At 61.5% G+C, this 110811-nt stretch carries 111 protein-coding genes, 1 tRNA gene and 2 riboswitches (1 of these 114 only partly in view); of the genes, 64 read left to right on the forward strand and 48 right to left on the reverse strand.

What is annotated here, in order from left to right; all coding sequences use genetic code 11:
- Positions 1 to 141: 141 nt before the first annotated feature.
- Positions 142 to 720: a polyhydroxyalkanoate synthesis repressor PhaR gene (gene phaR / locus DMO26_RS24730; RefSeq protein WP_117194847.1), complete on the reverse strand. Its 579-nt coding sequence runs from the start codon at positions 718 to 720 to the stop codon at positions 142 to 144.
- Between the two features lie 250 nt (positions 721 to 970).
- Here phaR and DMO26_RS24735 point away from each other — a divergent pair, with 250 nt between their 5' ends.
- Together DMO26_RS24735 and phbB are read left to right on the forward strand one after the other, a co-directional pair.
- Positions 971 to 2152 (forward strand): acetyl-CoA C-acetyltransferase, encoded by a 1182-nt coding sequence (locus tag DMO26_RS24735; RefSeq protein ID WP_117194848.1) that lies wholly within the window; start codon positions 971 to 973, stop codon positions 2150 to 2152.
- 152 nt (positions 2153 to 2304) lie between these two features.
- Positions 2305 to 3033 carry a beta-ketoacyl-ACP reductase gene (phbB, locus tag DMO26_RS24740; protein ID WP_117194849.1) on the forward strand — a complete coding sequence of 243 codons (729 nt, stop codon included), beginning with the start codon at positions 2305 to 2307 and terminating at the stop codon, positions 3031 to 3033.
- 244 nt (positions 3034 to 3277) lie between these two features.
- On the opposite strand, the gene DMO26_RS24745 is transcribed toward phbB, so the two are convergent.
- Positions 3278 to 3532 (reverse strand): YMGG-like glycine zipper-containing protein, encoded by a 255-nt coding sequence (locus tag DMO26_RS24745; RefSeq protein ID WP_117194850.1) that lies wholly within the window; start codon positions 3530 to 3532, stop codon positions 3278 to 3280.
- A gap of 43 nt (positions 3533 to 3575) precedes the next feature.
- A complete protein-coding gene (locus DMO26_RS24750) occupies positions 3576 to 3731 on the reverse strand; it encodes a DUF3309 family protein (RefSeq protein ID WP_081952972.1) in 156 nt (51 codons plus the stop codon).
- A gap of 700 nt (positions 3732 to 4431) precedes the next feature.
- Between DMO26_RS24750 and DMO26_RS24760 the strand changes: the two genes are divergently transcribed.
- The 5 genes from DMO26_RS24760 to DMO26_RS24780 all read left to right on the forward strand — a co-directional run bounded on the left by DMO26_RS24760 (position 4432) and on the right by DMO26_RS24780 (position 10706).
- Positions 4432 to 7620 (forward strand): helicase-related protein, encoded by a 3189-nt coding sequence (locus tag DMO26_RS24760; RefSeq protein ID WP_205421261.1) that lies wholly within the window; start codon positions 4432 to 4434, stop codon positions 7618 to 7620.
- A 4-nt stretch (positions 7621 to 7624) separates the two neighbouring features.
- Entirely contained in the window at positions 7625 to 8038 is a 414-nt protein-coding gene (locus DMO26_RS24765; RefSeq protein ID WP_117194853.1) for an RNA-binding S4 domain-containing protein, read from the forward strand.
- A gap of 199 nt (positions 8039 to 8237) precedes the next feature.
- Positions 8238 to 8576: a ferredoxin FdxA gene (gene fdxA, locus DMO26_RS24770; RefSeq protein WP_117194854.1), complete on the forward strand. Its 339-nt coding sequence runs from the start codon at positions 8238 to 8240 to the stop codon at positions 8574 to 8576.
- A 390-nt stretch (positions 8577 to 8966) separates the two neighbouring features.
- The gene (locus DMO26_RS24775; RefSeq protein WP_117194855.1) at positions 8967 to 9539 is read left to right on the forward strand and encodes a CarD family transcriptional regulator; all 573 of its coding nucleotides are present in this window, start codon (positions 8967 to 8969) and stop codon (positions 9537 to 9539) included.
- Between the two features lie 300 nt (positions 9540 to 9839).
- Complete coding sequence (locus tag DMO26_RS24780; RefSeq protein ID WP_117194856.1) at positions 9840 to 10706, forward strand: RNA polymerase factor sigma-32; 867 nt, start codon at positions 9840 to 9842, stop codon at positions 10704 to 10706.
- A gap of 16 nt (positions 10707 to 10722) precedes the next feature.
- Here the strand turns inward: DMO26_RS24780 and DMO26_RS24785 are convergent, their stop codons facing one another.
- A complete protein-coding gene (locus tag DMO26_RS24785) occupies positions 10723 to 12246 on the reverse strand; it encodes a M48 family metalloprotease (RefSeq protein ID WP_117194857.1) in 1524 nt (507 codons plus the stop codon).
- Between the two features lie 319 nt (positions 12247 to 12565).
- Here DMO26_RS24785 and DMO26_RS24790 point away from each other — a divergent pair, with 319 nt between their 5' ends.
- A complete protein-coding gene (locus tag DMO26_RS24790) occupies positions 12566 to 13078 on the forward strand; it encodes a winged helix-turn-helix transcriptional regulator (protein ID WP_117194858.1) in 513 nt (170 codons plus the stop codon).
- Positions 13075 to 14463 carry an MATE family efflux transporter gene (locus tag DMO26_RS24795; protein ID WP_117194859.1) on the forward strand — a complete coding sequence of 463 codons (1389 nt, stop codon included), beginning with the start codon at positions 13075 to 13077 and terminating at the stop codon, positions 14461 to 14463. Before DMO26_RS24790 ends, DMO26_RS24795 begins: the two co-directional genes overlap by 4 nt.
- Here the strand turns inward: DMO26_RS24795 and DMO26_RS24800 are convergent, their stop codons facing one another.
- From DMO26_RS24800 to DMO26_RS24830, 7 genes are all read right to left on the reverse strand, one after another.
- Positions 14464 to 15171, reverse strand: a complete 708-nt coding sequence (locus DMO26_RS24800; protein WP_117194860.1) for a thiamine ABC transporter ATP-binding protein — start codon at positions 15169 to 15171, stop codon at positions 14464 to 14466.
- Positions 15164 to 16783, reverse strand: a complete 1620-nt coding sequence (gene thiP, locus DMO26_RS24805) for a thiamine/thiamine pyrophosphate ABC transporter permease ThiP (RefSeq protein WP_117194861.1) — start codon at positions 16781 to 16783, stop codon at positions 15164 to 15166. Before thiP ends, DMO26_RS24800 begins: the two co-directional genes overlap by 8 nt.
- A gap of 4 nt (positions 16784 to 16787) precedes the next feature.
- Complete coding sequence (gene thiB / locus DMO26_RS24810; protein ID WP_117195133.1) at positions 16788 to 17798, reverse strand: thiamine ABC transporter substrate binding subunit; 1011 nt, start codon at positions 17796 to 17798, stop codon at positions 16788 to 16790.
- A gap of 36 nt (positions 17799 to 17834) precedes the next feature.
- Positions 17835 to 17934: riboswitch (TPP riboswitch) on the reverse strand.
- 45 nt (positions 17935 to 17979) lie between these two features.
- Positions 17980 to 18381, reverse strand: a complete 402-nt coding sequence (locus DMO26_RS24815; protein WP_117194862.1) for a VOC family protein — start codon at positions 18379 to 18381, stop codon at positions 17980 to 17982.
- 103 nt (positions 18382 to 18484) lie between these two features.
- Positions 18485 to 18937: a response regulator gene (locus DMO26_RS24820; protein WP_117194863.1), complete on the reverse strand. Its 453-nt coding sequence runs from the start codon at positions 18935 to 18937 to the stop codon at positions 18485 to 18487.
- A gap of 160 nt (positions 18938 to 19097) precedes the next feature.
- A complete protein-coding gene (locus DMO26_RS24825) occupies positions 19098 to 20918 on the reverse strand; it encodes an ABC-F family ATP-binding cassette domain-containing protein (protein WP_117194864.1) in 1821 nt (606 codons plus the stop codon).
- A gap of 3 nt (positions 20919 to 20921) precedes the next feature.
- Complete coding sequence (locus DMO26_RS24830; RefSeq protein ID WP_205421262.1) at positions 20922 to 21578, reverse strand: thiamine diphosphokinase; 657 nt, start codon at positions 21576 to 21578, stop codon at positions 20922 to 20924.
- A 101-nt stretch (positions 21579 to 21679) separates the two neighbouring features.
- Between DMO26_RS24830 and DMO26_RS24835 the strand changes: the two genes are divergently transcribed.
- The 5 genes from DMO26_RS24835 to DMO26_RS24855 all read left to right on the forward strand — a co-directional run bounded on the left by DMO26_RS24835 (position 21680) and on the right by DMO26_RS24855 (position 28362).
- Entirely contained in the window at positions 21680 to 22519 is an 840-nt protein-coding gene (locus DMO26_RS24835) for an AAA family ATPase (RefSeq protein ID WP_117194866.1), read from the forward strand.
- Positions 22520 to 22592: 73 nt separating this feature from the next.
- Positions 22593 to 22670, forward strand: a riboswitch (SAM riboswitch).
- 60 nt (positions 22671 to 22730) lie between these two features.
- Positions 22731 to 23651: a homoserine O-acetyltransferase MetA gene (metA, locus tag DMO26_RS24840; RefSeq protein WP_117194867.1), complete on the forward strand. Its 921-nt coding sequence runs from the start codon at positions 22731 to 22733 to the stop codon at positions 23649 to 23651.
- 12 nt (positions 23652 to 23663) lie between these two features.
- Positions 23664 to 24845 carry a vWA domain-containing protein gene (locus tag DMO26_RS24845; protein ID WP_117194868.1) on the forward strand — a complete coding sequence of 394 codons (1182 nt, stop codon included), beginning with the start codon at positions 23664 to 23666 and terminating at the stop codon, positions 24843 to 24845.
- Between the two features lie 116 nt (positions 24846 to 24961).
- Positions 24962 to 25984, forward strand: coding sequence for an aldose epimerase family protein (locus DMO26_RS24850; RefSeq protein WP_117194869.1), 1023 nt, complete (start codon positions 24962 to 24964; stop codon positions 25982 to 25984).
- Positions 25985 to 26247: 263 nt separating this feature from the next.
- Positions 26248 to 28362, forward strand: a complete 2115-nt coding sequence (locus tag DMO26_RS24855) for a methyl-accepting chemotaxis protein (RefSeq protein WP_117194870.1) — start codon at positions 26248 to 26250, stop codon at positions 28360 to 28362.
- Between the two features lie 111 nt (positions 28363 to 28473).
- Here DMO26_RS24855 and DMO26_RS24860 read toward each other — a convergent pair.
- The 4 genes from DMO26_RS24860 to DMO26_RS24875 all read right to left on the reverse strand — a co-directional run bounded on the left by DMO26_RS24860 (position 28474) and on the right by DMO26_RS24875 (position 32041).
- Positions 28474 to 28548, reverse strand: a tRNA-Gly gene (locus DMO26_RS24860).
- Positions 28549 to 28752: 204 nt separating this feature from the next.
- A complete protein-coding gene (locus tag DMO26_RS24865) occupies positions 28753 to 29400 on the reverse strand; it encodes an Isoquinoline 1-oxidoreductase subunit (RefSeq protein ID WP_117194871.1) in 648 nt (215 codons plus the stop codon).
- A gap of 25 nt (positions 29401 to 29425) precedes the next feature.
- On the reverse strand, positions 29426 to 31579 hold the full coding sequence (locus DMO26_RS24870; RefSeq protein WP_117194872.1) for a xanthine dehydrogenase family protein molybdopterin-binding subunit: 2154 nt from the start codon (positions 31577 to 31579) through the stop codon (positions 29426 to 29428).
- A gap of 3 nt (positions 31580 to 31582) precedes the next feature.
- On the reverse strand, positions 31583 to 32041 hold the full coding sequence (locus tag DMO26_RS24875) for a (2Fe-2S)-binding protein (protein WP_117194873.1): 459 nt from the start codon (positions 32039 to 32041) through the stop codon (positions 31583 to 31585).
- A 310-nt stretch (positions 32042 to 32351) separates the two neighbouring features.
- Between DMO26_RS24875 and DMO26_RS24880 the strand changes: the two genes are divergently transcribed.
- The 4 genes from DMO26_RS24880 to DMO26_RS24895 all read left to right on the forward strand — a co-directional run bounded on the left by DMO26_RS24880 (position 32352) and on the right by DMO26_RS24895 (position 34882).
- On the forward strand, positions 32352 to 32861 hold the full coding sequence (locus DMO26_RS24880; RefSeq protein WP_117194874.1) for a prolyl-tRNA synthetase associated domain-containing protein: 510 nt from the start codon (positions 32352 to 32354) through the stop codon (positions 32859 to 32861).
- 58 nt (positions 32862 to 32919) lie between these two features.
- Positions 32920 to 33894 carry a thioredoxin gene (gene trxA / locus DMO26_RS24885; RefSeq protein ID WP_117194876.1) on the forward strand — a complete coding sequence of 325 codons (975 nt, stop codon included), beginning with the start codon at positions 32920 to 32922 and terminating at the stop codon, positions 33892 to 33894.
- 110 nt (positions 33895 to 34004) lie between these two features.
- Entirely contained in the window at positions 34005 to 34685 is a 681-nt protein-coding gene (locus tag DMO26_RS24890) for an LON peptidase substrate-binding domain-containing protein (protein WP_117194878.1), read from the forward strand.
- A gap of 8 nt (positions 34686 to 34693) precedes the next feature.
- Positions 34694 to 34882, forward strand: a complete 189-nt coding sequence (locus DMO26_RS24895; RefSeq protein WP_117194879.1) for a Trm112 family protein — start codon at positions 34694 to 34696, stop codon at positions 34880 to 34882.
- 89 nt (positions 34883 to 34971) lie between these two features.
- Here the strand turns inward: DMO26_RS24895 and DMO26_RS24900 are convergent, their stop codons facing one another.
- On the reverse strand, positions 34972 to 36186 hold the full coding sequence (locus DMO26_RS24900) for a ubiquinone biosynthesis hydroxylase (RefSeq protein ID WP_117194881.1): 1215 nt from the start codon (positions 36184 to 36186) through the stop codon (positions 34972 to 34974).
- 87 nt (positions 36187 to 36273) lie between these two features.
- On the opposite strand from DMO26_RS24900, the gene tesB reads away from it, so the two are divergent.
- From tesB to DMO26_RS24915, 3 genes are all read left to right on the forward strand, one after another.
- Positions 36274 to 37173 carry an acyl-CoA thioesterase II gene (gene tesB, locus DMO26_RS24905; RefSeq protein ID WP_117194883.1) on the forward strand — a complete coding sequence of 300 codons (900 nt, stop codon included), beginning with the start codon at positions 36274 to 36276 and terminating at the stop codon, positions 37171 to 37173.
- 212 nt (positions 37174 to 37385) lie between these two features.
- The gene (locus DMO26_RS24910) at positions 37386 to 37736 is read left to right on the forward strand and encodes a P-II family nitrogen regulator (RefSeq protein ID WP_117194885.1); all 351 of its coding nucleotides are present in this window, start codon (positions 37386 to 37388) and stop codon (positions 37734 to 37736) included.
- Positions 37737 to 37764: 28 nt separating this feature from the next.
- Complete coding sequence (locus tag DMO26_RS24915; RefSeq protein WP_117194887.1) at positions 37765 to 39183, forward strand: ammonium transporter; 1419 nt, start codon at positions 37765 to 37767, stop codon at positions 39181 to 39183.
- Between the two features lie 93 nt (positions 39184 to 39276).
- Here DMO26_RS24915 and DMO26_RS33845 read toward each other — a convergent pair whose 3' ends face one another.
- Positions 39277 to 39453 (reverse strand): hypothetical protein, encoded by a 177-nt coding sequence (locus DMO26_RS33845; protein ID WP_162895054.1) that lies wholly within the window; start codon positions 39451 to 39453, stop codon positions 39277 to 39279.
- On the opposite strand from DMO26_RS33845, the gene DMO26_RS24920 reads away from it, so the two are divergent.
- From DMO26_RS24920 to DMO26_RS24930, 3 genes are all read left to right on the forward strand, one after another.
- Positions 39428 to 42139, forward strand: coding sequence for an FtsK/SpoIIIE family DNA translocase (locus DMO26_RS24920; RefSeq protein ID WP_117194889.1), 2712 nt, complete (start codon positions 39428 to 39430; stop codon positions 42137 to 42139). The two genes, DMO26_RS33845 and DMO26_RS24920, sit on opposite strands and share 26 nt — an antisense overlap.
- Before the next feature lie 74 nt (positions 42140 to 42213).
- Positions 42214 to 42864, forward strand: coding sequence for an outer membrane lipoprotein carrier protein LolA (locus DMO26_RS24925; protein WP_117194890.1), 651 nt, complete (start codon positions 42214 to 42216; stop codon positions 42862 to 42864).
- A gap of 110 nt (positions 42865 to 42974) precedes the next feature.
- A complete protein-coding gene (locus DMO26_RS24930; RefSeq protein ID WP_117195135.1) occupies positions 42975 to 43778 on the forward strand; it encodes an exodeoxyribonuclease III in 804 nt (267 codons plus the stop codon).
- A gap of 44 nt (positions 43779 to 43822) precedes the next feature.
- Here DMO26_RS24930 and DMO26_RS24935 read toward each other — a convergent pair whose 3' ends face one another.
- Positions 43823 to 44392, reverse strand: a complete 570-nt coding sequence (locus DMO26_RS24935; RefSeq protein ID WP_117194892.1) for a TetR/AcrR family transcriptional regulator — start codon at positions 44390 to 44392, stop codon at positions 43823 to 43825.
- A gap of 92 nt (positions 44393 to 44484) precedes the next feature.
- On the opposite strand from DMO26_RS24935, the gene DMO26_RS24940 reads away from it, so the two are divergent.
- The gene (locus tag DMO26_RS24940) at positions 44485 to 44877 is read left to right on the forward strand and encodes a DUF1330 domain-containing protein (RefSeq protein WP_226951417.1); all 393 of its coding nucleotides are present in this window, start codon (positions 44485 to 44487) and stop codon (positions 44875 to 44877) included.
- Between the two features lie 197 nt (positions 44878 to 45074).
- On the opposite strand, the gene DMO26_RS24945 is transcribed toward DMO26_RS24940, so the two are convergent.
- Both DMO26_RS24945 and DMO26_RS24950 read right to left on the reverse strand, forming a co-directional pair.
- Positions 45075 to 45530 (reverse strand): cyclic nucleotide-binding domain-containing protein, encoded by a 456-nt coding sequence (locus tag DMO26_RS24945; RefSeq protein ID WP_117194894.1) that lies wholly within the window; start codon positions 45528 to 45530, stop codon positions 45075 to 45077.
- A gap of 22 nt (positions 45531 to 45552) precedes the next feature.
- Complete coding sequence (locus DMO26_RS24950) at positions 45553 to 46236, reverse strand: response regulator transcription factor (protein WP_117194896.1); 684 nt, start codon at positions 46234 to 46236, stop codon at positions 45553 to 45555.
- Positions 46237 to 46376: 140 nt separating this feature from the next.
- Here DMO26_RS24950 and DMO26_RS24955 point away from each other — a divergent pair, with 140 nt between their 5' ends.
- On the forward strand, positions 46377 to 46928 hold the full coding sequence (locus DMO26_RS24955) for a L,D-transpeptidase family protein (protein WP_117194897.1): 552 nt from the start codon (positions 46377 to 46379) through the stop codon (positions 46926 to 46928).
- Between the two features lie 170 nt (positions 46929 to 47098).
- Here DMO26_RS24955 and leuC read toward each other — a convergent pair whose 3' ends face one another.
- Positions 47099 to 48520 carry a 3-isopropylmalate dehydratase large subunit gene (leuC, locus tag DMO26_RS24960; protein WP_117194899.1) on the reverse strand — a complete coding sequence of 474 codons (1422 nt, stop codon included), beginning with the start codon at positions 48518 to 48520 and terminating at the stop codon, positions 47099 to 47101.
- Positions 48521 to 48840: 320 nt separating this feature from the next.
- Here leuC and ppk2 point away from each other — a divergent pair, with 320 nt between their 5' ends.
- The gene (gene ppk2, locus DMO26_RS24970) at positions 48841 to 49755 is read left to right on the forward strand and encodes a polyphosphate kinase 2 (protein WP_117194902.1); all 915 of its coding nucleotides are present in this window, start codon (positions 48841 to 48843) and stop codon (positions 49753 to 49755) included.
- A gap of 65 nt (positions 49756 to 49820) precedes the next feature.
- Here the strand turns inward: ppk2 and DMO26_RS24975 are convergent, their stop codons facing one another.
- Complete coding sequence (locus DMO26_RS24975; protein WP_117194903.1) at positions 49821 to 50639, reverse strand: amino acid ABC transporter permease; 819 nt, start codon at positions 50637 to 50639, stop codon at positions 49821 to 49823.
- A gap of 3 nt (positions 50640 to 50642) precedes the next feature.
- The gene (locus tag DMO26_RS24980) at positions 50643 to 51440 is read right to left on the reverse strand and encodes a basic amino acid ABC transporter substrate-binding protein (protein ID WP_117195137.1); all 798 of its coding nucleotides are present in this window, start codon (positions 51438 to 51440) and stop codon (positions 50643 to 50645) included.
- Between the two features lie 185 nt (positions 51441 to 51625).
- On the opposite strand from DMO26_RS24980, the gene DMO26_RS24985 reads away from it, so the two are divergent.
- On the forward strand, positions 51626 to 52906 hold the full coding sequence (locus DMO26_RS24985) for an MFS transporter (protein ID WP_117194905.1): 1281 nt from the start codon (positions 51626 to 51628) through the stop codon (positions 52904 to 52906).
- Between the two features lie 74 nt (positions 52907 to 52980).
- Here the strand turns inward: DMO26_RS24985 and rplS are convergent, their stop codons facing one another.
- Positions 52981 to 53526 carry a 50S ribosomal protein L19 gene (rplS, locus tag DMO26_RS24990; RefSeq protein WP_117194906.1) on the reverse strand — a complete coding sequence of 182 codons (546 nt, stop codon included), beginning with the start codon at positions 53524 to 53526 and terminating at the stop codon, positions 52981 to 52983.
- Positions 53527 to 53787: 261 nt separating this feature from the next.
- Between rplS and DMO26_RS24995 the strand changes: the two genes are divergently transcribed.
- Positions 53788 to 54534 (forward strand): sulfite exporter TauE/SafE family protein, encoded by a 747-nt coding sequence (locus DMO26_RS24995; protein WP_117194907.1) that lies wholly within the window; start codon positions 53788 to 53790, stop codon positions 54532 to 54534.
- A gap of 40 nt (positions 54535 to 54574) precedes the next feature.
- On the opposite strand, the gene trmD is transcribed toward DMO26_RS24995, so the two are convergent.
- The 5 genes from trmD to ffh all read right to left on the reverse strand — a co-directional run bounded on the left by trmD (position 54575) and on the right by ffh (position 58317).
- Positions 54575 to 55264: a tRNA (guanosine(37)-N1)-methyltransferase TrmD gene (trmD, locus tag DMO26_RS25000; RefSeq protein WP_117194909.1), complete on the reverse strand. Its 690-nt coding sequence runs from the start codon at positions 55262 to 55264 to the stop codon at positions 54575 to 54577.
- Positions 55265 to 55269: 5 nt separating this feature from the next.
- Positions 55270 to 55836, reverse strand: a complete 567-nt coding sequence (gene rimM, locus DMO26_RS25005; RefSeq protein WP_117194911.1) for a ribosome maturation factor RimM — start codon at positions 55834 to 55836, stop codon at positions 55270 to 55272.
- A gap of 109 nt (positions 55837 to 55945) precedes the next feature.
- Positions 55946 to 56305 (reverse strand): 30S ribosomal protein S16, encoded by a 360-nt coding sequence (gene rpsP / locus DMO26_RS25010; protein ID WP_117194913.1) that lies wholly within the window; start codon positions 56303 to 56305, stop codon positions 55946 to 55948.
- A gap of 92 nt (positions 56306 to 56397) precedes the next feature.
- Complete coding sequence (locus DMO26_RS25015) at positions 56398 to 56715, reverse strand: chorismate mutase (RefSeq protein ID WP_117194915.1); 318 nt, start codon at positions 56713 to 56715, stop codon at positions 56398 to 56400.
- A gap of 12 nt (positions 56716 to 56727) precedes the next feature.
- Complete coding sequence (ffh, locus tag DMO26_RS25020; protein WP_117194917.1) at positions 56728 to 58317, reverse strand: signal recognition particle protein; 1590 nt, start codon at positions 58315 to 58317, stop codon at positions 56728 to 56730.
- Between the two features lie 248 nt (positions 58318 to 58565).
- Here ffh and DMO26_RS25025 point away from each other — a divergent pair, with 248 nt between their 5' ends.
- The 13 genes from DMO26_RS25025 to DMO26_RS25085 all read left to right on the forward strand — a co-directional run bounded on the left by DMO26_RS25025 (position 58566) and on the right by DMO26_RS25085 (position 72302).
- Complete coding sequence (locus DMO26_RS25025; protein ID WP_319025411.1) at positions 58566 to 58871, forward strand: type II toxin-antitoxin system VapB family antitoxin; 306 nt, start codon at positions 58566 to 58568, stop codon at positions 58869 to 58871.
- 3 nt (positions 58872 to 58874) lie between these two features.
- Positions 58875 to 59312 carry a type II toxin-antitoxin system VapC family toxin gene (locus tag DMO26_RS25030; RefSeq protein ID WP_117194921.1) on the forward strand — a complete coding sequence of 146 codons (438 nt, stop codon included), beginning with the start codon at positions 58875 to 58877 and terminating at the stop codon, positions 59310 to 59312.
- Positions 59309 to 60391 carry an MBL fold metallo-hydrolase gene (locus tag DMO26_RS25035; protein WP_117194923.1) on the forward strand — a complete coding sequence of 361 codons (1083 nt, stop codon included), beginning with the start codon at positions 59309 to 59311 and terminating at the stop codon, positions 60389 to 60391. The genes DMO26_RS25030 and DMO26_RS25035 overlap by 4 nt, the downstream gene beginning before the upstream one ends.
- A gap of 237 nt (positions 60392 to 60628) precedes the next feature.
- A complete protein-coding gene (locus DMO26_RS25040) occupies positions 60629 to 61159 on the forward strand; it encodes an RNA polymerase sigma factor (protein WP_226951421.1) in 531 nt (176 codons plus the stop codon).
- Positions 61152 to 62081 carry a FecR family protein gene (locus DMO26_RS25045; protein WP_117194927.1) on the forward strand — a complete coding sequence of 310 codons (930 nt, stop codon included), beginning with the start codon at positions 61152 to 61154 and terminating at the stop codon, positions 62079 to 62081. Before DMO26_RS25040 ends, DMO26_RS25045 begins: the two co-directional genes overlap by 8 nt.
- Positions 62082 to 62218: 137 nt before the next feature.
- Positions 62219 to 64789 (forward strand): TonB-dependent receptor domain-containing protein, encoded by a 2571-nt coding sequence (locus tag DMO26_RS25050; protein WP_117194929.1) that lies wholly within the window; start codon positions 62219 to 62221, stop codon positions 64787 to 64789.
- Positions 64790 to 64815: 26 nt separating this feature from the next.
- The gene (locus tag DMO26_RS25055; RefSeq protein WP_319025412.1) at positions 64816 to 65400 is read left to right on the forward strand and encodes a biliverdin-producing heme oxygenase; all 585 of its coding nucleotides are present in this window, start codon (positions 64816 to 64818) and stop codon (positions 65398 to 65400) included.
- A 646-nt stretch (positions 65401 to 66046) separates the two neighbouring features.
- A complete protein-coding gene (gene dapF, locus DMO26_RS25060) occupies positions 66047 to 67009 on the forward strand; it encodes a diaminopimelate epimerase (protein ID WP_117194932.1) in 963 nt (320 codons plus the stop codon).
- Positions 67006 to 68292, forward strand: a complete 1287-nt coding sequence (gene mtaB, locus DMO26_RS25065) for a tRNA (N(6)-L-threonylcarbamoyladenosine(37)-C(2))-methylthiotransferase MtaB (protein ID WP_117194933.1) — start codon at positions 67006 to 67008, stop codon at positions 68290 to 68292. Before dapF ends, mtaB begins: the two co-directional genes overlap by 4 nt.
- A gap of 16 nt (positions 68293 to 68308) precedes the next feature.
- Positions 68309 to 69697 (forward strand): signal recognition particle-docking protein FtsY, encoded by a 1389-nt coding sequence (gene ftsY / locus DMO26_RS25070; protein WP_117194935.1) that lies wholly within the window; start codon positions 68309 to 68311, stop codon positions 69695 to 69697.
- A 53-nt stretch (positions 69698 to 69750) separates the two neighbouring features.
- Positions 69751 to 70401, forward strand: a complete 651-nt coding sequence (locus tag DMO26_RS25075; RefSeq protein ID WP_117194937.1) for a septation protein A — start codon at positions 69751 to 69753, stop codon at positions 70399 to 70401.
- 32 nt (positions 70402 to 70433) lie between these two features.
- Positions 70434 to 70985, forward strand: coding sequence for a DUF2585 domain-containing protein (locus tag DMO26_RS25080; protein WP_226951422.1), 552 nt, complete (start codon positions 70434 to 70436; stop codon positions 70983 to 70985).
- A 126-nt stretch (positions 70986 to 71111) separates the two neighbouring features.
- Positions 71112 to 72302 (forward strand): GGDEF domain-containing protein, encoded by a 1191-nt coding sequence (locus DMO26_RS25085; RefSeq protein WP_117194941.1) that lies wholly within the window; start codon positions 71112 to 71114, stop codon positions 72300 to 72302.
- A 9-nt stretch (positions 72303 to 72311) separates the two neighbouring features.
- On the opposite strand, the gene DMO26_RS25090 is transcribed toward DMO26_RS25085, so the two are convergent.
- The 5 genes from DMO26_RS25090 to ccmA are packed head-to-tail and all read right to left on the reverse strand — an operon-like array spanning position 72312 to position 75293.
- Entirely contained in the window at positions 72312 to 72917 is a 606-nt protein-coding gene (locus DMO26_RS25090) for a DsbE family thiol:disulfide interchange protein (RefSeq protein ID WP_117194943.1), read from the reverse strand.
- Positions 72914 to 73114 (reverse strand): heme exporter protein CcmD, encoded by a 201-nt coding sequence (gene ccmD, locus DMO26_RS25095; RefSeq protein ID WP_117194945.1) that lies wholly within the window; start codon positions 73112 to 73114, stop codon positions 72914 to 72916. Before ccmD ends, DMO26_RS25090 begins: the two co-directional genes overlap by 4 nt.
- Position 73115: 1 nt before the next feature.
- A complete protein-coding gene (locus DMO26_RS25100) occupies positions 73116 to 73886 on the reverse strand; it encodes a heme ABC transporter permease (RefSeq protein WP_117194947.1) in 771 nt (256 codons plus the stop codon).
- A 59-nt stretch (positions 73887 to 73945) separates the two neighbouring features.
- Positions 73946 to 74605, reverse strand: coding sequence for a heme exporter protein CcmB (ccmB, locus tag DMO26_RS25105; RefSeq protein ID WP_117194948.1), 660 nt, complete (start codon positions 74603 to 74605; stop codon positions 73946 to 73948).
- A 43-nt stretch (positions 74606 to 74648) separates the two neighbouring features.
- Positions 74649 to 75293, reverse strand: coding sequence for a heme ABC exporter ATP-binding protein CcmA (gene ccmA, locus DMO26_RS25110; RefSeq protein WP_117194949.1), 645 nt, complete (start codon positions 75291 to 75293; stop codon positions 74649 to 74651).
- A 271-nt stretch (positions 75294 to 75564) separates the two neighbouring features.
- Here ccmA and acnA point away from each other — a divergent pair, with 271 nt between their 5' ends.
- The 4 genes from acnA (at position 75565) to DMO26_RS25130 (ending at position 80858) form a co-directional block, all read left to right on the forward strand.
- Positions 75565 to 78258 carry an aconitate hydratase AcnA gene (acnA, locus tag DMO26_RS25115; RefSeq protein WP_117194951.1) on the forward strand — a complete coding sequence of 898 codons (2694 nt, stop codon included), beginning with the start codon at positions 75565 to 75567 and terminating at the stop codon, positions 78256 to 78258.
- Positions 78259 to 78480: 222 nt separating this feature from the next.
- Positions 78481 to 79218 carry a sulfite exporter TauE/SafE family protein gene (locus DMO26_RS25120; protein ID WP_205421263.1) on the forward strand — a complete coding sequence of 246 codons (738 nt, stop codon included), beginning with the start codon at positions 78481 to 78483 and terminating at the stop codon, positions 79216 to 79218.
- Positions 79219 to 79424: 206 nt separating this feature from the next.
- On the forward strand, positions 79425 to 80174 hold the full coding sequence (locus DMO26_RS25125; RefSeq protein WP_117194953.1) for a DUF1223 domain-containing protein: 750 nt from the start codon (positions 79425 to 79427) through the stop codon (positions 80172 to 80174).
- Between the two features lie 294 nt (positions 80175 to 80468).
- Positions 80469 to 80858, forward strand: coding sequence for a DUF2794 domain-containing protein (locus DMO26_RS25130; protein WP_117194954.1), 390 nt, complete (start codon positions 80469 to 80471; stop codon positions 80856 to 80858).
- 15 nt (positions 80859 to 80873) lie between these two features.
- Here DMO26_RS25130 and DMO26_RS25135 read toward each other — a convergent pair whose 3' ends face one another.
- The 4 genes from DMO26_RS25135 to DMO26_RS25150 all read right to left on the reverse strand — a co-directional run bounded on the left by DMO26_RS25135 (position 80874) and on the right by DMO26_RS25150 (position 85832).
- Positions 80874 to 81431: a GNAT family N-acetyltransferase gene (locus DMO26_RS25135; RefSeq protein ID WP_117194956.1), complete on the reverse strand. Its 558-nt coding sequence runs from the start codon at positions 81429 to 81431 to the stop codon at positions 80874 to 80876.
- Between the two features lie 119 nt (positions 81432 to 81550).
- Positions 81551 to 82333, reverse strand: a complete 783-nt coding sequence (locus tag DMO26_RS25140) for a Bax inhibitor-1/YccA family protein (RefSeq protein ID WP_117194958.1) — start codon at positions 82331 to 82333, stop codon at positions 81551 to 81553.
- Between the two features lie 233 nt (positions 82334 to 82566).
- Positions 82567 to 85110, reverse strand: a complete 2544-nt coding sequence (locus DMO26_RS25145) for an ABC transporter permease (protein WP_117194959.1) — start codon at positions 85108 to 85110, stop codon at positions 82567 to 82569.
- A complete protein-coding gene (locus DMO26_RS25150; RefSeq protein ID WP_117194961.1) occupies positions 85107 to 85832 on the reverse strand; it encodes an ABC transporter ATP-binding protein in 726 nt (241 codons plus the stop codon). Before DMO26_RS25150 ends, DMO26_RS25145 begins: the two co-directional genes overlap by 4 nt.
- 77 nt (positions 85833 to 85909) lie before the next feature.
- Here DMO26_RS25150 and DMO26_RS25155 point away from each other — a divergent pair, with 77 nt between their 5' ends.
- The 4 genes from DMO26_RS25155 to DMO26_RS25170 all read left to right on the forward strand — a co-directional run bounded on the left by DMO26_RS25155 (position 85910) and on the right by DMO26_RS25170 (position 87993).
- On the forward strand, positions 85910 to 86560 hold the full coding sequence (locus DMO26_RS25155; RefSeq protein WP_117194962.1) for an arylesterase: 651 nt from the start codon (positions 85910 to 85912) through the stop codon (positions 86558 to 86560).
- A gap of 66 nt (positions 86561 to 86626) precedes the next feature.
- Entirely contained in the window at positions 86627 to 87217 is a 591-nt protein-coding gene (gene thpR, locus DMO26_RS25160; protein ID WP_117194964.1) for an RNA 2',3'-cyclic phosphodiesterase, read from the forward strand.
- Between the two features lie 16 nt (positions 87218 to 87233).
- A complete protein-coding gene (locus DMO26_RS25165) occupies positions 87234 to 87536 on the forward strand; it encodes a 4a-hydroxytetrahydrobiopterin dehydratase (protein ID WP_117194965.1) in 303 nt (100 codons plus the stop codon).
- Between the two features lie 58 nt (positions 87537 to 87594).
- Positions 87595 to 87993, forward strand: coding sequence for a YkvA family protein (locus DMO26_RS25170; protein WP_117194967.1), 399 nt, complete (start codon positions 87595 to 87597; stop codon positions 87991 to 87993).
- A gap of 15 nt (positions 87994 to 88008) precedes the next feature.
- Here DMO26_RS25170 and DMO26_RS25175 read toward each other — a convergent pair whose 3' ends face one another.
- Positions 88009 to 88569 carry a sigma-70 family RNA polymerase sigma factor gene (locus DMO26_RS25175; protein ID WP_117194968.1) on the reverse strand — a complete coding sequence of 187 codons (561 nt, stop codon included), beginning with the start codon at positions 88567 to 88569 and terminating at the stop codon, positions 88009 to 88011.
- A 344-nt stretch (positions 88570 to 88913) separates the two neighbouring features.
- Here DMO26_RS25175 and DMO26_RS25180 point away from each other — a divergent pair, with 344 nt between their 5' ends.
- From DMO26_RS25180 to DMO26_RS25195, 4 genes are all read left to right on the forward strand, one after another.
- Entirely contained in the window at positions 88914 to 89465 is a 552-nt protein-coding gene (locus tag DMO26_RS25180; RefSeq protein WP_117194970.1) for an invasion associated locus B family protein, read from the forward strand.
- A 291-nt stretch (positions 89466 to 89756) separates the two neighbouring features.
- Entirely contained in the window at positions 89757 to 90929 is a 1173-nt protein-coding gene (rlmN, locus tag DMO26_RS25185) for a 23S rRNA (adenine(2503)-C(2))-methyltransferase RlmN (RefSeq protein WP_117195141.1), read from the forward strand.
- A 102-nt stretch (positions 90930 to 91031) separates the two neighbouring features.
- Positions 91032 to 91385, forward strand: coding sequence for a YciI family protein (locus DMO26_RS25190; RefSeq protein WP_117194972.1), 354 nt, complete (start codon positions 91032 to 91034; stop codon positions 91383 to 91385).
- On the forward strand, positions 91385 to 92656 hold the full coding sequence (locus tag DMO26_RS25195; protein ID WP_117194974.1) for an RNA polymerase sigma factor: 1272 nt from the start codon (positions 91385 to 91387) through the stop codon (positions 92654 to 92656). The genes DMO26_RS25190 and DMO26_RS25195 overlap by 1 nt, the downstream gene beginning before the upstream one ends.
- Here DMO26_RS25195 and DMO26_RS25200 read toward each other — a convergent pair.
- Together DMO26_RS25200 and DMO26_RS25205 are read right to left on the reverse strand one after the other, a co-directional pair.
- Positions 92640 to 93281 carry a LysE family translocator gene (locus DMO26_RS25200; protein ID WP_117194975.1) on the reverse strand — a complete coding sequence of 214 codons (642 nt, stop codon included), beginning with the start codon at positions 93279 to 93281 and terminating at the stop codon, positions 92640 to 92642. The genes DMO26_RS25195 and DMO26_RS25200 overlap by 17 nt on opposite strands.
- A gap of 72 nt (positions 93282 to 93353) precedes the next feature.
- A complete protein-coding gene (locus DMO26_RS25205; protein ID WP_117194977.1) occupies positions 93354 to 94211 on the reverse strand; it encodes an SDR family NAD(P)-dependent oxidoreductase in 858 nt (285 codons plus the stop codon).
- Between the two features lie 196 nt (positions 94212 to 94407).
- Here DMO26_RS25205 and DMO26_RS25210 point away from each other — a divergent pair, with 196 nt between their 5' ends.
- The gene (locus DMO26_RS25210; protein ID WP_117194979.1) at positions 94408 to 95631 is read left to right on the forward strand and encodes an argininosuccinate synthase; all 1224 of its coding nucleotides are present in this window, start codon (positions 94408 to 94410) and stop codon (positions 95629 to 95631) included.
- A 66-nt stretch (positions 95632 to 95697) separates the two neighbouring features.
- On the opposite strand, the gene DMO26_RS25215 is transcribed toward DMO26_RS25210, so the two are convergent.
- Together DMO26_RS25215 and DMO26_RS25220 are read right to left on the reverse strand one after the other, a co-directional pair.
- Positions 95698 to 96894 carry a multidrug effflux MFS transporter gene (locus DMO26_RS25215; RefSeq protein ID WP_404947084.1) on the reverse strand — a complete coding sequence of 399 codons (1197 nt, stop codon included), beginning with the start codon at positions 96892 to 96894 and terminating at the stop codon, positions 95698 to 95700.
- Position 96895: 1 nt separating this feature from the next.
- Positions 96896 to 97360, reverse strand: coding sequence for a MarR family winged helix-turn-helix transcriptional regulator (locus tag DMO26_RS25220; protein ID WP_117194981.1), 465 nt, complete (start codon positions 97358 to 97360; stop codon positions 96896 to 96898).
- Positions 97361 to 97513: 153 nt separating this feature from the next.
- Here DMO26_RS25220 and DMO26_RS25225 point away from each other — a divergent pair, with 153 nt between their 5' ends.
- Positions 97514 to 98155 carry a LysE family translocator gene (locus DMO26_RS25225; protein ID WP_117195145.1) on the forward strand — a complete coding sequence of 214 codons (642 nt, stop codon included), beginning with the start codon at positions 97514 to 97516 and terminating at the stop codon, positions 98153 to 98155.
- A 12-nt stretch (positions 98156 to 98167) separates the two neighbouring features.
- Here the strand turns inward: DMO26_RS25225 and DMO26_RS25230 are convergent, their stop codons facing one another.
- Positions 98168 to 98590, reverse strand: a complete 423-nt coding sequence (locus tag DMO26_RS25230) for a hypothetical protein (RefSeq protein WP_117194982.1) — start codon at positions 98588 to 98590, stop codon at positions 98168 to 98170.
- Between the two features lie 188 nt (positions 98591 to 98778).
- Between DMO26_RS25230 and DMO26_RS25235 the strand changes: the two genes are divergently transcribed.
- The 7 genes from DMO26_RS25235 to ppa all read left to right on the forward strand — a co-directional run bounded on the left by DMO26_RS25235 (position 98779) and on the right by ppa (position 108193).
- Positions 98779 to 100866: a M3 family metallopeptidase gene (locus DMO26_RS25235; protein WP_117194984.1), complete on the forward strand. Its 2088-nt coding sequence runs from the start codon at positions 98779 to 98781 to the stop codon at positions 100864 to 100866.
- Positions 100867 to 101008: 142 nt separating this feature from the next.
- Positions 101009 to 102124 (forward strand): ABC transporter ATP-binding protein, encoded by a 1116-nt coding sequence (locus DMO26_RS25240; protein WP_117194985.1) that lies wholly within the window; start codon positions 101009 to 101011, stop codon positions 102122 to 102124.
- Complete coding sequence (locus DMO26_RS25245) at positions 102117 to 103076, forward strand: ABC transporter substrate-binding protein (RefSeq protein ID WP_117194986.1); 960 nt, start codon at positions 102117 to 102119, stop codon at positions 103074 to 103076. Before DMO26_RS25240 ends, DMO26_RS25245 begins: the two co-directional genes overlap by 8 nt.
- 64 nt (positions 103077 to 103140) lie before the next feature.
- Positions 103141 to 104862, forward strand: coding sequence for an ABC transporter permease (locus tag DMO26_RS25250; RefSeq protein ID WP_117194987.1), 1722 nt, complete (start codon positions 103141 to 103143; stop codon positions 104860 to 104862).
- 117 nt (positions 104863 to 104979) lie between these two features.
- Complete coding sequence (typA, locus tag DMO26_RS25255) at positions 104980 to 106800, forward strand: translational GTPase TypA (protein ID WP_117194989.1); 1821 nt, start codon at positions 104980 to 104982, stop codon at positions 106798 to 106800.
- A gap of 204 nt (positions 106801 to 107004) precedes the next feature.
- Positions 107005 to 107511, forward strand: a complete 507-nt coding sequence (locus tag DMO26_RS25260) for a GNAT family N-acetyltransferase (RefSeq protein ID WP_117194990.1) — start codon at positions 107005 to 107007, stop codon at positions 107509 to 107511.
- 148 nt (positions 107512 to 107659) lie between these two features.
- Complete coding sequence (ppa, locus tag DMO26_RS25265; RefSeq protein ID WP_117194992.1) at positions 107660 to 108193, forward strand: inorganic diphosphatase; 534 nt, start codon at positions 107660 to 107662, stop codon at positions 108191 to 108193.
- Between the two features lie 4 nt (positions 108194 to 108197).
- On the opposite strand, the gene DMO26_RS33850 is transcribed toward ppa, so the two are convergent.
- Both DMO26_RS33850 and DMO26_RS33855 read right to left on the reverse strand, forming a co-directional pair.
- A complete protein-coding gene (locus DMO26_RS33850; protein WP_162895056.1) occupies positions 108198 to 108512 on the reverse strand; it encodes a DUF167 domain-containing protein in 315 nt (104 codons plus the stop codon).
- Positions 108509 to 108799, reverse strand: coding sequence for a YggT family protein (locus tag DMO26_RS33855; RefSeq protein ID WP_162895057.1), 291 nt, complete (start codon positions 108797 to 108799; stop codon positions 108509 to 108511). Before DMO26_RS33855 ends, DMO26_RS33850 begins: the two co-directional genes overlap by 4 nt.
- Before the next feature lie 154 nt (positions 108800 to 108953).
- On the opposite strand from DMO26_RS33855, the gene DMO26_RS25275 reads away from it, so the two are divergent.
- Positions 108954 to 110189, forward strand: coding sequence for an MFS transporter (locus DMO26_RS25275; protein WP_117194993.1), 1236 nt, complete (start codon positions 108954 to 108956; stop codon positions 110187 to 110189).
- Between the two features lie 27 nt (positions 110190 to 110216).
- On the opposite strand, the gene DMO26_RS25280 is transcribed toward DMO26_RS25275, so the two are convergent.
- On the reverse strand, positions 110217 to 110696 hold the full coding sequence (locus DMO26_RS25280; RefSeq protein ID WP_117194995.1) for a tellurite resistance TerB family protein: 480 nt from the start codon (positions 110694 to 110696) through the stop codon (positions 110217 to 110219).
- A gap of 22 nt (positions 110697 to 110718) precedes the next feature.
- Positions 110719 to 110811 carry the end of a heme biosynthesis protein HemY gene (locus DMO26_RS25285; RefSeq protein WP_117194996.1) on the reverse strand. It continues 1527 nt past the right edge of the window, so only the last 93 of its 1620 coding nucleotides appear in the window; the start codon falls outside the window, past its right edge; its stop codon occupies positions 110719 to 110721.

Consider the following 110811-nt stretch of genomic DNA (forward strand, 5'->3'; position numbering starts at 1 on the left):
GAGGTCGCCGGCGACGGTCACGCCGAATTGCTCGACGACGGCGCAATCGAGATCACTTTCGCCTATCACAACGGCGACGAGGCCGTCCTCAAGGCTAAACGAGAGACTTCTTCAACAGCCTGCTAGGGAGGTTTCTTCGCCTCAGAGATTGTCGAGGCGGCTCTGCAGGTTGCGGAGCTGCTCCTTCAATTCGTCGATATCCTTGGAGTCGGTCTTCTTGGCGGCGCTCGGCTGCGAGGGCTGTCCGGTAAACGGCGAGAACATCTGCACGGCCTGGCGGAACATTTCCGTGTTGCGACGCACCTGCTCCTCCATCATCTGCATCGGCATCTGCAGGTTCTTGGCAATCGGCGTATCGCCGAAGGCGCGGGTCATCTGTTCGCGCATCTGGGACTGCTGGTCGGTGAAGGCCTTCATCGAATGTTCGAGGAAAGTCGGCACGACCATCTGCATCTGGTCGCCGTAGTAGGAAATCAGCTGGCGCAGAAAGGAGATCGGCAGAAGCGTGTTGCCGGTCTTGGATTCCTGTTCGAAGATGATCTGCGTCAGGACCGAATGAGTGATATCCTCGCCGCTCTTGGCGTCCTGGACAATGAATTCCTCGCCCTTCTTCACCATCTTCGCCAAGTCTTCCAGCGTTACGTAGGTGCTGGTGCCCGTGTTGTAGAGGCGTCGGTTGGCATATTTCTTGATTATGATTTCGCCTTCGGTCTTCGCCATAATTGCCTCCTGCTCCCGTCAATATGGTTTGGTTTTTTATCGATGGCATTGTTCTCCCGGCAGGAATGTAAGCCTAAACCACATGGACTTACAATCGAATTGTGCGGCGCGGCGAGTGACTTGTTGCGCAGCAAACCTGCAAAAACCAAGCGGCGTTTTTTCCGGCCGACGGATTAGGCCCGTACAGGTTTGACACCGTGCCAAAGCTTTGCCAGTCTCGCCGGCAAATATCGAATAAGAGGAGACGTCCATGACCAATCCATCCATCGTGATCGCCGCCGCGGCCCGCACGGCCGTCGGTTCCTTCAACGGTGCCTTCGCCAACACTCCGGCCCATGAGCTCGGCGCTGCCGCCATCAAAGGCGCGCTTTCCCGCGCCGGCGTCGATGCCGCCGAAGTCGACGAAGTGATCCTCGGCCAGGTCTTGCCGGCTGGCGAAGGCCAGAACCCGGCCCGCCAGGCGGCGATGAAGGCGGGTGTGCCGAAAGAGGCGACCGGCTGGGGCGTCAACCAGCTCTGCGGCTCGGGGCTCCGCGCCGTCGCGCTCGGCATGCAGCAGATCGCGCTCGGCGATGCGAAGATCATCGTTGCCGGCGGCCAGGAATCGATGTCGATGGCACCGCACTGCGCGCATCTGCGCGGCGGCGTGAAGATGGGCGATTTCAAGATGATCGACACGATGATCAAGGATGGCCTGACGGACGCATTCTACGGCTATCACATGGGCATCACGGCGGAAAACATCGCCCGCCAGTGGCAGCTCTCCCGCGACGAACAGGACCAGTTCGCCGTTGCTTCGCAGAACAAGGCGGAAGCCGCCCAGACCGCCGGCCGCTTCAAGGACGAAATCATCCCATTCGTCATCCAGACGAAGAAGGGTGATATCATTGTCGAGAACGACGAATATATCCGCGCCGGGGCGACCCTCGATGCGATGACCAAACTTCGCCCGGCCTTCGACAAGGAAGGCACCGTCACGGCCGGCAACGCGTCCGGCCTCAACGATGGTGCCGCCGCCGCCGTGCTGATGACGGAAGCGGAAGCGGCCCGCCGCGGTATCACGCCGATGGTTCGCATCGTTTCCTGGGCGACCGCCGGCGTCGATCCCCAGATCATGGGCACGGGTCCGATCCCGGCCTCCCGCAAGGCGCTGGAAAAGGCCGGCTGGAAAGTCGGCGATCTCGATCTCATCGAAGCCAACGAGGCTTTCGCGGCCCAGTCCTGCGCTGTCGTCAAGGATCTCGGCCTGGATCCTTCGATCGTCAACGTCAACGGCGGGGCGATCGCCATCGGTCACCCGATTGGTGCCTCCGGCGCGCGCATCCTCAACACGCTCGTCTTCGAGATGAAGCGCCGCGGTGCCCAAAAGGGCCTTGCCACGCTTTGCATCGGCGGCGGCATGGGGGTCGCCATGTGCCTCGAAGCGCTGTGATGCCGGGAAGCGATATCAGGTAGCCTTGTGGATAATCCCGCCGACGTTGCAAAACTTCGCGGCGGGACTATCCCCCCGCCGAAAGCCTGTCAAAATAAGTAAGTATCCGGTCACACAGAAGGATCGGATCGAAACAAGAAGGGGAAAAACTGATGAGCAGGGTAGCGCTGGTTTCGGGAGGCACGCGAGGCATTGGTGCGGCCATATCCGTCGCGTTGAAGGCGGCCGGCTATCGTATCGCGGCGAACTTCGCCGGCAACGAGGAAAAGGCGAAGGCCTTTCACGACGAGACCGGCATTCCGGTCTTCAAATGGGATGTATCGCGCTACGAAGCCTGCGTCGAAGGCATAGCCAAGGTCGAGGCAGAGCTTGGGCCGATTGAAGTTCTCGTCAACAATGCCGGCATTACCCGCGACGGCATGTTCCATAAGATGACGCCCGACCAATGGAACGAGGTGATCGGCACCAATTTGAACGGTCTCTTCAACATGACGCATCCGGTCTGGACCGGCATGCGCGACCGCGGTTTCGGCCGCATCATCAACATTTCCTCCATCAATGGCCAGAAGGGGCAGATGGGGCAGGTGAACTATTCCGCCGCGAAGGCCGGCGATCTGGGCTTCACCAAGGCGCTCGCCCAGGAAGGCGCGGCGAAGAACATTACCGTCAACGCCATCTGCCCCGGCTATATCGCCACGGAAATGGTGCGGGCCATTCCGGAAAAGGTCTTAAACGAGCGGATCATTCCCCAGATCCCTGTCGGGCGCCTCGGCGAACCGGAAGAGATCGCCCGCTGCGTCGTGTTCCTGGCCTCGGATGACGCCGGCTTCATTACCGGTTCGACACTGACGGCCAATGGCGGACAATTTTTCGCAGGCTGATAATAGCGTTAATCTCTGACGGCCGCTCGGTTTCGCGAAGAGCCGAAATCGCGTGGTTTATATGGTTAACAGATTGTTTTTCCACGAGATATTGTGGTGAACAAATCGGGAAACGAGGAATGTCGCCGATTCGTCGGCGATTCGTTCCGGCTTTGGCCAGAAGGTTAACGGCAGGTGCTTTTTGGGCAAAACAAAACCGGCGCCGATCGCTCGACGCCGGTATCTTAAAAGCAGTTGCCTGCGATCAGCGGCAACGAGCCTCGTAGGTACGGCCATAGCGATCGCGGTAGACGCAGTAGCCGCGGCGCTTTTCAGATTCGCCAATCGCAGCGCCGACCAGGCCGCCTGCAACAGCGCCCACAGCAGCGCCACCCCAGCTATTGGTCACGGCACCGCCAATGACTGCGCCGGAAGCTGCGCCGATTGCCGTACCCTTCTCCGTCGAGGTGCACGACGCCAGAGCACCGACGATGCAGCCTACAATCACAATCTTCTTCATGTCACTTTCCCTTCCCTTTTTTCAACAAACGGCTGCGCCGCACTCAAATCCTGCCCATGAGCAGCAGAATAATAATGATCAGGACCACGAGCCCCAATCCGCCCGATGGTCCATAACCCCAGCCTCGGCTATAGCCCCAATTCGGCAGCGCGCCAATGAGTAGCAGAATGAGGATGATGAGCAACACGGTTCCGAGCATGACTTTCTACTCCGCTGAACAAATCCGGGATGGATTTGGCGAGGAAACGTCGTGTCGTGGTTTTTGTTCCAGAAGCGCGAAAACGTGTGTTCCACAAATGGTTAAAGGCCGTTAGCGAATGTTAACATGCAGCATCTCGATTCGCTGCCGCAGATGCGCCAAGGCGTTTTTTCTTGCGTCTTTCCTTCGTGGGTCCATACCATATCTGGTAAGAACGAAACGGGAAAACAGAAATGTCGGCGATTCGTCAGCGATTCGTTCCGCCTTTGACCTGATTCTTAACGGCAGCGAAGATTGCCTTGCAAGTCGGCAGATCTGTTGAAAAAAGATTAACCATATCAGTGGATTGACTCTTCGGATTCTTTCTGAGACTCGCGATTCCGATGCCTCCGGTTTCTCCCAACCCCCGATTCCCCGGGCTGATTCATGATGTCGTGGAGGGAGGACGAGTCACATCAAGATATAGCCGTGAACAAAGGCTGAATCGTCTTGAGTCTTCGATTCGTCGCCGATTCGTTCGCATCTGTTCCTTGATCCCTAAAAGGCGAATCGTTCAAGTCGCGCCGGACGGTTGGATTTGATGATTCTCCCGGCGTAAAACCCTTCTTCAGGCTTGCGTTTGCCGGCAGGGATCGCCATGTGTTGCGTGGCTTGCAATTTGCGGAAATCCCGACCGCAGGCCGAATGTGATGCGCGGATCTTGGTTTTGAACTTCCAGCCCATGATGCTCAGCGGGCGCGGCGTCACCGCCGTTCTCGGACCCACCAATACCGGCAAGACCCATTACGCCATCGAACGCATGGTGGCGCATGGCACCGGTGTGATCGGCCTGCCGCTGCGGCTGCTGGCCCGCGAGGTCTATACGCGTCTTGTCGAAAAGGTCGGCGTTTCGCAGGTGGCGCTCGTTACCGGGGAAGAAAAGATCACGCCGGCGAATGCCCGTTTTTCCGTCTGCACCGTGGAAGCGATGCCGCGCGAGACCCGAGCTTCGTTCGTCGCGATCGACGAGGTGCAGCTCGCCGGCGATCTGGAGCGCGGTCATATCTTCACCGACCGCATCCTGCATCTGCGCGGTCGCGACGAGACGCTGCTGCTCGGCGCCGGGACCATGCAGCCTATTCTTGAAAAACTGCTGCCCGGAATCAATGTGATCGAGCGGCCCCGCCTTTCGCAGCTCTTTTACGCCGGCCAGAAGAAAATCACCCGGCTGCCGCAGCGTTCGGCGATCGTGGCCTTCTCGGCTGACGAGGTCTATGCGATCGCCGAGCTGATCCGCCGCCAGCGGGGAGGCGCCGCCGTCGTGCTCGGCGCGCTCAGCCCGAGAACCCGCAACGCGCAGGTCGGACTCTATCAGTCCGGCGATGTCGAATATCTGGTCGCGACCGATGCGATCGGGATGGGGCTCAATCTCGACGTCGACCATGTGGCCTTCGCCCAGGACCGAAAATTCGACGGGTACCAGTTCCGCAATCTCAATCCGGGCGAACTCGGCCAGATCGCCGGCCGCGCCGGCCGACACGTCCGGGACGGGACGTTCGGCGTGACGGGCCAGGTCGCGCCTTTCGACGATGAGCTTGTGGAGCGAATCGAAAGCCATCAGTTCGATCAGGTGAAAGTGCTTCAGTGGCGGTCGAAAAATCTCGATTTTTCCTCACTCAAGGCTTTGCGCGACAGCCTGGACGCTGCTCCGACGATCCCAGGGCTTTCCCGGGCGCTTCCTGCCACGGATAGCCAGGCATTCGATCACCTTTCCCGCTATCCGGAAATCAAGGATGTGGCGACCACGCCGGACCGGGTCGAAAAGCTGTGGGAGGCCTGCGCGCTGCCCGACTATCGCAGAATCGCGCCGGCGCAGCATGCGGACCTTATTTCGACTCTTTTTTCCGATCTTGTGCGCCGAGGCACGGTAAACGAAGATTTCATGGCGGAGCAGGTCCGCCGCGCCGACAGGACGGACGGCGAAATCGACACCTTATCCGCCCGCATCGCGCAAATCCGAACCTGGACCTATGTCTCGAACCGCCCTGGCTGGCTTGCTGATCCGACACACTGGCAAGAAAAGACGCGGGAAATAGAGGATAGGTTGTCGGACGCGCTACATGAAAGGTTGACGAAACGCTTTGTTGATCGCAGGACATCTGTGCTCATGAAGCGCCTGAGAGAGAATGCGATGCTGGAAGCTGAAATCAGTGTGAATGGCGATGTCTTTGTGGAGGGACATCACGTCGGGCAGTTGGCCGGGTTCCGGTTCACGCCTGTCGCGGGAGCGGAAGGCCCCGACGCCAAGGCCGTGCAGACGGCCGCCCAGAAAGCTCTGGCGCTTGAATTCGAGGCGCGTGCTGCGAGACTGTATGCCTCGGGCAACAGCGATCTTGCCGTCGGCTCCGACGGTTTCGTGCGCTGGGTGGGCGATCCCGTCGCCCGCCTTTCTGCAAGCGATCACATCATGCATCCGCGGGTCATCCTGCTGTCCGACGAACAACTGACCGGCAATGCGCGCGAACATGTGGTTGCCCGCATCGAACGCTTCGTCAATCATCATATCGCAACAGTCCTGAAGCCGCTCGACGACCTGTCGCGGGCCGAAGACCTGCAGGGGCTGGCCAAGGGGCTTGCTTTCCAGCTCGTCGAAAATCTCGGCGTGCTCTTCCGGCGCGACGTCGCCGACGATGTCAAGACGCTCGATCAGGATGCCCGCGCTTCGATGCGCCGTTATGGCATCCGTTTCGGCGCCTATCACGTCTTCATGCCGGCGCTGCTGAAGCCGGCCCCGGCCGAACTCATCACGCTGCTCTGGGCGCTGAAGAACGACGGACTGGACAAGCCGGGTTATGGTGACCTCATTCCGGCGCTTGCCGCGGGCCGCACTTCGGTCGTAGCCGACCCAACCTTCGAACGGATGTTCTACAAGCTCGCTGGCTTCCGTTTTCTCGGCAAACGTGCGGTGCGGATCGATATCCTCGAGCGCCTTGCAGATCTTATTCGTCCGCTCCTGCAGTGGAAGCCCGGCGGCACGCCGCGTCCTGAAGGCGCTTATGACGGCCGCCGCTTCATGACCACGACGGCCATGCTCTCCATTCTCGGCGCGACGCCGGACGATATGGAAGAGATCCTCAAGGGTCTCGGTTATCGCGCCGATTCAGTAAAGGCCGAAGAGGCCCAGGCTTTCCTGGCGGCCCAGGGTGCTGCTGCAGCCGGGGCTGTAACAGCTCCTCCCGTGGAGGCGTCCGAAGCTTCCGTGGGGGATGATGCGGATGCCGGTGAAACCAGCGAAGCGTCGTCTGAAGAGACCGCGGTTGCGGCAGCGGTAGAAGAGGCTGCGGTCGCTGCCCCGGAAGAGGCTGCTGCGGCACAACCCGAAGGTACCGACGCTGCTCTTGCGGAGCGGACCTCTGAAGCGGTGGCGACGGCTGAGGTGGAAGAACCGAAGCCCGTGCTCCTGTGGCGTCCGGGCGGTGGTCGCGAAAACAATCAGCGTGGCGGGCGTCCGCAGCATGGCGACCGTCGTGGGCATGGCAGGCAGCGCAATGCCGGTGGCGAAGCGGGTCAGCCCGCCACCCAAGGCCGTCGAGACGACCGCCGTGGCGGCGAGCGGCGTGACGGCGAGCGACGCGACGCGCGCCCGAACGGCGAACAAGGCGATCGCAATCGCCGGGACGGAGGCAAGCCGAACCGCGACAACAATCGCCGCCCGGACAACAACAACCGGAGCGACCGTCCGAACCGCGGCGACCGTCCGGAAGGCGGTCCGCGGCCCGACCGGAGCGATCGCGGCAAAGCGCCGCAGCCGGCTCGTTTCGAGGCCAAGCCGCCCCGCAAGGAAAAGCCGATCGATCCGGATTCACCTTTCGCAAAGCTCGCTGCTCTCAAAGAGCAGATGAAGAAGTGAGGCCATGACGGGGAAACAGCCACAGACCGGTTCGCGCCAGCGTATCGACAAGTGGCTGTTCTTTGCCCGGATGGCGAAGTCGCGATCCATCGCGCAGGACCTCATCCGTTCCAACAGTGTCCGTGTCAACGGCGAGCTTGTCACGCAACCCAGCCTTCAGGTGAAACCCGGAGACCGGATCGATCTCGCGCTGGAGCGGCGCGATATCGTTCTCGTGGTGAAGTCCGGAGGTGAAAGGCGGGGGCCTTTCGAGGAGGCGCGGCTGCTCTACGAAGATCTGACCCCGCCGCCGGGCGAAGTGCGGAAGTTCACACTCTTTGAGCAGGCCCAGCGTACTTCGGGAAGCGGGCGGCCGACGAAGAAAGAGCGCCGCGAGACCGATCGGCTGTTTCCCGGTCCCGGAACTGACCGGGATTAGAAAAAACCACCGGCTGTACCGGTGTTTTCAGCACGGTTTATCCTTGCTAAGCAGGGCCAAACGCTTTACCTGACCGTTGAAAAGCCGGATCGCCTGCCTCCCGTCCCTTGGGTCTTGCCTTCTCCCGGCTTTCCGGTGTGCCGGCGCTGGATCTTGCCGTCGGCGTGCCGCTGATCCGCGATAGTCCCTGGAGTGCCGCATGACGTATGTCGTGACTGACAATTGCATCCGCTGCAAATATACCGACTGTGTCGAGGTTTGCCCGGTCGATTGTTTTTATGAAGGCGAAAACTTCCTCGTCATTCATCCGGACGAGTGCATCGACTGCGGTGTCTGCGAACCGGAATGTCCCGCCGAGGCGATCAAGCCGGATACGGAGCCGGGCCTCGACAAATGGCTCAAGGTGAATGCCGAATTCGCTCAGATCTGGCCGAACATCACAGTCAAGCGCGATCCTCTCCCGGAGGCGAAGGAGATGGATGGCGTCGAGAACAAATACGAGCAATTCTTCTCCGCCGAACCGGGCAAGGGAGACTGAGGGTTTCTCGAATCGGGGAGCGGTCCGCGGTATTCCAATCGCCCTGCCTTTTTGTTAAGCGCCGGGCGAGCGCGCTCTTCTGTGCAGGTGCAAAAGCAAATTATTGATTTCCGCACTTTTTTGTGGTAGACAACAAGAACTGTTCCACAAGGCGGCACTCGCGTGCCCAAAAAACATCACGAAAGCAACAGATCACCCAATACGCGGTTTCCGTGACATTGCCAACGTTCACATGTTGTCGGTCGCAGTTCGCGATGGGGTTTGTTTTTCGCGCGCGTTGGTCGGACCAGTATGGAGTGACCCGACGGTTTCCCCCGTCTCATCCGGGCCTGACAGACCCGGTTCCCCCGACCCGAAAAACGGGTGAGTAACAGGGAGTTTGTGAAACGAATGACGACCCAGCAGAAAAAGAATTCTCCCGCACGCCAGGGCTTCAAGACCGGTGAAGCGATCGTCTATCCCGCCCACGGCGTGGGCACGATCACTGCCATCGAAGAGCAGGAAGTCGCCGGCATGAAGCTTGAGCTTTTCGTGATCGACTTCGAGAAGGACAAGATGCGCCTGAAAGTTCCGGTTGCCAAGGCCGTGAGCATCGGCATGCGCAAGCTGTCCGAGACGGACTTTGTCGAACGCGCGCTCAAGGTCGTGCAAGGCAAGGCCCGCGTGAAGCGCACCATGTGGTCGCGCCGCGCCCAGGAATATGATGCCAAGATCAACTCCGGTGACCTGATCTCGATCGCCGAAGTGGTTCGTGATCTCTACCGGGCCGAAAACCAGCCCGAACAATCCTATTCCGAGCGCCAGCTCTATGAAGCCGCCCTCGATCGCATGGCTCGCGAAATCGCAGCCGTCAATAAAATGTCGGAAACGGAAGCCGTTCGCCTTGTCGAGGTCAACCTCGCCAAGGGTCCCAAGCGCGGCAAGACCGTCGAGGAAGACGAAGCTCAGGAAGAGGCAGCCTGATCTTTTCAGGATGCAGCCTTCAAAGACCCGGCCTCAGAGCCGGGTTTTTTATTGGAACTTTTTCCTTGCCCGCGCGTTCATCCGCCGGAACGGCGAACTGATGTCGGATTGGTTCGTCTACCGGAAGCGCAATGCGGGGCGGAGATCGGGCTTTCGGCCGATGTGAATCCCCGGAACTCAAACGAGGGGAGCAAAAGCAGCGGGTTTCAAACCTTCATCGCCAGTCGTCTTTCTGGCCAAGGTGTTCGCGTTTTCTGCCCCGCTGGCTTTTGTCGGATCAGACCGTTCACGGAGAACACGATGACAGCCATGTCCGCAGACCGTACCATGATCAAGATAGCAATGTCCGCTCCCTATCTCGCCCGAGAGGAGGAGCGCGATCTGGCGGTCCGCTGGAAGGACGATCGCGATCAGGATGCGCGCAACCAGATCGCCCTTGCGCATATGCGTCTCGTGATCGCCATGGCCTCGAAGTTCCGCGGGTTCGGACTGCCGATGAGCGATCTTGTTCAGGAAGGCTATGTAGGGCTGCTGGAGGCGGCGGCAAGGTTCGAACCTGCCCGTGATGTACGTTTTTCCACTTATGCAAGCTGGTGGATCCGCGCTTCGATGCAGGACTATATCCTGCGCAACTGGTCGATCGTCCGCGGCGGCACCAGTTCCGCCCAAAAGGCGCTGTTCTTCAATCTTCGCCGCCTACGCGCAAAACTTGCCCGCGGCGATTCCAATCTCACTGCCCGTGCCATTCATGAAGAGATCGCCGTGGCGCTGGGCGTCAGCGTTGCGGATGTGCAGACGATGGATGCCCGACTTTCCGGCAATGATGCCTCGCTGCAGGCGCCGTCCATAGCAGGCGATGCGGACAGTGGCGAGCGGCTCGATATGTTGGCGAGCATCGAACCTTTGCCGGACGAGCAGGTGTCGGGAATGATCGACGGGGAGCGGCGGCTGAAATGGCTGCAAGGCGCGCTGACAAAACTCAATGATCGCGAAAAGAAGATTATTCGCGCCCGCAGACTGACGGATGAAGGCGCGACGCTGGAGGCGCTTGGCGCCGAGCTCGGCATCTCAAAGGAGCGGGTTCGGCAGATTGAGAGCCGGGCGATCGAAAAACTCAAGTCGGCGCTTGTCTCCGCCAACCCGCAGATGGCCGCAGCCGTCTGCTGAGGGCGGCCAGCCAGCATTATTCCGAGATAATCTTGACCTTCTGACCGGGCGACACCGTGGCGCCGGCCGGCAGTGCGTTGATCAGCTTGAAAAGGTCGAGCTTTCGATCCGTGCCCATCATCCGGGCGGAAAGCGATGCAAGGGTATCGCCCTGCGCAACGGTGACGATACGCACCCGCAGCGGCTTCAGGCTGGAAATTTCGTCGGGCGTCATGCGCCGGAAGCTGGAGCGCAGAAGTTCGGCCGTCGTCTGAAGGGCCGGGCTGCCCTTCGGTACGGCTGTCAGAAACCGGAAAATCTGATCGTTGACGCGAATGACCGTGACGTCGAAGTCCCAGCGGTCGGCGGATGCCCGTGCGGTCGCAGCCGGCAATCCGTTCACCTGGATTTCGCGGACGGTTTCGGGCTGAAGTCCCGCTACCCAGCCGCTGGTCAGATAGTTCGTCAGGCTGTTGTTGTCGCCTGCGGCGACGCCGTCGAAGCGGACGGCCGTCTCTCCTGGACCCGTTGAGAGAACGGCTTCGACCTTGTTGTCGATGCGGAAATCCGGCGGCACGTCGAAGCGGATGCCGAGGCCGCCATGCAGGAAAGTCTGGCCGCGGACATAACCTTCCTGCGGGCTGTCGCCGTAGAGAAGGCCGTCTATACCGGCGATGTAATAATCGCGGCCGCGGTCTCCGACTTGGCCTTCCTGCCCGAAGTTGCGAGCGTGGCGGCGGGCGAGATCGACGCGTTGCGCCGAATTCGGGTGGCTGGACAGGAAGTCCAGACTCTGGTCGCTATCCGGATCGACCGCCGAATAGCGGGCATAAGCGGCCATGGAATCCAGGAAGCGGGCAGCCGCGTAAGGATCGTAACCCGCTTCGCCGAGCATACGCACGCCGATGACGTCCGCTTGCAGTTCCTGCTGGCGGGAGAAGGCTGCAAGGCGCAGTTTGCCGCGCGCCAGCGCCTGCTTGCCGGCGAGGTCGCTCGACAGGACTTCCGCGACGACACGGCTTGCAATCACCTCGGCTTCCTCGCGACGCTGCCGTTCGATGCCATGGTTGGCCGTCACATGGCCCATCTCATGCGAAAGGACGGCGGCAACTTCGGATGCGTCGTTGGCGAGCGCCAGCAGGCCGCGTGTTACATAGAGATAGCCGCCCGGCAGTGCGAAGGCATTGATCGCCGGCGAGTTCAGGATGGTGATGCGGAAGGACTGATTGGGATTTTCAGACACCGCCGTCAGCGCACCGGCGATACGGGCAACCAGGCGCTCCGTCTTGGCGTCCCGGTATTCTCCGCCATAGCTCGCCACGATGCGGGGATGTTCCCGGGCGCCCATTTGGGCGCGCGGATCGTTCTTCTGCACCTCATCGACGATCTGCGGCGAGTCCGAAGGTGAAACATTCGGCGTATAGGCCTGGTCGAAGATCGATTGGCAGCCGCTCAGGAGAACGCTGGCAAGCAGAAAGGCGCCGAAAGCCCGCAGGCCCGACCCAAGGCGGTTTTTTCGCCAGACATCTGGGGTCGCCTTGATCGCTTCGTCGCGCCTCATCGTCCTCGTGTTCCGCACCACTCTGTTCACGGTCCGCCATCCGACTTCAGAGAGGTTTCTCTTCCAACCGGTTCCGTATTGTACTTTCCGCTTAGCGATTTTTGCGTCGCATGCACAGATATTCTTATTGAAATATGTCTTACGACGTGTTTGCAAAGAAAATCCCCGTTGCTTTTTTCGGATGCCACCGGGGCACGTCCAAATTGTGGCAGGCCCGATAACGGTGATTCCCCGCCCGTTTTGAAGCGTGATTGCCAAGCCTTACTTGCAATTTGCTAGTGACCTATGCAACAACGTTGCCGCAATCCCGGAGCAACATATGAAACGCAAAGGTCCGACCGATACCGGATGTCCGGTCTTACGCAGCCTCAAGCAGGTGGGGGATGCCTGGAGTTTTCTTATCCTCCGTGACGCGCTGGGGGGCTCCACTCGTTTCGACGATTTTCAGCGAAACCTGGACATCGCTCCCAATATCCTCAGCGGCCGGTTGAAAGCGCTCGATGAAGCCGGACTGATGGAGCGGCGGCGTTACTCCGACCATCCGCCGCGCGACGAATATCACCTGACTGAGCGGGGCCGGGACTTCAGACCGATCATGCAGGCGTTGCTGGCCTGGGGCAATCGCCATTTCGCGCCCGAGGGCGAAAGCGTGGTGATCGTCAACCGGGAGACCGGCAGGCAGGCGGAGCCCGTGATGATCGATCGTGTGAGCGGTAGGCCGCTCAGCGATCCGGTCTTTGCACAGGCGGCCGGGCCGGCCGCCAGTGAGCGCATCCGGCGACGTTACCCCGCCATAAGCGAATTCCTGCAAGCCAGAGAGGCTGGCCGATGAGCGCGATCACCAGTGAAGGCGTCGAGCCGGCGCCGATCAATCCGCGTACCCAGCGGTTGCTGCAGGATCCCATCCTGCCGATGCTGATCAGGCTTGCCTGGCCAAACATCCTCATCATGCTCGCCCAGGCTTCCACCGGACTTATCGAGACCTGGTGGGTTTCCCATATGGGCACCGAGGCGCTGGCCGGCATGGCGCTGGTCTTTCCGGCCGTGATGCTGATGCAGATGATGTCGGCGGGCGGCTTCGGCGGGGCCATCTCGTCGTCCATAGCGCGCGCGCTCGGCGGCGGCCGGAAGGCCGACGCGGATCTCATCGCCTGGCATGCCGTGGCCGTCAACGTGGCGATCGGGCTTCTGTTTTCTGCGGTCATGCTGTTCTTCGGCCGTCCGATCTATCAGGCGCTCGGCGGGCAAGGCGGAGAGCTGGAAGCGGCGCTTGTCTATTCGAATGTGGTGTTCGGCGGCATGATCTTCGTCTGGCTGATGAACGGTCTTGCGAGCGTCGTGCGCGGCACGGGCAACATGCTGTTTCCGGCCTTGGTCACCTGCTTCGGTGCGGCGCTTCTCGTTCCCGTCTCGCCCCTCCTGATCTTCGGCGTCGGCCCCGTCCCCGGCCTCGGCATCGCCGGTGGCGGTCTGGCGCTGGTATTCTACAGCCTGGGCAGCACCCTGGTGCTCGCCTGGTACATCCTCTCCGGCCGCAATCTGGTGCGCTTCGGCTTCGGCCCGCTCCGTTGGTCGATATTCAGCAATATCGTCCGGCTTGGCGCGGCGGCGGCGATCAATTCCATCCTCACCAATGTGACGATCGGCATCGCGACGGCGCTTGTCGCGACCAAGGCGGGCGTCGAGGCAGTGGCCGGTTTCGGAACCGGGGCACGGCTCGAATATCTGCTAATCCCGGTGATCTTCGGCATCGGCGCACCGATGGTGGCGCTGGTCGGCACGAACATGGGCGCCGGGCAGAAGGAGCGTGCCATCCGCATCGCGTTTACCGGTGCTGCGATTGCCTTCGTCATTACCGAAGCAATCGGCCTCATCGCCGCGGTCTTTCCGGTTGCCTGGATTTCACTCTTCAGCGAAGAGCATGGAGCGATCGACGCGGGCGTCGCCTACCTCCAGATCGTCGGACCTGTCTATGGTTTCTTCGGCGCTGGCCTGGCGCTCTATTTCGCCTGTCAGGGCGCGGGTCAGCTCTTCTGGCCTCTGGCCTGCGGTTTTCTCCGCCTTGCCATCGCCGGTCTCGGCGGCTGGCTGGCACTAAAAGTGACCGGTTCGCTGAACGGGTTGTTCTTTGCACTCGCCGGCGGTCTTCTGGTCTATGGTACGCTGCTCATCCTCGTCATCCACTCGGGCGTCTGGTTTCGCGGCAAGGCGGCGTGATCAGCCGGAGAGGAATTCGGCAAGCTGGGGAATGTCCCGCCGGGCAAGGAATTCCTTGGCCGATGCCTGGGCGAGAATCCGGCCGTGATCGATGAAGATCGCGTGGTCCGCAAGCCGGCCGACCTCCTCGGGATCATGCGTGACGATCACGACCGTGTTGCCGGTTTCCCGATGCAGATCCAACAAAAGGCTGGCCATGGAAAGGCGCAGACCCGGATCGAGCGCGGCAAATGGTTCGTCCATCAGCAGTATCGGCTTTTTCCGTACGAGTGCGCGTGCAAACGCTGCCCGTTGTCTCTCCCCGCCGGACAAGGTGCCGGGCATGCGTTTTTCAAAGCCGCCGAGCCCTACCCGTTCCAGGGCGTTCGAAATCGCCTTGCGGTTCTCCGCCGTCAATTTCAGCGAGGGACTAATGCCGAGGCCGACATTGGTAAGGAGGTCCAGATGCGAGAACAGATTGTTGTCCTGAAAGATCAGTGAAACCGGCCGCTCCGAGGGATGTTTCTGCGTCACATCCCCGCCGGCAACGAGCACGCGCCCGCTATCCGCAGTCTCGAAGCCGGCGATGAGATTGAGGAACGTGGACTTGCCGGAACCGGATGGACCCGTCACGGCCGTTACCGAGCCCGCAGAGAGCGCGCAATCAAAATGGAAGTCCTTCACGCCGAGCCGCAGTCCGACATTCTCCAGCGCGATCCCGTCAACCATGTCCCGCTCTCCTTTGTCCTGCCGTGCCCAGCATGGTCAGGCCCAGGCAGATGGCACCGAGCAGGAGCGCCAGCCCGTCCGCATCGTTGGTCCGGTAGCTGGATAGCTGGCTATAGACAAGCCAGGGGAGAGTGGTGAGTTCACCGGACCCGAACAGGGCCACGGCACCGAGATCTCCGAGCGACAATGCCATGGCGAAAGAAAGTGCCGTCAGCAGAGGTTTGGCAAGAACCGGCAGGTCGATGCGCAATAGCTGCGGCAGACCGGAGAGGCCGAGGCTGGCGGAGAGCCTGGATGTCCGCCTGCGATGTGTTTCGATCGCGGGCGCGAGTATGCGTATCACGAAAGGCAGGGCCATCAGCATGTTGATGATCGCCACCAGTACGGGTGCGAAGCGGGCGACGTCGCCGAACGGCCGCAGGGCCAGGAACCAGCCTGTGCCGAGCACGACCGGCGGTACCAGCAGGACCAGCGAGGCCGTCGCTGCCAGCGCCGAAGAAAGAATCTTGGCTGGTCTGCCCGGATGCCTGATATCGGCAAGGGCGCGACGGGCGGAAATGATCGCCAGCGACGTGGCGACCGCCAGCAGTCCGGCTGACAGCGCGATGGCAAAGCTGGTCCAGGCGGCGCGATGGAAGGCGGAACTCATCAGCAGCTTCCAGAGGTCGGCCTTGGCCCCGGCCAGGAGGATGGACGTAAGCGGCAGAATCAGGAAGACCGTGGCCAGCAGGATGGCGGCAACGTCCCAGAGTTTCGCTTTCCAATTCCGCCCGTCGAAGCGCCGGTTGGTCCGGCCAAGGCTGGAATCCGTATCGTCGGGTGCCGGAAACCGCGAGATTGCGGCGAGAATGACGGCCGTGATGCCGATCTGCAGCAGCGACAGCGCGATGGCGCGGGACGGGTCGAAATCGAAGCGCAGCGACTGGTAGATGGCCACTTCCAGCGTCGTTGCGGCCGGTCCGCCGCCGAGGACGAGGACCAGGGTGAAACTTGTGGCGCAAAGCATGAAGATCAGGCCGGCAATGCCCGGAATGACGCGCCTTGCGGCCGGCCATTCGACGAAACGGAAGACGGAAAACGGCTTCATTCCAAGGCTTGACGACAGAAGCCAATATTCGGCGGGCAGGCGTTCCAAGGCGGCAAGAAGCAGCCGGGCGGCAAGCGGCATGTTGAAGAACACGTGAGCGATCAGGATGCCGGAGAGCCCGTAGATGCTGACCGGCTGTTCCACGCCAAGGTTCAACAGCAGGCTGTTGACCACCCCTTGGCGACCCCAGATACCTATCAATCCGAGGGCGCCGATCAGCACCGGCAGGCCCATGGGCAGAGCCATCAGCCGGACGATCCAGATGCGGCCCGGAAAAGCCGGCCGGCGGCCCAGTGCCAGCGCCACCGGCAGTGCGAAGGTGATTGAAAGAAGTGTGGAGAGTGTCGCCTGCCACAGCGTAAATTGCAGGATGCGCCAATTATAGGCGGTGAGAAGCCTGTTTTGTGCCTGGCCGGCATCCCAGGAGAGGAGGGCGAAGGCAGCAATGCCAACGAAGAGGGCGATGCCGACTAGGCTTGTCAGGCCTAAGGCGATACCCCGTCTCCGTTCGATTTTCGTCAGCATGACGTCAGTTCAGGCTCATGGCATTGAGCCATTCGTCAATCCAGGCCTGACGATTCTTGGCGACCTCGTCCGCACCCATCAGGAACGTATTCTTCGGCTGCACAAGTTTGCCGAAGGCGTCCGGCAGCGGGGCCGAGGTCTTGGTCGCCGGCATCATCCAGTTGGTGGTCGGGATGATGTCCTGGAAGGCGGGCGAGACCATGAATTTCAGGAACTGCCTGGCCATATCCTTGTCATGCGAGCCTTTCAGCAGGCCGGCCACCTCGATGTGGATATAGTGACCTTCGGAGAAGGCTGCGGCCTGATAACGGTCCGTTTTTTCCTCGACCATGTGATAGGCGGGGGAGGTGGTATAGGAAAAGACCATCGGCACCTCGCCCTTGGTGAACAGGCCGTAGGCTTCCGACCAGCCGGGCGTCACGGTCAGCACGCGTTTCCTGAGCTTCGCCCAGGCTTCCGGCGCCTTGTCGTCATAGACGGACCTCACCCAGAGCAGCAGGCCGAGGCCGGGCGTCGAAGTGCGGGGGTCCTCGATAACGATCTTCTGCGATGGATCGCCTTCCACCAGGTCCTTGAGGCTCCTCGGCGGATTCTTGACCGTCTGAGTGTCGTAGACGACGGCGAAATGGCCGTAGTCGTAGGGAATGAACGTGTCGTCGCTGTAATTGCCGGGAACCTTGACGGCAGAGGTATCGAGGCCGTGGGGGCCGAAAAGACCGGTCGCCTTGGCTTCCGAGATCAAGTTGGTGTCGAGACCGAGCGCGATATCCGCATCGGTCTTTTCGCCCTCGAGCTTCAGACGGGTCAGCAGCGCGACGCCATCTGCAACGCCGACGAAATTGAGCCTGCAGGCGCAAGTCTTCTCGAAGGCTTCCTTCACTTTCGGGCCGGGCCCCCAATCTGAAATGAAGCTTTCATAGGTATAGACGGTAAGCGTCTTTTCCCGGGCTTGAACGGTCGTGGAAAAAGAGAGTGCGGCTGCGGCCGTGACGATCGATAGAATGAGCCTGCGCATCGGCGCCTCCTGTTTCAAGTTACGGGAATAGGCGCCGATGAAGAGCCGTCTAATCCCTCCGCCGGTGCTAACCGGATCAGGTTCCGCGGGTTGGCAAGGCCTCTCAGCCGCAGAAGCGGCACCCCGTTAGAGCATGATCAGATTTAGCGGCGGAGGGTTCGACTGGCAAGAGGAAGCGAAATCAGGCGCCGCTCATGTCCATGTAGACGATTTCCCAGACATGACCATCCGGATCCCGGAAGCTCGAACCATACATCGGACCCATTTCCATATTCGGCCTCCATTCGCTGCCGCCGGCGCCGAGAGCCCTGGCCTTGAAGTCGTCCACTTCTTCGCGGCTGCCGGCCGAAAGCGCGTTCAGCACTTCCTTGGTTGTCCTGGCATCAGCGATATCGACGTCGTCGTTGATAAAGCTCTTGAACCTCTCGCGGTTGAGCAGCATCACGTAGATCTGGTCGCTGACGGCCATGCAGCTCGTCGTTTCATCCGAAAAGTCGGGATTCCGGGTGAAGCCGAGCGCCGTATAAAAGCGTGTCGCGACCTCGATATCGGCGACCGGCAGGTTCACAAAGATCATACGCATGTTCGTTTCCTCTTCCGTCCTCAAGCTATATGCACGTCATCGTGCATTCCACTCAAGGACGGAGACGACAGCGTGAAACCGACACCGGGGTCCGAAATTTTTGTCAGTGGGAATCCTGGCGAAAGACCCGGAGTTCCCGCGGCACGGCAACCATGCCGCCGAGGCGGCTGGCAATCGCGTAGTCGATGGTCTTTTCGACGACCTCCGGCATGACGGGTTTGGTCAGCACGCCGAGGGGACCCTTGACGCCGTCTTCCACGTCTTCCGGGTTGGCCGTCATGAAAATGACGGTGACGCCATATTGCTCTGCAAGTTCGCGCCCGATCTCGGGCCCCGTACGCCCGTCGGAAAGATTGACATCGACAATCGCGATGTCCGCATAAGCGGCGAGCGCAAGGGCGTGTTGGCGGGCAGCCGCGAACCCGGCGACTTTCAAACCCATGTTTTCAATTGTTTCGGCTACATCGAGGGCAATCAAAAACTCGTCTTCGACGATCAGTACTCTTTGATTCATCGCTTCACTTGCCAGCCAACGACGCATAACATGTGTCGGCATTGGACGTCCCCATATGGTTGATCGGTTCCAAACCGGCGATGAGTCGAAGCGACATCTCGGCCGTTATTTTTTCACCGAACGTTTCGGGGTGCTAATATGTTCCGCTCCGCGACAAATATTTTTTCCACTAACTAACTGTTATGCTTAATAGATTGTAAAGCTAACCTTCAAGTTCCTCACGCAGCATTTCAAGCTCCAGCCACTCTTCTTCCATCTTCGTCAGGCTTTCGCGCAGTTTTTCCATCTCGGCCGCAAGTCTGTTGAAGGCAGCCGGGTCCTTGGTGAAGAGGCCTGGGTCTGCCATCTTCTTTTCGCGGGCGGCAATCTCCGCCTCGGCTTTGGTCATCTCCTTGGGCAGGTTTTCAAGTGCGAATTTCTGTTTGTAGGAAAGCTTGCCTTTGGCCTTCGGAGCCTCTGCAGTTACTGCGGAAACCTCCGTTTTCGACTTCTCGGCCTTCTCGGCGCGACGCTTTTCTTCCAATGCGCCCTTCCGCTGGGCCAGCATGTCCGTGTAACCGCCGGCATATTCGATCCAGCGGCCGTCCGGCGCATCCGGATTGGCGGGAGCGATGGTTGACGTCACAGTGCGATCGAGGAAGTCGCGGTCGTGGCTGACGAGGATGACGGTGCCGCTGTAACCCGCGACGATTTCCTGCAAGAGATCCAGCGTTTCGATGTCGAGATCGTTGGTCGGTTCGTCGAGGATCAAAAGGTTCGACGGTTTTGCCATGATGCGGGCAAGCATCAGCCGGGCGCGTTCGCCGCCGGACAGGTTCTTGATCGGTGTCCTGATTTGTTCCGGCTGAAAGAGAAAGTCCTTCATATAGCCCGCGACATGCCGCTGCTCGCCGTTGACCAGCAGCGTCTCGCCGCGGCCGTCCGTCAGATAATGGGACAGCGTATCTTCCGGGTTCAGGTCCTCGCGCTTCTGGTCGAGGGTGGCGATTTCCAGATTGGTACCGAGCTTCACTGTGCCGCTATCCGGCGCGAGCTGCCCGGTCAGCATCTTCAGAAGCGTCGTCTTGCCGGCGCCGTTCGGGCCGACGAGGCCGATGCAATCACCGCGGTGCACACGGATCGAGAAGGGGGCAACGATCGGCCGGTCGTAGGCCTTGGTGATGTTCTCCGCCTCGATGACGAGCTTTCCGGATTCGCGGCCTTCGCTAACGGTCGCCTGTACCGTGCCCTGCGGTCCTTTGTGGCCGCGATAGCTGGCGCGCATCGTCTGCAGCTCGCCGAGACGGCGCATGTTGCGCTTGCGGCGCGCCGTGACGCCATAGCGCAGCCAGTGTTCCTCGCGCTCGATGGCCTTGCCGAGCTTGTGCTGTTCCAGCTCTTCCGCTTCCAGCACCTCGTCGCGCCAGGCTTCGAAATGCGCAAAACCCTTATCCAGCCGCCGCGATAGGCCTCGATCCAGCCAGACGGTAGCGGTCGAGACCTTTTCGAGGAACCGCCGGTCGTGGGAGATCAGTACCAGTGCGCTCCTGGTTTTGCGCAACTCGTCTTCCAGCCATTCGATGGTCGGCAGGTCGAGATGGTTGGTGGGCTCGTCGAGCATCAGGATATCCGGCTCGGGCGCCATGACGCGGGCGAGGGCAGCGCGCCGGGATTCCCCGCCGGACAGGTTTTTCGGATCCTCTTGACCGGTGAGGCCGAGATGTTCGAGCAGATAGGTGACGCGATAGGGGTCGTCGCCCGGGCCGAGGCCTGTTTCCGCATAAGCCTGCACGGTCGAATAACCGGTGAAGTCCGGCGCCTGTTCCAGATACCGGATGGTTGACGCTGGATGGCGGAAAACCTCGCCCGATTGCGGCTCCACCATGCCGGCGGCGATCTTCATCAGCGTCGATTTGCCCGACCCGTTGCGGCCGACAAGGCAGATGCGGTCGCCGGGCTCCACCTGCAGGCCGGCGCCGGCAAGTAGCGGCGCGCCGCCGAAGCTCAGGAAAATATCGTCCAGTTTCAGAATGGGAGGTGCCAAACCTCAGGCTCCTGTAAAATCTTGAGGGCGGGCGAGGATCATCGCCCTGCCGCTCTTTAGATGGAATTCCACCGGCCCTTCCGCAACGTTGGAAACCGTGCGGGACGAGCCGAAGGGAAGCGAGAAATTGTCGAGCGGATAACGCGCGCCGATGATGTCGAGGCCGCCGAGCGCTGAAAAGCCGATGACGGAAAACAGCGAGCCCTTCGGCAGGTCGAGTTTTCTCGAACCGGAAAGCAGCGGCACAGCCTCCTCGTCGCCGGAGGTCAGCAGGATGTCGAAGCCATGTTCGGCAAGGCTCACGGCATGGAAGAGGTGTTGCAGCGCGTGGTCGCTGCGCTCGCCGCCGAGGGCGCCGATGAAGATCAGTCGCGTGGCGCCCCGCTCGATCGCCTCCGCTGTCGCGATCTCGCCGTCGGTCTCGGTCTTGGCCGGTGGGTATGTCCGCCGCTCGACACTTGGAAAGCGCGCCATCAACTCGGCATCCGAGGAGTCGAAATCGCCGACCCACAGCTCCGGCGTGACCCCGAGTGCCGCCGCATGCCGCATGCCGCTGTCGGCCGCAATGAAGCGGCTGTCGGCGACCGCGTCGCGCAGTCGGTCAGTGACGGTCAGGTTGCCGCCGAGCAGGATGGTGAAAGCCGAATGGATCATGGGCATTGCCCATAGCGTAAAGCGGGGCTGGAGGGAAAGTCGCTTGCGCTTGCTTCGCTGATTTCCTGCGCCTAGTTTGCGGCGTGTTTTGCGATCGGGAAGAAGAAATGCAATTTGAGGGTACTGCGGACTATATTGCCGACAAGGATCTGATGGTGGCGGTCAATGCCGCGATCCGGCTCGAACGTCCGCTCCTGGTCAAGGGCGAACCCGGTACCGGCAAGACGGAGCTTGCCCGGCAGGTGGCCGTCGCGCTCGGTCTCGATCTCATCGAGTGGAACATCAAGTCCACCACCAAGGCGCAGCAGGGGCTTTACGAATACGATGCCGTTTCCCGCCTGCGCGACAGCCAGCTCGGCGACGCGCGGGTCCACGACGTCGCGAACTACATCCGCCGCGGCAAGCTCTGGCAGGCTTTTGCATCAGACAAGAAGTTGGTGCTCCTGATCGACGAGATCGACAAGGCGGATATAGAATTTCCAAACGATCTCCTGCAGGAACTCGACCGGATGGAGTTCCATGTCTACGAGACCGGCGAAACGGTGAAGGCCAATATCCGGCCGATCGTCATCATCACCTCCAACAACGAGAAGGAACTGCCGGATGCCTTCCTGCGCCGCTGCTTCTTCCACTATATCCGCTTTCCGGATGTCGATACGCTCGCCCGGATCGTCGAGGTTCATTATCCTGGCATCAAGCAGACGCTGGTGCGCAATGCCCTGACCCAGTTCTACGAAATCCGGGAAATGCCTGGGCTGAAGAAGAAGCCGTCCACCTCGGAAGCGCTCGACTGGATTCGCCTGTTGGTCTCCGACGACGTCGATCCGGTCGATCTCCGTGCCGATGTCAGGAACGCGTTGCCGAAACTGCACGGTGCGCTTCTGAAGAACGAACAGGACGTGCATCTCTTCGAACGCATGGCCTTCATGGCGCGGCGGGAACGCTGAATTGCGCGTGCCCTGCTTGAGCGGAAGGTTTTGCTCCCATTGACGACGGGCGTAGCAAGGCGTATCTGAGGCATCGTGAATTCGTGGTGATTTGGCCGGCCGGCTTGCAGCCACGTAAAAAAAGTCGCTAAAGGGCCGCGAGAAGATGACTTCCCACGGACCGGTCGCGATTTTTTGGTCGCCGCCGGTTTTATTTTTGTGGGTTTGAGACATGCCGATCAAGATTCCCGATACGCTCCCCGCATTCAGCACGCTGGTTTCCGAAGGCGTGCGGGTGATGACCGAAACCATGGCGGTGAGGCAGGACATTCGTCCGCTGCAGATCGGGCTTCTCAATCTCATGCCGAACAAGATCAAGACCGAGTTGCAGATGGCGCGGCTCGTCGGTGCTTCGCCGCTGCAGGTGGAGTTTTCGCTGATCCGCGTCGGCAACCACAAGGCCAAGAACACGTCCGAGGAGCATCTGCTCGCCTTCTACGAAACCTGGGAAGAGGTGAAGGACCGCAAGTTCGACGGTTTCATCATCACCGGTGCGCCGATCGAGACGCTGCCCTATGAAGAGGTCACCTACTGGGAGGAGATGGAGAAGATCTTCGCCTGGACCGAGACCAATGTGCATTCGACGATGAATGTCTGCTGGGGGGCGATGGCGGCCATCTACCATTTCCACGGCGTGCCGAAATACGAGTTGAAGGAAAAGGCTTTCGGTGTCTATCGCCACCGCAACCTCGTGCCGTCATCCGTCTATCTCAACGGCTTTTCCGACGATTTCCAGGTGCCGGTGTCGCGCTGGACCGAGGTGCGCCGTGCCGATATCGAAAAGGTGCCGAGCCTCGAAATTCTGATGGAATCGGACGAGATGGGCATCTGCCTCGTGCACGAGAAGGCCGGCAAGCGTCTCTATATGTTCAATCACGTGGAATACGACTCGACCTCGCTGGCCGACGAATATTTCCGCGACGTCAATGCGGGCGTGCCGATCAAGCTGCCGCACAACTATTTTCCGCATAACGACGATACGCTGACGCCCTTGAACCGCTGGCGCAGTCATGCACATCTTCTGTTCGGCAACTGGATCAACGAAATCTATCAGACGACACCATATGATCTGGAGAAGATCGGTACTGAATAAGTTCGAGACGCGATGTTCATTCCCTTCTTCCTTCACCTGAAAGAAGCCAGGGTGCCCGTCACTCTGCGGGAGTTTCTTGCTCTTCTTGAGGGGATGGAGAAAGGGATCGCGGATTTCGACGTCGAGGCCTTCTATTTCCTCGCGCGCGCTGTGCTTGTAAAGGACGAGCGGTATATCGATACGTTCGATCGGGTCTTTTCCTCCTATTTTCGTGGACTCCAATCCGTTTCCGGCGAGCCGGATCCGGATGTCGCCCATATTCCCGAGGAATGGCTGCGCAAGCTCGTCGAAAAGCATCTGACCGACGAGGAGAAACGGCTTGTCGCGTCGCTCGGCGGTTTCGAGAAGCTGATGGAGACGCTGAAGAAGCGGTTGGAAGAACAGAAGGGTCGGCATCAGGGCGGTTCGAAATGGATCGGCACCGGCGGCACCTCGCCCTTCGGCGCCTATGGCTACAATCCCGAAGGCGTCAGGATCAGCCAGGACCAGTCGCGCCACCGCCGCGCCGTGAAGGTCTGGGACAAGCGGGAATTCCGGGATTTCGACGACAGGGTCGAGCTTGGCACCCGCAACATCAAGATCGCCCTGAAAAGGCTGCGCCGCTGGGTACGGGAAGGGGCGGTCGATGAGCTTGACCTTCCCGGCACGATCCGCTCCACCGCCGAGCACGGTTATCTCGATGTCCAGACCAGGCCCGAGCGGCGCAATGCCGTAAAACTCCTGATGTTCTTCGATGTCGGCGGTTCGATGGACGATCATATCCGCGTGGTCGAGGAACTGTTTTCCGCCGCGCGGGCCGAATTCAAGCATATGGAGCATTTCTACTTCCACAATTGCCTCTATGAAGGCGTCTGGAAGGAAAACCCCCGCCCTTCCGGCCGGGTTGCGACGCTCGACCTCATCCGCGGCTATGGCGCCGATTACGAGATCATCTTCGTCGGCGACGCTTCCATGAGCCCTTACGAGATCACGCATCCCGGAGGCTCGGTCGAGCATTGGAATCAGGAGCCGGGTCAGGCCTGGATCAGCCGCGTCACGGACCATTTTCGTCGCTGCGTCTGGCTGAACCCCGTGCCGGAAGATCATTGGGGTCATACCATGTCGATCGGCCTGGTGCGGCAGCTGGTGAACGATCGGATGTTTCCGCTGACGCTCGGGGGGCTTGAGCAGGCGACACGCGCGCTGACCCGCTGACCCGCTGCCTGGTTGGCTCGCCGCTTGCGGTCGCCGGATTTTTCTTTGCCGGAACATTGCGGCTTGCCGGCAAATCGCGCAGTTTGCCGCCGACCCATTCAGGCGGAGGAGATATTATGGTGGACCAGGATTTCGAGGTTTTTGGCACGACGGCAAATGGCGAGCCGGTTTATCGCGTGAAGCTTGCCGGCGGCGGGTTGAGGGCGAATATCATCACCTGGGGCGCGATCATCCAGGATCTCCGGCTGGAAGGTCATCAACCGCCGCTCGTGCTCGGCTTCGAGACGTTCGATCCCTATCCCGTTCATTCCCCCTATTTCGGGGCGACGCCCGGTCGCTGCGCCAACCGGATCGGCGCCGGCCGTTTTAAGCTCGATGGCAAGCAATATCAGCTCGAACTGAACGAGAGAGGTGTCACGCATCTGCATGGCGGCAGCGACGGCCTTGGCCGCAGCAACTGGACGATCGTCGATCATGCGGCCGACAAGGTCGTGCTCAGGATCACCGACCCGGACGGCCGCGCCGGTTATCCCGGCAATTGCACGGTGACTGCCACCTACCATCTCAAGGGCGATGGCGTGCTTTCGGTCGTTTACGAAACCACGACCGACCGGCCGACGCCCGCCAACATCTGCCAGCATTCCTATTTCAACCTCGATGGACGGGAGGATGCGCTGGATCACGACATCATGATCGCCGCCGATCACGTTCTCGCCCTCGACGACAGGCAGGTGCCGACCGGCGAACTGATGGCGGTGGACGGAACGCCCTTCGATCTGCGGGACATGGGACCGATGAAGAGGTTCGATGGAGATGTCCAGGTCCTGTTCGACCACAATTTCTGCCTGTCGAGAGAACGGACAGGCAAGCGTTCCGTGGCGCTCGCGCGCAGCATCTATTCGGGCGTTTCCATGGAGGTCCGCACGACCGAGCCGGGGGTTCAGCTTTATGCCGCCTTCAAACTCCAGCAAATTCCGGTGCCCGGCCTCGACGGCCGCCAATACGGTCCCTTCGCGGGCTTCTGCCTGGAAACGCAGGTCTGGCCGGACGCGGTCAATCATCCGGACTTTCCGAATGCCGTCCTGCGTCCCGGAGAAGTGCTTCGGCAGGAGACGGACTATGTCTTTTCAAGGCAGTGACGGCTCCGGCCCAATAGATCCTGTCATATAGGACCGGTTGCTTGCGCGCTGATGTAAAATGGGTAAGGCATCGTTTTCATTTGAAATTCTCCTGGCTCCCGGGTGACGAAATCCAAGCTTTCGTCGCCCGCTTTACATCGTGAAATCCCGTTCAATTTGTCATTAGTTAAATTTCAACCGATTTCGTCGTAGTTTTCTTCAGTATCGGCAGCGCTGCCATTTTTGGTTGCTTTCTGTTGTGCCGAACACCACTTGAGGGATATATGGACGAGGTCATCATCAAGAAACCGCTTTCCAGGCGGCTTACCTTCTTCGGGTTTGCAGCCGTGCTTTTCGCTAGCGGTGTGATCGGCGTGTTGGCCTGGGAACGCCAGTCCCAGATGACGGAAAAGGCGCTGCAGACCGAGCTCGAAAGCGACCTTGCCGTCGTCGAGGGCGATATGACGGCGCAGAAACGTGCGGCCTCCGCGCTGGCCCTGACCGTCGCAGCCTTGCCGGATACGGCGCCGCTGATCCTTGCCAACGACCGGCCGGGTCTTCTTGCCCGCTATTCTGCCATGAAGGCGGTGAAGGAGGCGAGCAGCCTGGAGATGATCACCTTCAGCACCGCGGCGGCCGATGTCGTGGCCCGTGTGCATGATCCGGATGTCTTCGGCGACAATATCAAGGCGCGGCGCAAGATGGTGGCGACTGCGCTCAGCGGCAACAAGCTGGTTGCGGGCGTGGAAACCGGCCGCACGGCCGTCAGCCTGTTCGCGACGGCGCCGGTCGTCAGGGACGGCAAGGTCGTGGGCGTGGTCGATGTCGGCCTCAAACTTGTCGACAGCTATTTCTCGCGCATCTCGAAGGAAGTGAATGCGAACGTAGCGCTCTATACCAAGGGCGAGGGCAAGTTCGACAAACAGGCTTCCACCTATCCCGGCGATCCGATCCTGACAGCCGTCGAACTGCAGCAGGCCTATGACAGCGGCAAGGTTCGCCGTTACGCACAGGTCGGGGACAAGTATTTCGCAATAGAAGGTGTCCCGCTGCTCGATTTCTCCGGTGCCAAAGTCGGCGTCCTGGAGATCGCTTCGGACATCACGTCGCTCGTCACCGCAAGCGAGACCGCCATCTGGATGACGGTTGCCGGCAGCGTCGTCGTCTCGATCCTGTCCCTGGTCGGTTTCCTGGTTTTTGCCCGCTCCCTCGGCGGAACCGTTCGTCGCCTCACCGATACCATGGCGAGGCTCGCAGCCGGCGACCTTTCCGCTGAGGTAACCGGACAGGACCGCCAAGATGAGGTCGGCGCCATGGCGCGCGCGGTGCAGGTCTTCAAGGAATCCGCCAACGAGAATGTCCGTCTGGAGCGCGAGACCGCGGAAGCCCGCGCTGCCCAGGAAAACCAGCGCGAACGGCAGGCTGCCATCGACAATGCCAAGGCCGAGGATCTGCGCGCCTTCGTGCATGCGATCGAGGATGGCTTCAACCGGCTTGCGAGCGGTGACCTGACAGTGCGCATGGACCGGATGGTTGCTTCCGAGTTCGAACCGATTCGCGCCAAGTTCAACAGTTCGGTCACCAATCTCGAACAGGCGATCGGCTCGGTCGTCGGCGCCGTGTCGACGATCCGCGCCGGCCTGCAGGAAATCTCCATCGCTTCCAACGACCTTGCCAAGCGCACCGAACAGCAGGCCGCGAGCCTGGAGGAAACGGTGGCGGCACTCGGCCAGGTGACCTCCGCGGTCAAGGAGAGTGCTACCGGCGCAAGCCGTGCCCAGGGTGTTGCGGCTGCGGCGCAGGAGAAGGCACAGCGCGGCGGCGCGATCGTCGCCCAGGCGATCGAGGCCATGGATGGCATCGAGAATTCTTCCGAAGAGATTTCGAAGATCATCGGCGTTATCGATGACATCGCCTTCCAGACCAATCTTCTTGCGCTGAACGCCGGCGTCGAGGCGGCCCGTGCCGGTGAGGCCGGTCGCGGTTTTGCCGTCGTCGCTCAGGAGGTCCGCGGACTTGCTCAGCGTTCGGCCGATGCCGCAAAGGAGATCAAGGCACTGATCTCGACATCCTCGGCGCAGGTCAAGCAGGGGGTCGACCTCGTCACCGCCTCGGGCACGTCGCTCGAAGAGATCGTCGCCGAGGTCGCCCAGATGAGCAGCTTTGTCAACACGATCACCTCGAGCACCAACGAACAGGCGGAAAGCTTGCGCGAGGTTTCAGCCTCCGCCGACCAGATGGACAAGGTCACCCAGCAGAACGCCGCGATGGTGGAAGAAACGACCGCCGCCGCGCAGAATCTCACCCAGGAAACCGACAGCCTCGCCGATATGATGGCGCGGTTCACCACGAGTGCCGGAAATTCTTCTGCCGGCCGACATCGTGCCCGCGCCGCCTGATCCGAGAGCTCCCGACGAAAGCGCGGCCGATTCGACCGGCTGCGTTTTTATCGAAATGATATTGGAAACAGCCCGATAGCAGGCTTCAGACAGTGTATCTTGCTAGGAAACTGGAGCGGGCGAAGGGATTCGAACCCTCGACCCCAACCTTGGCAAGGTTGTGCTCTACCACTGAGCTACACCCGCTCATCAATCCGCCGGTCCGTGGTAGTGAGCTTGACCGGGGCGCCGCGGCTCGTTGCCGGCGACGGGCGCTATATGGCCCAGACTTTTTTCAAATGCAACAGGGAAATGACGATTGTTGTGAAGAAAAATTTAGGAGACGCCAAACCCATTGGAAACCTAAGGTCAGACCGCCGGTTCCCGTGTGGAGAACCGGCGGCATGAGCATCAGGATGCGGGGCAGGCGGCGCCCGTATCGACCCAGGCCTTGATCAGTTCGCCGAATTCGGCTTGAGTGCCTGGCACCGGCTCGCGTCCGGCGCCCGGCTCCCAGCCCCAGCCGACCAGCTCGTCATGCGCCATGTGCTCGACCAGCTTGTCCATGGTCATCCCGCCGTTGCGGGCCGGGTCCTTGATCTGCTGACAGATCTGGCCGAGCGTCTTGCCGGCCCAAGCCATTTCGATCGGTGCGAGATGCCAGGCGGGATTGCCCGGGATGCTCTTGATCGTATCGGCCTGACCGACGACCGGCGTGTTCTCGGCACTATGGCAGGTGGTGCATTGCATGCCGGGCAGGCCCATGCCGCCATCGCCGCGGAAGACCGGTGGCTGGTGCGGATGCATGCTGGCGCCCTGCAGCGGCCGGTCGGTGGCCGGGTGACAGTTGATGCAGCGGGGATGCTGGATGACCTTGCCGGCCTCCTGGAAGAGCGCCGCCGAGCGCTGCTCCTGGTTGGCGATCGACTGGAAGGAAGAGGCAGGCCGGAGGCTCTTCGAACCGGCATCCTGGGCGACCGATATCGGCGAAAACACCGTGCCGGCGGTCATGAACAGACAGGCGGCGGCAACGCCGGTGAAAGCGAGTTTGAACTTCATCGGTGTTTGATCCTCATCCTGGTCGTTAGGCCGAAACGATGTTGACGATCGGAAGCTGCCTGACCGGCGCGCCGGTGAGGCGCCGCCAGGCATTGGCGACCGCCGGGCCGACCGGCGGCACGCCGGGTTCGCCGACGCCACTCGGCTTTTCGGACGACTTGATGATCTCCACCGCCACGTCCGGCATCTCGTTGATGCGGATCGACCGGTAGTCGTGGAAGTTCGACTGGACGATCCTGCCGCCCTTGCCGAGCGTCACCGCGTCGAAGAGGACCGCACCGAGGCCGTAGCCGATGCCGCCTTCCATCTGCGCCTTGATGACGTTCGGGTTCACGGCGACACCGCAATCGACCGCGCACCAGACCTTGTGGACGCGCGGCGCACCTTCCGGCCCGATCGAGACCTCGACGACCTGGCCGACATAGGTGTTGAAGCTCTCCACCACCGCGACGCCGCGGGAGCGGCCCTCCGGCACCTTGGAGCCCCAGTCCGCCATCTCGGCCGCCTTCCGGAGCACACCCGCATGGCGCGGCTCTTCCTTCAGCAGCGCGAGGCGCCCTTCGACCGGATCGCGGCCGATCTTCTGGAAGAGTTCATCGACGAAGGTCTCGACCGCAAAGCCGGTATGCGTATGACCGACCGAGCGCCACCAGAGCGGCGGGACGACCAGGTTCACGTTATGGGAGGTCACCTTGAGGTTGGGGACCGCATAAGGCAGGTTCGAGGCGCCCTCGACCGAGGTCGGATCGAGATCGGCCTTGCCCATGATCGACTGGCCGACGATCACCTGTTCCCAGGCGGTGATCTGCCCGTCGGCATTGATGGCGCCGCGCATCCTGTGGGCATACATCGGGCGATAGAAGCCGCCGCGGATGTCGTCCTCGCGGGTCCACATATGTTTCAGCGGCCGGTTGCCTCCGCTTGCGGCATATACGGCAGCCGCTTCCTGCATGTAGGGCGAGCCGAACTGGGCCTTGCGGCCGAAACTACCGCCGGCAAGCTGGGTGTTGACCCGCACCTTTGATTCCTCCAGCCCGAGAATCTTTGCCGCGACCTGCTGGTCCATGGCCGGGAACTGGGCGCCGTTATAGATATCTACCGAACCATCCGCGGCCTTGATGAAGACGGCGTCGAGCGGCTCCATCGGAGCGTGGGCAAGGAAGGGGAAGACGATTTCGGCTTCCACCGTCTGCAGGCCGGGCGCCTTGAAGGCGTCGTCGACATTGCCCTTGTTGGTCGCTTCGAGGCCCGGTTCGCGGAATTGCTTCACATAGTCCGCAGCGAGTTCTTCCGAGGAGCGGGTTTCGGCTTTGGACAGATCCCATTCGATGCTCAGCGCGTCGCGCCCTTTGAGCGCGGCAAACGTGTTGTCCGCATAAACGGCAACGCCAGAGGGCACTTGCTTCACGTCCACGACGCCCTGCACCTTCCGCGCTTCCGTGGCGTCGAAGCTTTTCACCGCAGCGCCAAAATGTTCGGGATGAGCGACGACGGCAATCAAGAGGTTGTCCGGCGTGATGTCGAGCGTGAAGATCGCCGTGCCATTGGTCTTGCCATGGGTGTCGAGCTTCGGCAGGTCGGTGCCGATCAGCGTGAAGACCTTGGGATCCTTCAGCTTCGGTTCGGCCGGCGGTGCCCGAAGCGCCGCCTTTTCGGCGAACGCTCCGAAACCGCTTTCCTTGCCGGAGGCGGCGTGCCTGATGCGGCCCTTCTCGACGGCGATCTCGGAGCCCGGCACCTTCCATTCGTCGGCAGCTGCCGCGACCAGCATGGCGCGCGCCGTGGCGCCGGCCTTGCGCATCTGCTCGTAGGCATTGGCGATCGAGCTCGATCCGCCGGTGCCCTGCAGGCCGAAGGAAAGGTTCGCATAGACTTTGTTGTCGGTCGGCGAATGCACGGCGCGCATCTGGCTCCAATCGGCGTCGAGTTCCTCGGCGACGAGCGTCGCAAGGCCGGTGAACGGGCCCTGGCCGAATTCGATATGTTTGGAAAGAACGGTCACTGTGTCATCGGTACCGATCTTCACGAAGGCGTTCATCGGCTTTAACGCCGGATCGCCGCCTGCCTGCACGCCGGTTGCAGCGGCAGATGCGAATTTCGGCGCGATCGCCACACCGATGATGAGGCCGGAGCCGGCGATGAAGCCGCGGCGGGTGGTGCTGATATCCTGAATGGTCATGGCTCAGCCCTCCATCGAATTGGCGGCGTTGTGGATTGCGGCGCGGATACGATGGTAGGTGGCGCATCGACAGATGTTGCCGGCCATCGCGCCGTCGATATCCGCGTCGGTAGGCTTCGGCACCATCTGGAGAAGGGCGACGGCCGACATGACCTGCCCCGACTGACAGTAACCACATTGCGGCACATCGAGGCCGGCCCAGGCGGTTTTGACGGCGTCGGCTTCCTTGCCGGAAATGCCCTCGATGGTGATGACTTCCGAACCGTCGACCATCGAAATCGGCGTTACGCAGGAACGCCGCGGCATGCCGTCGAGATGGACGGTGCAGGCGCCGCACTGGGCGACGCCGCAGCCGTATTTTGTACCTGTGAGTTTTTCGAAATCGCGGATGACCCACAGGAGAGGGGTGTCGGCGTCGCCGTCGAACGTTCGTTCCTGGCCGTTGAGCGTGAAGGTGACCATGGTCGGACCTTTCGTATGAGAGGCCGGCGGCTCTGCCGGCAGATGGAAAATGGAAGCTGATGCCATCGGCCGGAGCCGACACTGCGTACGCGAAAAACTCGGCGTCAAAAAAGTTGAGTGAATGAGAATGGTTATTTTTATCAAGCAGATGCGGACATGCCCGCAGCGTGCGGGATTCCGATTTTCCACATATGGTGAGATGGTCGACCATCGTACAAGGTCAAGCTGTTCACAAGATAGTGTGCGCTCGCTTGGCCAGATGAGGCCTTGCGGTTATAGTTGCCAAACCCGCCAACAGAGCATTCCACGCATGACCGAGACCGCACCCAAGACCGCCGAGGATTTGTTCCGTTTCCTCGACAGCCTCAACATTTCCCATTCGACCACGACCCATCCGCCCGTCTTCACCGTTGCGGAATCCGAAAGCCTGCGGGACGAAATCCCCGGCGGGCACACAAAAAATCTCTTCGTCAAGGACAAGAAGGACCGCTATTTCGTGCTGACCGTCGAAGAGCGCGCGACGGTCGACCTGAAGACGGTTCACAAGGTCATCGGGGCGGCGGGCCGGGTCTCCTTCGGCCGGCCGGAAAAGCTTCTCGAATATCTCGGCGTCGTTCCGGGTTCGGTCACTGTTTTCGGCGCCTTCAACGATACGGGCAGGGAAGTGACTTTCGTGCTCGACGAGGAGTTGATGAAACACGACGTCATCAACGGCCATCCGCTCTCCAACGATGCGACGACATCCATCGGCCGCGACGATCTCATCCGTTTTCTTGAGGCGACGGGTCACACGCCGCTTGTCTTGAAAGTGACAGACTGACATACGATCTTTGCAGCCAAAGATAGCCAGCGATACCAAGCGTTCCGGGAGAACATTCATGAGCGGCAGAGACAACCCCTATGGTAGCTCCTACGGCGGCCAGATGAACGTGTCGGCGAGCTACGGCGCCGCTTCTGCCGCCACCGCTGCCGACGGTTCCCATATCAAGGATACCAGCACGGCGGGCTTCACCAAGGACGTTCTCGAAGAGTCCCGTCGCCAGCCGGTTCTGGTCGATTTCTGGGCGCCGTGGTGCGGTCCCTGCAAGCAGCTGACTCCCGTGCTTGAAAAGGTCGTCAACGAGGGTCAGGGCCGGGTGAAACTCGTCAAGATGAACATCGACGATCATCCGTCGATCCCCGGCCAGCTCGGCATCCAGTCGATCCCGGCCGTCATCGCCTTCGTCGATGGCCGTCCGGTCGACGGCTTCATGGGTGCCGTTCCGGAAAGCCAGGTCCGCCAGTTCATCGACAAGCTGGCAGGACCTCCGGGCGCCGACCAGGCCGCGGAGATCGAGGCGGTGCTCGGCGAGGCAGAGACGCTGCTTGCCGGCGGCGATGTGCAGGGGGCCGCTCAGCTTTACGGTGCCGTGCTGCAGGCCGATCCGGAAAATGCCAAGGCTGCGGCCGGCATGATGCAGTGCCTGATCGCCATGGGCGAGACCGCGCGCGCCGGCCAGATGCTCGCGTCCATCCCGGAAGAGCTTGCCAAGGAGCCGGCGATCCAGGCGGTGGCCAAAAAGCTCGAGCAGATCGAGGAGGCTCGCAAGCTTGGCGATCCGGTGGCGCTGGAGCACGACCTCGCCATGCATCCGGACAATCACGAGGCCCGCCTGAAGCTTGCCAAGATCCGCAATGTCGAAGGCAAGCGGGATGAGGCCGCCGAACATCTGCTGCTGATCATGAAGAAGGATCGTGCTTTCGACGACGACGGCGCGCGCCGTCAGCTCCTGGCATTCTTCGAGGTCTGGGGGCCGAAGGATCCTGCAACCATTGCGGCTCGCCGGCGCCTGTCCTCCATCCTGTTTTCGTAATCGCGGCCGATCCCGCGGGGTCGGTCTTGCGTTCTCGGATGGCTGCTCCACATTATGACGAGCGGCGATTTTTGGCGGTCTGGGCCGGTGGTCTGGGAGGTGTCGGACCCATGCATGTGGGAAATGCAAGATATCTGAAGCGGGAAGACTTGCCGGAGACGGTGCGGGTATTCCCTCTCACCGGCGCGCTGCTTCTGCCGGGCGGGCAATTGCCCCTCAACGTTTTCGAGCCGCGTTATCTGGCAATGTTCGATGCGGCGCTCGCGGGCGACCGGCTGATCGGCATTGTACAGCCGTCGCTTCTGGAGCCTCAAGGAGCTGCGGAGGGGCCGCGACCGGCGCTTTCGACCGTTGGCTGCATCGGTCGCATCACCTCGTTTGCGGAAACCGGCGACGGCCGCTACATCACCTCGATCAGCGGCATCTGCCGGTTTCGCCTGCTTGACGAGATCGGGGAGGGGCATCCCTTCCGTACGTTCAGGATCGCGCCTTTCCTGGCGGATCTTTCGGCGGAAGACGACGACGAGGCCACCGTCGATCGCGTCGAGCTTCTGCGCGTCTTCCGTGCCTATCTCGACGCCAACAAGCTTGAGGCGGACTGGGAAAGCGTCGAGCGCGCCGGCAACCGCACGCTCGTCAACTCGCTTTCCATGATGTCGCCTTTCGGTCCAGCGGAAAAACAGGCGCTGCTCGAAGCGCCGGATCTGAAGACGCGCGCGGAAACCCTGATCGCGATTACGGAAATCTTCCTGGCGCGGGGTTTCAGCGATTCCGACACGGTTCTCCAGTAGGCGGAAACATGGACGAAAAGCTCAGCAAGGTCGATCCGAAACTGCTCGATTTGCTCGTCTGTCCGCTGACCAAGGGCCGGCTGTCCTTCGATCGCGAGACCAACGAGCTCATCTCGCAACGGGCGCAGCTTGCCTATCCCATTCGCGACGGCATTCCGATCATGCTGATTTCCGAGGCTCGCAAGATAGAGGATTGAGGGATCTTGTCCTTCACCGGTCTGCCGACCAACTTCTCCCTACGGGCGGGAAAGGTGCCGGCAGGCGGTCGAGGGCAATTTCGAAAAACCTAGATTGCCTCGCCGGCGAGCAGCCTCGGCCCATCGGCTCCGCTCTTCCCCGCTGCCTGCTCGATGAAGAAGCTCTTCAGTCGCGGCAGGCGCTCGACCACGCCGAGGCCGAAATCGCGGGCGATGCGGATCGGGGTTATGTCGTTCGAGAACAGCCGGTTCAGCACGTCGGTCGTCACCCCCATGCGGAACGTGTCGAAACGCCGCCAGGACTGGTAGCGTTCGAGCACGTTGAGCGCGCCGATATCGAGCCCCAGCCGGTCCGCCTCAACCACCGTTTCCGCGAGTGCCGCGACATCCTTGAAACCCAGATTGAGGCCCTGGCCTGAAATCGGGTGGATGCCATGCGCCGCATCACCTGCAAGCGCCAAACGCGGTGCCACGAAGGCGCGGGCGAGCGTCAGGCCGAGCGGAAAGGCCTTCCGGCCTCCGACCACCTGCAATTCGCCGAGCTTATGGCCGAAACGGCGCTGCAATTCTTCTTCGAACAGCAGGTCGTCGGAAGCGACCAGCCGCTCCGCCTCGGGGGTGCGCTCGGTCCAGACCAGCGATGAGCGGTTGTTGGTGAGCGGCAGGATCGCGAAGGGACCGGAGGGCAGGAAATGTTCTTCCGCCACGCCCTCATGAGGCCGCTCATGCGCGACGGTCGCGACGATGCCGGACTGGCCGTAGTCCCAGGTCACGGTCTTGATGCCGGCCATGTCGCGCAGCTTGGAACGCACGCCGTCGCAGGCGACGAGAAGGCGGGTTTCGATTGCCGATCCATCCGAAAGCGTCACCGTGCAGCGGGTGCTGCCTGTCTGGAAGCCGGTCGCGGAAAGACGGTGGCGGATTGTGATGCCGAGCCGTTCGGCAGCGCCCCGCAGCGCCCGCACTATGACGACATTCGGTACCATATGGGCGAAGGGTCGTCCCTCCTCGACCTCGCCGTCGAACGTCAGGAAGACCGGACGAACGGGATCGGACGTGCGGCTGTCGGTGACGATCATCCGGTTGATGGGCTGGGCGTCCGCGGCGATCTCGTGCCAGACGCCAAGCACTTCGAGCATACGCGTCGCAGCCGAGATGACCGCCGACGCCCGCTCATCCTTCTGCCAGACATGTTCGGGGGCGGCCTCGATCACTTCGACCGTGAGATGCGGAGCCGCCTGCTTGACCGCCACCGCGGCGGCGAGACCCACGTAACCGCCCCCTACAACCAGCATGTCCAGCATCGGTTCAAACTCCCCTGAGACTTGAGAATATCATGCCATGCATATAGATCATCCCGCACCCGCTTCCTATTGCCGGAGACCGTCATAATGTCGCGCCAGACCGAATCGCCCTCCATCGCAGAGAAGTCCGCCATGGAGACGCTGATCGCGACGCTCGATCTCGAAACGCTGGAGCATAATCTCTATCGCGGCGTGAGCCCCGACGCGGGCTGGCAGCGGGTGTTCGGCGGCCAGGTGATCGCCCAGGCTCTCATGGCGGCGCAACGCACCGTGGATGCCGATCGTTTCGTGCATTCGCTGCATGCCTATTTCATGCGCCCCGGCGACCCATCCGTGCCGATCCTCTATCAGGTGGAGCGTATTCGCGACGGGTCAAGCTTCACGACCCGGCGCGTTGTGGCCGTGCAGCATGGCAAGGCGATCTTCTCCATGTCCGCCTCCTTCCAGACCGAAGAAGGAGGCTATGATCACCAGATCGACATGCCGTTCGTCACCCAGCCGGAAGACCTGATGGGCGAGAAGGAGTTCAAGGAGCTTTTCCTGCCCAAGGCGCCGGAAAACGTTCGTCGCTATTGGCTGCGGGAGCGGCCGATCGAAATCAGGCCGACTTCTCTCGTCCATTATCTCACCAAGGACAAGCTGGATCCTCGCCAGGACATCTGGGTGCGGACGACCGGCTCGGTGCCGACCGACCGCCACTACCAGGCCGCCGTGCTTGCCTATCTTTCCGACATGACGCTGCTCGATGCCTCGCTTTATCCGCACGGCACGTCGATCTTCGATCCCAGGCTCCAGGCAGCGAGCCTCGACCATGCGATGTGGTTTCACAGACCCGTCACATTCGACGACTGGCTTCTCTATACGCAGGACAGTCCGAGCGCCTCCGGCGCGCGCGGGATGACGCGCGGCAGCATTTATAGCCGTTCCGGCACGCTGATTGCGTCCGTCGCCCAGGAAGGATTGATTCGGAAAAAGGCAGACGCATAATTTATGTGCAATTTTCGCAAATTGCACAGATTTTGGCCGCTTTTGCGCCGCTCAAATGCCTGTTTCTTGGCGCCCTTTTTATAACCTTTTATATTTCAATAACTTATTGCCCTATTTGAATCTGGCACGCCCTTTGAATGTAACTCGCCAGTCGCTGTCATGATCTGACGACGATGAGGAGAGTCGGCCGCTGTGCCGAAGACAAACAAAGGATGGGAAGCCAGATGAAAATCGTGATGGCCATTATCAAGCCGTTCAAGCTGGATGAGGTGCGCGAAGCCCTCACGGCTGTCGGTATCCAGGGCCTGACCGTTACCGAAGTCAAAGGTTACGGACGCCAGAAGGGACACACCGAAATCTATCGCGGCACGGAATATGCCGTAAGTTTTCTGCCGAAGCTGAAGATCGAAATCGCCGTCCCCTCCGACCTCGTCGAAAAGGCCGTGGATGCGATCGCCTCGTCCGCCAAGACCGGCCAGATCGGGGATGGCAAGATCTTCGTCTATTCGATCGAGCAGGCCGTGCGCATCCGTACCGGCGAAACCAACACAGAAGCGCTTTAAGCACGGCTGACAGGGGAGTTTTCAAGCTATGCAATTTAACAAGATTTCCATTCTCGGACGCCTCGGCGCCGCAGCTGCGGCGGTGATGGCACCGGCCGTCGCCTTTGCGCAGACGGCCGCAGCGCCGGCGGCCCCCGCAGCTCCGGCCATGACGGTCGACAAGGGCGATACCACCTGGATGCTGATTTCCTCCATTCTCGTCCTCCTGATGATCGTGCCGGGCCTTGCCCTTTTCTATGGCGGTCTCGTCCGCACCAAGAACATGCTGTCGGTGCTGATGCAGGTGATGATGATCGCCGCCGTCGCGATGATCGTCTGGGTCACCTACGGCTACTCGCTCGCCTTCACCGACGGCGGCTCGCTGAACAGCTTCGTCGGCGGCTTCTCCAAGATGTTCCTCGCCGGCGTCGATACGACGACGATGTCGGAGAGCTTCACCAAGGGCGCGGCCATTCCGGAACTCGCCTTCGTCTGCTTCCAGATGACCTTCGCAGCCATCACGCCTGCGCTGATCGTCGGCGCCTTCGCAGAGCGCATCAAGTTCTCGGCGGTCATCCTCTTCACCATCCTGTGGCTCACCTTCATCTATTTCCCGATGGCGCACATGGTTTGGTTCTGGGGCGGCCCGAGCGCCTATGACGGCCCGACCGGCCTCATCTTTGGCTTCGGCGCGATCGATTTCGCAGGCGGCACCGTCGTTCACATCAATGCCGGTATCGCAGGTCTCGTCGGCGCCATCATGGTCGGCAAGCGCACCGGCTTCGGCAAGGACATGATGGCTCCGCATTCGATGACGCTCACCATGGTCGGCGCCTCGCTTCTGTGGGTCGGCTGGTTCGGCTTCAATGCCGGCTCCAACCTCGAAGCAAATGCCTACGCTGCTCTTGCAATGATCAACACCTTCGTTGCAACCGCCGCTGCCATCGTCAGCTGGTCACTGGTCGAAACCTTTGGCCGTGGCAAGGCTTCCATGCTGGGTGCTGCTTCTGGTGCCGTTGCCGGTCTTGTCGTTGTCACTCCGGCTGCCGGCTTCGTCGGTCCGATGGGCGCCATCATCATGGGTCTCATCGTCTCGCCGGTCTGCTACTTCTTCGTTTCGACGGTGAAGAACAAGTTCGGTTACGACGATACCGCCGACGTCTTCGGCGTTCACGGCATCGGCGGCATCATCGGCGCGATCCTCACGGGCGTGTTCGTCAATCCGGCTCTCGGCGGGGCGGGCATCGTCGACTACTCGACGGCGGACTTCGCCGCGACCTATCAGGGCACTGCCGGCCAGGTATGGGCCCAGCTCAAGGGCGTCATCGTCACGCTTTTGTGGTCGGGTATCGGCTCCGCGATCCTCTACAAGATCGTCGACCTGATCGTCGGCCTGCGTGTGACCGTCGAAGCCGAGCGCGAAGGCCTCGATCTCGCAACCCACGGCGAAGCTGCCTATCACTCGTAATCCTGGGGTTTCCGGGCGGCGGATTGCCGCCGCCCTCCCCATTCCGTTGACCCTGCATGCAGGGCCGTTTTGCCCGGACTTCGGTCCGGGCTTTTATTGCGCCGTTTTCCGCTGTTCACCATTCGTTGAGGTTAAAGGCGTCTTAACCATCGTCGCGCTATGCTCCGCTGGAATTGCGTGAATCGGCAGGCGGCCGGTGATTCGCGCCATGAGTTGCGTTTCTTGAGACAGCGGGTAGACACGGATGGGCAGAAGCAGTTCAGCGGTCATGGCAAACCGGTCCACCCGCTTCGCGCTGACGGCCTTCGTGTGGCGGCAGACGCTGGCGCTGATCGGTTTCGGCGTCTTCCTCGCGCTGGCTCTCGCGGTGGCCGCGCTCGCCACCTGGAATGTCGCCGATCCGAGCTTCTCTTACGCGACCGACAACGCACCCACCAACATCCTCGGTTTTGCAGGCGCGGCCTTCGCCGACCTGATGATGCAGTTCCTCGGGCTGGCGAGCCTCGTCGCCCTGCTGCCCGTGCTTGCCTTGTCGCTGGCGCTGATTTCCGGGCGCAAGTACGATCGGATCCCCGCGCGGCTTGCCGCCTGGGGCGGCGGCACGCTGCTTGCGTCGGCAACATTGGGCTGTTTTCCTGCGCCGCTCACCTGGCCGATCCCGAATGGCATCGGCGGCGTGATCGGCGATATGATTCTCAGGTTTCCCGCGCTTTTCGTCGGCGCCTATCCGACCGGCATGGTCGCGATGGTGCTCGGCTGCATCTTCACCATTCCCTGCATCTGGCTGATGCTGTTTGCTTCCGGCCTTGTCGGTGAAGCCTTTGAAGACGAGACCGACGACGAGGATCAGCCGGTGGTCGCAGCGAAAATCCGTTCGCGGCGCGAGGAAGCCGAGGAGGAGGACGATGAGGACGGTCTTCTCACCCGCCTCTCGAACCTCCTGGCCTTCGGCGCCATCACGCATTACTGGTACATTGCCCAGGCGCGTCTGCGCAGGCTTGCCGGCATCAGGCCGCAGGTCCGCATGAGCTTCGACCAGCCCTACGATTTCAACGAGGACGAGTTCGGCACCCTGAACGAGCCGGTCCGCGCCAAGGCCGCCTCCGCCGCGTCCGGCCGACGCATGGAACCGTCGCTCGACGGCCTAGCGGAAAGGGCTGCCGGCGCGCGGCGGATCGTGGCTGCTCCGCCGATCTCGGCGCATGACGCCGATGACGACTACGATGACGATCCGCCGTTCGACATGAGCGACATGCCGCCGCGTCCGACCGGCATCCTGGCGGATGACGATGACGACGACATGCCGTTCGTGGCGTCCCGTGCGCCGCAGCCGGTCGGGGGCCGCGCCCAGCCTCGCGTGGTTCCCGCTGCAGCGCCGCCGAAGCCGAGCGCCCGCGTCGGCCGCGAGGCGCAGGCGACCTTCCTTTCGCCCGAAGGTTTCCAGCTCCCGTCCGTCCACCTGCTGAACGAGCCGAAAGCCGTCGCTCGTGATGCGTCGCTCTCCGCCGACGCATTGGAGCAGAACGCCCGGCTGCTGGAAGGGGTGCTGGAAGATTTCGGCGTCAAGGGCGAGATCATCCATGTCCGCCCTGGCCCGGTCGTCACGCTTTACGAACTTGAGCCTGCGCCCGGCATCAAGTCATCCCGTGTCATCGGGCTTGCGGACGATATTGCCCGCTCGATGAGCGCGATTGCCGCCCGCGTCGCCGTCGTGCCCGGCCGCAACGCGATCGGCATCGAATTGCCGAATCGCACCCGCGAGACCGTCTATCTGCGCGAGATGATCGGTTCGAAGGATTTCGAGGGCAGCAAGGCCAAGCTCGCCATGGCGCTCGGCAAGACGATCGGCGGTGAGCCGGTCGTTGCCGATCTCGCCAAGATGCCGCATCTGCTGGTCGCCGGCACTACCGGTTCCGGCAAGTCCGTCGCCATCAATACAATGATCCTGTCGCTGCTCTACCGCTACACGCCGGAGAAGTGCCGCCTGATCATGATCGATCCGAAAATGCTCGAGCTTTCGGTCTATGACGGCATTCCGCATCTCCTGTCGCCGGTCGTCACCGATCCGAAGAAGGCCGTCGTTGCGCTCAAGTGGACCGTCCGCGAGATGGAAGAGCGCTACAAGAAGATGTCGAAGATCGGCGTTCGCAACATCGACGGCTTCAACAGCCGCGTCGAACAGGCGATGGAAAAGGGCGAGGTGCTGACCCGCACCGTGCAGACCGGCTTCGACCGCCATACCGGCGAGGCGATCTACGAGACCGAGGAATTCGATCTGGCGCCGATCCCTTATATCGTCGTCATCATCGACGAAATGGCCGACCTGATGATGGTGGCCGGCAAGGATATCGAAGGCGCCGTACAGCGCCTGGCGCAGATGGCGCGTGCCGCCGGCATCCACGTCATCATGGCGACCCAGCGTCCTTCGGTCGACGTCATCACCGGCACGATCAAGGCGAACTTCCCGACCCGCATCTCCTTCCAGGTCACGTCGAAGATCGATAGCCGCACCATCCTTGGCGAGCAGGGCGCCGAACAGTTGCTCGGCATGGGCGACATGCTCTACATGGCCGGTGGCGGCCGGATTCAGCGTGTCCACGGCCCGTTCGTTTCCGATACCGAGGTCGAGGACATCGTCGCCTACTTGAAAACGCAGGGCGCGCCCCAATATCTCGATGCGATCACGGCGGACGAAGACGACGAGGACGAGGGTGGCGGCCCGGCCGGCACATCGAACCTTTCGGATTCGGACGATCCGTATGATCAGGCCGTTGCGATCGTGCTGCGTGACGGCAAGGCCTCGACGTCCTATATCCAGCGCCGCCTGGGAATAGGATATAACCGGGCTGCCTCGCTCATCGAGCGCATGGAGCAGGAAGGGCTGATCGGGCCGGCGAACCATGCCGGCAAGCGCGAAATCCTGGTGCCGACCGAAGGCGACGTGCTCGATCGGTAAGGCTTTCGTGATTGTGCGGTTTTGTCATCAAGCCGCCGCCTTTGATGCCGAGAGATAAAGGGAAGGAGACCAGAATGACACAAGAAAAATCCATCCTTTCGAATATCGCAGCCGGCGCCATCGGACGCCGGCAGTTTTCGCTCGGCCTGATGGGGCTTGCTGCGACCGCTCTCGCGCCCGGACTGGGTTTTGCCCAGTCATCCGCCGCGGCGCAAAAGATCGCCGACCACTTTTCCTCGGTCAAAACCATGATGGGCGAGTTCGTGCAGTTCGGCCCGCGCGGCGAACAGACCGGTGGCAAGTTCTATATCGAGCGGCCCGGCAAGCTGCGCTTCAATTTCGAGGACCCGTCGCCGATCCGCGTCATTGCCGACGGCAAGAATGTCGTCGTAGGCAATCTGAAGCTCAAGACCTGGGATATCTATCCGCTCTCCAAGACGCCGCTCAGCCTGCTCCTCGCGAGCCGTATCGATCTCGGCAATCAGATGGTGCGCGACGTGAAGGAAGAATCCGACATCACCACGATCGTGCTCGGCAACAAGACCGTGTTCGGCGATTCGACGATCACCATGATGTTCGATTCGAAGACCTACGACCTTCGCCAGTGGACGATCACCGACGCCCAGAACAAGGACACGTCGGTGATGATCTACAACGTCCAGAACGGCGTCAACCTCGATGAAAAGGTCTTCACTATCCCCTATGAGGACGTCCGCAAGGGCTGATCATCGGAGTTTCCGCAAGGAATGTGGGGCTGCGTTTCCGGCGCAGCCCTTTTTGCTTCTCAGGATGGGGAAAATTTCCTAAACCTCGGCCGGACATCGAGGTTTTGAACATGACGTTTTCCGTTACCACCTGGAACATCAACTCCGTGCGGCTGCGCATGCCTATCGTCGAGCAGTTCCTCGTCCGCCACAAGCCGGACATCCTGTGCCTGCAGGAAATCAAATGCCAGGAGCCGGAATTTCCGCTGCAGCCGCTGAAGGATCTGGGTTACCAGCATATCATCATCCATGGCCAGAAGGGCTATCACGGCGTTGCCATCGCCTCCAAGGTGCCGCTTCTCGAAGACCATCGCCAGAATTATTGCAACGTCGGCGATGCCCGGCACATCTCGGCGATCTTCGAGCGCAGCTCGCGGCGCATCCGTCTTCATAATTTCTACGTTCCGGCCGGCGGCGACGAGCCGGACCGGACGATCAATCCGAAATTCGGCCATAAGCTGGATTTCGTGGAAGAGATGAAAGCGCTGAAGGCGGACGCCATGCCGGGCATTTCGTCGATCCTCGTCGGCGACCTCAACATTGCGCCGCTGGAGCACGACGTCTGGTCGCACAGGCAGCTCCTGAAGATCGTCAGCCATACGCCGGTCGAGACCGACGGCCTGAAAGAGGTCATCGCAAGGGGCGGCTGGCTTGACCTGATGCGCCAGCACACACCGGAACCGACCAAGATCTACACCTGGTGGAGCTACCGCGCCAAGGACTGGGAAGCGGCCGACAAGGGCCGCCGGCTCGACCATATCTGGTCGTCGCCCGACCTCGGGCCATTCCTCGACCGTATCGACGTGCTGAAGGAAGCCCGCGGCTGGAACCAGCCCTCCGACCACGTGCCGGTGACGGCGGTGTTCAAGTTTTAGGACAGCTCTTATTCCCGAAGGAGATCAGTGCCCCAAAGGCACCTTCACGAAACGCCTTCCGTCGCCTGCAATGCCTTGGAATAGGCTTCGACATGCACATGGATCATGTGCCTCATCTCCTCCACGCTGGAGCAGGCATGGCGAAGGCCCCGCATGCCGTAGGTCATGGCGCAGGCTACATCCTCGGGCGTCGCGCCGAGATCCGACTGCGCCAGAGTATCGCTCAGGAGCCGAACCAGCAGAGCCTGGAAGTTCGCATAGACTTGGCGAACTGCGACAAACCGCAGATCGAACAGATCTGCGGCGTCGGGATGCGCAGCGGCCAATTCCATGCCGTGCAGACCCCAGACGCTACAGGCATATAACAGCTTTTCGCGCAAGGGTGCTATCTCCCGCAACGCCGTCTCGATCCCGGCCAAGGTTCGCCTGTCCATTTCCTCGATGACCCGGGTGAAGATCGCATCCTTGTCCGGAAAGAGGAGATAAAGCGCCGGACGTGACATGCCCGCGGCCGCAGCGATGTCACCCATGGTGGTGCGCGCATAGCCATACCGCGTAAACACATCTTCCGCGCTTCTGAGAGCCCGCGCCTCTTTCTCAACCTTTGTAATCATGCGACCATCTTGACAAACTGACATAAAACGTCAATAACTGACATTATAACAAAAAATGTCAGAAAGGTTAATCGATGGCCAATAGGTTTTCTATGGATGTTATCAATGAGGCAAGCCATGTCATCGGCTCCGGCCCCGTCGTTATGGTGAACCTGCTCTCTTTCCACGAGCAGCCCGTATATTCGGAGAGCTTCCCGGACAAGAAGACGAGCGTCCGCAGCGCCTATTACGAGGGCTATGCGGGCGTGTTCCGCGAGATTGCGGCGCAGCTTCAGATAACCACGGAACTGGTCTATGCGGGGCGCTGGCTGCATGGCGTGTTGGCGGCTCCGCAAGAAGCCTGGCACGATATCGTAATCGTGCGCTACAAGAGTTTCGACGACCTCAGAAGGATCCTTGACCATCCAGACTATGCGACGCGCGCTGCGCCCCATCGCCATGCCGCCGTGGCCGACTGGCGCTTTATCGCAACCCGTAATGGGTGATCGTCGTTGCCTGCCACGTCAAGCGCCGGAGCCGGAGAAAATCTATACCCGGTGGAGTTGTGGCGCCGACCATCTCTGGTCGCTGCGCGATCTCGTGCTTTCCTCGATCGAGCCCCTGTGCTCCTGGAAGCCCGCGGCTGAAGCCAGCCTTCGAGCCACGTGCGGAAGAGGGCAAGGTGAGGGGCGCACGGTCCGGATCAGGCAAACCGGCCTTGCATCGCCGCCGCTGCCTTGGCGAGGCCGGCGATATTGTCCTTGATCCGGTTCTCGATCATTCGGCCGACCTGCGGATATTCCTCCAGCAGGCGGTGGAAGAGGGTGCGGCTGATTTTCATCGCTTCCGCATCGTCGATTGCCACGGCGGTGAACTTTCTCTCCACCATGGTGACCAGCGCAAGCTCGGACAGCAGCGTGCCGGGACCGACGGTCGCTTCCACCTTAACCTCGCCGTTGCGGCCGCTCATCAGGAGTTCAAAGCGCCCGCGCGCAACGATGAAAGCCGATTCCGCCGGCGATTTCTCCCGGAAAAGTTCCTGGCCGGGCGCCACCTGCCGCCTCTCCGCACCGAAGGCGACAAGGCGCAGCTGATCCTCGTTCATGTCCCGGAAGAGGGGCACCTGGGAAAGCAGACGGATATCTTCGGTGAGCGACATGAATCGGCTTCCGGCGCGGGGTTTACGGGACGATCTTATAGCCGCCGTTTTCGGTGACGAGGATCTCGGCGCTCGAGGGGTCGCGTTCGATCTTCTGCCGCAAACGATAGACATGGGTTTCGAGCGTATGGGTGGTGACGCCGGAATTATAGCCCCAGACCTCTTCCAGCAGCACGTCGCGCGTCACGACCTTCTGTCCGGCGCGGTAGAGGTAGCGGATGATCGCGGCTTCCTTTTCGGTAAGCCGGATCTTCTTGCCGTCGTCGGTGGTCAGGAGCTTCTGGCTCGGCTTAAAGAGATAGGGGCCGACGGTGAACGTTGCGTCCTCGCTCTGCTCGTACTGGCGCAACTGGGCACGGATGCGGGCGAGCAGCACCGCGAAGCGGAACGGTTTCGTCACATAGTCGTTGGCGCCAGCTTCCAGGCCAAGGATCGTGTCGGAATCGGTGTCATGGCCGGTCAGCATGATAATCGGCGCCTTGAAGCCGTTCTTGCGGAGCAGCTTCACGGCCTCGCGGCCATCCATGTCGGGCAGGCCGACATCCATGATCAGGAGATCGATCTGGGCGCCCTTGGCGGTACCCAGCGCCTTGGCGGCATTGGCTTCCTGGAGGATCGCGAACTCGTCATAAAACGACAGCTGCTCGACAAGCGTCTCGCGCAGATCGTCGTCGTCGTCCACCAGGAGTATCGTGCGCGCTGCCATGCGTTCTTGCCTTTCGTCTCGCCGTTGCTTTCCGACTGTCATTGCAGTCAATCGAAGCGCATTTAGGGCTCCTCGATCTAAATCCCAACGTGCTATGAATTCAAACGAAATCATATTCAAAGCAAAACCTTGTGAGAGAAATGCAACGTTTTCGCGAGGGAAATCATAAAAGCTCTGCCGTCATCACCGTTCGGGCCGCACCTCGAGACCGGCGACGGGCGATCGTTTCGTTCGGTGGGATGACAGTGCCTGCCGCGCTCGGGCGTTCTGGCACCACGCCGCTCAAACGGGAGGGGGACGGGGCGACGCCGGTCGCCGCGATGCGTGTTCTTTACGGCTTTACACGCGGAGAGCGGGTCCGGCTTCCGCCGACGGCCTTGCCGATGAAACGCATCCGCAAGGACATGGCATGGTGCGACCAGCCGGATCACCCGGCCTATAATCGACAGGTGAAAAATCCCTTCCGCTCAAGCCATGAGGAGATGATGCGGGCTGACGGGCTCTATGACGTCTGCCTCGTGCTCGACTGGAACATCACGTCGCGCAAACGCCATAGAGGCTCGGCGATCTTTTTTCATCTCATCAAGCCGGGTTACCAGCCGACTGCGGGGTGTATTGCGGTCAGCCTGACGGATATGAAACGACTTATCCGCTTCATGCGGAGGGGGACGGTGGTGCGAGTGCTGGGGTGAGGGCACCTGAAACGAAGATGCCCGGCGCTGAGGCCGGGCATCTTCGTTTCTGTCATCCTCGGATTGTCTCAAGGATTCAAGCCGTCCCAATCAATCCAATCGCGGCAGACGCTCGGGACCTGCCCGAGCGTGGCGGCGGAGACAGAGCCTCTTTGCATTCCGCGAGTGGCTTATTTCCACTCGCGGATATCGACGAAATGGCCGGCGATCGCGGCGGCGGCGGCCATGGCCGGCGAGACGAGATGCGTGCGACCCTTGTAACCCTGGCGGCCTTCGAAGTTGCGATTCGATGTGGAAGCGCAGCGCTCGCCCGGCTTCAGGCGGTCGTCGTTCATTGCAAGGCACATGGAGCAACCCGGTTCGCGCCATTCGAAACCGGCATCCTTGAAGATGACGTCGAGGCCTTCGGCTTCCGCCTGTTCCTTGACGATGCCCGAGCCCGGGACAATCATCGCGGAAACGGTCGAGGCGACCTTGCGGCCCTCGACGACTTTGGCTGCGGCGCGCAGGTCTTCGATGCGGCCATTGGTGCAGGAGCCGATGAAGACGCGGTCGATCGCGATATCGGTGATCCTGGTGCCCGGCTTCAGACCCATATAGTCCAGCGCGCGCCACTTGGAAGCGCGCTTCGTTTCGTCCTGGATCTCATCCGGGTTCGGAACCACGCCCTGGACCGAAACGACGTCTTCCGGCGAGGAGCCCCAGGAGACGATCGGCGGCAGGTTGGCGGCATCGAGCACCACGACCTTGTCGAAATGCGCACCTTCTTCCGTATGCAGTGTCTTCCAGTAGTCGAGCGCCATGTCCCAGGCCTTGCCCTTCGGGGCGCGGGGCTTGTCCTTGATGTATTCGAAGGTCTTTTCGTCGGGCGCGATCAGGCCAGCGCGGGCGCCGCCTTCGATCGTCATGTTGCAGACCGTCATGCGGCCTTCCATGGAGAGCGAGCGGATCGCCTCGCCGGCGAATTCGATGACATGGCCGGTGCCGCCCGCGGTGCCGATCTCGCCGATGATGGCGAGGATGATGTCCTTGGCCGTGACGCCTTCCGGCAGCTGGCCGTCGACGCGCACCAGCATGTTCTTCGCCTTCTTCTGCACCAGCGTCTGGGTGGCGAGCACATGCTCGACCTCGGAGGTGCCGATGCCGTGCGCCAGCGCACCGAAAGCACCATGCGTCGAAGTGTGGCTGTCACCGCAGACGATGGTCATGCCCGGCAGGGTGAAGCCCTGCTCCGGGCCGACGATGTGGACGATGCCCTGGCGGACGTCCTTTTCGGAATAATATTCGACGCCGAAGTCATGGGCGTTCTGGGCAAGCGCTTCCACCTGGATGCGGCTTTCCTCGTTCTTGATGCCTTCGTGGCGGTCGGCGGTGGTCGGCACGTTGTGGTCGACGACGGCGAGCGTCTTTTCCGGGGCGCGGACCTTGCGGCCGGCCATGCGGAGGCCTTCGAAAGCCTGCGGCGACGTCACTTCGTGAACGAGGTGACGGTCGATGTAGAGAAGACAGGTGCCGTTCTCGTCGGTCGAAACGACGTGGTCGTCCCAGATCTTGTCGTAAAGGGTGCGAGGGGCAATGTGCTGTGCGCTCATGGCTGCTATCCGTTCAGCTGAATGAAATACGGGAATGGGTGTCGGCAGCTGTCCGCTGCCCGGAAGCTGATAAGGTCAGCTAAGTCGGTCGCAAAGCGCCCCGGAAACACGCGCGAAAAAGCGTGCCGGCAGGCGCTTGTGGTCCTGCAGCACGACAATATGGTTCGCAAGGCATCCGAATTTCGATCCCATGGCCGCTCAGATAGCAGTTTTCCGCAAAATCGGCAATCGAATAACACCGTCGGGAAGCTGTCGCATCCCTGTCATAAAGTTTTCGCGGAAACGTGGTTGATCTCATCTTCCAAACGGAGGGATGTGAGATGTCCGAACCCATTGAAGACCAGCTCAACCGCATCAAGGACGAGATTGCCGACAGCTTCGATGAAGAGCTGGAAATGCAGATGGAGGAAGACCGGCTGGACGAACTGGTCGCGGAGGGCATGTCCGAGCCCGCCGAACCTTCACTTGACCGCAAGATCTATTTCCGCGAGCTCTTCCGCCTCCAGCATGAACTCGTCCGCCTTCAGGACTGGGTGCAGCACAAGAAGCTGAAGATGGTCGTGCTTTTCGAAGGCCGGGATTCCGCCGGCAAGGGCGGCGCCATCAAGCGCGTCACCCAGCGTCTCAATCCCCGCGTCTGCCGCGTCGTCGCGCTTCCCGCGCCGACCGAACGTGAGCGGAGCCAGTGGTATTTCCAGCGCTACGCAGCCCATCTGCCGACTGCCGGCGAAATGGTGCTGTTCGACCGCTCCTGGTACAACCGTGCCGGTGTCGAACGCGTCATGGGCTTCTGCACGCCGGACGAGCTGGAGGAGTTCTTCCGTTCGGTGCCGGAATTCGAACGCATGCTGGTGCGTTCCGGCATCATCCTTCTGAAATACTGGTTCTCGATCACTGACGAGGAACAGGAATTCCGCTTCAAGATGCGCATCCACGATCCGTTGAAGCAGTGGAAACTCTCGCCGATGGACCTCGAAAGCCGCGTCCATTGGGAAGATTACACGCGCGCGAAGGAAGACATGCTTCAGCGCACGCATATTCCGGAAGCGCCCTGGTGGGTGGTGCAGGCCGTCGACAAGAAGAAGGCGCGCCTCAACATGATCGCCCATCTCCTCTCTCAGGTGCCCTATGAAACCGTGCCGAAGGAGCCGATCGACCTGCCGGGCCGCGTCCGGAATGAGGATTACATCCGCCATCCGGTGCCAGCGGACATGTACGTGCCGGAAATCTACTGATGCTGCGGCAAGGGCGTCACACCATGTGTGGCGCCCTGGATGGCGGCGGCGGCCAGTGGCCCCGGCTACCGTTCCGTCCGCCTGCGTAATCGCCTCTCGATGCCGCGCAGCGCCAGCGACAGGCTGATCGTCAGGATGAGGTACATATAGGTGACGATCGAATAGGTCTCGAAGAAACGAAAGGAACCGGCCGCATAGACCTTGGCCATCTGCGTGATATCGGCGACCCCGAGCACCGAAACGAGCGATGAGTCCTTCACCATCGAGACGAAGTCGTTCGAAAGCGGTGGAAAGATCACCCGCATCGCCTGAGGGAAGACGATCAGCCGGAAACGCTGGAAGCGAGTAAAGCCGAGTGTCTTCGCTGCTTCGACCTGGCCGATGTCGACCGACTGGAACCCGGCACGAAAAATTTCGGCGATGAAGGCCGCATAACCGATCATCAGCGCGATCACCGCACGCCAGAGCAGCGAGACGTCCCGCACCAGCAGCGTCTCCAGCCAGCCCCTGTCGATCAGCGGCGAGAGCGTCCAGTTCCACAGCGCCACGAAGGCCGGCGCGCCGACGAAGGCGATGTAGAACAGCAGGACGAGGATCGGGATGCCGCGGATCAGCTCCACATAGAAGCGTGCGACCTGCCGGAGCACGATATTGTTCGACAGTCCGGCAAGCGCGATGGCGAGGCCGAGCGCCGTCGCCAGCGTGAACGCGCCGAGCGTCACGCCGATGGTGATGCCGATACCCTTGACGACGACGGTGAAGACCTGGGTGTAGAGATCGTTGACCGCGATGACCACCGCCAGCCCGATGCAAAGCGTCCCGAAGGCGACGAACCACCAGGGAAAATCCTGTGGCTCGGACGTTTTGCGGCGCAGAGGCGCCATGCCTTATTGGCCCATCTTGTAGTCGAGGAACCACTTCTTGTTCAGTGCATCGAGCGTGCCGTCGGTCTTCAGGGCGGAGATGGCGGCATTCACCGGCTCGACGAGATCGGAACCCTTCTTGAAGATGAAGCCGAAGTCCTCGGTGCCCATGGGGTCGCCGACGATTTTCAGCGACCCGCCGGAGGCCTTTACATAACCTTCGCCGGCGGTGCTGTCGGTCAGCACCAGGTCGACGTCGCCGGCCTTCAGTGCCTGCACTGTTGCGCCGAAGGTTTCAAAAAGCTTGATGCGCGGGTTCTGTTCGTTGCCGTCGAGGATTTCGTATACGGCGGTGTAGAACGGGCTCGTTCCCGGCTGCGCGCCGATCAGGCCTTTCTCCAGGGCCGCGAAGCTTTTCGCGTCCGTGAAGCGTTTCTCGTCGCCGCGCACCAGCATCAGTTGCTGCGAGCGCATGTAGGGATCTGAGAAATCGACCTTTTCCTTGCGGTCGTCCTTGATGGTGATGCCGGTCATGCCGATGTCGTACTGGCCGTCGGATACGGCCTGGATCATCGCGTCCCAGCTGGTATTCTGGTACTCGACCTTGAAATTCAGCCGCTTGGCGATCTCGTTCATCGCATCGTATTCCCAGCCGATCGCCTGGCCGCTCTTCGGATCGACGAATTGCAGCGGCGGATAGGCATTTTCCGTCACGACGACGACCTTGCGGCCAGCAAGGTTCGGGAGGTCGACGGCGAGGCCGGCGGTGGGGGCAAGAACGAATGCGGCAAGGCCGGCGAGAACGGTGCGGCGGAAAAACATCGGAACACTCCGTAAGATGAGGATCGCATCGACTCTCACGAAACCGGCCCGAATGACAAGCGGCGAAATTGAGAGGAACGGCATCAACTTTCATGCGCGCTGGAACAAAGCGGTTCATGCGGCCTTAAATGGGAACAAAAGTTCCAAGTGTTTCAACAGCCTCGACCGGCCGGGAGGATATGTCCATGGTTTCCGAACAGCAATTGATCTCCAAGATCACCTGGCGGCTGATGCCGTTTCTCGGCTTTCTTTATCTCATCGCTTATATCGACCGGCAGAATGTCAGCTTCGCCAAGCTCGACATGGTGGCGGATCTCGGCATGAGCGAATATGCCTATGGTCTTGGTGCTTCACTGTTCTTCGTCGGCTATTTCCTCTTCGAGGTGCCGAGCAATCTTTTCCTCAATCGCTTCGGGGCGAGCCGCTGGTTCGCACGCATCATGGTGTCCTGGGGCATCGTCACCGTCGCGCTCGCCTATACGCAGAATGCGACGATGTTCTATATCCTGCGCTTCCTGCTCGGTGTTTGCGAGGCCGGCTTCTTCCCGGGTGTCCTCTACTTGCTGACCCTGTGGTTCCCGGAGGATTATCGCGGCCGCATGGTCGGCCTGTTCATGATCTTCAGTGCGCTGGCAAACGCGGTCGGCGCCCCCCTCGGCGGCATGCTGCTCGATCTCGACGGCCTTCTCGGGCTTGCCGGCTGGGAATGGGTTTTCATCGCCACCGGCGTTCCGGCTGTCCTGGCCGGCATCGTAACCCTCTTTTATCTGGACGATACGCCCGAAAAGGCCAAATTTCTCTCGGATGAGGAAAAGAAGTGGCTGCACGACCGGCTTGCCCGGGAAAAATCCGGCATGAGCGAGCATTCCGACAACGGCTTCAAAGCGCTCGTCAATCCGCGTGTTCTGGTGATGGCGCTCTGCTATATCGGCTTCCCGCTGGCCGCCTATGGCCTCAGCTACTGGCTACCCACGATCGTCAAAGGTTTCGGCGTATCGAATACGGCGAACGGCTTCATCAACATCGTTCCCTGGATCGTGGTGGCCGCGGCGCTGTGGCTGGTGCCGGCCGCCGCCGACAAGGTGAAGAACAAGACGCCCTATATCGTCGGCCCGGCCTTCATCGGGGCCATCTGCCTGGCATTGTCGGTCGTGGTTCCGTCGCCGACCCTGCAGTTCGTTTTCCTCTGCATCGCCGCTGCCGGCATCTTCGCCGGCCAACCGGTCTTCTGGAGCCTCCCGTCGCGTTTCCTGAAAGGGGCGGGTGCGGCGGCCGGCATCGCGGCAATCAATTCGGTCGGCAATCTCGGCGGCTTCATAGCCCAGAACGTGGTGCCCTGGATTCATGACGCAACCGGCAGCAATCTTCTTCCGATGGCCTTCCTGGCGGTCTGCCTCGCGATTGCCGGCGTGCTGGTGATCGTCGTCGGCCGGATGATGGCATCGCGACCGGCGGCTCCGGCCTGACGGTACACCGATCGAAGCAGGCAATAAAAAAGGCGGCTCGAAGGCCGCCTTTTTCAAAAATGATGTTTCGAAGCTTATTCTGCGGAAGCTTCGGCAGCCTTGGCGGCTTCGGCAGCTTCTGCCGCTGCCTTTGCTTCGGCGGCTTCCGCTGCGGCCTTCTCGGCGGCGAGAGCCTGGGCTGCTGCAACCTTCTCGGCTTCGATACGTGCCTTTTCGTCGGCAACGGCCTGACGCTCGGCATCGTTCAGCTTGCGGGCGCGGGTGCCGGTGTTCTCGACGATACGAGCCGACTTGCCGCGCAGATCGCGCAGGTAGTAGAGCTTGGCGCGACGGACCTTGCCGCGGCGAACGACTTCGACGCTTTCGACCATCGGGGAATAGACCGGGAATACGCGCTCGACGCCTTCGCCGTACGAGATCTTGCGGACCGTGAAGCTCTCGTTGAGGCCGCCGCCGGAACGGGCGATGCAGACGCCTTCATAGGCCTGCACGCGGGTACGGTTGCCTTCCGTAACCTTCACGTTGACGCGGACGGTGTCGCCCGGCGAGAATTCGGGAAGCGTGCGCTTGGCGGCGATCTTGGCGGCCTGTTCGGCCTCAAGCTGCTGTATGATGTTCATCGTCTCAAACCTTTGGTTCTTCTGAAACAGCCAGAGCGCTCGATAAATATTCCTTGGTCACGCCTCGGAATTTGCCGTCAGGCAGAGCGGATTCGCCATCCTTTGTTGCTGGTCGACGGGAGTTTTCCCATTTCCGGCTGGGCCAATACACGAAAGAGTCCTGTTTGTCATCCCGTTGATTGCGAATTTGTGACGGAAATGCCGCCGGCTTGCCGCCCGGCACCTCTCCGTTTATGTGGGACTACGGGATGAGGAACATCGATGACAATCACAATGATCATACTGCTCGCCGTGGCGGGTTTTCTGTCCGGCGCGGTGAATGCGATCGCCGGCGGCGGAACCTTCCTGACCTTCGGGGCCATGACCCTTGCCGGGGTGCCGCCGATTTCCGCCAATGCGACCTCCTCGATCGTGCAGTTTCCGGGCTATATCACCTCGACCATAGCCTATTGGGACGAGATATCGCACCGCTGGCGCAGTGCCCTGATACTCGCCATCATATCCGTCGTCGGCGCGTTTGCGGGATCCTTCCTGCTCCTGTCGCTCGATAACCCCTCTTTCCGTGAAATCGTGCCCTGGCTGCTGGCTGCCGCGACGGCCGTCTTCGCCGCCGGCCCGTGGCTCAAACCAAAGGCTTCGGCGGAACAGCCGGCCAACTCGCCCGCCTGCATCATCGGCCAATTCCTGACGTCGATCTATGGCGGTTTCTTCGGCGCCGGCATGGGCATCATGATGCTGGCTGTCCTCGGCATCACGACCGGCGGCAGCTATCATCATCTGAACGCGCTGAAGAATATGCTGGCGGTATTGATCGCCGCCGTCGCCATCGTGGTCTTCGTCGGAGGCGGGGTCATCGCATGGCCGGAAGCACTCGTGATGATTCCCGCCGGTGCACTCGGCGGTTACGCCGGGGTCTGGATGGCACGGCGCGTCTCGCAGGCCGTCTTGCGCTGGTGCGTCGTCGCCGTCGGTATCGGATTGACGATCTATTATTTCGTGACGGGGTGAGGAATGGTCGGCGCAGCCGACGAACCGGCCCCGTGAGGGGTTATTTTGCCTTACCGGCCACCAGATCGGGCCGACGTTCGGTCGTTAATTTCCACGCCTCCTCCAGCCGCCATTTCTCGATCGCAGCGTGGTTGCCGGACGTCAGCACCGCCGGAATTTCACGGCCCTCGAAGACCTGAGGCCGCGTATATTGAGGGTGTTCCAGAAGGCCGTTCTCAAAGCTCTCGTGGGTGCCGGACAGCGCATTTCCCATGACGCCCGGCAGGATGCGCACGATGGCATCGAGCAACGTCAGCGCTGCAGGTTCTCCTCCCGACAGCACGTAGTCGCCGATCGAAACCTCTTCGAGATTGCGTGCGTCTATCACCCTTTGATCGACGCCCTCGAACCGGCCGCAGACAATGATCACGCCCTCGCTGGCCGCAATCTTCCGCACCCTTTCCTGCGTTAATGGCCTTCCGCGCGGGCTCATCAAGAGGCGCGGGCGGTCGTCCCCCTCGGAAACATGATCGATCGCCTTGGCGAGGATATCCGGTTTCAGCACCATGCCGGCGCCACCACCGGCCGGCGTGTCGTCCACCGTGCGGTGCCTGTCCTCCGCAAAATCGCGAATCTGTACCGGTTCGAGCGACCACTGGCCGCGCTCCAGCGCCTTGCCAGCCAGCGAATAGGCAAGATGCCCCGGAAACATTTCCGGGTAAAGGGTCAGGATCGTGGCGCGAAAACTCATCGCGCCTACTTGCCCTTCTTGGGAAAGTTCGGGGCCGGCCCGTCATCCTCGGGATTTTCCGTGAGGCCGGCCGCATCGGGGTCGATCAGCATTCTGCCGGCTTCAAGATCGATTTCCAGGACGGCGGCTTCGGAAAAGGGAATCAGCGCCGGGCGGCGGCCAGGACCTTTCAGTTCCAGCAGGTCGCCCGCGCCGAAGTCGTAGACGGCACTGACGGTGCCGTAACTCTTGCCGTCCCGATCGACAGCCTCGAGGCCTTCGAGATCGGCGTAATAGAACTCGTCGTCTTCCAGTTCCTCGTCGGGCAGGTTTTCCCGTTCGATGAAGAGGTCTAGTCCCGTCAGCGCTTCTGCGGCGTTGCGGTCGTTGATGCCGCGGAAGCGGACGACGACGACGTTTCTCGCCTCGCGGATTTCGAGAACCTCGAAGATCCGGCCATCCTCGCTATGCAGGTTGCCGTAATCGCCGAGCGCCGTCGGATCGGCGGTGTAGGATTTTACGCGCACTTCGCCCCTGAGGCCCTGTGCGGCACCGACGGTCGCCATCAGAACTGGGTTTTCGAGCTTGGCCATAGTCGGGATCTCGTTACAACGGGCTCATTTAAGCTTTGTGCGCACAAAAGCAAACAGCAAAACGGGCAGCACGTCGCCGCGCCGCCCGTCGAATTTCATGCTGCAGGGATTATTCTGCGGCAGCGGCTGCGTCGGCGGCCTTCTGGGCGCGTTCCTTGGCGCGCTCTTCAGCCTTCTTGCCCGGCTTTGCCTTTTCCGGATTGTTCTTTGCGTCGCGCTGGGCAAGGCCGGCCTCGGAAAGGAAGCGCAGGACGCGGTCGGTCGGCTGGGCACCCTTGGCGATCCATTCCTGGATGCGCTCGGCGTTCAGCTCGACGCGCTTGGCGTCGTCCTTGGCGAGCATCGGGTTCCACGAGCCGAGCTTTTCGAGGAAGCGGCCATCGCGCGGGGAGCGGGCGTCGGCAACGACGATCGTGTAATACGGACGCTTCTTGGAGCCGCCGCGGGCGAGACGAATCTTCAGGGACATTGCATTTACTCCTTGAGGTTTCTGGGCCGCCGTCCGGCGGTCCGGGTTCTGATAGAAGCCGCCTTCAGGCGGGTTCATTCGTTTTGGTTTGGTTACGCGGTTTGCTTGGTACCGCCGTGTTCGGCGGCGATGGCTTCATGATGCCGGATGACTTCCTTGATGACGAAGTTCAGGAACTTCTCGGCGAAATCCGGGTCCAAATGCGCTTCCTTCGCCAGGCGGCGAAGGCGCTCGATCTGGTATTCCTCGCGCGCCGGGTCGGCCGGCGGCAAATCGTACTGGGCTTTGAGGACGCCCACTTCCTTGGTGCAGCGGAAACGCTCCGCCAGCATGTGCACGAGCGCCGCATCGATGTTGTCGATCGACTGGCGGTAGCTCGAAAGCCTGGCCTTCACTTCGGGATCAACCACGAACTTCCTCCCTCACTTCTTCTTGGGCAGGCCGGGAAGACCCGGGAAGCCACCACCGAGGCCGGGAAGCTTTGCGCCGCCCAGGCCCGGCAAGCCCCCCATTCCACCGCCCGGAAGACCCGGCATCGAACCCGGCTTGATGCCGGCGGCTTCCGCCTGTTTCTGCAATGCCTCAAGCTGCTTGGGGTCGAGCTTGGAAAGATCCGGCATGCCGCCCATTCCGCCCATGCCACCCCCAAGGCCGCCAAGCCCCATCTTGGAGGCAAGGCCGCCCATCATCTGCTTCATCATGCCGCCCTTGCCCTTGCCGCCCATCATTTTCATCATGTCGGCCATCTGGCGGTGCATTTTCAGAAGCTTGTTGATTTCCGCGGCGTCCGTGCCGGAGCCGGCGGCAATGCGCTTCTTGCGGCTGTGCTTCAGGATGTCCGGATTGGCGCGCTCGGCCCTGGTCATCGATTGGATGATGGCGATCTGGCGGTCGAACATCTTGTCGTTCATGCCGGAGGCGGCAAGCTTGTCCTTCATGCCGGCCATGCCCGGCATCATGCCCATGATGCCGCCCATTCCGCCGAGCGATTTCATCTGCTTCAGCTGTTCGGCGAGATCGTTGAGATCGAACTTGCCCTTGGCCATTTTCTCGGCCATGGCGCGCGCCTTTTCGGCGTCGATATTTTCCGCGGCCTTCTCGACCAGCGAAACGATGTCGCCCATGCCGAGGATGCGGTCGGCGATGCGGCGGGGATGGAATTCCTCCATCTCGGTCATCTTTTCGCCGACGCCGATCAGCTTGATCGGCTTGCCGGTGACGGCGCGCATCGAAAGCGCGGCACCGCCGCGGCCATCGCCGTCCATGCGGGTCAAGACGAGGCCGGTAATGCCGACGCGCTCGTCGAAATTGCGGGCGAGGTTGACGGCGTCCTGGCCGGTTAGGCTATCGGCGACGAGCAGGATTTCATGCGGATTGGACTTCCGCTTGATCTCCGCCATTTCCTGCATCAGCGGCTCGTCGATATGGGTACGGCCGGCGGTGTCAAGGATGACGACGTCATGGCCACCGAGCTTGGCGGCCTGCACGGCGCGTGCGGCGATATCGGTCGGCGACTGGCCGGCGATGATCGGCAGCGTGTCGACACCGGTCTGCTGCCCAAGCTGGCGAAGCTGTTCCTGGGCTGCCGGGCGGCGCGTGTCGAGCGACGCCATCAGCACCTTCTTCCTCTCGCGCTCGGTCAGCCGCTTGGCGATCTTGCCGGTCGTGGTCGTCTTGCCCGACCCCTGCAGACCGACCATCATGATGACGACGGGGGCCGCGGCGCGCAGGTCGATGCCTACACCTTCCGAGCCGAGCATCTCGACCAGCTCGTCATGGACGATCTTGACGACCATCTGGCCGGGTTTGATGGACTTCAGGACTTCGGCGCCGACGGCTTTTTCGCGCACCCGGTCGGTGAAGGAGCGAACGACTTCCAACGCGACGTCCGCTTCGAGCAGCGCACGGCGAACCTCGCGCAGAGCAGCGGTTACATCCGCCTCGCTCAATGCGCCGCGGCCGGTCAGTCCACTCAAGATGGAGCCAAGACGGTCCTGGAGGCTTTCGAACATCGTTTCTTCCTTTTCCACGTTTCGGAATGCCCGAAACGTCGGGTCTTTCTGCGACGAAAACAAGACGCCCAGGAGCGGGCAAAACCAAAAAGCACCCGAGGGCGCAACGCGCTGTCGGATGTTGACCTCCGGGCTCGGTCAATTCGGCCCCGGTCGGCGGCTTCAAGTCGTGACTTGTCAGCAGATTGGCGGGCTTAAACAGGAAACGGGCGGAAAAGTCAACCGAATGTTGAATATTCAGCTCTTGTGTGAATATTCAATGGGCTTATATTGAATATTCAGCACGCTCCAACGCATTGGTTGCAACAATGTCTCTTTATATACGCGATCACAAAGTCGATGAACTTGCCATCGAGGTTATGCGCCGGCTTGGCACCAAGACCAAGACCGAGGCCGTGCGCCTGGCGCTGGAGAATGAGTTGAGGCGGGCGGAGGAGGGCGTGTCGTTGCGGGAACGGGTCAAGGCGATCCAAGATCGCGTTGCAGCCCGGATGGGGCCTTATGCATACAAATTCGATCAAAAGGCTTACATGGACGAGATGTGGGAAGAATGATCGATGTTTCTTGACGCATCAGCCGTTGTTGCCATCCTGACCCAGGAAGAGGGGGCGGATGTCCTGATCGATAAGATCGACAACTATCGCGGATCAATTACGTTTTCTTCGGTGACGATATTTGAGGCTGTGATAGCCCTTGCTCGCAAAGCTGCAGTCAGCGTTTACGGTGATCAGCGGCCTACTCCGCCGGTAATGATCGCCGAGGCGCAAAGCGACGTGGAGATGTTCCTGCGCAGCATCGGCGCTAGCGAAATAGACATGCCGAATGGCCTGTACCACACGGCTCTCGAGGCTGCGCAGACTTACGGCCGCTTTGTCGGCCATCCGGCTCGCTTGAATTTCGGTGATTGTTTTGCCTATGCCGCCGCCAAGACGCTAAAGTCCAAGCTCTTGTTCATCGGTGACGACTTCTCCCGGACGGACATCGAGGCAGCATGAACCGTCGCAGATTTCTCAAATGGACCGGTATCGGAGCGATTGCCGCCCTGTTGGGCGGGGTCGCCGCGAGGGGAGCCATGGCTGGCAACACGTATTATTCCGGCCCCGTTTCCGATCATTTCGACGGGACGATCTTCTTCAATCCAGGCGGCATCGACCCGCGCGGCGGGTTCGATCTCCTGCGCTGGAAACTCAACGGCAAGAACGTCGCCTGGCCGGAAAGCTTTGCCAGCCCGTTCCCGCAGGCCGTGCCGGAAACGCGCGTTTTCGAGGGAAGGCTCGTGGTCACCATGATCGGCCACGCTTCGATGCTGATCCAGGTCGCCGGCCTCAATATCCTCACGGATCCGGTCTGGAGCGAGCGGACGAGCCCGTTTTCCTTCATCGGTCCGAAGCGGGTCAATGCGCCCGGCATCCGCATGGGCGACCTGCCGCCGATCGATTTCGTCATCGTCACCCACAATCACTACGACCATCTCGACCTCGAAACCCTGTGGGTGTTGCAGGGCCGCGACAAGCCGCATTTCGTCACCCCCCTCGGCAATGATGCGATCATCCGTTCGCGCGTGCCGGATGCGAGGATCACCGTCATGGACTGGGGCGGGCGCGAGGAGATCGCGCCGGGCGTCCTGTTCCATTGCGAACCCTGTCATCACTGGTCGGCGCGCGGCATGGGCGACAGGCGCATGGCGCTCTGGGCGGCCTTCGTGATCGAGACGCCGGCCGGCAGGATCTACCATGTCGGTGACACCGGCTTTCACCAGGGCATCAACTACCGGGCGGCAAAAGAGAAACATGGCGGCTTCCGCCTCGCCAATCTGCCGTTCGGCGCCTATGAGCCGCGCTGGTTCATGGTGGGGCAGCACCAGAATCCCGAAGAGGCGGTGGAAGGCATGCTGCTCTGCGACGCCGCCTTCGTCGCCGGCCATCACTGGGGTACGTTCAAACTGACCGACGAGGGGATCGAAGAGCCCGTCAAGGCATTGCACGCGGCCCTTGATACGCGAGAGCTTCCTCGCGAACGCTTCAGGCCGATGCGACCGGGCGAAGCCTTCGAAGTGCCCGCGGTCACGGCCTGAGTGCTCGAACCGTTGCGGGAATGCAACAGGCCTTGCCGGATCGGCAAGAAACCCGGCGGCGTCGGCGCCGTCGGGTTCGCATGCAACATCCTGATTTCACATTAAATGATGAGTATTTAAATCATCTTTGTCCGTTTTCCTTTGAGCGGTTCCAAATCATTGATGTTGAATCGAATTTCCCCGGGCGCTAAGCGCGGCCATGGTGGTCAGGCGTCTTTGAACCTCGGGAATACGGATTTGGACATCAGCCTAGTCGAACAGCTGCAGCAGACCGAGGAGGGGAAGCTGCAGCGGTTCTTTCTTCGGCGGCTGCGCAACAGGGAGGATGCCGCGGACGCGACACAGGAAACTTTCCTGCGGCTGCTTACGGCTTCGCCCAGGGAAGATCTTCGCAATCCGCACGCCTATCTTTTCCAGATCGCGAAATCGGTGGCGCATGGCATCACCGCCCGGCTGATGCGCGACAGCGCCCTGTTCACCGAGGAGATCGACCAGACGCAGGTCCCCGACGATGCGCCGAGCCCGGAACGGATGGTTGCCGCGCGCCAGCAGCTGGGGTTGCTGATCGAGACGATCAGCGCGCTGCCGCCGAAATGTCGGGTTGTTTTCGTGCTGAGCCGCCTCGAAGGGCTTTCCAACGGTGAAATCGCCGAAAAGCTCGGAATTTCCCGGAATATGGTTGAAAAACATATCATCCGGGCCCTGATGGCTTGCCGTCAGGCCCGCCTTGCGTCATTGCCTCCAGGCGGGGGAATTTCAAATGACTAATGTCTCAGATAAGGCGCGCGAAGACGCCGTCGCCGAAGAGGCGGCGGGTTGGGTCGCGCGCTTGAGTTCGCGGGACGCGACAGCCGAGGACCGGCGGCATTTCGAGGAATGGAAAGCCCACAGCCCGGCGCATGCCGCCGCGTTTGCGGAGATGAGCGGCCTTTGGGGCGATCTCGCGCAGGTGCCGAAATCGGTCGCGCCGCGTCGTCGCCGTTCTGTCGGAAGCGGCATCGCTGCCCTGCTTCTGATGGGCTGTCTTGGCGCCATCGCCAACGAGGTCGGTCTGGTCGACCGGTATCGCGCGGATTTCTATACGCCGGTCGGCGTCGTCCGGCGCGTCGATCTCGACGACGGGTCGGTGGTGACGCTCAATACCGACAGCGCCATTCAGGTGAAATACGGTGTTGCCGAGCGACGCATCGTTCTTCTGCGAGGCGAGGCTTTTTTCGACGTCGCGCCCAATGCGGCAAAGCCCTTCGTGGTCAGCGGCGATGAGACCCAGGCGATCGCGCTTGGTACCCATTATGCCGTCAAGATTGGAAAACGGGATGAGGTCATGGTCCAGGAGGGGCATGTCGCGGTCACGGCCGGCCAGCAGCGTACGGTGCTGGATGCGGGGGGAATGGCCGAACTCGACGATAACGGCATGCTCCTGACCCATACCGGCGATGTCGCCAGCCTGACGAGTTGGCGAAGCGGCAAGCTGGTCTTCTCCGGTCGCCGGCTTGGCGACGTGGTGGCCGAACTCGGCCGCTACCGGAACGGCCGCATCCTCGTGCTCGACGACAAGGTTTCCGCGCTCCGGGTCAGCGCGGTCTTCGATTCAGGCAATGTCGATCAGGCGCTCGACGCCCTGCAGCAGAACCTGCCGATCCAGGTGACCCGCCTCGGCGGCTGGCTGACGATCGTTCGCGGGCGCTGACCGGACGTCCCTTTCAAAAACATGATCCCGCCGATCATCTTTTTCCGAAATCGACGTCAGGAGGATGGGCCTTCCCTCGCTCATAGGCATCAGGGGCCGCAATGAGGGCGGCATGATCGCGAGTGCAGGGGGTCTGGATGAGTTTGGTCGAAATGAGGTTGGCGGGGCCGGTTTTGTCGCGGCATCTGCGGATGGCGCTTGCCGGCGTATCGTTGCTGGCCGGCATGGCGCCGGCGGTGGCACAGCAGCCGACGGCCGTCCAGTCGCGGGCGGCTGCGATCTCCATTCCCGCCGGACCGCTTGAGACCGCGCTGCTTTCGCTCGGCCGGCAGACGGATCTGCGCCTCGTCTATCGCAGTGAGATCACCACCGGAAAGACCACGGCCGGCGCGACGGGCGCGCTCAGCCCGGCGGACGCGCTCGCGCGGCTTCTGGCCGGCACCGGCATTTCCTACCGGATCAGCGGCAATACCGTCACCCTCGATGCAGGCGCCGCCTCGGCCACGTCGGCTGTCGGAGAGGATGCCGATACGACGCTCCAGCCGATCGTGCTGCGCGACGGCGGTTCCGGCGCCGCCGCCGATCAGCCTTACGAGACGCCCGGCTCGACCGACTATATTTCTCGGGAGGAAATCGAGCGGTTTCGCGGTTCGAGCGCCGGAGACATCTTCAAGAACACGCCGGGCGTGATCTCCGCCAACAGCCACAACGGCGGCTCGGTCAATGTCAACATCCGCGGCCTGCAGGGCCAGAACCGCGTGCGCGTGGCGATCGACGGCACGCAACAGACGACCACGACCTGGCGCGGGTATGCCGGCGTCGACGACAAGACCTATATCGATCCGGACCTGATCGGCGGCGTGTCGATCAGCAAGGGCCCCTCCGGCGGTGCGGCCGGCGCCGGCGTCAATGGCGGGGTCGTCGGCATCCGCACGCTGAACGCCAAGGATATTGTCGAGGACGGCAAGCAGTATGGCGGCCGCCTCCGGATCGGCGCGCAGGACAATACGACCTCGGATTTTTCTATCAATTCCCAGGTCCAGCAGACCGATCCGGCCGGGTTCTTCGATTTCAGGAACGGTAACGGTTCGGTGGCTCTCGCCACGGTGCAGGACAATTTCGATTTCGTGATCGCCGCGGCCCGCCGGTATCGCGGCAATTATTTCGCCGGCGAAAAAGGTCCGACCACCTACCGGTTCAACAACCGCGACTACCTTCTGTCCTACACCAAGCCGGGCGAGGAGGTCTTCAACACGTCGGCTGAATCGACCTCGTTCCTCGCCAAGGGCACGCTCTATTTCGACGATGCCCAGAGCCTCGAACTCGGTTATGTGCGTTATGAAAGCACCTTCGGCGAGGCGCTTCCCTCCCTTCTTTTCACCCAGGACGAAACGTTCCGCCAGGCGAAGCTTTCGAGCGTGGTGACCGACACGTTCACGGCCCGTTACCGCTACAACCCGGACGACTTGACCGACCTCAAGGTCAATGCCTGGATGAGCATCGTCGACCAGACGAATATCTCGACCGGCCTTGCTTTCTACCTGCCGCCGTTCATCACCCCGACCACCCGTCCGCCGGGCGACGATCCGCGATATGCGATGACCCACACCTGGGGCGGCGACATTTCCAATACCAGCAAGTTTGACACGGACTATGGCAATGTCAGCGTCAATTACGGCGCCTCCTACCTCATCGAGGACATCGATTCCCGGCCCTATCTCAGCCGCGGCTACATCACCGACCGTGGCGTATTGATGAACCCCAGCATCGGCAGCCGCGAAATCTCCAGCCTGTTTGCCGCCGGCGAATGGGAGGCGACCGACTGGCTGACCTTCAATGCCGGATTGCGCTACGATCACTACCGTCTCGAGGACGACGGCATAACCTCGACGACCGGCGTTCGTGAGAGAGACGGCGGACGTCTCAATCCCTCGATCAGCACCACCATCGAACCGATCGACGGGCTGCAGTTCTATGCGCTTTATGCGGAAGGCATGCGGCCGCCGACCATGCGCGAAACCATGGGCAATGACGGCAACGTCACGCCCAACCCCTATCTCAAGGCGGAAGTGGCGAAGAACTGGGAGATCGGCGTCAACCTGAGCAGGGATGGATTGATCACCGACAGCGACTCCGCCCGGCTGAAGCTTTCCTATTTCAACAACAACTACACGGATTACATTTCCCGCGTGCCGGCCGTCCCGGTTCCGGGAATGCCGGTCTTTACCTTCGACAATCTGGAAAAGGCACGCTTCTCCGGCGTGGAGGTCTCCGCTGCCTATGACATGGGCATGTTCTTCGTCGAAGGTTCGCTTACCTATTACACGGATTATGCCTTCTGCCGTACGTCCTCGACATGCTCCGACACGACCGTGGACATGGATTATGCGGCCAACCACATGCCGCCGGAGATCATGAAGCGGCTGACGATCGGTACGCGCCTCTTCGACGACAGGCTGTCTGCGGGCATCCGCGTCACCCAGGCGGGCGAGCGCCTGTCGCCGGTTACGCCGAGCGCCCGCCAATATACCGGCATGTGGGTGCCCTATACGACGGTGGACGCCTTTGCCACCTATAAGATAACAGATAACCTGACATTCGATCTGCAGGCGGAAAACCTGACCGATCGCTATTACATCGACGCGCTGGATGGCTGGAACCCCGCACCGGGACGGACCATTAGAGCGATGCTGACCGCCAAGTTCTAAAGGGTCGGGGACGAGAAGACATGCAGATGGAACTGAAGACCGCCGAAGCGCCGACCCGGATCCAGCGCCTCAAGGCGCTTACCGACACCACCCATGAGCGCCTCGACAAGCGCATCATGGCGGCCGATCCGTTCGCCAGCCGCGATCGTTATGCCCTCTTCCTCGACGTCCAGCACCATTTTCATGCGGATGTGGATCCGCTCTACAACGATCCGCGGCTGAACCGGCTGCTGCCCGACCTCGCAGACCGGGCGCGGCTTGCGGCACTTCGCCAGGATATTGCGGATATCCGGGGCGTCATGCCTGCCGTGGCCAGGGTTGAGGCGGAACTGCAGCCGATCCCGGCCGCGCTCGGCTGGCTCTATGTCGCGGAAGGTTCGAACCTCGGTGCGGCCTTCCTGCTCAAGGAGGCGGCGAGGCTCGGCCTGTCGGAGGAGTTCGGAGCCAGGCATCTCGCCCCGCATCCGGCCGGCCGCGGCCTTCACTGGCGTAGCTTCGTTGCGGCCTTCAACGCACTCGACTTTTCCGGAGCGGATGAAGCCGAGATCGCGGAAGGCGCCAAATCCGCCTTTCGCCGCGTTCATGCGCTGGTGGAAGAGATGTTCGCTTAGGCGGCTTGTTCGCTTCCGCCGGATGGAGATCAGGGGAAGCCGTGCCGCCTGCTAAATCCCTCTGCACTGCCGGGCAGAGGAGGACACGAGACAGCTTTCAGTGCCGGTTCCTGCATTTCAACCGGGGACAAATAGCGGTGCCTTTCGAACATCTTCAATGACTTACGTCATCTGTCATCCCCGCCCCCTCTCCCGCGCCTATCATTGTCCCGCTTCCGTCGCCGGAGTGTTTCGCGAGACGTTCGCGGGCAGGCGGGGGCCGGCGCTTTCATCGGAACCGTAACGTGCGGGGAAGGTGGAAGAGGTGAAAGCTATGGGAGAGGGGTCGCAAGACATCTTTCCCTATCAAGCCTCCCCCTGGCCGCCGGGCCGGGTTCGGTTGAGCCGTGCAAGTGGTCTGAGAAGGCTACGCAGCGAGGCGAGGTGACCACCTGTAGGGACCGGAAGTCCTGACAAGACGCCGAAGGCCACGCGAATGCGGAGCCACATATTAAATCATTTGAGGTTCCGCATTCGTGTGGGCTCTCCGTCAGCCGTTATGGTTCACCGTAACGGAAGTCTCGGCATGCCTGCCACTGGTAATTCCCCCGCATTTCCGCCATATACGGTCAGGAAACGGGCCTGTGGCCCACATGGAATCGGTGTCATGGCAGAACTGGTCGAATTCGCGCGGATGAACGGGCTTGGCAACAAGATCCTGGTCGTCGACATGCGCAAACGAACCGGCCAGGTGGCGCCTCAGGCCGCGGTCGCGCTGAATGCCGAGCCGGCCACCCGGTTCGACCAGATCATGGCGATCCACGACCCCAGGGCGGAAGGCACGGATGCCTGGATCGACATTCTGAATTCCGACGGTTCGAAGGCGCAGGCCTGCGGCAACGGCATGCGCTGCGTGGTCCAGGCGCTCGCCGCCGAGACCGGCCGCAAGACCTTCACCTTCCAGACGGTCGCCGGCATCCTGAATGCCGAGGAACATGCCGACGGCACGATTTCCGTCGATATGGGCAGGCCGGTCTTTGCCTGGGACAGGATTCCGCTGGCGGAAGAGTTCTTCGACACGAGCCGCATCGAACTGCAGATCGGCCCGATCGACGCACCGATCCTGCATTCGCCCTCGGCCATGTCGATGGGCAATCCGCATGCGGTGTTCTGGGTCGACCGCGATCCGATGGAGTACGATCTCGAACGTTTCGGGCCGCTTCTCGAAAATCATCCGATGTTTCCGGAAAAGGCCAATATCACCCTGGCTCAGGTCATATCCACTTCGTCGCTGCGCACCCGCACGTGGGAACGGGGTGCCGGTCTGACGCTCGCCTGCGGTTCTGCCGCCTGTGCCTCTGCCGTTTCCGCCGCCCGCACCGGGCGTACCGGCCGCAGAGTGACGATCGACGTCGCCTCCAGCCCGATCCGCCAGCCGCTCGTCATAGAATGGCGCGAGGATGATCACGTCGTCATGACGGGTCCGGCGGAATGGGAATGGTCCGGCAAGGTGGATCCGCAAACCGGCAGCTTCACGTGCGACGAAGCGCCTGAAGCCGAATCTCCCCGCAGGAACGAGCCGGAGGCCAAGTCTCCTCGCAAGAACGAGCCGGGGGCTCGGGTCAATTGAGTGGCGTCGAGGTCATCACCTTCGGCTGTCGGCTCAATACCTATGAATCGGAAGTGATGCGGGCCGAGGCGGAAAAGGCCGGGCTCAACAACGCGATCCTCGTCAATACCTGCGCAGTCACCGGCGAGGCCGTCCGTCAGGCCCGCCAGGCCATCCGCCGGGCGCGGCGCGAAAATCCGCATGCGCGCATCATCGTCACCGGCTGTGCGGCGCAAACGGAAAAAAAGACGTTTGCTGACATGGCGGAAGTCGACGTGGTGCTCGGCAACGAGGAAAAGCTGAAAAGCACGTCCTATCGCACTCTGCCGGATTTCGGCGTTGCGGCGGAGGAGAAGCTCCGCGTCAACGACATCATGAGCGTGAGGGCGACCGCACCGCAGATGGTAAAGCACATCGACGGCCATGTGCGCGCCTTTATCCAGGTGCAGAACGGCTGCGACCATCGCTGCACCTTCTGCATCATCCCCTATGGCCGCGGCAATTCCCGCTCCGTGCCGATGGGCGCGGTGGTCGATCAGGCCCGCCGGCTGACGGAAGGCGGCTATCGCGAGATCGTGCTGACCGGCGTCGACGCCACCAGCTATGGCGCCGATCTGCCGGGGCAACCCTCGCTCGGGCTTCTCGCCAAGACCCTGCTGAAGCAGGTGCCGGAGATCCTGCGCCTGCGCCTTTCCTCGATCGACAGCATCGAGGCGGACAAGCACCTCTGGGAGCTGATCGCCGACGAGCCGCGTTTCATGCCGCATCTGCACCTCTCGCTGCAGCATGGCGACGACATGATCCTGAAGCGGATGAAGCGCCGCCATTCGCGTGCCGAAGCGCTGGCCTTCACCGAACAGGCGCGCCGCCTGCGTCCTGGGATCGCCTTCGGCGCCGATATGATCGCCGGTTTCCCGACCGAGACGGAAGAGATGTTCGAAAACGCCGCGACGCTGGCGGAGGAGGCGGGCATTTCCTTCCTGCATGTCTTCCCCTTCAGCCCACGTCCCGGCACGCCAGCGGCGCGCATGCCGCAGGTCGATCGCGGGTTGGTGAAGGACCGGGCGGCAAGGCTGCGCAGCCGTGGCGAGGCTCTCAATCGCGCCCATCTCGACCGCATGGTCGGAACCGAACAGACCGTCATCATCGAAAACAACGGCATGGCGCACACGGAAAACTTTTCGCTGGTTGCGGTGCCCGGTCTTGTACCCCGCGACCTCAAGCGCGTTATCATTACCGGCCATAACGGCAGGCATCTGGACATGCAGGTGGCGCCGGCCCCTGCTTCTTCACGGGCGGCGTAACCGGAACGGAATTCTCATGGCTTTGGGCTTCATCAAACGAGTCTTCACCTTCGGCAAACCGGCCGAGGAGCCGGCGCCCGAGGCTGCCAGGCCCGAGGACATCGCCGCCATTGAGGCGGAGCTGGAGCCGAAATCGCGCGACGAAGACCTACCGCTCTCACCGGTCGATCCCGTCGCGCCGACCGAAATCGAAACCGCGGGCGGCCCTTCAGCGGATGTCGCTTCGGCGATTGTCACCGAGCCTTCAGGGTTGGAGACTGCCGAGGATGATGAGCCGGGGTTTCTTTCCGGCGTCGAAGCCGCGCCCGATATCGGCATGGTGCCGCTGTCCTTGTTGCAGGCGGAAATAGAGGCTGAAGAAGAAGACATTGCGTCCGCCGAAACATCCCCCTCGGATGAAGCGGTTCGTATCGAACCAACCCTCCCTAAAGGCTTCTCCACCTCCCGCCCGGAACCTGAACCAGCCCCAATTGCCCCTCAGCCGAAACTCACCTGGTTCCAGCGACTGCGCGCCGGTCTCGCCCGCACGTCGTCGCAGCTTACCGGCCAGATCACCGCGCTTTTCACCAAGCGCAAACTGGACGAGGACACGCTGGAGGAACTCGAAGACCTGCTGATCCAGGCCGATCTGGGCGTCGAAACCGCGATGCGCATCACCGGTGCGCTCTCCTCCGAGCGCTACGGCAAGGATGTTTCCGGCGAAGATGTCTCGCGCATCATGGCGAGCGAGATCACCAAGGTTCTGTCTCCGGTCGCCAAGCCTCTGGCGCTGGATCTCAATCACAAGCCGCATGTCATCCTCGTGGTCGGCGTCAACGGCACCGGCAAGACGACGACGATCGGCAAGCTCGCTGCAAAACTCTCCGGTGCAGGTCTCAAGGTCATGCTCGCCGCCGGCGACACCTTTCGCGCCGCCGCGATCGAGCAGTTGAAGATCTGGGCCGATCGCACCGGTTCGGAATTCATCGGCACCAAGCTCGGCGCCGATGCGGCAGGCCTTGCCTACGATGCCTACGAACAGGCGCGGGCCAAAAAATCCGACGTGCTGATCATCGATACGGCCGGCCGGCTGCAGAACCGCACCGAACTAATGGCGGAACTCGAAAAGATCGTCCGCGTTCTCGGCAAGCTCGATCCCGACGCGCCGCATACCGTGCTGCAGACGCTTGACGCCACGACCGGGCAGAACGCTATGAGCCAGGTGGAGATCTTCCGCAACGTAGCCGGCGTCAGCGGTCTGATCATGACCAAGCTCGACGGCACGGCACGGGGCGGCATCCTCGTCGCCATCGCCGCCAAGCACAAGCTGCCGGTCTATTTCATCGGGGTCGGCGAAGGCGTGGAAGATCTGGAACCCTTCGAAGCGCAGGATTTTGCGCGCGCCATTGCGGGTTTGACGTATTGATGCCACAGAAAGACGATTTGGCTTCGCCGGAACAGGCTTCAAAGTTGGAACTAATGCAGACGATCGAAAGCGACATCACGCCGACCAAGGAAGAAAAGCAGCATCCGATGCTGAAGCTGGCGCTGGAACTCGGCCCGCTCCTCGTTTTCTTCCTCGGCAATTTCAGGGGTGAATGGCTGGTTACCCAGTTTCCGGTCCTGTCGACGATCGGTGGTCCGTTGCTCGTCGCGACGGCGCTTTTCATGGTGGCGACCGTCATCTCGCTGATCGTCTCGAAGATCGTTTTCCATCACCTGCCGGTCATGCCGATGGTTTCCGGCGTCGTGGTGCTGATCTTCGGTTCGCTGTCGATCTGGCTGCAGGACGAGACCTTCATCAAGATGAAGCCGACCATCGTCAATACGCTGTTCGGCACGGCACTCCTGGTCGGTCTGATGTTCGGCAAGTCGCTGCTCGGTTACGTCTTCAATGCCGCCTTCCAGCTCGACGAGGCGGGCTGGAAGAAGCTGACGCTGCGCTGGGGCATCTTCTTCCTGTTCCTCGCCGTGTTGAACGAACTGGTCTGGCGGAACTTTTCCGATGCCGTCTGGGTCAATTTCAAGGTCTGGGGCACGATGCCGATCACCATCGCCTTCACGCTTTCCCAGATGCCGCTGATCATGCGCCATACGCTTCAGGAGCCAACGGCCGAGGCCGAGAAGTGACCGCGGCGGATTTATCGCCGTCCGGTTCGTCGATCCGGCGCTGGCTCGGCGCAGCAATCGTCCTCTTCCTTCTGCAGATAGCCGTTCTTTATGCGGTGGGCCGCATTCCGATCTGCGAATGCGGCTATGTGAAGTTCTGGGAAGGCGGGGTGAACACCGGTGGCAATTCCCAGCACCTTTCCGACTGGTATACGCCTTCCCACATCATCCACGGCTTCCTGTTCTATGGCCTCGGCTGGCTGGTGCTGCGGCGCGCGCCGATCACCGCGCGGCTGTCGCTGGCGGTGCTGATCGAGGCGGCCTGGGAAATCCTCGAAAATTCCCCGATCATCATCGACCGGTACCGCACCGCCACCATGGCGCTCGGATATACGGGCGACAGCATCATCAATTCCGCGATGGACACGGTGTTCATGGCATTGGGGTTCTTCGCCGGGTCCAGGCTGCCGATATGGCTAACGGTGGCGATCGCCATCTTCTTCGAACTGCTGACGGGTTATATCATCCGCGACAACCTGACGCTCAACGTGCTGATGCTGATCTGGCCGGTCGATGCGATCCGCACCTGGCAGGGCGGGCTTTAGACCGCGTCGTCGTGATACAGCTTTGATCCACGGCTTCTCCGGACTGGTTAAGTTTTCTTAACGGGCACCTGTTAGTTTTTGCGGGGTAGCACAAGGTCCCGGAGGAATGCTTCGTGCGGGGGTTTTATGGAATCGCACGATAATTTCGCCTATTTATTGCCCTTCATCTTTTTCGTTTTCGGATGCACCTTCCTTTTCCTCCGACGTTGGGGTTCTGACTCGGCCCATCACTGGGGAATAGGATATATCGCCGCCGCGCTCGGTTTCGCCTCTCCGCTGCTGCTGTCGGAGCTTCCGGTCGAGGCGCGGGCGATCATCTCCAACGCACTCTTCTTCGCCGCCTTCTTCTTCTACGGCGAAGCGCTTTACAGCCGCTTCCGGATTCTTCCGGCGTTCAACGCGCGGATATTCTTCTGCGCGGTCGCGATGGCGGGGATCGCCTATCTCGTCGTCGTGGCGCATGACCTGAAAGGCGAGCTGATCGTCAGCGATCTCGGCTGCGCGATCCTGCTTCTCATCCCGCTCTGGCAGACCCGCGGCCATCTCAGCCGGCCGGTCGACCGGGTGCTTATCGGCATGGTCGGTCTGGTGGTGGTCGAAACGCTGGTGCGCGTTTCATCGCTGATTGTCTTCGCATCGGGAGATGCCTATTCATCGCTGGATGATTTCCTTTCCTCCGACTATGCCTTCGTCATGCAGGTCGGCGCGAGCATTCTGGGCTTCCTGCTGGCGCTGACGGTGCTCGGCATCGTCATGCTGGATGTGGTCGGCCAGCACCGCCACGCGGCTGAACACGATCCGCTGACCGATCTCCTCAACCGCCGCGGTTTCGAGCGGGCAACTCCCGATTTCGCAAGGGACGCCTTTCCGTCCGGCGCAGTGCTGGTCTGCGACATCGATCACTTCAAGCTCGTCAACGATCTTTTCGGTCACGCGGCGGGAGACAGCGTCATCGTCGGTCTGGCGAAGGTTCTTCGCGACGGGCTGCCGAAGGAAGCGCTGGCGGCGCGTTTCGGCGGCGAAGAGTTCGTGGCTTTCCTTCCGGGCGTTACACTTGCGGAGGCTGGCGTGCTCGCCAATGCGATCCGGCTGACCTTCGGCGCCCGCAACTGGCGCGAAGGCGGAATCGACCAGCAGGTGACCGCGAGCTTCGGTGTGTCTTCCACGGCGCGTGGCGACCATTCGATGCATGACGCGATCGGACGGGCGGACGCCTGCCTCTATGCCGCGAAAGCCGGCGGACGCAATCAGGTGGTGACGGAAGGCAGCCAGCCGGCGAACATGCCGCGGCACCTGCGGGTCATCTCGGTCGCCTGAGCGATCTCGTCAGCCCTTGGCGGCCGCAGCCTTTTCGATCGCAGGCATCAGATCCTGGGTGAGGCTGCGCTCGTCGAAAGGTCCGACGCGCTTGTAGAGGATCGTGCCGTCAGGCCCGACGAGATAGCTTTCCGGGATGCCGTAAACGCCCCAGTCGATCGCTGCCTTGCCGTTCGGGTCGACGCCGATCGCCTTGTAGGGATTGCCGAGCTCGCCGAGGAAACGGAGCGCGTTGTCGTTGCGGTCCTTGTAGTTGATTCCGACGATATTGAGCCGGCTATCTTTCGACAGCTCCTTCAGGATCGGATGCTCTTGCCGGCAGGGCACGCACCAGGAGGCGAAGACATTGACGAGCGTCAGCTTGCCGGTCACGGCGGCATCGGTCAGCGCGGCGGTGTTCGAGCCTTCGAGCGGCGGGAGAGCCAGAGAAGGAGCCTTCTTGCCGATCAGCGCCGAGGGAATGGCGGAGATGTCGCGGCCGTTGACGTCCTGGTCATAGAGCATCTTGCCGGCGACGGCCGCAAAGCCGAGAAAGACGACGAGCGGAATCAGCGCGAGTGCGTAACGGGCGAAATCCTTGCGTTCCGCCGGACGGTTTTCGGTCTCGACGCTCATGCCGTGTCGCCCTTGACCGCGTCGCCCCTGGCCGCGTCATTGCGCGGCTGCGCCGAACGACGGCGGATGCCGGAGGCTTCGAGTTCGGCCAGCTCCTTCTGTCGGGCGCGCCCATCGAGCCATACCCAACCGGTCAGACAGAGCGTCACGATCGCGGTCACGGCATAGGACATGGCGATGTAGAACGTATGGGTCATCTCACGCCTCGGATCCCGGTGTCCGGCCTGCCATGCGGGCTGCCATGCGCCGCTGGGCGGTGATACGGCGGCGCCAGATCTCGTTGCGCATCGCCATCACATGCAGGGTGAAGAAGAGGGTCGTGAAGGCGATTGCCATGAACAGCAGCGGCCAGAGGAATTCCTGGTCGATGGTCGGGCCGTCCATGCGGATGACGCTCGCCGGCTGGTGCAGCGTGTTCCACCAATCGACCGAGAATTTGATGATCGGTATGTTGACGAAACCGACGAGGATCAGCACGGCGGAAAGGCGGGCAGCCCTGCCGGGGTCGTCCATGGCGCGGTTCAGCGCGATCAGACCGAGATACATCAGGAAAAGCACGAAAACGGAGGTCAGCCGCGCATCCCACACCCACCACGTGCCCCACATGGGCTTGCCCCAGAGCGAACCGGTGGCGAGCGCGATCAGCGTGAAGGCGGCACCGAGCGGGGCGGCGGCCTTGTGCGACACGTCGGCCAACGGGTGGCGCCAGACCAGCGTGCCGATTGCCGAAACCGCCATGACGGAATAACACATCATCGACAGCCAGGCGGCGGGCACATGCACATACATGATGCGGACCGTCATGCCCTGCTGGTAGTCGCCTTCCGTCGTAAAGCTCAGGTAAAGCCCGATCGCGAACAGGATCGCCGTCGCGCCGGCCATCCACGGCAGAATGCGTGCCGCCAGGCCCAGGAAGCGCGTCGGGTTGGCGAGATCGCTGAATTTGGTGATGGCGAGACTTTCGGTCATTGAATCTTTCTAAACTGCGGAAGCGCCTGACGTCTTGATCGTGGTCAATCGCATTCTAGTCAGTCATTGGTGTTTCTCAAAGCCAGCGCTGCACCAAGCGGGCCGATCACGGCAAAAAACATTGTGATCGCCACCAATATCAAGAAAGGCGGCATAAACGGGGCGGGATCCTCGACGGCGGCATAGGAGGCGCTGACGCCGAAGATCAGCACCGGGATGGCGAGGGGCAGGACGAGGATCGACACCAGCAGCCCGCCACGCGGAAGCGTGACGGCGACCGCCGCGCCGACCGCGCCGATGAAGGTCAGCGCCGGCGTGCCGACCAAGAGCGTCAGCATGGTCGCGCCGACCGCGATCTCGCTCATGTTCATGAAAAGGCCGAGCAGCGGCGAGGCAACGACCAGCGGCAGGGCATTACCGAGCCAGTGCGCCAGGCATTTGACGAGCACGGTGAGGACGAGCGGCTGTTCCTGCATCAAGAGAAGATCCAGCGATCCGTCCTCGCGCTCGGTCTGGAACAGCCGGTCGAGGCCGAGGAGCGCGGAGAGGAGAGCGCCGATCCAGACGATAGCGGGGCCGATGCGGGACAGGAGGTTCAGGTCCGGCCCGACGCCGAAGGGGATGACGGCGACGACGGTCATGAAGAACAGGACACCGATCAATGCGCCGCCGCCGGCACGGACCGAGAGTTTGAAATCGCGGAGGAGGAGGGCGGTCATTGTACCCGCCCTCGGCAGAGGGGGGCAATGAGGGGCAGGACCATTACCACCTCTCCTCCGCAATACCCGCAAATCCCGTCATCCTCAGCTCCTTTGCGTTCTCCAGCCCGAGAGGCTGGTGGGTCGCGGCGAGCATGATACCGCCGTCAGCGAGATGCGTCTTGATCAATGTCGTGAACACGCCCTCCGCACTCACATCGAGTGCCGCGGTCGGTTCATCGAGAATCCAGACTGGGCGATGAGCCACAAGCAGTTTGGCGAAGGCCATGCGGCGCTGCTGGCCGGCGGAGAGATAACCGAAGGGCAGATGAGTGATGCCGCCAAGGCCAACGGCATCCGCGGCCTCGCCGATGGAGATGCCTCGGCCGCCCGCAAAATCGCCAAGGAAGTCCTTCCAGAAGGAGAGATTCTCCGCAACCGTCAGTTCCACCTTCATCGCATTACGGTGGCCGAGATAGTGGCAGGCCTCGGCGGCATGCATGCCCGATTCGGCGGTGTCCGAATGCCAGGTCACGCGCCCGGTCTCGGGACGCAACAGGCCGGCGACGACGCGGAGCAGGGTCGATTTTCCCGAACCGTTGCGGCCCGTCAGCACGAGCGCGCCGCCGGCTGAAAGATCGAAGGACACGTCCTGGAAAATAAGGTCTTCGCCCCGCCTCGCGCTCAAATTCTCGGCCGTCAGCCGCATCTCGGGAACCTTCGTTAAGATTTTAATCATCGCGATCCGAAAATTTATCCGGAATGCGCTTCGACCGTCTGGAACCCTTCTTAGAAATTATCTATAAGCACTGCAACCACGCCAGCGGCCGGCGTGATTTCCACCTAGCGCCGAACCTGAAGATCCCAAAATCTTCTCGTGCGGACAGCGGAAATGGTCGCACCCGCATCCTGATGTGCATGAAGTGCATAGGCGTCCGCACGCGCGTGTTGGCTCTTAAAATCAGCGGGGTTATCTTTCCGTGGCCAAATCTCTCGACAGCTTCAATTGTCGCTCCGTCCTTACCGTAGGCGGTAAGGACTATGTCTATTACAGCCTTCCGAAAGCCGAGCAGAATGGTCTGCCGGGCGTTTCGAAGCTGCCCTTCTCCATGAAGGTGCTGCTCGAAAACCTGTTGCGCTTCGAAGACGGCCAGTCCGTCACCAAGGAACAGATCCTTTCGGTCGCCGAATGGCTGAACAACAAGGGCCTGACCGAGGCTGAAATCGCCTATCGCCCGGCCCGCGTGCTGATGCAGGACTTCACCGGCGTTCCGGCAGTCGTCGACCTTGCGGCGATGCGCGACGGCATCAAGGCGCTCGGCGGCGATCCGGAAAAGATCAACCCGCTCGTTCCGGTCGACCTTGTCATCGACCATTCGGTCATCGTCGACGAATTCGGCACGCCGCAGGCGTTTGCCCGCAACGTCGAGCTCGAATACGAGCGCAACGGCGAGCGCTACCGCTTCCTCAAGTGGGGCCAGCAGGCATTCAAGAACTTCCGCGTGGTCCCGCCCGGCACCGGCATCTGCCACCAGGTCAACCTCGAATATCTCGGCCAGACCGTCTGGACGAACGAGGAAGACGGCGAAACCGTCGCCTATCCGGACACCTGCGTCGGCACCGACTCGCACACCACGATGATCAACGGCCTCGGCGTGCTCGGCTGGGGCGTCGGCGGCATCGAAGCCGAAGCCTCGATGCTCGGCCAGCCGGTCTCGATGCTTCTGCCGGAAGTCATCGGTTTCAAGCTGACCGGCAAGCTGAAGGAAGGCGTCACTGCGACCGACCTCGTGCTCACCGTCGTGCAGATGCTGCGCAAGAAGGGTGTCGTTTCCAAGTTCGTCGAATTCTTCGGTCCGGGCATGGACAACATGCCGCTCGCCGACCGTGCGACGATCGGCAACATGGGTCCGGAATACGGCGCGACCTGCGGTTTCTTCCCGGTCGACGGCGAAACCATCAGCTACCTCAACATGTCCGGCCGTACCAAGGAGCGCATCGCTCTTGTCGAGGCTTATTCCAAGGCTCAGGGCATGTGGCGTGACGGCGACGGTTCCGATATCGTCTTCACCGATACGCTGGAACTCGACCTCGGCGACGTCGTGCCGTCGATGGCCGGTCCGAAGCGTCCTGAAGGCCGTATTCCGCTCGAAAACATCGCCTCCGGTTTCGCCGGCTCGATGGACACCGACTATAAGAAGCCCGGCCAACTGAACAACCGCTACGCGGTGGAAGGCACCGACTTCGACCTCGGTCATGGCGACGTGGCGATTGCCGCCATCACGTCCTGCACCAACACGTCCAACCCGTCGGTTCTGATCGCTGCCGGCCTTCTCGCCCGCAACGCCGTTGCCAAGGGCCTGAAGTCCAAGCCGTGGGTCAAGACCTCGCTCGCACCGGGATCCCAGGTCGTCGGCGAATATCTTGCCAAGTCCGGCCTGCAGGCCGATCTGGACAAGCTCGGCTTCAACCTCGTCGGCTTCGGCTGCACGACCTGCATCGGCAACTCCGGCCCGCTGCCGGCGCCGATCTCCAAGACGATCAACGACAAGGGCCTCATCGTTTCGGGCGTGCTTTCGGGCAACCGCAACTTCGAAGGCCGTATCTCGCCGGACGTCCAGGCCAACTATCTCGCCTCGCCGCCGCTCGTCGTTGCCTATGCGCTGGCCGGCACGGTGCAGAAAGACCTGACCAAGGAACCGATCGGCGAAGACCAGAACGGCAAGCCGGTCTATCTGAAAGACATCTGGCCGACTTCGCACGAAGTGCAGGAATTCATCCAGAAATACGTCACCCGCGAGCTTTACGAAACCAAGTATGCGGACGTCTTCAAGGGCGATGCGAACTGGCAGGCGGTCAACGTTCCTCCGGGCGACACCTATGCATGGGACGACAAGTCGACCTATGTGCAGAACCCGCCCTACTTCGTCGGGATGGGCAAGACGGGCGCTGGCCTCAAGAACATCAAGGGCGCCCGCGTCCTCGGTCTCTTCGGCGACAAGATCACTACCGACCACATTTCCCCGGCCGGTTCGATCAAGGCGGCATCGCCGGCAGGTGCCTACCTCACGGAAAACGGCGTCGCCGTCGCGGACTTCAACCAGTATGGCACGCGCCGCGGCAACCATGAAGTGATGATGCGCGGCACGTTCGCCAACATCCGCATCCGCAACCACATGCTCGGCCCGAACGGCAAGGAAGGTGGCTACACCATCCACTATCCGTCGAAGGAAGAGATGTCGATCTACGACGCGGCCATGAAGTATAAGGAAGAGGGCACGCCGCTCGTCATCTTCGCCGGCGTCGAATACGGCAACGGCTCGTCGCGCGACTGGGCCGCCAAGGGTACCAACCTCTTGGGCGTCAAGGCCGTCATCGCGCAGTCCTTCGAACGCATCCACCGCTCGAACCTGGTCGGCATGGGCGTCGTGCCCTTCGTCTTCGAAGAAGGCACGACCTGGGCCAGCCTCGGCCTCAAGGGTGACGAAGTCGTCGAGATCGACGGTCTCGAAGGCGATATCAAGCCGCGTGAGTGGAAAATCGCCAAGATCACCTACGGCGACGGTACCGTGAAGGAAATCAATATCCTTTGCCGCATCGATACGCTCGACGAGGTGATCTACATGAATAACGGCGGCATTCTTCAGACCGTTCTTCGCGATCTGGCTGCTTAAAATCTTTATCGCTCGCCGGCTGCTTGGCCGGCGGTTGATGTCAAAGCGTTTGGAATGCCCCTCACCCTAACCCTCTCCCCGCATGCGGGGAGAGGGGACGTGTCCTCCCGCTGTCATTGCATTTTGACGGACCGGTGCGGCATATTCCTTCTCCCCGTTTACGGGGAGAAGGTGGCGGCAGCCGGATGAGGGGCATCTTCACCATATCCAAGGCTACCTCCCTTGACCGTCGTCATCTTCATCGGAATGGCCGTCACCGTTTTCCTGACATCCCTGCTGTCAGGGATTTTCGGGATGGCGGGCGGGCTGATCCTGCTCTGGGTCCTGCTTTTCCTCTATCCTGTCGGCACGGCGATCGCCTTCCACGGCATCATCCAGATGGTGTCGAACGGCTCGCGCGCGTGGTTTTCCCGGGCCTATATCGACTACCGCATCCTCGGCATCCTCTGCCTCGGCGTCGCCGCTTCGGCCGCCATTCTCTTCTCGTTCAACTACACGCCCAACCTCATCGTCGTGCTGATCGGCGTGGGGCTGATGCCGGTCCTCGTCTGGCTGCCGGTCAAGCGGCTTCAGCTCGATGCGTCACGGCCGCTGCATGCCTTCGTCTGCGGCCTGTGTTCCGGTGCGCTGACGATCAGCGTCGGGGTTGCGGGGCCGACGGTCGATATCTTCTTCATCCGCACCCAGATGGACCGGCGCAAGATCATCGCCACCAAGGCGTCGATCCAGACGCTTTCGCATGTGACGAAGATCGTCTTCTACTGGAATGCCGCAGCGGATTTTCCGCTTCTAGACTGGGTCTCGATCCTGGTTGCGGCGCCGATCGCCATCCTCGGGGCACATGTCGGCAACGGCATCCTGCAGAAGATGACCGACGCCAACTTCCGCTCCTGGACCCGCTGGGTGGTGACGGCCGTCGGTGCCGTCTATTTCACGCAAGGGCTCATGAAACTGATTTGACTGCGGGTCATTTTTTCGGAAAATTTGCGGCCCTCGATCGCGTTGGAGAGCCGATCAAATATCCGGTCCTCACCCCTTCGTGACTTTCTCTTGAAGGGGTCGGACGGTTACTTTCCGGCATCCTGTGCGTTGGCCCATGTCGATCCCTCTTGATCGCCGTGCGCAATCGTGGATAACAGTCGTCCTGATAAAAAGGTCAGCCACCCATGCCGTTCCGTTTCCGCTCCGTGATCGTTCTTGCGGGCCTGCTTTTTGCGGGCGCGGTGTCGGCGGGCGAGGTGAGGGCGCCGAAAGGCGTCATCGAGCTTTTCACCTCGCAGGGCTGCTCCTCCTGCCCGCCGGCCGATGCTGCGCTGGGTGAGCTTGTGGCCCAGGGAGATATGGTCGTCCTCTCCTACCACGTCGACTACTGGAACTATCTCGGCTGGACGGATACGCTGAGTTCCAAGGAAAACACCGAGCGCCAATACGGCTATGCCAAGACGATGGGGCGCAGCGGCGTCTATACGCCGCAGGCGATCATCAACGGGCGCGAGCACGTGAAGGGCACCGATCTCGCCATCATCAACGGCAAGGTCAAGATGCTCGGCGAGAATGGCCAGGGTCTCAACGTTCCCGTGACGGCCGCGATGCGGGGCGACGAGATCGAAATCGAGATCGGCGAGGGCAAGGGCCAGGCCGATGTCGTCGTCGCCTATTTCACCAAGCGGCAGCAGGTGGACGTCACCAAGGGCGAGAACAGCGGCAAGAACATGGAATACTGGCACGCCGTCTACGACGTGCAGTCGGTCGGCACGTGGAACGGCCAGAGCATGAAGCTCACCCTGCCCGGCAAACTGATGGGCAAGTCAAAGAAGGATGGCTGCGCCATCCTGCTGCAAACTTCGGGAAGTGGCGGTGAACCGGCGGCGATCCTCGGCGCCACGATCTTGATGGCCGGCCGCAAGAAATACTGACCACGCCCGGCTCGGGCCGCCGGAATTCAAGATCCTGCGAGGTCTGTTGGCGGCCCGATCCAGGAACATTGGGGGGCTGGGGGTAAGGGTCAATGTACCGGACCGGGCCATATGGCGCTGAAAAACTGCGCCAACCAACGGGAGGCAATCTCGCCTCGAAATCGGGCACTGTTTTGTTCGAAATGGGGCAAGAATAAAAAGATCCGTGCATTGGGGCAAAGATTGCCGGGGTTGCATTTTGCCGGCTCTCGGGCACACTGTCACAGGACTGACATCGATGATTTGGGAGCCTTGATGACCGATCAGCCGGAATTGCCGGGGGGCGAACGGCCCCAGGACGCAGCCGTCGTCGTCAATCTCAGCGAATACCGGCAGAACCGCGATCCGGCGCCCGTGACCTTTCACCGGCGTGAACTCGACGCTATTTTAAGAATCTACGGCCGGATGGTCGGCGAAGGGGAATGGAAGGATTACTCGATCGACCATCTGAAGGACCGGGCAGTCTTCTGCGTCTTCAAACGATCGGGCGAGATGCCGCTTTTCCGTATCGAGAAGAACCCAAAGCTTGCCGGCAAGCAGGGCGCCTACTCGGTGATCAATACCCATGGCACGATCCTCAAGCGCGGCCATGAACTCCCGCAGGTGCTGAAGGTTTTCGACAAGGTGCTGAAGCTGATCGACTGAGCGTCGCCCGGCCCTCTACTCGGCAAAGAGGGAACCGGGGTAGGCAGCCATGTCCGGGACGGTCGTCGCGCCCTCGCCGAGCACAATCTGCATCAGCACGGTATCCTGCCACTTTCCATGCTTGAAGCCCGTGCCCTTCAGGGTGCCGGTCAGTTCGAAGCCGAGGCCGCGATGCAGCGCCACGGAGGCGGGGCTGGCGCCGCCGATCACCGCAATCATCTGACGGAAGCCGAGCGCCTCGCAACGGGCGAGCAGTTCCTTCAGGAGGGCTTTGCCGACGCCGCGGCCGCGAGCTTCCGGCGACAGATAAATCGAATCCTCGACCAGCCAGCGATAGGCCGGACGGGTCCGGAAGGCCGAGGCATAGGCGTAACCCAGCAGCACGCCGTCCCCGGCTTCCGCAATGATATAAGGATAGCCCTTCCCCCTTATGGCCTCGAACCGGCTCATCATCTCGGTCTGGTCCGGCGGGATGATCTCGTAGCTCGCTGTGCCGTTCAGCACGCTGTCGCGGTAGATCTCGGTGATGTCGGGCAGGTCGGCAGGCGTGGCATCGCGGAGGCGGAAGGTCATGGCGTCGGTTTATGGCAGGCGGATCAGGAAACGGATATGCAAAGCCTAGGCCGAAGGGTCGGATCGGACAACAAAAAAAGGCGGCCTGAGCCGCCTTTTCCATAACCATTCTTCCGGCCTTAGTCGTTCCGGTTGCCCAGGAACTGCAGGAGGAAGGTGAAGAGGTTGATGAAGTCGAGGTAGAGGGTGAGGGCACCCATGATGGCCTTGCGGCCGGCAACCACGACGTCGTCACCGTCAAAGTACATTTCCTTGATCTTCTGCGTGTCGTAGGCGGTGAGGCCTGCGAAGATCAGCACGCCGATCACGGAGATCGCCCAACCGAGCGCCGAAGACGCCAGGAAGATGTTGACGATCGAAGCGATGATCAGGCCGAAGAGACCCATGATCAGGAACGAGCCCATGCCGGACAGGTCCTTCTTCGTCGTATAGCCGTAGAGCGACAGGGCGCCGAACGAAGCCGCGGTGATGAAGAAGGTCTGTACGATGCTTTCTGCCGTGTAGACGATGAAGATCGAAGACAGCGACAGACCCATCAGGGCGGCATAGCCCCAGAAGGTGGCCTGTGCGGCGCCGACGCTCATCTTATGGACGCGGAAGCTCAGGAAGAACACCACTGCCAGCGGAGCCAGCATGACGACCCAACGAAGCGGCGAGCCGTAGATTGCGGCGCCGAGAGCGGTCAGCAGGATGCCGTTCGGAAGCTGGGCGACTGCGGCAGCGGTATCGGTCGTCGTCGCCAGAGCAGAAATACCGTAAGCAGCGACGCCGGTAATGCCCAGGCCGACGGCCATCAGGTTGTAGACCTTGAGCATATAGGACCGGAGGCCCTGATCGATCATCGCATCCGACTGAGCGCGGGTCTGCGCCATTCGGTTCTGGTAGTTGTTGAAATCAGCCATTGTTTCCTCTTTAAGCCCCGGAATTAGTCACGGTGTCGGGCCCCCTTTGTTCAGACCCAGGCGCCGCTGCGGAGCTCCAGCAAGCCTGCCGTCAAATATGATGCGAGATTGCTTCACATACAAGAGGTGCAAAGACCGAAAACGCAAACCAAGACGGCAATTTAGCAACCTATGGGACGTTCCGGCGGGATTTTGATCCGAGAGTTGGCCGAAAACATATCCTTGAGGTTGAATCACAGTTCGCGGAGCACAGGTGCGGCTTTCTGGCCGAGGATGCGCCAGGTGCCCGCGAGGCCGATGCCGACGGTCAGAACCAGCGACACGAAGAGGGTCAGGACGGCAACATCGGGCAAGAAGACCGAGGGCAGCCGCATGATCCGGCTCACCACGAACCAGGCCGAAACGCCGCCGGCGAAGAGCGCGAAGACCGCCGTGGCGGCGCCGAGGATCATGTATTCGTAGGAGAAGGCGCGTATCAGCATGCTTCGCGTGCCGCCGAGCGTCTTCAGAATGACCGCATCATGGGTGCGGGCGCGATTTCCGGCTGCAAGGGCGCCGGCCAGAACCAGCACGGACGCGACGAGCGCCACGGCCGCCGCAGCGCGGATCGCGGTCGCAAGCTGGCCGACGAGCTGGTCGATGATGCTGATCGCGTCCTTCACCCGCACGCTGGTGATGGTCGGATAGGCATTCGTCACGGCGTGCAAGATGGAAGCCTCCTGCTTGGCGGTGGCGGAGGGGTCGCTGAGCGTCGCAAGCCAGGCATGCGGTGCGCCCCGGAAGGTGTTCGGCGAAAAAACCATCACGAAGTTGATCGACAGCGATTCCCATTCGACTTTGCGGAAGTTGGCGATGCGGGCGGTGATATTGCGGCCGAGCACGTTGACGGTGACGGTGTCGCCAAGCTTCAGGCCGAGTTCTCCGGCCTCTTCGGCCGAAAAGGATACGAGCGGTTCGCCGGAATGATCGGCCGGCCACCAGGCGCCCGCCGTGAGCGCGGAATTGTCGGGCAGTTTGTCCTCGTAGGTGATGCCCCGGTCGCCGCGCAATACCCAGCGGCCGGCGGGTGGCACGTTCATCTGCGTCACGTCCTGGCCGTTAAAGGCCAGGATCCTGCCGCGCAGCATCGGAACTTGGGTGACGGCGCCCTGCGGCGCCTGCCGTTTCAGGATATCGAGGAAACCCTCCCGCTCGGAACCCTGGATATCGACGAAGAAGAAGTTCGGCGCCTGCCGTGCGATCTGGCCGTTCAGCTGATTGCGCATGTTGCCGTCGATCAGCGCGAGCGTCACCAGCAGCGCCAGGCCGAGCCCGAGCGAGAGAACGACGGACGGGGTCAGCGCGCCGGGCCGATGGATATTGCCGATCGCCAGCCTCAGCGCCGGCGAATTCACCCGCGGGCTTCGCCTGGCAAGCGCGGCGATCATCGCAGCGACGAGACGGAGCAGGATGAAGGCGCCCGCAACGGCGGCCAGGAAGACCGAAGCGATGAAACGATCCTCCGCGGAGGTGATTGCGAGGGCCGCAAGCGCTGCAAGCGCCAGTCCCGCCGCCAGCAGATAGGGCCAGGAGGGCCAGCGGGTGTTGTCGAAACTCTGCTCGCGGAAAAGCGCCGTCGCCGGCACCTCGCGGGCATGGCCGAGCGGCAGGATCGCGAAGGCGAAGGTGATCAGCAGACCAAAGAGCGCGGCCAGCGCCAGCGCCGACGGGTAAAAGGTGATTTCCTTCGGAACCGGCAGGACGCCTTCAAGGAATTGCAGCGCGACGAAGGGGGATACCGCGCCGATGACGAGCCCGATGACGATGCCGATGGCCGCGAGCGACAGGATCTGGATCAGATAGATGAGCGTCACGACGGAGGCGGGTGCTCCGAGGCATTTGAACGTCGCGATCGTGGTGCGCTTGGCATCGAGGAAGGCACGCACCGCATTCGCCACTCCGACCCCGCCGACAATGAGCGCGGTCAGGCCGACCAGCGTCAGGAATTGCGAAAAGCGGTCCACATTCTCGGTGAGCGAAGGCGCGGCGCGGTCACTGGCACGGATCGACCAGCCGGCGCTCGGAAACTCGCGATTGGCGCGGGCCCCGATGGTCGAGCGGATCGAGGGATCTGCGAGCTTTATCTTGTAGGCGTGTTCGACCAGGCTGCCGGTGGTGATAAGACCGGAGGCGATCAGCGCCTCGCGGCTGATGAGCAGACGCGGTGCAAAGCCGAAACCTTCGGAGAGCGCATCCGGTTCGGTGGTGATCGTGCCGCGCAGGGTAAGTTTTGCATTGCCCAGCAGGATCTGGTCACCGTCCTTGACGCCAAGACGTTCCAGCAACAGGGGTGCTGCAAGCGCGCCGAATGTCTCGCCGTTGCGGGCGAGCATATCCGGCAGCGGTCCGGCTGGCTCCGAGCCGAAACTGCCGTAGAGCGGATAGGCATTGTCCACCGCCTTCACTTCCACCAGAGCCTGTTCCGAACCATCCGGCTTGCGGGCCATGGAACGCAGGCCCGTCGAGACGGAAACCTCCCCCAGGCTGTCGAGGAAGGCGCGCTCCTGCTGGCTGGCCTCGCGATTGTTGAGCTCGAAGCGGACGTCGCCTGCGAGGATTTCCCGGCCCTGGGTGGCAATCGCGCCGGTGATCGCCCGCGACACGGAGTTCACGGCGGCGATAGCCCCGGTGCCGAGCGCAATGCAGGCGAGAAAGATATAGAAGCCGGCCAATCCGCCGCGCATTTCACGCAGCGCGAGGCGGAAGGAAACGGAAAAGCGCGACGACGCCAGCCTCATGCGGAGACCGCCTGGACAGAGAGTGTATCATGGATGCCGGAAGTGGCGCTGTCGCCGACGATTTCGCCGGAGCGCACCCTGATCTGCCGCGAGCAGCGGGCGGCGAGCGCATTGTCGTGAGTGACGAGCAGCATGGTCATGCCGCGCTCCGCCTGCTTGGAAAAGAGCAGGTCCGCGATCTGCCGGCCGGTCTCGGTGTCGAGATTGCCGGTGGGTTCGTCGGCGATCAGCACGGACGGTGAAGGCGCGAGCGCGCGGGCGATCGCGACGCGCTGCTGCTCGCCGCCCGAAAGCTGACCAGGATAGTGGCTCAGCCGCTCGCCGAGGCCGACGGCCGCGAGCTCCCGCCTGGCGATATCGAAGGGATTCTTCACATTGGCAAGTTCGAGCGGCACCGCGACGTTTTCCAGCGCCGTCATGTTGGCGATCAGATGGAAGGACTGGAAGACGATGCCGATGTTGCGGCCACGGAAATCCGCCAGCGCATCTTCGGAAAGCGCATGAAGGGGTGCGCCGTTGATGACGATCTCGCCCCGGTCGAGCCGTTCGAGCCCGGCCAGCACCATCAGCAGGGTCGACTTGCCGGAGCCCGAAGGCCCGACGATGCCGACCGCTTCACCGCCCCTGATTTCGAGGTCGATTTCCTTCAGCACATGGACGGAGGCGGCCGCGCTGCCGAGGGTCAGATCGGCCTTCTTCAGCGTGATGATGGTTTCAGTCAAAACGATCGATCCTATATTGGGCGCAAACCTGAATGCTGATACCGCATTGCGGCAGCGCTCAATCTAGGAGACGGATCGTGAGTTTTAAAGCAAGCCTGCTTCACTTCATCGTCATGTCGGCGCTGAGCTTCATCGCCTTGCCGGCAGCCGCCCAAGACAAGCCGATCCAGATCGTCGGTTTCGGGGACAGCCTGATGGCCGGTTACCAGCTTGCTCCGTCGGAATCCTATACGGCACAGCTAGAGAAGGCGCTGAAGGCGAAGGGGCACAATGTCGTCGTCACCAATGCGGGCGTTTCCGGCGATACAACTTCGGGCGGGCTCTCGCGCCTCGACTGGTCGGTGCCCGACGGCACGAATGGCGTGATCCTCGAACTCGGCGCCAACGATGCGCTGCGCGGCATTTCGCCGGAACAATCCGAAAAGAACCTCGACGCGATGCTTGCACGGCTCAAGGAGCGGAAGGTCCCGGTTATGCTCGTCGGCATCATGGCGCCGCCGAACATGGGTGCGGACTATGCCGAGCGCTTCAATCCGATCTACAAGCGGCTCGCCGAAAAATACGGCGTGCCGCTCTATCCGTTTTTCCTCGACGGCGTCGTCACCGTGGCCGGAACGCAACTCGATGACGGCATGCATCCGAACGCGAAGGGCGTCGGCATCATGGTGGAGAAATCACTCCAGCCTGTCGAAAGCTTCCTGGGGGAGATTAAGCATACGGGAAAATAACAGCTTGCGCGGAACTTCGTTGCATGATTCGCTGTTAGCACGTGCAATAGATTCGAGGAGGTCCCCATGCCGAGACTTTTCACCGCCCTCGAAGTTCCGCGCAATGTGGCCATGAGCCTCTCTCTCCTGCGCGGCGGGCTCCCTGGAGCCCGTTGGATCGATGTCGAAAACTATCACATCACCCTGCGCTTCATCGGCGATGTGGACGGCCGCACCGCCGACGAAATCGTTGACCGGCTGGACCGGATCGACAGGCCCGAATTCCAGGCGACGCTGACCGGCATCGGTTCGTTCGGGTCGAAGAAACCCCATTCGGTCTTCGCCGGAGTGGCGCCTTCCCCCGAAATGTATGCGCTGCAGGCTGAGATCGAGCGCATCTGCCAACGTATCGGCCTGCCGCCCGACCCGCGCAAGTTCACGCCGCACGTGACGCTCGCAAGGCTGAAGAGCTGCCGCCTCGACGATGTGGTGCATTACCTTTCCGGTCGCGGCAACTTCTACACGGCGCCCTTCACGGTGTCCCGTTTCGTGCTGCTTTCCTCCAAGGAATCGGTCGGCGGCGGACCCTACCTGACAGAAGAGATCTTCCCGCTGCGGGAAGTGGGTTACGGTCATTCACATGCCGCCGATCTGGAGCCGGTGAAGAGCTTCCTCTGATCAAGGAACTTCGACGATGGACTACGAAAAGCTGGATGCGGCAGCGGCCGAGCGGGAGCTCGCCTCTCTCGACGGCTGGGAGCTGAAACCGGAAGGCGATGCCATCTTCAAGAGTTTCAAATTCAAGACCTTCATCGAGGCTTTCGGCTTCATGACGGAATGTGCGATGAGGGCGGAGAAGCTCAACCATCATCCGGAATGGTTCAACAGTTATTCCCGCGTCGACGTGCTGCTTACCACCCATGCCGCCAAAGGCCTGACGCAGCACGATTTCAAGCTCGCACGGGCGATGGACAAAGCCTATCTGCGCCGCAATTGAACTCCACCCTTCGCGAAACCATATCTGGCATGCACGCGTTTGAGCGAACGGAGCGACCATGGACGACGTGAAGATCGGCGAAATCCTGCTGCCGGGTGATGACGATACGCAAGGCCGGCAGGAGCGGCAGGTGCGCGCCAGGTTCTGGCCGACGCTGAAGCGTGCCGTCAGGCAAATCCCTTTCAGCCGCGACCTGGTCGCTGCCTATTATTGCGCGGTGGATCCGAGGACGCCGACGCGTGTTCGCGGCGTGCTGCTGGCGGCGCTTGCCTATTTCGTCCTGCCGATCGATTTCGTACCGGATTTTTTCGCTCTGGTCGGTTTTTCCGACGATATCGCCGTGCTTGCAGCGGCCTTCCGGATGATCCAGGGGCACATCGCCGACCGGCACTATGAAGCAGCCGACCTGGCGCTTGCTGACAATCCCGATATGGCTGCCGGCGCGAGCAGCAGGTAGCCATTTTCGATCCTCTCAGGAGGAAGGCTCCCCCAGTGCCTTTCGAAGGCGCTCGAAGGCGAGCCGGATGCGCGATTTCACGGTGCCGAGCGGTAGTCCGGTGGAGGAGGCGATCTGCGAATGGGACTGGCCGAGGAAGAAAGCCGCCCGCACGAGCTCCAGCTGCTCTTCGGGGATTTCGGAAAGCGCCGCGCGCACGCGAGCGGCCTGCTCTTCCTTTTCGAAGGCGACGTCCACGCCCGGGACCTCGTTCAGGAAGTAGAGAGGTTCGTAGGCCTCGGTCCGGCGATGTTTGGCGCGGCGCTCCGCATCGATGCGGCGGTTGCGGGCGATCCGGAACAGCCAGGTGGAAAGCGAGGACTGCCGCGAGTCATAGAGATGGGCGCGGTGCCACAGAACGGTCATCACGTCCTGCACCAGTTCTTCCGCTTCGTCCGATTTCATCCCCCGTTTAACGAGCCAGGATTTCAGACGCGGCGCGAAATGATCAAACAGCTCGGTAAAAGCTGCTTGATCGCGCTCATCGGCCACTGCCTTTACCAAGCTGGCGAAGTGGTCTTTTTCGTCTGGGTCCATCTACGCTACGCAAACTTTCCGATGGGATTCGCGTCTATTCGACCATTCTAATGTCATTGGAAGAGTTAGGAAAAGAACAAACTCTTGCCCCATTCCTTGTGTCACTGATTAACGAAACGCATGAAATTCCCTGCCGCACGAGAGGTTTGAGCCCATAGCGAGGAGTTGTAATCTTCACGCCTGGATCGAGACAGGTGGGACATTCATCAAATCGAAACGGTTCGTTGACGCTTTCGTAACCAGGATTAAGTCAAAATGAACCGAATCAGGATCATGCCTGGCAAGGCTTGCCCGTCCGGGCCCCCAACTGGGCCATTGAGATAGAACAGAACCGGCAGGAGACCATGTCTGTAAGAATTATCGCCACCGCATTGGCAATCACGCTCGCAAGCGCAGGTCTGGCATCCGCTCAAGCGCCGAAGAATACCGCGCCCGCCAAGCCGCAGCAGGCAGCCGCACCTGCTCCGACCCGCATCCAGCAGTTCAAGGCATGGGGTGCCTATTCCTACAAGTCGGGCGCCAGCACCGTCTGCTACGTGCTTTCCGTGCCGACGACGAAGGAGCCGGCAAGCGTCGATCACGGCGATATCTTCTTCATCGTTTCGCAGCGCCCGGGCCAGAACATTTCCTACGAGCCGCAGGCTATGGTCGGCTATGCGCTGCAGGCGAATTCCAAGGTCACCGTGACGATCGACAACAAGAACTTCACGATGTTCACCAAGGACAAGGCTGCCTGGGTGGAGAACGCTGCGGAAGAGCCGGCTCTCGTTGCAGCGATGAAGACCGGCCATAACATGAGCGTCAGCGCCGTCTCCGGCCGCGGCACCAAGACGTCCTACGCCTATTCCCTGCAAGGCATTTCGGCTGCGCTGAAGCAGATCGAATCCTGCAAATAAGCTAGATTTTGCCAAATGATCCCAAAAGGCCGGTCGGGGACCGGCCTTTTGCATTCGATCGATTTTCAAGCGGATAGTGACGCGCCGGCATTTTGATGATAAATGCCGGCTCAACAGTGGTCCGACGCTTGAACTGCCTTCCGGGCCAATCCAGATTTCACATAAAGACATGCCTTTTCCTCTCGCTTCGAAGCGCGGGAAATGGCCATGCATTGATGGGACAAAAGAATGTCGGTTTCCGAGGCCGTACTGGCCCCCTTGAAGACGCCGCTCGTGCCGCGTCCGGACCTGATGTCGGGCAAGCCCTCGCTGATCGGCCTGACGCGCGAGATGATGGCTGATGCGCTGAAGGAAAAGGGCGTCCCGGAAAAGCAGGTGCGCATGCGCGTCAGCCAGCTCTGGCACTGGCTCTATATCCGCGGCGTCTCCGATTTCGATGCCATGACCAACGTGGCGAAGGACATGCGCGAGATGCTGAAGACGCATTTCACCATCGCGCGCCCGGAAATCGTCGAGGAACAGGTTTCCAACGATGGCACGCGCAAATGGCTCCTGCGTTTTCCGCCGCGCGGGGCCGGCCGGCCCGTCGAGGTCGAGACGGTCTACATTCCCGAAGAAGGCCGAGGCACGCTGTGCATTTCGAGCCAGGTCGGTTGTTCGCTCACTTGTTCCTTCTGCCACACCGGTACGCAACGGCTTGTGCGCAACCTGACGGCGGAGGAAATTCTGTCGCAGCTCCTGCTTGCGCGCGACCGGCTGGGCGATTTTCCAGGCACCGACACGCCGCCCGGCGCCTTCGTGCCGACCGGCGAGCGCAAGGTCACCAATATCGTCATGATGGGCATGGGCGAACCGCTCTACAATTTCGAGAGCGTCAAGACGGCGCTTCTGATCGCGACAGACGGCGATGGACTGTCGCTCTCGAAGCGTCGCGTCACGCTGTCGACCTCCGGCGTTGTCCCGGAAATCTACCGGACTGGCGAGGAGATCGGCGTCATGCTGGCGATTTCGCTGCATGCGGTGCGCGATGAACTGCGTGACATGCTGGTGCCGATCAACAAGAAATATCCGCTGAAGGAACTGCTCGAAGCCTGCCGCAAGTATCCGAGCCTGTCGAATGCCCGCCGCATCACCTTCGAATACGTGATGCTGAAGGATGTCAACGATAGCCTGGAGGATGCCAAGCTGCTGGTCCAGCTTTTGAAGGGCATCCCGGCGAAGATCAACCTGATCCCGTTCAATCCCTGGCCGGGCACCAACTATCAGTGTTCCGACTGGGCGCAGATCGAGAAGTTTGCCGATTTCATCAATCAGGCGGGGTATGCCTCGCCGATCCGCACCCCGCGCGGCCGCGACATCCTCGCCGCCTGCGGCCAGCTGAAATCGGAATCGGAACGGATGCGCAAGACCGAGCGTCTGGCTTTCGAAGCGATGATGATCGCCGGCCACGGCGAGGACGATTGAGGGCCTCCAAAAAATAATTCCCGGGCCATGTCGATCCGCTTGCATCCCGTTCGTTATCGGTCACCATCGCAATGAGGCGATGGCTGAACCGAGGAGACGAACATGAAATATATGGCGCTGATCTATGTGAACCCGAATACGTTGACGCCGCCGGATTCGCCGGAATTCGGCAAGATGATGGGCGGTTACCAGGCTGCCAACGAAACCTACAAGAGGGACGGTGTCTGGGTTGCCGGCGATGCGTTGCAGCCTTCGGCCACCGCCACCACCGTGCGGGTGCGCAACGGCAAGACCGAAACCATGGATGGTCCCTTCGCCGAAACCAAGGAACAGCTTGGCGGCTACTATATTTTCGACTGCGCCAATCTCGATGAAGCGATCAGGTATGCATCGATGATCCCGCATGCCGCCACGGGCTGCGTCGAAGTGCGGCCGATCATGGTCTTCGACCGCTGATGGGCGAGAGCCCGGCGGCGGCTCCGGTTGCCGAGGCGATCGACAGGATCGCCCGGCAAGACGGCGGTCGCCTTCTTTCCAGTCTCGTCGGTTCACTCCGGGATTTCCAGCTCGCCGAAGACAGTCTTCAGGATGCGCTGGAATCGGCGCTGATCCACTGGAACCGCAACGGCCTGCCGGCCGCGCCGAATGCCTGGCTGATGCAGGTCGCCCGCCGCAAGGCGATCGACCGGCTGCGGCGCTCGGCCAATTTCCAGGCCAAATCGGCCGAAATCGCGCATCTCATCGACATGGAGAATGGATCTGCCACGGTCGACGAACCTGACCCGATCGGCGATGAGCGGCTCAAGCTGATCTTCGCCTGCTGTCATCCGGCTCTCGACCGCAAGACCTGCGTGGCGCTGACGCTGCGTTCCGTCTGCGGCTTGAAGACCGAAGACATCGCGGATGCCTATCTCGACGGGCATGAGGCCATGGCCCAGCGGTTGGTGCGCGCACGGCACAAGATTGTCAAGGCCGGCATTGCCTATGAGGTCCCGGGGCCTGACGGCTGGGCGGCACGGCTCGAAAGCGTGCTTGCCGTCGTCTATCTCATCTTCAACGAAGGTTATGCCTCGGGAAGCGCTCTCCATATCCGCGCCGATCTCTGCGAGGAGGCGATCCGGCTCGGGCGGCTGTTGACCGGGCTTCGTCCCGGCGAGCCCGAGATCGAGGGCTTGCTGGCGCTGATGCTGCTGCATCACGCCCGCCGTGCCGCCCGGCTCGGCGCGGCGGGCGAAATCCTGACGCTCGAAGCGCAGGATCGCAGGCTTTGGGATCGAACCGAAATTTCCGAAGGTGTAGCGCTCATCGAACAGGCGCTGGGTCGCCGCCGGCCCGGAGCCTACCAGCTACAGGCGGCGATCATTGCCGTACATGCGGAGGCGGCGAGTTTCGCCGAGACCGACTGGCAGCAGATCGCCTGGCTTTATGCGGAGCTTTCCCACATGGCCGACAATCCCGTCTACGAACTCAATCGCATCGTTGCAGTGTCCTATGTGGATGGTCCGGCCGCAGCGCTTGCCTGTCTCAAGCCCATTGCGCTTGCCTTGGTGCAATACCAGCCGTTTTATGCCGTACAGGCCGATCTCCTTGCCCGCGATGGGCAGATCGATCAGGCAGGGGTCGCCTATGCGCGAGCGATCGAGCTTTCCCAGTCCGAGGCGGAAAAGCGATTTTTATCGCAGCGACTGGAAGCGCTTGGCCGCCGTTCCGCTATCGCGCCTGCGTGAAGAAGATCTTTGCCGCGAAGATCGAGAAGACGCCCGCGAACGTATAATCGATGCCGCGCAGTACCTTGGGGTTCGTCTGCAGCCATCCGGAAAGCCAGTCGGCTGCCAGCACGACGATCAGGTTCACGGGCATGCCGATGACGATGAAATAAAAGCCGAGGAAGATCAGCTTGCCGGTGACGTGCGGATCGCCGGCCGTGACGAACTGCGGCAGGAAGGTCATGAAGAAGATAATGACCTTGGGGTTGAGAATATTGACCCAGAAGCCCGTCGAGATATTGGCGAGCGGGCTGCTCGCAGTCTTTTCCACTTGCTCCACCGAAAAATTCGAACCGAAGCGGATTGCCTGAATTGCAAGCCATAAAAGATAGGCAGCACCCCCCGTCTTCAGGATGAAGAAGGCGGTCGGCGAGGCTGTGATCAGTGCCGAGATTCCGAAGGCGACGAGCAGGGTGTGGCAGACCACGCCGAGGCTGGTGCCGAGCACCACGAACAGCGCCGGGCGCCGTCCCTGACCGAGCGCGCGGCTGATCGACAGCGTCATGTCCGGCCCCGGCGTCAGCGCCAGAAGCAGGCCGGCGGCGGTGAAGGCAAGCAGGGTGGCAAGGCTCGGCAGGAATTCCATGATGCCCTCGAATAGCCGGATAAGGGATTTACCCCATTTATCCGGCTTTCGAAGCCGTGCCAAATCAAACTATCAACGTCCGTCGATGAATTCCTTTGATGCATCGGCAAAATCTGGATGCCAGCGCGACAGCGGCGGGCGGTTCTCGATGATGTCGCCGACCGCCCATGCCATGCGGCGCTCGTCGGTTGCCCGGTCGACGTCGTTATCGGGGCAGAGGATGTAGAAGTCGCCGTGCTCGATGCTGGTGAGCATGAACTCGACCGTCTGTTCCGGCGTCCAGGCGCCGGCCGGCTTTTGGATGCGGTCACCCTTGGTCAGGCTGGTAAACACGAAGCCGGGGATGAGCAGATGCGCTGAGACCTGGCAGTTCGGCGTGTTGCGCAACTCGTGCTGCAGCGCCTCCGTGAACGCCTTCACGCCGGCCTTGGCGACGTTGTAGGCGGGATTGCCGGGCGGCGTGGTGATGCCCTGCTTGGAGCCCGTATTGATGATCAGCGACGGTTCGCCATGGGCGATCATGGCGGGTCCGAACGTCCGCGTGCCGTTGATGACGCCCAGGAGATTGACGGCGAAGACGCTGTCCCAGTTGACCTGTGGCCCGAATATCGAGCTTCCCGGGCTGATCCCGGCATTGTTCATCAGCACATGCACTCGGCCGAAACGCTGGATGACGGCGCGTTCCAGCGCCTCGATCTCGTCAGGCTTCGACACATCGGTGCCGATGGCCGCGACATCGGCCTCCCCGTCCTCGGCGAGGGCCGCGACCTCGCGGCATGCTTCGGCGAGCCGTTCGCCTTCCAGATCGGCGAGGACGACCAAAAGGCCCATGCGGGCGAATTCCTTGGCCGCTGCAAGACCGATGCCCGACGCGGCTCCGGTAATCACTGCGACATTGTCCTTCTTCAGAGCGGGATGAGTGATGGTCATGGCAGATCTCCTCTAGGGCGCTGCTGTTCAAAGGTCCGGCGGGATATGGAACTCGTAACCAAGCGTGTCAACGTGACATGGCAGTTACAGGTTGCCGGGTTTTTCTTGCACGCCCCAAGAAACTCGCTAAAAGTGCCGCAATTCCCGACAGAGCGGTTTCTTGATCGCTTCCACCCGCAGACGGACGTAAATCGACATGGCACTCCCGAAAGACGTAAAGAAGGTCGTTCTCGCCTATTCCGGCGGTCTCGACACCTCGATCATCCTGAAATGGCTGCAGACTGAGCTCGGCGCCGAGGTGGTGACCTTCACCGCCGATCTCGGCCAGGGCGAGGAACTGGAGCCGGCCCGCAAGAAGGCAGAGATGCTCGGCATCAAGGAGATCTATATCGAGGACGTCCGCGAGGAATTCGTGCGCGATTTCGTCTTCCCGATGTTCCGTGCCAATGCCGTTTATGAAGGCGTCTATCTGCTCGGCACCTCGATCGCCCGTCCGCTCATTTCCAAGCACCTGATCGAGATCGCCAAAAAGACCGGTGCCGATGCCATCGCCCATGGTGCCACCGGCAAGGGCAACGACCAGGTGCGTTTCGAGCTTTCGGCCTATGCGCTGAACCCGGACATCAAGGTCATCGCGCCCTGGCGCGACTGGGCCTTCAAGAGCCGCACCGACCTTCTGAACTTCGCCGAGCAGAACCAGATCCCGGTCGCCAAGGACAAGATGGGCGAGGCGCCGTTCTCCGTCGACGCCAACCTGCTGCACTCCTCTTCGGAGGGCAAGGTTCTGGAAGACCCGGCCCAGGAAGCGCCGGAATACGTGCACATGCGCACCATTTCCCCGGAAGCGGCACCGGACAAGGCGACCGTCATCAAGGTCGGCTTCAAGAAGGGTGACGCGGTCTCGATCAACGGCGTCGCCATGTCGGCGGCAACCCTGCTCGCCACGCTCAACAATTACGGCCGCGACAACGGCATCGGTCGCCTCGATCTTGTCGAGAACCGCTATGTCGGCATGAAGTCGCGCGGTGTCTACGAGACTCCCGGCGGCACGATCCTGCTTGCCGCCCACCGCGCGATCGAGAGCATCACGCTCGACCGGGGTGCGGCTCACCTCAAGGACGACCTGATGCCGCGTTACGCGGAGCTCATCTATTACGGCTTCTGGTTCTCGCCGGAGCGCGAAATGCTGCAGGCGCTGATCGATAAGAGCCAGGAGCATGTGGAAGGCGAAGTGACGCTGAAGCTCTACAAGGGCAACGTCATGGTCATCGGCCGCGAGAGCGAGAAGTCGCTCTATTCCGACAAGCTGGTCACCTTCGAGGACGACCAGGGCGCCTACGACCAGAAAGACGCAGCCGGCTTCATCAAGCTCAACGCGCTGCGCCTGCGCACGCTCGCCAAGCGCAATCTGGCGAAATAACTTGGCAGGGCGCCATCATCGAGGAAGCCCGCTTTCCTCCTGGAGGCGGGCTTTTTCGTGCCTGGATCAAACCTTTCGGCTGGCGGCTCGATAGCCGATGTAGCCGATCACCGCCGTGACGTGCATGGCGGGGATGATGATGCCGAAAGCCGGCAGGGGCGAGCCGATCGAGGCGGCGGCAACACCGCCGAGGAAGCCCGCGCCCATCTGCAGGAAGCCCATCATGGCGGAAGCGGAGCCGGCAATGTGCGGGAAGGGCATGAGACCGGCCGCCGTCATGTAGGGCGAAATGAAGGCGATGCCGAAGGCGCAAAGTGCGACCGGCCCCATGATCGACAGGAAAGTCGGGGGCAGGAAATGCACCGAGAGCGCCATGATGATCGCTCCGCTGCCACTGAAGATCAGTCCGACCATCGGTGCGCGTTCGGTAGGCAGCCATCTGGAGGCGATCCGCAGGCAAACCGAGCCCAGCAGAAAGAAGCCGGACTGCATCAGCATGCCCATGCCGAACTCGGTCGGCGTGAGCCCGACCTTCTCGATCATGATAAAGGGCAGAACCGCCGCCTGCGCGTACATCGAGCCGACGGAGCCCGCCAGCACCAGCGCGGCAAACAGGAAGCGCGGCAGGCTGATGATTTCGGCATAGGCCTGGACGAGGCGGAGCGGCTTCAACCGGCTCCGATCCGGAACCGTCGTCTCTGTCATGCAGACCGTCGACAGGAAAACCAGCAGCGCGCCGAAACCGACCATCAGCATGAAGACCGATCTCCAGCCGAACACGGCTAAGGCGAGGCCGCCGACCGTCGGGCCGAGTGACGGACCGATCGCCAGGATGATGCCCATCGTGTTGATGATCCGGGCTGCATCCCCGCCGTTGAACTGATCGCGAACGATGGCACGCGACACGGTGATGCCGACGGATGCGCCGATACCCTGGACAAGACGGCCGGCAAGCACCCATTCCACCGTCGGTGCGAAGGTGGAGAGCAGCGAACCGGCAAGGTAGATCGCCAGAAAGCTGAGTGAGGCGGATTTTCGACCGAATGCATCGGATACCGGCCCGGCGACGAGCTGCGCCAAGGCAAAACCGGCGAAATAGAGGGAAAGCGACATCTTGATCGCCGCCTCCGTCGTTTCGAAGGCGCGTACCAGTTCCGGCATGGCCGGCGTGTAGATCGCCATGGAAAGCGGCCCGATCGCCGTCAGCAGGGCGCCGATGATCGTCGTGCGGCGCTCGCTCATGCGCGCGGGGATGGGGGGCATGTTATCGGCTTTCATCGGATCCCGTCTGCGGTGCCTGGATAGGGTTGAGGGCCTGGAGGTTCACATTGAAACTCGCCAGAGCTTCCCGCAGAATGCGATTGTTGTCCTCGCCGAGGCCTTCCGTCGCCTGGGCGATGATGACGCCGAGCTCGGTGCGAAGCGCACCGATCATTTCCTCGGATGCCTGGGTCAGGTTGATGCGCTTGGCGCGCCGGTCGGCGGAGCATTGCTGCCTTTCGATCAGCCCCAGGGCCTGGAGCTTGTCCAAGTAGGCGCAGAGCGTCATCGGCTCGACGCCCATGCGGGCGGCGATGTCGAGCTGGCGGCTGCCGTCGACGGCCGCGATATTCAGGAGGGCGCGTGCTTCGCCGGGCGTCAGCCCGAGGCCCGCCTGCGCGATACGGCGCTCGAAGGCGGCCCGAAGCAGCCGGGCGCTATCGACGATCAGTAAGCCCAATGTGTCCATGAACCCAGCCCGCCCCCTTCACGATGTCGGAGGATTTCATAAGGCACCCTTACTATCTTTCGGGTGTGACGCAAATGGAAAACAGGGAAGCGCTTGCATTGACAGCGGGAAAACGGGACGCAAGATTGTCGCACCCATTTGAAGGAATCCATTATGTCTTCCTCATTGCTTGCCGGTGCCTTTCTTGCGGCGCTTGCCTATACGCTCATTCCCGGTCCAGCATTTCTGGCATTGCTCGGCATCGGGGCGGGTCAGGGCCGGCAGGCCGGTGCGTTCTTCATGGGAGGGCATCTGGCCGGCGATATTCTCTGGTCGGGGCTCGCGCTGGTCGCCATCATCGGCGCGAAGACAATCGGCACGACGGTCTTCGACGTTCTCGGGGTGATCTGCGGCCTTTATCTCGGTTGGATCGGCTGGAGCGCATTGAGGGCGAAGCCGAAGGAGGAGGGCGGGGCGCTGATGACGGTCGAAAGGCCGCTTCGCCGCGGCCTCATCTTCGGGCTCACCAATCCAAAGGGCTATCCGGTGGCGCTCGCAACCTTCACCGCGCTGCTGGCCAGTTCTTCCGATGCCCTGGATTTCAGCGAACTGCCGATGCTGCTCGGCGTATCGTTCATCGGCTTCCTGACCGCCGACGTCGTGCTTATCGCGATTATCGGCGCAGGCGTCGTGCGGCGCTTCTACCGCAGGCACGAAAGGGTGATCGTGCGGCTTTCGGGGCTTCTTTTCATGGGATTTGCAGTACAGGCGCTCTGGCATTCGGCGCCGAACCTCTTCGGATACCGCCGCGCCTGAGCGGAGCCGACCTCAGATTTCGAGGAAGGTCATGACCGAGCGCAGGACGTCGGCACGGGACGTATCCCCGAGCGACATGGCTATTTCGAGTTGATTGCGGTAATAGTCGTGGAAATTGAAGCCGGTTTCGTCGGTCACCTGCGACAGATCGATCAGCTGTCCCTGCGCGTCAACCGCGTGGGTCGGCAGTTCTTCGGAAAGCGTGATGTAGGTTTCCTGGTCGATCTTGCCAGCCTGATAGTTTTCAAGAGCGATGGCGCGCAGATCCCGCGGCGTAATCGCCGAAAAATTGACCGACGATTCTTCCGTTTCGGGCACCTGAAAGGTGAACTGGCCGTGCCGAGCGTCCTGCTGGGGATGTTTCTCGATCTTGCTATTTCGAGAGTTTTCCCGCTGCAGGAGATTGGTAGACCAGCGCAAGGAACTGATTTCCATGGCTATATCCTGACTCACCGGATACTGTCCGGAAGGTACCCGCGAGTACTGCACTGCGTCAAATGATTAATAACCGTTAATTATTGTGTATGATTTCTTGTCGGAAATAGAATGGTGCAGATTGCATACCCATTCGCGCGACCTTCTCCTATATGAATGAAGCCGCATCTTTTTGAAGGACATTTTGCATGGCTAATCTTCCGGTCAATCCAGCCCTCATCGCGTGGAACGGCCATCACGGGCTGCCGCGTTTCGATCAGGTGAAGGACGAGGACTTTGCGCCCGGTTTCGAGGCGGCGCTGGCCGCTCACGAGGCGGAAATCGATGCAATCGCCAACAATCCGGAGGCGCCGACATTCGAGAACACGGTTGTCGCTCTCGAAACCGGCGGAGACGAACTGTCGCGGGTTTCAGCTCTCTTCTGGGGCAAGGCGGGCGCTCATACTAATGAGGATATCCAGGCGCTCGAGCGGGAGATCGCGCCGAAGATGTCGCGGCATTATTCCAGGATCGGCATGAATGCCGCGCTCTTTGCCCGTATCGACACGCTTTGGGAAAAGCGTGCGGAACTTGGCTTCACGGTGGAGCAGGAGAGGGTTCTGGAGCGTCACTGGAAAGGTTTCGTCCGTGCAGGCGCCAAGCTGGCGAAAGCCGAGCAGGAGCGGCTGGCGGATATCAACGAAAAGCTCGCCGGTTTTGGCGCCAGGTTCGGCCAGAACGTGCTGGGCGACGAGAAGAGCTGGTCGCTGAAGCTTTCCGACGAGGCCGAACTCGACGGCCTGCCGGCCTTCGTGCGTGACGCCATGGCGGCTGCCGCGCGCGAACGAGGCGAGGACGGCGGTTATATGGTCACGCTGTCGCGCTCGATCATCGAGCCCTTCCTGACCTTTTCCACGCGGCGCGATCTGCGCGAGCAGGCTTTCAAGGCCTGGGCGGCGCGCGGTGAAAACGGCGGAGAGACGGACAATCTCGGCATCGTGCGCGAGACGCTGGCGCTTCGGGCGGAGAAGGCAAAGCTGCTCGGCTACGAAAATTTTGCCGCCTACAAGCTCGACAATACGATGGCCAAGACCGCCGATGCGGTGAATGGCCTGCTCCGGCAGGTCTGGGAAAAGGCGCGCGCCAAGGCCAGGGAAGAAGAGGCGAGCCTCGGCGGCCTGATCGCGGAAGAAGGCAAGAACCACGAGGTCATGCCGTGGGACTGGCGTCATTACGCGGAAAAGCTCCGCCAGCGGATGTTCGATTTTTCCGAAACCGAGCTGAAGCCGTATCTGCAGCTCGAAAAGATCATCGAGGCTTGCTTCGACGTCGCCGAACGGCTGTTCGGCATCAAGGTCGTGGAGGTCAAAGGCATTTCCGCCTATCATCCGGACGTGCGCGTCTTCGAAGTCCGCGACAAGCAGGGGGCGCTCAAGGCGCTGTTCCTCGGCGATTATTTCGCCCGGGCTTCGAAGCGGTCCGGCGCGTGGATGAATTCGCTCCAGTCACAGCACAAGCTGCCGCTGAAGAACGGCTCCGTGGGTGAACTGCCGATCATCTACAACGTCTGCAACTTCGCCAAGCCGGCCGAAGGCAAGCCGGCACTTCTGTCGCTCGATGACGCCCGCACGCTCTTCCACGAATTCGGCCATGCGCTGCACGGCATGCTGTCGGATGTCACCTATCCGTCCGTCTCCGGCACCGGTGTCGCCCGCGATTTCGTCGAACTGCCCTCGCAGCTCTACGAACACTGGCTGACGGTTCCGGAAATCCTGGAAAAATACGCGGTGCATTACGAGACGGGCAAGCCGATGCCGAAGGCGCTGCTCGACAAGGTGCTCGCCGCACGCACCTTCAATGCGGGCTTCGCCACCGTGGAATTCACGTCGTCGGCCCTTGTCGATATGGCGTTCCACACGCGCGGCCCGGTGGACGACCCAATGGCGGTGCAGAAGGAAATCCTCGATGAGATAGGCATGCCGACCTCGATCGTCATGCGCCATGCAACCCCGCATTTCCAGCACGTCTTCTCCGGAGACGGATATTCGGCCGGCTACTATTCCTACATGTGGTCGGAAGTGCTGGATGCCGACGCCTTTTCCGCCTTCGAGGAGACCGGCAATGCCTTCGATCCGGTCCTGGCGCGAAAACTCAAGAACAATGTCTATTCCGTCGGCGGCTCGATCGATCCGGAAGAGACCTATAAAGCCTTCCGCGGCAAGCTGCCGGATCCTCAGGCGATGCTGAAGAAGAAGGGTCTCGCCATGGCGGAGGAGCTTTCCGGCAGCGATGCCTAGCTGATCCGACCTGTCGGCTTTCGGCTCAACTGCTGAGCGTGACCGCTCGTCGACTTGCCGGCAGCCGATGTCGTAACTGTCACATGACTGTCATGGAACGTTAATAAGCAACCGGTATCGCCTCCAATCGACGCCGGTTCCCATGATTTCTCAAGCGCACGCGACCGCTGCTGCCGTTTCGACGGCTGGCGTGGAATTGCATTACGGCGCAACGCCGGTGCTCAAGGGGATCGATATCTCGCTTTCCAAGGGCAAGACGCTCGCCCTGCTCGGCCCTTCCGGCTGCGGCAAGACGACCTTGCTGCGTCTCGTCGCCGGCCTGTTGGCGCCGACCAAGGGTTCGATCGCCATCGCCGGCCAGATGGTAGCGGACGCCGCCGGCGGCACTTTTGCGCCGCCGGAAAAGCGCAATCTCGGCATGGTCTTCCAGGATTATGCGCTCTGGCCGCACCTGACGGTGGGCGGCAACGTCTCCTTCCCGCTGGAAATGCGTGGGCTCGGCAAGGCGGAACGCCAGAGCCGGACGATGCGGGCGCTGGAGCGCGTCGGTCTTGCGGCCTATACGGATCGCCGCCCGAGCGATCTTTCCGGCGGTCAGCAGCAGCGCGTGGCGATCGCCCGCGCCATCGTCGCCGAGCCGCAGCTTATCCTCTTCGACGAGCCTCTCTCCAATCTTGACCGGGAACTGCGCGAGAACATGGTCGGCGAACTTGCCGAGCTGATCGCCACGCTCGGGCTGACCGCGATCTACGTCACGCATGACCACAGCGAGGCATTGACGCTTGCCGACGAGGTCGCCGTGATGCGCAGCGGCCTGATAGAGCAGCTCGCTTCACCGGACGAGCTGATCGCCCGGCCGGCCACGCCGGAAGTGGCAGATTTCCTGCGTCTCGGCGGCATTGCCGAGGTCGAGTATCGCGATGGGCTCTGGGTCTTCAAGGACAGCAACGTCGCCTTGCTGCGGAAAGCTTCCGCGACGGACGGTGCTGCACGCGTACTTCTTCCAGTCGGCGCGATTTCGGTCGGAGCCATCGAGCCCGGCCGCTTGGCCGCGACCGTACTGCGGTCGCAATTCCGCGGCGACGGGCATCTCGCCACCATCTCGCTCGTCGGCACCAGCGATATCGAATTGCAGGTGCTGAGCCGCGTCAAGCTTCGGCCGGGGGAGGGTATCGGCCTTTCGATCGATCCGGACCAGATCCTCTGGTTCGACGAGAAAGTTCATTCATCCAAAGAGGAGAGTTTGGAACATGCTTAAATCATTGAAGAGCATCACTTTCGGCGTTTTCGCCGCAGCGCTCACGGCAGGCGTCGCTCATGCCGACGTCACCGTCTACACCGCAGGCCCGCAAAGCCTGATCGACAAGCTGTCGGCCGGCTTCACCAAGCAGACCGGCATCAAGGTCAACGTCTTCCAGGCCACCACCGGCAAAGTCATGGCCCGTATCGAAGCCGAAGCCGCAAACCCGGTCGTCGACGTCCTGGTCTCCGCATCCTGGGATACGGCCACCGACTTCGCCAAGCGCGGCTGGCTCGTCAACTATTCCAGCCCGAACGCTGGCAAGGTTCCGGATTTCCTCAAATCGGAAGGCGCCGTCGCTCAGGGCATCTCGGCCCTCGGGATTGCCTGGAACACCAAGAGCGGCACGCCGAAGCCGACCGAGTGGGCCGACCTGACCAGCAAGGAATACAAGGACCTCGTCAATATTCCGGATCCCGCCCAGTCCGGCTCGTCCTTCGAATTGACCGCCGCTCTCGCCGGCCAGGACAATTTCAAGCTCTTCCAGGACCTGAAGGCCAATGGCGCGATCATCGCCGGCGCCAATGCCGATGCTCTAAACCCGGTTCTGCAGGGCGCCAAGGCTGCCGTTTTCGGCGCCGTCGACTACATCACGCTCGCTTCCAAGGCGAAGGGTGAGGCGATCGACGTGATCTTCCCGGCTTCCGGCACCGTCATCGCGCCGCGTCCGGCCATGATCCTCAAGTGGTCGAAGAACCAGGACGATGCCAAGAAGTTCATCGACTACATGCTCTCCGACGAAGGCCAGAAGACCGTCGCCAGCGAAATGCTGATGCCGGCCCGCACCGACATTCCGGCAAATCGTCCGCTGATCAGCGACCTGAAGCTCCTGAAGTACGACACCACTGCAGTCTACGGCAAGCGCAAGGAAACTCTGGCCGAAATCACCAAGATCTACGGCGGCAAGTAAGCATGTCGAAGGCGGATGGCGCAGCATCGGCCCGAAAATCATTTCCGATTTTCGGATCGGCACGATGCTGAATCCCACGAAAATAGGGCGTCTTCCACGTGTCCGGACGGACGCCCAGCGCTCTGCCGGTGCGGCTCCGGCCGCCTGGCTCGCGATCGCGGGGCTCACCCTCGTCGTCGCCGTTCCCTTCCTTGCGGTGGTGCTGCAAGGCATCTTCCCCAATCTCGGACAGGGCTCTTTTTCGGGCCCTTTCTCCTCTCTGATCGCGACGCTTGGCGACAGCGCGCTGATCGGCATGGCCGGCAATACGATCCTGCTCGGCAGCTGCGTGGTGCTGGCATCCGCCCTGGTGGCGGTGCCGCTCGGCGTGTTCCGGGCGCTCTATAAAATCCCGCTCGCGCCGCTCTGGGACTTGGCTCTGCTCGTGCCGTTCATGATCCCGCCTTATATCGCGACACTCGGCTGGATCATGACGTTGCAGCCGCGCGGTTACCTGCAGCAGATTGCGGGCTTCAACCTAGCGCCCTTCCTGTTCTCGCTGTTCGGCATGACTCTGGTCATGGCGTTCAACACCTTTCCGGTCGTCTATTTTGCGGTGTCGCGTACCGTGGAAGCCGTCGGCTCGCGATACGCGGATGTCGGCCGCGTGTTCGGCGCGACACCGGCACGCGCCTTCTGGCGGATCACTCTGCCGCTTTCGGCACCGGGCCTTGCGGCGAGTCTCATGCTGGTCTTTGCTGCGGCGATCGAGGAATACGGCACGCCGGCGGCACTCGGCCGCCGCGCCGGTTTCCAGGTTCTGGTGACCGGAATCGACCTTCGCATCACCGACTGGCCGATCGATTTGCCGGGCGCGGCGATCCTGTCGATCCTGCTCGTCGCCATGTCGCTCGCGACCTTCCTCCTGCAGCGCTGGATCCTGGCGCAGCGCTCCTACCAGACGGTGGGCGGCAAGCCGATCGCCAAGGACAAGCGGCCGCTCGGCAAGCTGAAGATCCCGGTCATGATCGCCTTTGCCGCCGTCTCCTTCCTTGCGACGGGCGTGCCGTTGCTCGCCATTCTCGCAACGGCCCTGTCGCGGACAATTTCCGGTGGCCTGTCCTTCGATAACATCAGCTTCAACAACTTCATCCTGGTCTTCAGCAACAGCGCCGGTGCGGTCAACGCGCTGATCAACAGCTTCTCGCTCGGCATCGCGACGGCCCTCATCACCGGCCTGATCGGCGTCATGGCGGCCTATACCGTCGTGAAGACGAAGATCCGCGGCCGCATGACGATCGATATCATGACCATCCTGCCGAACGCACTGCCGGGCATCGTCGTCGCGGTCGGACTGATCCTGGCCTGGAACATGCCCTGGCTGCCGGTGACGCCTTACAACACGGCCGTCATCCTGCTGCTCGCCTATTGCTGCATCCTGCTGCCGCAACCGGTGCGGTATACGACGGCCGCCTTCCAGCAGATCGGCGACAATCTCGAAGCCGCCGCCCGGGTCTTCGGCGCAAGCAGCCTGACGGCCTTCCGCCGCATCCTGCTGCCGCTCGTCTTTCCGAGTCTTGCTTCCGCCATGCTGCTCGTCTTCGCGCTCGCTTCCCGCGAGCTGGTCGCCTCGGTCGTCATTGCGCCGGTCGGCATGCAGACGATCGCCACCTTCATCTGGCGGCAGTTCGAGCAGGGATCGATCGGGCTCGGCATGGCGATGGCTTTCATCGCCATCCTCATCACCACGCTTCTGCCGCTTCTTTTGCTGATGCTGTTGAGGCGCAGCGGGCTGGTGGCGGATTAGGAATAAAGCATGATCGCGCTCACCCCTTTCGCAAATGCGAAAAACAGGGTATGAGCGCGCCAACGAAATATGGCGCCTTCTCCCAGTTATCGCGCCGCAGCTTCAGAGATTTTGAATATGGCACTTCGCAACATCGCGATCATCGCGCACGTTGACCATGGGAAAACGACCCTCGTCGACGAACTTCTGAAACAGTCGGGCTCCTTCCGCGAGAACCAGCGCGTCGCAGAGCGCGTCATGGACTCGAACGATCTCGAAAAGGAACGCGGCATTACCATTCTCGCCAAGGCGACGTCGGTCGAATGGAAGGGTGTCCGCATCAACATCGTCGACACCCCCGGACACGCCGACTTCGGCGGCGAAGTCGAGCGCATCCTCTCTATGGTGGACGGCGCGATCGTTCTCGTCGATGCGTCCGAAGGCCCGATGCCGCAGACCAAGTTCGTGGTCGGCAAGGCCCTCAAGGTCGGTTTGCGCCCGATCGTCGCGATCAACAAGATCGACCGTCCGGACGGCCGTCACGAGGAAGTCATCAATGAAGTCTTCGACCTCTTCGCCAATCTGGATGCCACCGACGAACAGCTCGACTTTCCGATCCTCTACGGCTCCGGCCGCGATGGCTGGATGAACTTCAATCCGGAAGGTCCGAAGGACGAAGGTCTGGCGCCGCTGCTTGATCTCGTGCTCAAGCATGTACCGGAGCCGACTGTCGAAGAAGGTCCGTTCCGGATGATCGGCACGATCCTGGAAGCCAATCCCTTCCTCGGCCGTATCATCACCGGCCGCATCGCGTCCGGTTCGATCAAGCCGAACCAGGCCGTCAAGGTTCTCGGCCAGGACGGCAAGCTGATCGAGCAGGGCCGCATTTCCAAGATTCTCGCCTTCCGTGGCATCGAGCGCCAACCGATCGAAGAAGCCTATGCGGGCGACATCGTGGCGATCGCCGGCCTTTCCAAGGGCACGGTCGCCGACACGTTCTGCGATCCCTCGGTGACCGAAGCCATGAAGGCGCAGCCGATCGACCCGCCGACCGTCACCATGTCCTTTATCGTCAACGACAGCCCGCTTGCCGGCACCGAAGGCGACAAGGTCACTTCGCGCGTCATCCGCGACCGCCTGTTCAAGGAAGCGGAAGGCAATGTCGCGCTGAAGATCGAGGAAGCCGAGGGCAAGGATTCGTTCTACGTGTCCGGCCGCGGCGAATTGCAGCTTGCGGTTCTCATCGAGACCATGCGCCGCGAAGGCTTCGAGCTTGCCGTCTCGCGTCCGCGCGTCGTCATGCACAAGGACGAGAACGGTACCCTCATGGAACCGATCGAAGAGGTCGTCATCGACGTCGACGAGGAACATTCGGGCGTCGTCGTGCAGAAGATGTCGGAACGCAAGGCCGAAATGGTCGAGCTGCGTCCGTCCGGCGGCAACCGCCTTCGCCTGCGCTTCTACGCTCCGACTCGCGGCCTGATCGGCTATCAGTCGGAACTCTTGACCGACACGCGCGGCACGGCGATCATGAACCGCCTGTTCCACGACTACCAGCCCTTCAAGGGCCAGATCGGCGGCCGCGTCAACGGCGTGCTGCTCGCCAATGCCGCGGGCGAAGCCGTCGCCTACGCCATGTTCAACCTGGAAGACCGCGGCCCGATGATCATCGAGCCGGGCGAGAAGGTCTACCAGGGCATGATTATCGGCATCCACTCTAGAGACAACGACCTGGAGGTCAACGTGCTGAAGGGCAAGCAGCTCACCAACATCCGCGCCGCCGGCAAGGACGAAGCGGTGAAGCTCACCCCGCCGATCCGCATGACGCTCGACCGCGCGCTCTCCTGGATCCAGGACGACGAGCTGATGGAAGTGACGCCGAAGAACATTCGTCTTCGCAAGATGTATCTCGATCCGAACGACCGCAAGCGCTACGAAAAGTCCAAGCTCGCGGGCTGATTTCGCCGATAGCAATTTCCAGGCTCAAGGGGCCCCGGCAGCGATGCCGGGGTTTTTCTGTGCCTTCGCACCGCGCAGGTCTGTCGCAAAGGTTAAAAACACGTTAACGTCCTGGCTATCGTCCACATGAGAAGTCTGTGGGCAATCCGTCCTACGCATATTGGTGGAATGGCGGAGCGCCCGCAGCAGGACCATAAGTACGTTATGAAGACGTTGTCGATCGATGTCCGGCGGGCCGAACCGCAAGACGCCCGTGCCATCTCGGAAGCACACCGGGAGGCGTGGAACCAGGCCTATGCCGGGCTCATTCCCCACAGGCCGCTGACCCAGATGCTGGAGCGCCGCGGCGAAGCCTGGTGGCGCAAGGCGACGCGCGGCCCCGCCACGCTCCTGGTGCTCGACGTGGCCGGGCAGATCGCCGGTTATGCCACGATCGGCCTCAACCGTGCCCGCGCCCTGCCGCAGGACGGCGAGATCTACGAGATTTACCTCCGTCCGGAATTCCAGGGCATCGGCCTTGGCCGTCGGCTGTTCGGCGAAAGCCGAAGGCTTTTGAAGTCGCTCGGCTGCGAAGGTCTCGTCGTCTGGTGCCTCGAAGACAGCGAGCATGCCGCCCGCTTCTTCCGCCGGCATGGCGGCGTCGATGTCGCCGAAGGCATGGAGGATTTCGACGGTATCCAGCTCAAGAAGCTCGGTTTCGTCTGGTCTTGATCAAGAGGCCGGACAGGTTGCCCGATGCGCCTGTTCCCGGCCTGCTGCCTCTGCTGCGGCTTAACTTTACGCTGAAAAGCCTTGTTGCCTTGCAGCATGATTCCCGCTATCGACCCATAACTTTGTCGAACCTTACCCGAGGAAAAGAATGCGTATCGATGCAATTTCGGTTGGCAAGAACCCGCCTGACGATGTGAACGTCATTGTCGAAGTGCCGGTCGGCGGCCATCCGATCAAGTACGAGATGGACAAGGAAGCCGGCGCGCTGGTCGTCGACCGTTTCCTCTACACGCCGATGACCTATCCGGGCAATTACGGTTTCGTGCCGCACACGCTGTCGGAAGACGGCGACCCGATCGACGTTCTCATCTGCAACACGCGTCCGCTGGTGCCTGGCTGTGTCATCAACGTGCGCCCGATCGGCGTCATGGTCATGGAAGACGATGGCGGCAAGGATGAGAAGATCATCGCCGTGCCGGTGCCGAAGCTGACGCGCCGCTATGACAAGATCCAGAACTATACCGACATGCCGGAGATCACGCTCAAGCAGATCGAGCATTTCTTCGAGCATTACAAGGATCTCGAGCCCGGCAAGTGGGTAAAGATCGGCGGCTGGCAGGACGTCACTGTGGCCAAGAAGCTGATTGTCGAAGCCGTCGAACGCTACCAGGCTCAAAAGTAAGCCGTCAGGCTTTCAGGACTTTCCCGAATTTCCGTTCCAGATCCTCCGGATCGCCCTCGATCCGGAGGATTTTTTTGCGCGCCGTTTCGCCGGACAGGATCGAAATGGAGGATTTCGGAAGCCGCAGCGTTTCGGCGATCAGCAGGATCAGCGCCTTGTTGGCCTTGCCGTCTTCCGGCACGGCGGTGACCCGCGCCTTGAGATAGGTCTCCCCGTCGGCAGCCATTTCGATGCCGTCGACAATATTGCGACCCGCATTCGGCGTGAGCCGGACTGCGAGCCGCAGATGATCGGCGCGCCGGCTACAGGGACCGCTCACGCAAACAGGGGATAGATCGACGTCCACATCAGCGAACGGATGAAGAAGATGATCAGCAACAGCACCACCGGCGAAATGTCGATGCCGCCGAGATCCGGCATGATGCGGCGGATCGGCCGCAGCACCGGCTCGGTGACGTTGAAAAGGAAACGCCCGATCGCATCGACGAACTGGTTCCGCGAATTGATGACGTTGAAGGCATAAAGCCAGGAAAAGATGGCGCTGGCGATCAGCACCCAGGTATAAAGATTCAAGGCCAAATCGATGGTCTGAAACAGGGCGAGCATTCACGTCTCCATTTCGTTGTTGACAGACATGTAGACATTGGCGAACTAACGAGCAAGTGCCGAGCCCGGGCGTCATCCGAATCATGTTTAACGGGCGATGCGTACAACGCCGGCTTTTTTGGCCCGCTTCCGGCTTTGCTGAAAGTATTGTCTCATGTCTTTATCCGCCTCCGGCGATCGGTTCGCCGCTTTTCGGCACCCGTCCTATACGCGCTTCTTCTTTTCCCGGTTTCTCTCGGCCTTTTCGATCCAGATCGTCAGCGTCGCCGTTGGCTGGCAGATGTATGACGAGACGCGCAATCCGCTCTATCTCGGTCTGATCGGGCTCTTCCAATTCCTGCCGTCGCTGCTTTTGATCCTTGTCACAGGCTCCGTTGCCGACCGTTATAACCGCCGTGCGATCATGGCGATCTGCATGGTGGTCGGGGCGCTTTGTACCGGCGCGCTTCTGGCGCTCACCGTCACGCATTTCTTTTCGCCCTGGCCGGTCTTCGGCATTCTGATCGTGTTCGGGATCGAACGTGCCTTCATGGGGCCGGCGGTCCAGTCACTCGGGCCAAACCTAGTGCCAGAACAGGACCTGCCGAATGCGGTCGCCTGGAATTCTTCGTCCTGGCAGACGGCGGCGATCCTCGGCCCGGTGGCCGGCGGCCTGCTTTACGGCATCAGCGCCGTCGCCGCCTATTCGGTCGCCTTCGCCTTTCTCATCCTCGCGGCCGTTCTGGTGTTCATGATCCCGAAACCTCCGCAGCGCAATGCCGTGGAGAAGGTGAGCTGGGGGCAGATTCTCGCCGGTTTCCACTTCATCTCCCAGGAAAAGATCGTGCTCGGGGCGATCTCGCTCGATCTCTTCGCCGTGCTTCTCGGCGGCGCGGTGGCGCTGATGCCGATCTTTGCCCGCGATGTCCTGGAACTCGGTCCCTGGGGACTCGGCATGCTGCGGGCCGCCCCCGGCGTCGGCGCGATCGTCGTGGCGATCTATCTTGCCTTCTATCCAATCCGTCATCATGCGGGCATGGCGATGTTCGTCGGGGTCGGGCTCTTCGGTGCCGGAACGCTGGTTTTCGGAATTTCGGCGACGCCCTGGCTTTCGATTGCCGCATTGATGCTGATGGGCGCGTCGGACATGATCTCCGTCTATGTCCGCGAGACGCTGATCGCGCTCTGGACGCCCGATGAGGTGCGCGGCCGCGTCAATGCGGTCAACATGGTTTTCGTCGGGGCCTCGAACGAGCTCGGCGAATTCCGGGCAGGCACCATGGCATCAATCTTCGGCGCCGTGCCGGCCGTCGTCATCGGCGGTGTCGGCACGCTGGCGGTGGCGATCGTCTGGGCGCTCGGCTTCCCGAAACTGCGCAGGATAGACAGTCTCGAGGCGCCGCAGAGGTAAGGTTCGGACGGCGGGAGGACGGTCTCTTCAGTCGCCCGCCGTGTCGCTTCCGCCTGCGCGGGCGGCCGCCTGCTGGCGCTCAAGCACCCGATCGCGTGCGGAGACGCCCAGGAGATCGGCGATCCTCCAGATCACATGGTCCTCGATTTCGCTTCGCTGCCCATCCGCATAAACGATATCCCAGAGGATGCCGAGAAGCTCCACCCGGTCCTCTTCATTGACGAGGTGCCTCCTCAGATCGGAGGTAAACCGGTAATAATCGACCGCCTCGCTGCCGGCCTGATGCCCGGCCTCGATCAGCGCCTTGAGACCATCCTCGGTCAGGTCGTAACGCTCGCGCAGCAGGTCGCGGAATTTCTGCTGTTCCTGCTCGGAAACATTGCCGTCCGCTTCCATGACCTGGAAACAGAGGGCCACGAAGGCCACCCGCGGATCATCGGGTGCAAATTCATGCGAAGGCTGCGATGATGTAAGGGTGTGGAGGAAGGCCTGAATCCGGTCTAACATCAATCTCCAGGCCTTCGACCTTCTAGAAAAGCCGGAGCCTTGTCGAAGGCTGCGCGGCGTTGGGATCTTTCACGCCTGGATCATCCGGTGGCCGGCCGAAAAAGGGAACCGGCTC

This window comes from Rhizobium terrae, assembly GCF_003425685.1.
Lineage (GTDB): Bacteria > Pseudomonadota > Alphaproteobacteria > Rhizobiales > Rhizobiaceae > Neorhizobium > Neorhizobium terrae.

What these genes read in the sequence shown, in the direction of transcription:
- DMO26_RS24800 (WP_117194860.1), bottom strand. Translation starts at nt 15,171, where the DNA reads ATGGTTGACGGGATCGCGCTGGAGAATGTCGGACTGCGGCTCGGCGTG.
- ftsY (WP_117194935.1), top strand. Translation starts at nt 68,309, where the DNA reads ATGGCTTTGGGCTTCATCAAACGAGTCTTCACCTTCGGCAAACCGGCC.
- DMO26_RS24765 (WP_117194853.1), top strand. Translation starts at nt 7,625, where the DNA reads ATGACGGGGAAACAGCCACAGACCGGTTCGCGCCAGCGTATCGACAAG.
- rplS (WP_117194906.1), bottom strand. Translation starts at nt 53,526, where the DNA reads ATGAACATCATACAGCAGCTTGAGGCCGAACAGGCCGCCAAGATCGCC.
- DMO26_RS25235 (WP_117194984.1), top strand. Translation starts at nt 98,779, where the DNA reads ATGGCTAATCTTCCGGTCAATCCAGCCCTCATCGCGTGGAACGGCCAT.
- DMO26_RS25050 (WP_117194929.1), top strand. Translation starts at nt 62,219, where the DNA reads ATGAGTTTGGTCGAAATGAGGTTGGCGGGGCCGGTTTTGTCGCGGCAT.
- DMO26_RS25205 (WP_117194977.1), bottom strand. Translation starts at nt 94,211, where the DNA reads ATGACCATCACTCATCCCGCTCTGAAGAAGGACAATGTCGCAGTGATT.
- DMO26_RS24795 (WP_117194859.1), top strand. Translation starts at nt 13,075, where the DNA reads ATGAGCGCGATCACCAGTGAAGGCGTCGAGCCGGCGCCGATCAATCCG.
- DMO26_RS25250 (WP_117194987.1), top strand. Translation starts at nt 103,141, where the DNA reads ATGCTGAATCCCACGAAAATAGGGCGTCTTCCACGTGTCCGGACGGAC.
- DMO26_RS25075 (WP_117194937.1), top strand. Translation starts at nt 69,751, where the DNA reads ATGCAGACGATCGAAAGCGACATCACGCCGACCAAGGAAGAAAAGCAG.
- metA (WP_117194867.1), top strand. Translation starts at nt 22,731, where the DNA reads ATGCCGATCAAGATTCCCGATACGCTCCCCGCATTCAGCACGCTGGTT.
- DMO26_RS25130 (WP_117194954.1), top strand. Translation starts at nt 80,469, where the DNA reads ATGACCGATCAGCCGGAATTGCCGGGGGGCGAACGGCCCCAGGACGCA.
- DMO26_RS25260 (WP_117194990.1), top strand. Translation starts at nt 107,005, where the DNA reads ATGAAGACGTTGTCGATCGATGTCCGGCGGGCCGAACCGCAAGACGCC.
- DMO26_RS25085 (WP_117194941.1), top strand. Translation starts at nt 71,112, where the DNA reads ATGGAATCGCACGATAATTTCGCCTATTTATTGCCCTTCATCTTTTTC.
- DMO26_RS24815 (WP_117194862.1), bottom strand. Translation starts at nt 18,381, where the DNA reads ATGCGTATGATCTTTGTGAACCTGCCGGTCGCCGATATCGAGGTCGCG.
- DMO26_RS24880 (WP_117194874.1), top strand. Translation starts at nt 32,352, where the DNA reads ATGACCGAGACCGCACCCAAGACCGCCGAGGATTTGTTCCGTTTCCTC.
- DMO26_RS25280 (WP_117194995.1), bottom strand. Translation starts at nt 110,696, where the DNA reads ATGTTAGACCGGATTCAGGCCTTCCTCCACACCCTTACATCATCGCAG.
- DMO26_RS24875 (WP_117194873.1), bottom strand. Translation starts at nt 32,041, where the DNA reads ATGGTCACCTTCACGCTCAACGGCCAGGAACGAACGTTCGACGGCGAC.
- DMO26_RS25190 (WP_117194972.1), top strand. Translation starts at nt 91,032, where the DNA reads ATGAAATATATGGCGCTGATCTATGTGAACCCGAATACGTTGACGCCG.
- DMO26_RS24870 (WP_117194872.1), bottom strand. Translation starts at nt 31,579, where the DNA reads ATGACCATTCAGGATATCAGCACCACCCGCCGCGGCTTCATCGCCGGC.
- thiP (WP_117194861.1), bottom strand. Translation starts at nt 16,783, where the DNA reads ATGCTGACGAAAATCGAACGGAGACGGGGTATCGCCTTAGGCCTGACA.
- DMO26_RS25055 (WP_319025412.1), top strand. Translation starts at nt 64,816, where the DNA reads ATGGAACTGAAGACCGCCGAAGCGCCGACCCGGATCCAGCGCCTCAAG.
- DMO26_RS25140 (WP_117194958.1), bottom strand. Translation starts at nt 82,333, where the DNA reads ATGGCTGATTTCAACAACTACCAGAACCGAATGGCGCAGACCCGCGCT.
- DMO26_RS25180 (WP_117194970.1), top strand. Translation starts at nt 88,914, where the DNA reads ATGTCTGTAAGAATTATCGCCACCGCATTGGCAATCACGCTCGCAAGC.
- DMO26_RS24890 (WP_117194878.1), top strand. Translation starts at nt 34,005, where the DNA reads ATGCATGTGGGAAATGCAAGATATCTGAAGCGGGAAGACTTGCCGGAG.
- ccmB (WP_117194948.1), bottom strand. Translation starts at nt 74,605, where the DNA reads ATGACCGCCCTCCTCCTCCGCGATTTCAAACTCTCGGTCCGTGCCGGC.
- DMO26_RS24835 (WP_117194866.1), top strand. Translation starts at nt 21,680, where the DNA reads ATGCAATTTGAGGGTACTGCGGACTATATTGCCGACAAGGATCTGATG.
- DMO26_RS24845 (WP_117194868.1), top strand. Translation starts at nt 23,664, where the DNA reads ATGTTCATTCCCTTCTTCCTTCACCTGAAAGAAGCCAGGGTGCCCGTC.
- rimM (WP_117194911.1), bottom strand. Translation starts at nt 55,836, where the DNA reads ATGGCCAAGCTCGAAAACCCAGTTCTGATGGCGACCGTCGGTGCCGCA.
- DMO26_RS24820 (WP_117194863.1), bottom strand. Translation starts at nt 18,937, where the DNA reads ATGCCGACACATGTTATGCGTCGTTGGCTGGCAAGTGAAGCGATGAAT.
- DMO26_RS25125 (WP_117194953.1), top strand. Translation starts at nt 79,425, where the DNA reads ATGCCGTTCCGTTTCCGCTCCGTGATCGTTCTTGCGGGCCTGCTTTTT.
- DMO26_RS24850 (WP_117194869.1), top strand. Translation starts at nt 24,962, where the DNA reads ATGGTGGACCAGGATTTCGAGGTTTTTGGCACGACGGCAAATGGCGAG.
- tesB (WP_117194883.1), top strand. Translation starts at nt 36,274, where the DNA reads ATGTCGCGCCAGACCGAATCGCCCTCCATCGCAGAGAAGTCCGCCATG.
- ffh (WP_117194917.1), bottom strand. Translation starts at nt 58,317, where the DNA reads ATGTTCGAAAGCCTCCAGGACCGTCTTGGCTCCATCTTGAGTGGACTG.
- DMO26_RS24830 (WP_205421262.1), bottom strand. Translation starts at nt 21,578, where the DNA reads ATGCCCATGATCCATTCGGCTTTCACCATCCTGCTCGGCGGCAACCTG.
- DMO26_RS25245 (WP_117194986.1), top strand. Translation starts at nt 102,117, where the DNA reads ATGCTTAAATCATTGAAGAGCATCACTTTCGGCGTTTTCGCCGCAGCG.
- DMO26_RS25195 (WP_117194974.1), top strand. Translation starts at nt 91,385, where the DNA reads ATGGGCGAGAGCCCGGCGGCGGCTCCGGTTGCCGAGGCGATCGACAGG.
- DMO26_RS25225 (WP_117195145.1), top strand. Translation starts at nt 97,514, where the DNA reads ATGTCTTCCTCATTGCTTGCCGGTGCCTTTCTTGCGGCGCTTGCCTAT.
- DMO26_RS24900 (WP_117194881.1), bottom strand. Translation starts at nt 36,186, where the DNA reads ATGCTGGACATGCTGGTTGTAGGGGGCGGTTACGTGGGTCTCGCCGCC.
- DMO26_RS24925 (WP_117194890.1), top strand. Translation starts at nt 42,214, where the DNA reads ATGACACAAGAAAAATCCATCCTTTCGAATATCGCAGCCGGCGCCATC.
- DMO26_RS24920 (WP_117194889.1), top strand. Translation starts at nt 39,428, where the DNA reads ATGGGCAGAAGCAGTTCAGCGGTCATGGCAAACCGGTCCACCCGCTTC.
- DMO26_RS25145 (WP_117194959.1), bottom strand. Translation starts at nt 85,110, where the DNA reads ATGAGGCTGGCGTCGTCGCGCTTTTCCGTTTCCTTCCGCCTCGCGCTG.
- DMO26_RS24955 (WP_117194897.1), top strand. Translation starts at nt 46,377, where the DNA reads ATGCAACGTTTTCGCGAGGGAAATCATAAAAGCTCTGCCGTCATCACC.
- DMO26_RS25030 (WP_117194921.1), top strand. Translation starts at nt 58,875, where the DNA reads ATGTTTCTTGACGCATCAGCCGTTGTTGCCATCCTGACCCAGGAAGAG.
- DMO26_RS24975 (WP_117194903.1), bottom strand. Translation starts at nt 50,639, where the DNA reads ATGGCGCCTCTGCGCCGCAAAACGTCCGAGCCACAGGATTTTCCCTGG.
- DMO26_RS24935 (WP_117194892.1), bottom strand. Translation starts at nt 44,392, where the DNA reads ATGATTACAAAGGTTGAGAAAGAGGCGCGGGCTCTCAGAAGCGCGGAA.
- ppa (WP_117194992.1), top strand. Translation starts at nt 107,660, where the DNA reads ATGCGTATCGATGCAATTTCGGTTGGCAAGAACCCGCCTGACGATGTG.
- DMO26_RS24945 (WP_117194894.1), bottom strand. Translation starts at nt 45,530, where the DNA reads ATGTCGCTCACCGAAGATATCCGTCTGCTTTCCCAGGTGCCCCTCTTC.
- DMO26_RS24745 (WP_117194850.1), bottom strand. Translation starts at nt 3,532, where the DNA reads ATGAAGAAGATTGTGATTGTAGGCTGCATCGTCGGTGCTCTGGCGTCG.
- ccmA (WP_117194949.1), bottom strand. Translation starts at nt 75,293, where the DNA reads ATGCGGCTGACGGCCGAGAATTTGAGCGCGAGGCGGGGCGAAGACCTT.
- DMO26_RS25215 (WP_404947084.1), bottom strand. Translation starts at nt 96,894, where the DNA reads ATGCCCCCCATCCCCGCGCGCATGAGCGAGCGCCGCACGACGATCATC.
- DMO26_RS33845 (WP_162895054.1), bottom strand. Translation starts at nt 39,453, where the DNA reads ATGACCGCTGAACTGCTTCTGCCCATCCGTGTCTACCCGCTGTCTCAA.
- DMO26_RS25100 (WP_117194947.1), bottom strand. Translation starts at nt 73,886, where the DNA reads ATGACCGAAAGTCTCGCCATCACCAAATTCAGCGATCTCGCCAACCCG.
- dapF (WP_117194932.1), top strand. Translation starts at nt 66,047, where the DNA reads ATGGCAGAACTGGTCGAATTCGCGCGGATGAACGGGCTTGGCAACAAG.
- DMO26_RS24735 (WP_117194848.1), top strand. Translation starts at nt 971, where the DNA reads ATGACCAATCCATCCATCGTGATCGCCGCCGCGGCCCGCACGGCCGTC.
- DMO26_RS24915 (WP_117194887.1), top strand. Translation starts at nt 37,765, where the DNA reads ATGCAATTTAACAAGATTTCCATTCTCGGACGCCTCGGCGCCGCAGCT.
- DMO26_RS25275 (WP_117194993.1), top strand. Translation starts at nt 108,954, where the DNA reads ATGTCTTTATCCGCCTCCGGCGATCGGTTCGCCGCTTTTCGGCACCCG.
- DMO26_RS24865 (WP_117194871.1), bottom strand. Translation starts at nt 29,400, where the DNA reads ATGAAGTTCAAACTCGCTTTCACCGGCGTTGCCGCCGCCTGTCTGTTC.
- DMO26_RS24895 (WP_117194879.1), top strand. Translation starts at nt 34,694, where the DNA reads ATGGACGAAAAGCTCAGCAAGGTCGATCCGAAACTGCTCGATTTGCTC.
- fdxA (WP_117194854.1), top strand. Translation starts at nt 8,238, where the DNA reads ATGACGTATGTCGTGACTGACAATTGCATCCGCTGCAAATATACCGAC.
- DMO26_RS25200 (WP_117194975.1), bottom strand. Translation starts at nt 93,281, where the DNA reads ATGGAATTCCTGCCGAGCCTTGCCACCCTGCTTGCCTTCACCGCCGCC.
- phbB (WP_117194849.1), top strand. Translation starts at nt 2,305, where the DNA reads ATGAGCAGGGTAGCGCTGGTTTCGGGAGGCACGCGAGGCATTGGTGCG.
- DMO26_RS24930 (WP_117195135.1), top strand. Translation starts at nt 42,975, where the DNA reads ATGACGTTTTCCGTTACCACCTGGAACATCAACTCCGTGCGGCTGCGC.
- DMO26_RS24780 (WP_117194856.1), top strand. Translation starts at nt 9,840, where the DNA reads ATGACAGCCATGTCCGCAGACCGTACCATGATCAAGATAGCAATGTCC.
- DMO26_RS25240 (WP_117194985.1), top strand. Translation starts at nt 101,009, where the DNA reads ATGATTTCTCAAGCGCACGCGACCGCTGCTGCCGTTTCGACGGCTGGC.
- leuC (WP_117194899.1), bottom strand. Translation starts at nt 48,520, where the DNA reads ATGAGCGCACAGCACATTGCCCCTCGCACCCTTTACGACAAGATCTGG.
- rlmN (WP_117195141.1), top strand. Translation starts at nt 89,757, where the DNA reads ATGTCGGGCAAGCCCTCGCTGATCGGCCTGACGCGCGAGATGATGGCT.
- trxA (WP_117194876.1), top strand. Translation starts at nt 32,920, where the DNA reads ATGAGCGGCAGAGACAACCCCTATGGTAGCTCCTACGGCGGCCAGATG.
- DMO26_RS24910 (WP_117194885.1), top strand. Translation starts at nt 37,386, where the DNA reads ATGGGAAGCCAGATGAAAATCGTGATGGCCATTATCAAGCCGTTCAAG.
- typA (WP_117194989.1), top strand. Translation starts at nt 104,980, where the DNA reads ATGGCACTTCGCAACATCGCGATCATCGCGCACGTTGACCATGGGAAA.
- DMO26_RS24790 (WP_117194858.1), top strand. Translation starts at nt 12,566, where the DNA reads ATGAAACGCAAAGGTCCGACCGATACCGGATGTCCGGTCTTACGCAGC.
- rpsP (WP_117194913.1), bottom strand. Translation starts at nt 56,305, where the DNA reads ATGTCCCTGAAGATTCGTCTCGCCCGCGGCGGCTCCAAGAAGCGTCCG.
- DMO26_RS24940 (WP_226951417.1), top strand. Translation starts at nt 44,485, where the DNA reads ATGGATGTTATCAATGAGGCAAGCCATGTCATCGGCTCCGGCCCCGTC.
- DMO26_RS25175 (WP_117194968.1), bottom strand. Translation starts at nt 88,569, where the DNA reads ATGGACCCAGACGAAAAAGACCACTTCGCCAGCTTGGTAAAGGCAGTG.
- thiB (WP_117195133.1), bottom strand. Translation starts at nt 17,798, where the DNA reads ATGCGCAGGCTCATTCTATCGATCGTCACGGCCGCAGCCGCACTCTCT.
- DMO26_RS25170 (WP_117194967.1), top strand. Translation starts at nt 87,595, where the DNA reads ATGGACGACGTGAAGATCGGCGAAATCCTGCTGCCGGGTGATGACGAT.
- ccmD (WP_117194945.1), bottom strand. Translation starts at nt 73,114, where the DNA reads ATGACCCATACGTTCTACATCGCCATGTCCTATGCCGTGACCGCGATC.
- trmD (WP_117194909.1), bottom strand. Translation starts at nt 55,264, where the DNA reads ATGAGTTTTCGCGCCACGATCCTGACCCTTTACCCGGAAATGTTTCCG.
- DMO26_RS24785 (WP_117194857.1), bottom strand. Translation starts at nt 12,246, where the DNA reads ATGAGGCGCGACGAAGCGATCAAGGCGACCCCAGATGTCTGGCGAAAA.
- DMO26_RS25045 (WP_117194927.1), top strand. Translation starts at nt 61,152, where the DNA reads ATGACTAATGTCTCAGATAAGGCGCGCGAAGACGCCGTCGCCGAAGAG.
- DMO26_RS33855 (WP_162895057.1), bottom strand. Translation starts at nt 108,799, where the DNA reads ATGCTCGCCCTGTTTCAGACCATCGATTTGGCCTTGAATCTTTATACC.
- DMO26_RS24985 (WP_117194905.1), top strand. Translation starts at nt 51,626, where the DNA reads ATGGTTTCCGAACAGCAATTGATCTCCAAGATCACCTGGCGGCTGATG.
- DMO26_RS24995 (WP_117194907.1), top strand. Translation starts at nt 53,788, where the DNA reads ATGACAATCACAATGATCATACTGCTCGCCGTGGCGGGTTTTCTGTCC.
- DMO26_RS24855 (WP_117194870.1), top strand. Translation starts at nt 26,248, where the DNA reads ATGGACGAGGTCATCATCAAGAAACCGCTTTCCAGGCGGCTTACCTTC.
- DMO26_RS25090 (WP_117194943.1), bottom strand. Translation starts at nt 72,917, where the DNA reads ATGAGCGTCGAGACCGAAAACCGTCCGGCGGAACGCAAGGATTTCGCC.
- DMO26_RS24980 (WP_117195137.1), bottom strand. Translation starts at nt 51,440, where the DNA reads ATGTTTTTCCGCCGCACCGTTCTCGCCGGCCTTGCCGCATTCGTTCTT.
- phaR (WP_117194847.1), bottom strand. Translation starts at nt 720, where the DNA reads ATGGCGAAGACCGAAGGCGAAATCATAATCAAGAAATATGCCAACCGA.
- DMO26_RS25230 (WP_117194982.1), bottom strand. Translation starts at nt 98,590, where the DNA reads ATGGAAATCAGTTCCTTGCGCTGGTCTACCAATCTCCTGCAGCGGGAA.
- DMO26_RS25220 (WP_117194981.1), bottom strand. Translation starts at nt 97,360, where the DNA reads ATGGACACATTGGGCTTACTGATCGTCGATAGCGCCCGGCTGCTTCGG.
- DMO26_RS25210 (WP_117194979.1), top strand. Translation starts at nt 94,408, where the DNA reads ATGGCACTCCCGAAAGACGTAAAGAAGGTCGTTCTCGCCTATTCCGGC.
- thpR (WP_117194964.1), top strand. Translation starts at nt 86,627, where the DNA reads ATGCCGAGACTTTTCACCGCCCTCGAAGTTCCGCGCAATGTGGCCATG.
- DMO26_RS24950 (WP_117194896.1), bottom strand. Translation starts at nt 46,236, where the DNA reads ATGGCAGCGCGCACGATACTCCTGGTGGACGACGACGACGATCTGCGC.
- DMO26_RS24775 (WP_117194855.1), top strand. Translation starts at nt 8,967, where the DNA reads ATGACGACCCAGCAGAAAAAGAATTCTCCCGCACGCCAGGGCTTCAAG.
- ppk2 (WP_117194902.1), top strand. Translation starts at nt 48,841, where the DNA reads ATGTCCGAACCCATTGAAGACCAGCTCAACCGCATCAAGGACGAGATT.
- DMO26_RS25165 (WP_117194965.1), top strand. Translation starts at nt 87,234, where the DNA reads ATGGACTACGAAAAGCTGGATGCGGCAGCGGCCGAGCGGGAGCTCGCC.
- DMO26_RS25135 (WP_117194956.1), bottom strand. Translation starts at nt 81,431, where the DNA reads ATGACCTTCCGCCTCCGCGATGCCACGCCTGCCGACCTGCCCGACATC.
- DMO26_RS25035 (WP_117194923.1), top strand. Translation starts at nt 59,309, where the DNA reads ATGAACCGTCGCAGATTTCTCAAATGGACCGGTATCGGAGCGATTGCC.
- DMO26_RS24750 (WP_081952972.1), bottom strand. Translation starts at nt 3,731, where the DNA reads ATGCTCGGAACCGTGTTGCTCATCATCCTCATTCTGCTACTCATTGGC.